The 115,343-nt window shown below is 69.4% G+C and carries 108 protein-coding genes and 5 pseudogenes (1 of these 113 only partly in view); 46 read left to right on the top strand and 67 right to left on the bottom strand.

Going from position 1 to position 115,343, the window contains the following annotated elements:
- The 9 genes from SGFS_RS10525 to SGFS_RS10485 all read left to right on the top strand — a co-directional run.
- On the top strand, positions 1–531 hold the 3' portion of the coding sequence (locus tag SGFS_RS10525) for an LLM class flavin-dependent oxidoreductase (RefSeq protein ID WP_286249540.1). It extends 570 nt beyond the left edge of the window; only the last 531 of its 1,101 coding nucleotides appear in the window; its start codon lies beyond the left edge, outside the window; it ends in the stop codon at positions 529–531.
- Positions 528–3,077 carry a glycoside hydrolase family 3 protein gene (locus SGFS_RS10520; protein ID WP_286249539.1) on the top strand — a complete coding sequence of 850 codons (2,550 nt, stop codon included), beginning with the start codon at positions 528–530 and terminating at the stop codon, positions 3,075–3,077. The genes SGFS_RS10525 and SGFS_RS10520 overlap by 4 nt, the downstream gene beginning before the upstream one ends.
- Positions 3,074–4,555, top strand: a complete 1,482-nt coding sequence (locus tag SGFS_RS10515) for an MFS transporter (RefSeq protein WP_286249538.1) — start codon at positions 3,074–3,076, stop codon at positions 4,553–4,555. The genes SGFS_RS10520 and SGFS_RS10515 overlap by 4 nt, the downstream gene beginning before the upstream one ends.
- Before the next feature lie 970 nt (positions 4,556–5,525).
- Positions 5,526–6,833, top strand: coding sequence for an ABC transporter substrate-binding protein (locus SGFS_RS10510; protein WP_286249537.1), 1,308 nt, complete (start codon positions 5,526–5,528; stop codon positions 6,831–6,833).
- 110 nt (positions 6,834–6,943) lie between these two features.
- Positions 6,944–7,891 carry a carbohydrate ABC transporter permease gene (locus SGFS_RS10505; protein WP_286249536.1) on the top strand — a complete coding sequence of 316 codons (948 nt, stop codon included), beginning with the start codon at positions 6,944–6,946 and terminating at the stop codon, positions 7,889–7,891.
- The gene (locus SGFS_RS10500) at positions 7,888–8,724 is read left to right on the top strand and encodes a carbohydrate ABC transporter permease (protein ID WP_286249535.1); all 837 of its coding nucleotides are present in this window, start codon (positions 7,888–7,890) and stop codon (positions 8,722–8,724) included. The genes SGFS_RS10505 and SGFS_RS10500 overlap by 4 nt, the downstream gene beginning before the upstream one ends.
- Positions 8,725–8,904: 180 nt before the next feature.
- On the top strand, positions 8,905–10,443 hold the full coding sequence (locus tag SGFS_RS10495) for a GMC oxidoreductase (protein WP_286249534.1): 1,539 nt from the start codon (positions 8,905–8,907) through the stop codon (positions 10,441–10,443).
- Positions 10,443–11,714 carry a Gfo/Idh/MocA family protein gene (locus SGFS_RS10490; RefSeq protein ID WP_286249533.1) on the top strand — a complete coding sequence of 424 codons (1,272 nt, stop codon included), beginning with the start codon at positions 10,443–10,445 and terminating at the stop codon, positions 11,712–11,714. The genes SGFS_RS10495 and SGFS_RS10490 overlap by 1 nt, the downstream gene beginning before the upstream one ends.
- A 138-nt stretch (positions 11,715–11,852) precedes the next feature.
- A complete protein-coding gene (locus SGFS_RS10485) occupies positions 11,853–12,860 on the top strand; it encodes a sugar phosphate isomerase/epimerase family protein (RefSeq protein ID WP_286249532.1) in 1,008 nt (335 codons plus the stop codon).
- Positions 12,861–13,059: 199 nt separating this feature from the next.
- Here SGFS_RS10485 and SGFS_RS10480 read toward each other — a convergent pair whose 3' ends face one another.
- The 3 genes from SGFS_RS10480 to SGFS_RS10470 form a co-directional block, all read right to left on the bottom strand.
- Positions 13,060–13,830, bottom strand: a complete 771-nt coding sequence (locus tag SGFS_RS10480; protein WP_286249531.1) for a TIM barrel protein — start codon at positions 13,828–13,830, stop codon at positions 13,060–13,062.
- Positions 13,831–13,903: 73 nt separating this feature from the next.
- The gene (locus SGFS_RS10475; RefSeq protein WP_286249530.1) at positions 13,904–14,878 is read right to left on the bottom strand and encodes a sugar phosphate isomerase/epimerase family protein; all 975 of its coding nucleotides are present in this window, start codon (positions 14,876–14,878) and stop codon (positions 13,904–13,906) included.
- Positions 14,875–15,813, bottom strand: a complete 939-nt coding sequence (locus SGFS_RS10470) for a sugar phosphate isomerase/epimerase family protein (RefSeq protein ID WP_286249529.1) — start codon at positions 15,811–15,813, stop codon at positions 14,875–14,877. The genes SGFS_RS10475 and SGFS_RS10470 overlap by 4 nt, the downstream gene beginning before the upstream one ends.
- A 320-nt stretch (positions 15,814–16,133) precedes the next feature.
- Between SGFS_RS10470 and SGFS_RS10465 the strand changes: the two genes are divergently transcribed.
- From SGFS_RS10465 to SGFS_RS10440, 6 genes are all read left to right on the top strand, one after another.
- Entirely contained in the window at positions 16,134–16,751 is a 618-nt protein-coding gene (locus SGFS_RS10465; RefSeq protein WP_286249528.1) for an NADPH-dependent FMN reductase, read from the top strand.
- Between the two features lie 227 nt (positions 16,752–16,978).
- A complete protein-coding gene (locus tag SGFS_RS10460; protein ID WP_286249527.1) occupies positions 16,979–17,650 on the top strand; it encodes a TetR/AcrR family transcriptional regulator in 672 nt (223 codons plus the stop codon).
- Between the two features lie 413 nt (positions 17,651–18,063).
- The gene (locus SGFS_RS10455) at positions 18,064–18,567 is read left to right on the top strand and encodes an MFS transporter (RefSeq protein ID WP_286259881.1); all 504 of its coding nucleotides are present in this window, start codon (positions 18,064–18,066) and stop codon (positions 18,565–18,567) included.
- Between the two features lie 70 nt (positions 18,568–18,637).
- Positions 18,638–19,651: a sugar phosphate isomerase/epimerase family protein gene (locus SGFS_RS10450; protein WP_286249526.1), complete on the top strand. Its 1,014-nt coding sequence runs from the start codon at positions 18,638–18,640 to the stop codon at positions 19,649–19,651.
- Positions 19,652–19,683: 32 nt separating this feature from the next.
- Positions 19,684–20,088: a C-glycoside deglycosidase beta subunit domain-containing protein gene (locus SGFS_RS10445; RefSeq protein ID WP_286249525.1), complete on the top strand. Its 405-nt coding sequence runs from the start codon at positions 19,684–19,686 to the stop codon at positions 20,086–20,088.
- Between the two features lie 534 nt (positions 20,089–20,622).
- Positions 20,623–22,206 carry a carboxylesterase/lipase family protein gene (locus SGFS_RS10440; RefSeq protein WP_286249524.1) on the top strand — a complete coding sequence of 528 codons (1,584 nt, stop codon included), beginning with the start codon at positions 20,623–20,625 and terminating at the stop codon, positions 22,204–22,206.
- Positions 22,207–23,433: 1,227 nt separating this feature from the next.
- Here the strand turns inward: SGFS_RS10440 and SGFS_RS10430 are convergent.
- From SGFS_RS10430 to SGFS_RS10410, 5 genes are all read right to left on the bottom strand, one after another.
- Positions 23,434–24,630 carry a cytochrome P450 gene (locus SGFS_RS10430; RefSeq protein ID WP_286249523.1) on the bottom strand — a complete coding sequence of 399 codons (1,197 nt, stop codon included), beginning with the start codon at positions 24,628–24,630 and terminating at the stop codon, positions 23,434–23,436.
- Positions 24,631–25,900: 1,270 nt separating this feature from the next.
- On the bottom strand, positions 25,901–26,755 hold the full coding sequence (locus tag SGFS_RS10425) for a 3-hydroxybutyryl-CoA dehydrogenase (RefSeq protein ID WP_286249522.1): 855 nt from the start codon (positions 26,753–26,755) through the stop codon (positions 25,901–25,903).
- A complete protein-coding gene (locus SGFS_RS10420) occupies positions 26,752–27,930 on the bottom strand; it encodes an XdhC family protein (protein WP_286249521.1) in 1,179 nt (392 codons plus the stop codon). The genes SGFS_RS10425 and SGFS_RS10420 overlap by 4 nt, the downstream gene beginning before the upstream one ends.
- Before the next feature lie 54 nt (positions 27,931–27,984).
- Positions 27,985–28,974 (bottom strand): PDR/VanB family oxidoreductase, encoded by a 990-nt coding sequence (locus SGFS_RS10415; protein WP_286249520.1) that lies wholly within the window; start codon positions 28,972–28,974, stop codon positions 27,985–27,987.
- Entirely contained in the window at positions 28,971–29,363 is a 393-nt protein-coding gene (locus SGFS_RS10410) for a cytochrome P450 (protein ID WP_286249519.1), read from the bottom strand. Before SGFS_RS10410 ends, SGFS_RS10415 begins: the two co-directional genes overlap by 4 nt.
- A gap of 610 nt (positions 29,364–29,973) precedes the next feature.
- Between SGFS_RS10410 and SGFS_RS10405 the strand changes: the two genes are divergently transcribed.
- Both SGFS_RS10405 and rraA read left to right on the top strand, forming a co-directional pair.
- Positions 29,974–30,339, top strand: a complete 366-nt coding sequence (locus tag SGFS_RS10405) for a VOC family protein (RefSeq protein WP_286249518.1) — start codon at positions 29,974–29,976, stop codon at positions 30,337–30,339.
- 333 nt (positions 30,340–30,672) lie between these two features.
- Entirely contained in the window at positions 30,673–31,158 is a 486-nt protein-coding gene (rraA, locus tag SGFS_RS10400; RefSeq protein ID WP_286249517.1) for a ribonuclease E activity regulator RraA, read from the top strand.
- Positions 31,159–31,222: 64 nt separating this feature from the next.
- On the opposite strand, the gene SGFS_RS10395 is transcribed toward rraA, so the two are convergent.
- Both SGFS_RS10395 and SGFS_RS10390 read right to left on the bottom strand, forming a co-directional pair.
- Positions 31,223–31,489 carry a response regulator transcription factor gene (locus SGFS_RS10395; RefSeq protein WP_286249516.1) on the bottom strand — a complete coding sequence of 89 codons (267 nt, stop codon included), beginning with the start codon at positions 31,487–31,489 and terminating at the stop codon, positions 31,223–31,225.
- A gap of 638 nt (positions 31,490–32,127) precedes the next feature.
- A complete protein-coding gene (locus SGFS_RS10390; protein ID WP_286249515.1) occupies positions 32,128–32,922 on the bottom strand; it encodes an IclR family transcriptional regulator in 795 nt (264 codons plus the stop codon).
- A gap of 222 nt (positions 32,923–33,144) precedes the next feature.
- Between SGFS_RS10390 and SGFS_RS10385 the strand changes: the two genes are divergently transcribed.
- The 11 genes from SGFS_RS10385 to SGFS_RS10335 all read left to right on the top strand — a co-directional run bounded on the left by SGFS_RS10385 (position 33,145) and on the right by SGFS_RS10335 (position 44,296).
- Positions 33,145–33,615, top strand: a complete 471-nt coding sequence (locus tag SGFS_RS10385) for a hypothetical protein (RefSeq protein WP_152769191.1) — start codon at positions 33,145–33,147, stop codon at positions 33,613–33,615.
- Complete coding sequence (locus SGFS_RS10380) at positions 33,612–34,859, top strand: M24 family metallopeptidase (RefSeq protein ID WP_286249514.1); 1,248 nt, start codon at positions 33,612–33,614, stop codon at positions 34,857–34,859. Before SGFS_RS10385 ends, SGFS_RS10380 begins: the two co-directional genes overlap by 4 nt.
- A gap of 59 nt (positions 34,860–34,918) precedes the next feature.
- Positions 34,919–35,701 carry an enoyl-CoA hydratase/isomerase family protein gene (locus SGFS_RS10375; protein WP_286249513.1) on the top strand — a complete coding sequence of 261 codons (783 nt, stop codon included), beginning with the start codon at positions 34,919–34,921 and terminating at the stop codon, positions 35,699–35,701.
- On the top strand, positions 35,698–36,870 hold the full coding sequence (locus tag SGFS_RS10370; RefSeq protein ID WP_286249512.1) for a CaiB/BaiF CoA transferase family protein: 1,173 nt from the start codon (positions 35,698–35,700) through the stop codon (positions 36,868–36,870). The genes SGFS_RS10375 and SGFS_RS10370 overlap by 4 nt, the downstream gene beginning before the upstream one ends.
- Positions 36,871–36,880: 10 nt before the next feature.
- A complete protein-coding gene (locus SGFS_RS10365) occupies positions 36,881–37,852 on the top strand; it encodes a cyclase family protein (protein ID WP_286249511.1) in 972 nt (323 codons plus the stop codon).
- A 300-nt stretch (positions 37,853–38,152) separates the two neighbouring features.
- A complete protein-coding gene (locus tag SGFS_RS10360; RefSeq protein WP_286249510.1) occupies positions 38,153–38,890 on the top strand; it encodes a CoxG family protein in 738 nt (245 codons plus the stop codon).
- Complete coding sequence (locus SGFS_RS10355; protein ID WP_286249509.1) at positions 38,887–39,738, top strand: FAD binding domain-containing protein; 852 nt, start codon at positions 38,887–38,889, stop codon at positions 39,736–39,738. The genes SGFS_RS10360 and SGFS_RS10355 overlap by 4 nt, the downstream gene beginning before the upstream one ends.
- Positions 39,731–42,115, top strand: a complete 2,385-nt coding sequence (locus SGFS_RS10350; RefSeq protein WP_286249508.1) for a xanthine dehydrogenase family protein molybdopterin-binding subunit — start codon at positions 39,731–39,733, stop codon at positions 42,113–42,115. Before SGFS_RS10355 ends, SGFS_RS10350 begins: the two co-directional genes overlap by 8 nt.
- A complete protein-coding gene (locus tag SGFS_RS10345) occupies positions 42,112–42,570 on the top strand; it encodes a (2Fe-2S)-binding protein (protein WP_286249507.1) in 459 nt (152 codons plus the stop codon). Before SGFS_RS10350 ends, SGFS_RS10345 begins: the two co-directional genes overlap by 4 nt.
- Complete coding sequence (locus SGFS_RS10340) at positions 42,567–43,343, top strand: alpha/beta fold hydrolase (RefSeq protein ID WP_286249506.1); 777 nt, start codon at positions 42,567–42,569, stop codon at positions 43,341–43,343. Before SGFS_RS10345 ends, SGFS_RS10340 begins: the two co-directional genes overlap by 4 nt.
- Positions 43,344–43,510: 167 nt before the next feature.
- Positions 43,511–44,296, top strand: a complete 786-nt coding sequence (locus SGFS_RS10335; RefSeq protein ID WP_286249505.1) for an IclR family transcriptional regulator — start codon at positions 43,511–43,513, stop codon at positions 44,294–44,296.
- A 29-nt stretch (positions 44,297–44,325) separates the two neighbouring features.
- Here the strand turns inward: SGFS_RS10335 and SGFS_RS10330 are convergent, their stop codons facing one another.
- The 5 genes and pseudogenes from SGFS_RS10330 to SGFS_RS10320 form a co-directional block, all read right to left on the bottom strand.
- The gene (locus SGFS_RS10330; protein WP_286249504.1) at positions 44,326–44,622 is read right to left on the bottom strand and encodes a hypothetical protein; all 297 of its coding nucleotides are present in this window, start codon (positions 44,620–44,622) and stop codon (positions 44,326–44,328) included.
- Between the two features lie 491 nt (positions 44,623–45,113).
- Positions 45,114–45,233, bottom strand: a pseudogene (locus SGFS_RS51800) (helix-turn-helix domain-containing protein); the annotation flags it as partial.
- 107 nt (positions 45,234–45,340) lie between these two features.
- Positions 45,341–45,970 carry a hypothetical protein gene (locus SGFS_RS51370; protein ID WP_350284085.1) on the bottom strand — a complete coding sequence of 210 codons (630 nt, stop codon included), beginning with the start codon at positions 45,968–45,970 and terminating at the stop codon, positions 45,341–45,343.
- A gap of 907 nt (positions 45,971–46,877) precedes the next feature.
- Positions 46,878–48,002 carry a DnaB-like helicase N-terminal domain-containing protein gene (locus SGFS_RS10325; RefSeq protein WP_286249503.1) on the bottom strand — a complete coding sequence of 375 codons (1,125 nt, stop codon included), beginning with the start codon at positions 48,000–48,002 and terminating at the stop codon, positions 46,878–46,880.
- Positions 48,002–49,240 (bottom strand): annotated as a pseudogene (locus tag SGFS_RS10320) (DNA cytosine methyltransferase); the annotation flags it as partial. The gene SGFS_RS10325 and the pseudogene SGFS_RS10320, both read right to left, overlap by 1 nt.
- A 604-nt stretch (positions 49,241–49,844) precedes the next feature.
- Here SGFS_RS10320 and SGFS_RS10315 point away from each other — a divergent pair.
- Both SGFS_RS10315 and SGFS_RS10310 read left to right on the top strand, forming a co-directional pair.
- Positions 49,845–50,183 (top strand): trypco2 family protein, encoded by a 339-nt coding sequence (locus SGFS_RS10315; RefSeq protein ID WP_286249502.1) that lies wholly within the window; start codon positions 49,845–49,847, stop codon positions 50,181–50,183.
- Positions 50,184–50,228: 45 nt separating this feature from the next.
- Positions 50,229–53,414: a tetratricopeptide repeat protein gene (locus SGFS_RS10310; RefSeq protein ID WP_286249501.1), complete on the top strand. Its 3,186-nt coding sequence runs from the start codon at positions 50,229–50,231 to the stop codon at positions 53,412–53,414.
- Between the two features lie 41 nt (positions 53,415–53,455).
- Here the strand turns inward: SGFS_RS10310 and SGFS_RS10305 are convergent, their stop codons facing one another.
- The 35 genes and pseudogenes from SGFS_RS10305 to SGFS_RS10135 all read right to left on the bottom strand — a co-directional run.
- Entirely contained in the window at positions 53,456–53,953 is a 498-nt protein-coding gene (locus SGFS_RS10305) for a hypothetical protein (protein ID WP_286249500.1), read from the bottom strand.
- A 16-nt stretch (positions 53,954–53,969) separates the two neighbouring features.
- The gene (locus tag SGFS_RS10300; RefSeq protein WP_286249499.1) at positions 53,970–56,111 is read right to left on the bottom strand and encodes a site-specific integrase; all 2,142 of its coding nucleotides are present in this window, start codon (positions 56,109–56,111) and stop codon (positions 53,970–53,972) included.
- On the bottom strand, positions 56,108–57,865 hold the full coding sequence (locus tag SGFS_RS10295) for a hypothetical protein (RefSeq protein WP_286249498.1): 1,758 nt from the start codon (positions 57,863–57,865) through the stop codon (positions 56,108–56,110). The genes SGFS_RS10300 and SGFS_RS10295 overlap by 4 nt, the downstream gene beginning before the upstream one ends.
- Positions 57,865–59,250 (bottom strand): site-specific integrase, encoded by a 1,386-nt coding sequence (locus SGFS_RS10290; RefSeq protein WP_286249497.1) that lies wholly within the window; start codon positions 59,248–59,250, stop codon positions 57,865–57,867. The genes SGFS_RS10295 and SGFS_RS10290 overlap by 1 nt, the downstream gene beginning before the upstream one ends.
- A 208-nt stretch (positions 59,251–59,458) precedes the next feature.
- On the bottom strand, positions 59,459–60,337 hold the full coding sequence (locus SGFS_RS10285; RefSeq protein ID WP_286249496.1) for an adenine nucleotide alpha hydrolase family protein: 879 nt from the start codon (positions 60,335–60,337) through the stop codon (positions 59,459–59,461).
- Positions 60,338–60,360: 23 nt separating this feature from the next.
- Complete coding sequence (locus SGFS_RS10280) at positions 60,361–60,591, bottom strand: hypothetical protein (protein ID WP_286249495.1); 231 nt, start codon at positions 60,589–60,591, stop codon at positions 60,361–60,363.
- 26 nt (positions 60,592–60,617) lie between these two features.
- Positions 60,618–61,319 carry an alpha/beta hydrolase gene (locus tag SGFS_RS10275; protein ID WP_286249494.1) on the bottom strand — a complete coding sequence of 234 codons (702 nt, stop codon included), beginning with the start codon at positions 61,317–61,319 and terminating at the stop codon, positions 60,618–60,620.
- A gap of 186 nt (positions 61,320–61,505) precedes the next feature.
- Positions 61,506–61,751: a hypothetical protein gene (locus tag SGFS_RS10270; RefSeq protein ID WP_286249493.1), complete on the bottom strand. Its 246-nt coding sequence runs from the start codon at positions 61,749–61,751 to the stop codon at positions 61,506–61,508.
- Positions 61,748–62,518 (bottom strand): hypothetical protein, encoded by a 771-nt coding sequence (locus SGFS_RS10265; protein ID WP_286249492.1) that lies wholly within the window; start codon positions 62,516–62,518, stop codon positions 61,748–61,750. Before SGFS_RS10265 ends, SGFS_RS10270 begins: the two co-directional genes overlap by 4 nt.
- Positions 62,519–62,620: 102 nt before the next feature.
- Positions 62,621–62,923: a hypothetical protein gene (locus SGFS_RS10260; protein WP_286249491.1), complete on the bottom strand. Its 303-nt coding sequence runs from the start codon at positions 62,921–62,923 to the stop codon at positions 62,621–62,623.
- 357 nt (positions 62,924–63,280) lie between these two features.
- The gene (locus tag SGFS_RS10255; RefSeq protein ID WP_286249490.1) at positions 63,281–65,080 is read right to left on the bottom strand and encodes a type IV secretory system conjugative DNA transfer family protein; all 1,800 of its coding nucleotides are present in this window, start codon (positions 65,078–65,080) and stop codon (positions 63,281–63,283) included.
- A 33-nt stretch (positions 65,081–65,113) separates the two neighbouring features.
- Complete coding sequence (locus SGFS_RS10250) at positions 65,114–65,881, bottom strand: SPDY domain-containing protein (protein ID WP_286249489.1); 768 nt, start codon at positions 65,879–65,881, stop codon at positions 65,114–65,116.
- Between the two features lie 5 nt (positions 65,882–65,886).
- Positions 65,887–66,480: a hypothetical protein gene (locus SGFS_RS10245; protein ID WP_286249488.1), complete on the bottom strand. Its 594-nt coding sequence runs from the start codon at positions 66,478–66,480 to the stop codon at positions 65,887–65,889.
- A 17-nt stretch (positions 66,481–66,497) separates the two neighbouring features.
- A complete protein-coding gene (locus SGFS_RS10240; protein ID WP_286249487.1) occupies positions 66,498–67,364 on the bottom strand; it encodes an SPDY domain-containing protein in 867 nt (288 codons plus the stop codon).
- Complete coding sequence (locus tag SGFS_RS10235) at positions 67,355–67,735, bottom strand: hypothetical protein (RefSeq protein WP_286249486.1); 381 nt, start codon at positions 67,733–67,735, stop codon at positions 67,355–67,357. Before SGFS_RS10235 ends, SGFS_RS10240 begins: the two co-directional genes overlap by 10 nt.
- A gap of 58 nt (positions 67,736–67,793) precedes the next feature.
- A complete protein-coding gene (locus SGFS_RS10230; RefSeq protein ID WP_286249485.1) occupies positions 67,794–68,609 on the bottom strand; it encodes an SPDY domain-containing protein in 816 nt (271 codons plus the stop codon).
- Positions 68,606–68,995, bottom strand: a complete 390-nt coding sequence (locus SGFS_RS10225) for a hypothetical protein (RefSeq protein ID WP_286249484.1) — start codon at positions 68,993–68,995, stop codon at positions 68,606–68,608. Before SGFS_RS10225 ends, SGFS_RS10230 begins: the two co-directional genes overlap by 4 nt.
- Before the next feature lie 272 nt (positions 68,996–69,267).
- A complete protein-coding gene (locus tag SGFS_RS10220) occupies positions 69,268–70,044 on the bottom strand; it encodes an SPDY domain-containing protein (protein ID WP_286249483.1) in 777 nt (258 codons plus the stop codon).
- Between the two features lie 43 nt (positions 70,045–70,087).
- The gene (locus SGFS_RS10215) at positions 70,088–70,489 is read right to left on the bottom strand and encodes a hypothetical protein (protein WP_286249482.1); all 402 of its coding nucleotides are present in this window, start codon (positions 70,487–70,489) and stop codon (positions 70,088–70,090) included.
- 33 nt (positions 70,490–70,522) lie between these two features.
- Positions 70,523–71,182, bottom strand: a complete 660-nt coding sequence (locus SGFS_RS10210) for a hypothetical protein (RefSeq protein ID WP_286249481.1) — start codon at positions 71,180–71,182, stop codon at positions 70,523–70,525.
- Entirely contained in the window at positions 71,179–71,928 is a 750-nt protein-coding gene (locus SGFS_RS10205) for a hypothetical protein (protein WP_286249480.1), read from the bottom strand. The genes SGFS_RS10210 and SGFS_RS10205 overlap by 4 nt, the downstream gene beginning before the upstream one ends.
- Positions 71,929–71,955: 27 nt before the next feature.
- Positions 71,956–72,444: a hypothetical protein gene (locus SGFS_RS10200; protein WP_286249479.1), complete on the bottom strand. Its 489-nt coding sequence runs from the start codon at positions 72,442–72,444 to the stop codon at positions 71,956–71,958.
- A 227-nt stretch (positions 72,445–72,671) separates the two neighbouring features.
- The gene (locus tag SGFS_RS10195; RefSeq protein WP_286249478.1) at positions 72,672–73,559 is read right to left on the bottom strand and encodes a hypothetical protein; all 888 of its coding nucleotides are present in this window, start codon (positions 73,557–73,559) and stop codon (positions 72,672–72,674) included.
- Entirely contained in the window at positions 73,556–74,338 is a 783-nt protein-coding gene (locus tag SGFS_RS10190) for a hypothetical protein (RefSeq protein WP_286249477.1), read from the bottom strand. Before SGFS_RS10190 ends, SGFS_RS10195 begins: the two co-directional genes overlap by 4 nt.
- On the bottom strand, positions 74,335–74,772 hold the full coding sequence (locus tag SGFS_RS10185) for a hypothetical protein (RefSeq protein ID WP_286249476.1): 438 nt from the start codon (positions 74,770–74,772) through the stop codon (positions 74,335–74,337). Before SGFS_RS10185 ends, SGFS_RS10190 begins: the two co-directional genes overlap by 4 nt.
- A 106-nt stretch (positions 74,773–74,878) precedes the next feature.
- Positions 74,879–75,329 (bottom strand): annotated as a pseudogene (locus SGFS_RS10180) (hypothetical protein).
- A 250-nt stretch (positions 75,330–75,579) separates the two neighbouring features.
- Entirely contained in the window at positions 75,580–77,379 is a 1,800-nt protein-coding gene (locus SGFS_RS10175) for a vWA domain-containing protein (protein ID WP_286249475.1), read from the bottom strand.
- Positions 77,376–78,518 carry an AAA family ATPase gene (locus SGFS_RS10170; protein WP_286259878.1) on the bottom strand — a complete coding sequence of 381 codons (1,143 nt, stop codon included), beginning with the start codon at positions 78,516–78,518 and terminating at the stop codon, positions 77,376–77,378. The genes SGFS_RS10175 and SGFS_RS10170 overlap by 4 nt, the downstream gene beginning before the upstream one ends.
- 194 nt (positions 78,519–78,712) lie before the next feature.
- Positions 78,713–78,934 carry a hypothetical protein gene (locus SGFS_RS10165; RefSeq protein ID WP_016572176.1) on the bottom strand — a complete coding sequence of 74 codons (222 nt, stop codon included), beginning with the start codon at positions 78,932–78,934 and terminating at the stop codon, positions 78,713–78,715.
- A 287-nt stretch (positions 78,935–79,221) separates the two neighbouring features.
- Positions 79,222–79,665, bottom strand: coding sequence for a hypothetical protein (locus tag SGFS_RS10160; RefSeq protein ID WP_286249474.1), 444 nt, complete (start codon positions 79,663–79,665; stop codon positions 79,222–79,224).
- A gap of 168 nt (positions 79,666–79,833) precedes the next feature.
- Positions 79,834–81,048, bottom strand: coding sequence for an MFS transporter (locus tag SGFS_RS10155; protein WP_286249473.1), 1,215 nt, complete (start codon positions 81,046–81,048; stop codon positions 79,834–79,836).
- Positions 81,049–81,076: 28 nt separating this feature from the next.
- Positions 81,077–81,433, bottom strand: a complete 357-nt coding sequence (locus SGFS_RS10150) for a hypothetical protein (RefSeq protein ID WP_286249472.1) — start codon at positions 81,431–81,433, stop codon at positions 81,077–81,079.
- Positions 81,430–83,046 (bottom strand): hypothetical protein, encoded by a 1,617-nt coding sequence (locus SGFS_RS10145; protein WP_286249471.1) that lies wholly within the window; start codon positions 83,044–83,046, stop codon positions 81,430–81,432. Before SGFS_RS10145 ends, SGFS_RS10150 begins: the two co-directional genes overlap by 4 nt.
- 21 nt (positions 83,047–83,067) lie before the next feature.
- The gene (locus SGFS_RS10140; protein WP_286249470.1) at positions 83,068–83,595 is read right to left on the bottom strand and encodes a hypothetical protein; all 528 of its coding nucleotides are present in this window, start codon (positions 83,593–83,595) and stop codon (positions 83,068–83,070) included.
- Positions 83,595–83,984, bottom strand: a pseudogene (locus tag SGFS_RS10135) (glycosyltransferase); the annotation flags it as partial. The pseudogene SGFS_RS10135 and the gene SGFS_RS10140, both read right to left, overlap by 1 nt.
- Before the next feature lie 132 nt (positions 83,985–84,116).
- Here SGFS_RS10135 and SGFS_RS10130 point away from each other — a divergent pair.
- The 6 genes from SGFS_RS10130 (at position 84,117) to SGFS_RS10105 (ending at position 93,190) form a co-directional block, all read left to right on the top strand.
- Positions 84,117–85,292 carry a tyrosine-type recombinase/integrase gene (locus SGFS_RS10130; RefSeq protein WP_286249469.1) on the top strand — a complete coding sequence of 392 codons (1,176 nt, stop codon included), beginning with the start codon at positions 84,117–84,119 and terminating at the stop codon, positions 85,290–85,292.
- Entirely contained in the window at positions 85,289–87,256 is a 1,968-nt protein-coding gene (locus SGFS_RS10125; RefSeq protein WP_286249468.1) for a site-specific integrase, read from the top strand. The genes SGFS_RS10130 and SGFS_RS10125 overlap by 4 nt, the downstream gene beginning before the upstream one ends.
- A gap of 90 nt (positions 87,257–87,346) precedes the next feature.
- Positions 87,347–88,819: a site-specific integrase gene (locus tag SGFS_RS10120; RefSeq protein WP_286249467.1), complete on the top strand. Its 1,473-nt coding sequence runs from the start codon at positions 87,347–87,349 to the stop codon at positions 88,817–88,819.
- Positions 88,819–90,534, top strand: a complete 1,716-nt coding sequence (locus SGFS_RS10115) for a hypothetical protein (RefSeq protein WP_286249466.1) — start codon at positions 88,819–88,821, stop codon at positions 90,532–90,534. Before SGFS_RS10120 ends, SGFS_RS10115 begins: the two co-directional genes overlap by 1 nt.
- Positions 90,531–92,732: a site-specific integrase gene (locus SGFS_RS10110; protein WP_286249465.1), complete on the top strand. Its 2,202-nt coding sequence runs from the start codon at positions 90,531–90,533 to the stop codon at positions 92,730–92,732. The genes SGFS_RS10115 and SGFS_RS10110 overlap by 4 nt, the downstream gene beginning before the upstream one ends.
- Positions 92,733–92,782: 50 nt before the next feature.
- The gene (locus SGFS_RS10105; protein WP_350283991.1) at positions 92,783–93,190 is read left to right on the top strand and encodes a hypothetical protein; all 408 of its coding nucleotides are present in this window, start codon (positions 92,783–92,785) and stop codon (positions 93,188–93,190) included.
- Between the two features lie 37 nt (positions 93,191–93,227).
- On the opposite strand, the gene SGFS_RS10100 is transcribed toward SGFS_RS10105, so the two are convergent.
- On the bottom strand, positions 93,228–93,746 hold the full coding sequence (locus tag SGFS_RS10100; RefSeq protein ID WP_286249463.1) for an NUDIX hydrolase: 519 nt from the start codon (positions 93,744–93,746) through the stop codon (positions 93,228–93,230).
- Between the two features lie 114 nt (positions 93,747–93,860).
- Here SGFS_RS10100 and SGFS_RS10095 point away from each other — a divergent pair, with 114 nt between their 5' ends.
- From SGFS_RS10095 to SGFS_RS10085, 3 genes are all read left to right on the top strand, one after another.
- Positions 93,861–94,580, top strand: a complete 720-nt coding sequence (locus SGFS_RS10095; RefSeq protein WP_286249462.1) for a site-specific integrase — start codon at positions 93,861–93,863, stop codon at positions 94,578–94,580.
- Positions 94,577–95,161 (top strand): DUF6262 family protein, encoded by a 585-nt coding sequence (locus SGFS_RS10090; protein ID WP_286249461.1) that lies wholly within the window; start codon positions 94,577–94,579, stop codon positions 95,159–95,161. The genes SGFS_RS10095 and SGFS_RS10090 overlap by 4 nt, the downstream gene beginning before the upstream one ends.
- Positions 95,162–95,287: 126 nt before the next feature.
- Entirely contained in the window at positions 95,288–96,103 is an 816-nt protein-coding gene (locus tag SGFS_RS10085; RefSeq protein ID WP_286249460.1) for a sulfite exporter TauE/SafE family protein, read from the top strand.
- Between the two features lie 35 nt (positions 96,104–96,138).
- Here SGFS_RS10085 and SGFS_RS10080 read toward each other — a convergent pair whose 3' ends face one another.
- The 16 genes and pseudogenes from SGFS_RS10080 to SGFS_RS10005 form a co-directional block, all read right to left on the bottom strand.
- Complete coding sequence (locus SGFS_RS10080; RefSeq protein WP_350283990.1) at positions 96,139–97,053, bottom strand: glycosyltransferase family 2 protein; 915 nt, start codon at positions 97,051–97,053, stop codon at positions 96,139–96,141.
- A 28-nt stretch (positions 97,054–97,081) separates the two neighbouring features.
- Positions 97,082–97,441, bottom strand: a pseudogene (locus SGFS_RS10075) (glycosyltransferase family 2 protein); the annotation flags it as partial.
- A gap of 54 nt (positions 97,442–97,495) precedes the next feature.
- The gene (locus SGFS_RS10070) at positions 97,496–98,122 is read right to left on the bottom strand and encodes a hypothetical protein (protein WP_286249459.1); all 627 of its coding nucleotides are present in this window, start codon (positions 98,120–98,122) and stop codon (positions 97,496–97,498) included.
- Positions 98,123–98,127: 5 nt separating this feature from the next.
- Entirely contained in the window at positions 98,128–98,673 is a 546-nt protein-coding gene (locus tag SGFS_RS10065) for a hypothetical protein (RefSeq protein ID WP_286249458.1), read from the bottom strand.
- Positions 98,670–99,407: a hypothetical protein gene (locus SGFS_RS10060; protein ID WP_286249457.1), complete on the bottom strand. Its 738-nt coding sequence runs from the start codon at positions 99,405–99,407 to the stop codon at positions 98,670–98,672. Before SGFS_RS10060 ends, SGFS_RS10065 begins: the two co-directional genes overlap by 4 nt.
- Positions 99,404–100,414, bottom strand: a complete 1,011-nt coding sequence (locus tag SGFS_RS10055) for a hypothetical protein (protein WP_286249456.1) — start codon at positions 100,412–100,414, stop codon at positions 99,404–99,406. The genes SGFS_RS10060 and SGFS_RS10055 overlap by 4 nt, the downstream gene beginning before the upstream one ends.
- A gap of 73 nt (positions 100,415–100,487) precedes the next feature.
- Positions 100,488–101,018, bottom strand: a complete 531-nt coding sequence (locus tag SGFS_RS10050; protein ID WP_286249455.1) for a hypothetical protein — start codon at positions 101,016–101,018, stop codon at positions 100,488–100,490.
- Positions 101,019–101,041: 23 nt separating this feature from the next.
- The gene (locus SGFS_RS10045; protein WP_286249454.1) at positions 101,042–101,815 is read right to left on the bottom strand and encodes a hypothetical protein; all 774 of its coding nucleotides are present in this window, start codon (positions 101,813–101,815) and stop codon (positions 101,042–101,044) included.
- Positions 101,816–101,857: 42 nt separating this feature from the next.
- Positions 101,858–102,007 carry a hypothetical protein gene (locus SGFS_RS10040; protein WP_286249453.1) on the bottom strand — a complete coding sequence of 50 codons (150 nt, stop codon included), beginning with the start codon at positions 102,005–102,007 and terminating at the stop codon, positions 101,858–101,860.
- Positions 102,008–102,455: 448 nt separating this feature from the next.
- Positions 102,456–103,970, bottom strand: coding sequence for an ATP-binding protein (locus tag SGFS_RS10035; protein ID WP_286249452.1), 1,515 nt, complete (start codon positions 103,968–103,970; stop codon positions 102,456–102,458).
- A 29-nt stretch (positions 103,971–103,999) separates the two neighbouring features.
- Positions 104,000–104,455, bottom strand: a complete 456-nt coding sequence (locus SGFS_RS10030; RefSeq protein ID WP_286249451.1) for a DUF6238 family protein — start codon at positions 104,453–104,455, stop codon at positions 104,000–104,002.
- A 256-nt stretch (positions 104,456–104,711) separates the two neighbouring features.
- On the bottom strand, positions 104,712–106,184 hold the full coding sequence (locus SGFS_RS10025; protein WP_286249450.1) for an SCO6880 family protein: 1,473 nt from the start codon (positions 106,182–106,184) through the stop codon (positions 104,712–104,714).
- An 87-nt stretch (positions 106,185–106,271) separates the two neighbouring features.
- Positions 106,272–107,636: an SCO6881 family protein gene (locus SGFS_RS10020; protein WP_286249449.1), complete on the bottom strand. Its 1,365-nt coding sequence runs from the start codon at positions 107,634–107,636 to the stop codon at positions 106,272–106,274.
- Positions 107,637–107,678: 42 nt separating this feature from the next.
- Positions 107,679–108,362, bottom strand: coding sequence for a hypothetical protein (locus SGFS_RS10015; RefSeq protein WP_286249448.1), 684 nt, complete (start codon positions 108,360–108,362; stop codon positions 107,679–107,681).
- Positions 108,362–108,670, bottom strand: coding sequence for a DUF6112 family protein (locus SGFS_RS10010; RefSeq protein WP_217570564.1), 309 nt, complete (start codon positions 108,668–108,670; stop codon positions 108,362–108,364). The genes SGFS_RS10015 and SGFS_RS10010 overlap by 1 nt, the downstream gene beginning before the upstream one ends.
- Before the next feature lie 224 nt (positions 108,671–108,894).
- A complete protein-coding gene (locus tag SGFS_RS10005) occupies positions 108,895–110,010 on the bottom strand; it encodes a C40 family peptidase (RefSeq protein WP_286249447.1) in 1,116 nt (371 codons plus the stop codon).
- A 537-nt stretch (positions 110,011–110,547) separates the two neighbouring features.
- Between SGFS_RS10005 and SGFS_RS10000 the strand changes: the two genes are divergently transcribed.
- The 7 genes from SGFS_RS10000 (at position 110,548) to SGFS_RS09970 (ending at position 115,183) form a co-directional block, all read left to right on the top strand.
- Positions 110,548–111,303 carry a DNA-methyltransferase gene (locus tag SGFS_RS10000; RefSeq protein WP_286249446.1) on the top strand — a complete coding sequence of 252 codons (756 nt, stop codon included), beginning with the start codon at positions 110,548–110,550 and terminating at the stop codon, positions 111,301–111,303.
- 204 nt (positions 111,304–111,507) lie between these two features.
- Positions 111,508–112,119, top strand: coding sequence for a DUF4913 domain-containing protein (locus SGFS_RS09995; protein ID WP_286259874.1), 612 nt, complete (start codon positions 111,508–111,510; stop codon positions 112,117–112,119).
- Positions 112,116–112,610 (top strand): type II toxin-antitoxin system RelE family toxin, encoded by a 495-nt coding sequence (locus SGFS_RS09990; RefSeq protein WP_286249445.1) that lies wholly within the window; start codon positions 112,116–112,118, stop codon positions 112,608–112,610. Before SGFS_RS09995 ends, SGFS_RS09990 begins: the two co-directional genes overlap by 4 nt.
- Positions 112,607–113,194, top strand: a complete 588-nt coding sequence (locus SGFS_RS09985) for a hypothetical protein (protein WP_286249444.1) — start codon at positions 112,607–112,609, stop codon at positions 113,192–113,194. Before SGFS_RS09990 ends, SGFS_RS09985 begins: the two co-directional genes overlap by 4 nt.
- Entirely contained in the window at positions 113,113–113,682 is a 570-nt protein-coding gene (locus SGFS_RS51365; RefSeq protein WP_350284084.1) for a GNAT family N-acetyltransferase, read from the top strand. Before SGFS_RS09985 ends, SGFS_RS51365 begins: the two co-directional genes overlap by 82 nt.
- A gap of 29 nt (positions 113,683–113,711) precedes the next feature.
- Positions 113,712–114,410: a hypothetical protein gene (locus SGFS_RS09975; RefSeq protein ID WP_286249443.1), complete on the top strand. Its 699-nt coding sequence runs from the start codon at positions 113,712–113,714 to the stop codon at positions 114,408–114,410.
- A 50-nt stretch (positions 114,411–114,460) separates the two neighbouring features.
- The gene (locus tag SGFS_RS09970; RefSeq protein WP_286249442.1) at positions 114,461–115,183 is read left to right on the top strand and encodes a hypothetical protein; all 723 of its coding nucleotides are present in this window, start codon (positions 114,461–114,463) and stop codon (positions 115,181–115,183) included.
- The last annotated feature ends 160 nt before the right edge of the window (positions 115,184–115,343 follow it).

Raw genomic sequence — 115,343 nt, 5'->3', positions numbered from 1 at the left:
AGCCTCGCACAGCCCGCCTTCATCCCCGCCTTCACTCCGCCTGTGCTCGACGACGGAGCCCCGCTCACACACCTCCGCACGTACTTCGCCGCCTACCGGGAGGCGCTGGAAGCAGCCGGGCATCCGCAGGAGCTGGTGGACCACGCGCTGAGCTGGACCACGCACACTTACCAGCACATCCACGTCGCACCGACCGACGAGCAGGCGGAGGAGGAGTTCCAGCAGATCATCGACCTGTACCAGACGGCGGTCGAACGCGAGCACACCGCCAACAAGGCCGCCGAGAGGCTCAGCGGGGTCGAACTCGGCCCGGTCCACGATGCCCGCAACCCCGGCTGGCAGCGCACCTGGTGCCTGTGGGGCAGCCCTGAGACGGTCGCGGAACATCTCCGCGAAGTCGCCGACGTGGGCATCGGCAACATTCTTGGTGCTTTCCTTGGTGGAACGCTGACGCCGGAGCGTACGGAATGGGGCAAGCGCTCGCTGGAGCTCTTCGCCACCGAGGTCATGCCGAGGTTCCGGTCCCGGTGAGCCGGAACAGCCACCCCCGGGAGGCGGACCCGGACGCGGTGACCGCCGCGCACATCGAGGAGCCGGACGGGCTTCAGACTGATTCCGCCCACAGCAATCCGAACGGAGCCGGCGAGGACCTGCCCGGTCTGCTGACCCGGCTCGACCCTCGGCAGCGTGCCGTGCTGACAGCCGGTGCCACCGGCTGGAGCACGCTGCCCGCCCCGGAGGCCGGGCTGCCCGCGCTGCTCATGGGAGACGGCCCGCTCGGCCTGGTCTCTCCGACCTTCGACGAACGTGAGACTTCGCTGCTGCTGCCGTGCGGTACCGCGCTCGGTGCGACCTGGGACCCCGAGATCGTCCACTCGGTGGCGCTGGCCCAGGGGTCCGAGGCGCTGCGACGGGGCTTCGCCGCGGTCTACGCACCGAACCTCAACCTCGCCCGCACCGGACAGTCGGGCCGCACCTTCGAGATGCTCTCGGAGGACCCGTTGCTCACGGGAGTGCTCGGCAGCGCGTTCGTGGCGGGGCTGCAGAGCCAGGGCGTCGCGTCCTGCCCCAAGCACCTGGTCTGCAACGACACCGAGACCGAACGGCAGCGTATGAGTGTCACGGTCGACGAGGTGACACTGCGCGAGGTGTACCTGCGGCCGTTCGAAATGGTGCTCGGGGCCGGCGCGTGGATGGTGATGGCCGCCTACAACCGCCTCAACGGCGTTCCGTGCACCGCCCATGCCGACCTGATCGCGATCCTCAAGGACGAGTGGGGCTGGGACGGACTGGTCGTCTCGGACTACTTCGCTCTCGGTGAGACCCTGGCACCGGCTCACGCCCGTCTAGACCTGGAAATGCCGGGCCCGGCGATCCACTTCGGCGAACGCCTCGCGGACGCGGTGGCCGCGGGTGAGGTGCCTCAGCGCCACGTGGACGACGCGGTCCTGCGTCTGCTCCGGCTCGCCCGCAGGGTCGGCGCCCTGACCGGCTCCGGCCCCCGTCCGTCGGAGCCCGCCGGGCATGTGAGCGCGGCCGACGCCTCCTCGGTGCTCGTTGCCGCTGCCGCCGCTTCGTTCACGCTGCTGCGCGACGACGCCGAGGCACTGCCCCTGCGCCCCCGGGAGCTGCGCCGCCTGGCCATGCTCGGTCCGAACGCGCAAAAACCCTGCTACCAGGGCGCGACCTTCGGGCGGGTCCGCCCGGCCGGCCGCGCCGTCACACCGTGGGAGGCGGTGCGGGAGAGATTCGGCCCGTTCTGCGACGTCGTGCACGAGCCGGGCGTTCCCCAGACGCGGCCCGAGCCGCTCGGCGGCTACCGGATCACCACGCCGGACGGCCATCCGGGAGTCCTGCTGGAGTACGGCCGGACGGCCGCCGGACCCGATCCCGTACACAGCGAGGTACGGACCGACAGCAGCTTCGTCTGGTTCGGCTCGATACCTGGGGTGGGCGCCACGGCGGAAGCCGGTTATCTGCGGCTCACCACCGTCTTTGTCCCCGAGAGCACGGGCCGGCACGTCTTCGCGGCCGGAGGGTCGGGGGAGACCGTGCTCACGATCGACGGCGAGGAGATCGCACGCCGTGCGGCGCCCGCCCCGGGCGACATCATGGGCCAGGTCGCCCGTGCCGAGATGACGGGGGGAGAGGCGTACCTCACCGCCGGTGTTCCCGTCACGGTCGTGGTGCGGATGGACTCCCCGGGGGCCCGGGTGCAGGCGCTGACCGTCGGATGCCTGCCGCCGCAGCCGCGGAACGCGCTGGAACGCGCGGTCTCGGCCGCGTCGTCGGCCGACGTGACCGTGCTGGTCGTCGGAGACACCCTGGAGACCTCTCGCGAGAGCCGCGATCTCGACGGGTCGGCGCTCCCAGCCGAGCAGGAGCAGCTGATCCGCAGGGTCGCCGAGGTCAATCCCCGCACTGTCGTGGTCCTCAACGCGGGCCGGCCGGTCGACATGCCCTGGGCCGACGACGTCGCCGCCGTGCTCTACGCCTGGCTGCCCGGACAGGAGTTCGGTAGCGCGCTGGCCTCCGTCCTGGCGGGCGACCTCGAACCGGGCGGGCGGCTGCCCGTGACCGTGCCCCGGCGGGACGAGGACCGCTCGACCTGGGGGGAGCGTCTGGACGCCGACCTGGCCCTGGACTACACGGCGGCCGAACCGACCGGCTACCGTCACCTGTGGCGTGCTGGACTCCCCGCCCGCTTCGCGTTCGGCTCCGGCATGGGCTACACGCGGTGGCGGTACGGCAGCGCCCGCCTGGCGGTGACCGGGAACGCGCCCGAGCGGCGGTTCGAGGTCAAGGTCCCGGTCACCAACACCGGGCCGCGGACCGGGCGTGACGTCGTGCAGGTCTATGTGCGTGGGCCGGGTGAGCCCGACATCCGCCTGGCCGGGTTCGCCGGTGTCAGGACAGGGCCGGGGGAGACCGCCGAGGTCATGGTGGCTCTGGAGGAGCGGGCCTTTGCCCGGTGGGACACCGCCTCCGCACAGTGGTCCGTCGCCCCCGGCCGGCACGAGATCCTTGTGGGCAGGTCGTCGACGGACCTCCCGGACCGGATGGCGGTCGATCTGTGACCGCCCGCTTGGAGCACACCGACGACCACGCCCCCGACGCGGTGGCCCGCGGACGCCCCGGGGTGATCCTGCTGATCGCGTGCGCGGCCCAGTTCATCTGCGTACTGGACGTCTCGATCGTCAATGTCGCACTGCCCTCGATGCGTGAGAGCCTCGGGCTCTCACCCGCTGGGCTGCAGTGGGTGGTCAACGGCTACGCCCTGACCTTCGCCGGATTCCTGCTGCTCGGCGGGCGTGCAGCCGACCTCCTGGGAACCAGGCGCGTGTTCCTCGCCGGGTTGACGCTGTTCACGGCTGCCAGCCTGGCGGGCGGCCTGGCCCAGGAGGGCTGGCAGCTGGTGGCGGCGCGTTTCGTCCAGGGCCTGGGCGGAGCGCTGCTCGTCCCCACGACGCTGACCGTGCTGACGACGACCTTTCCCCGACCGCGTGCCAGAGCCCGGGCACTGGCGGTGCTGACGGCCGCCGCAGGGGCGGGCGGCGCGCTTGGCGGTGTCTTCGGCGGCCTGCTCACGGGGCTCCTCGGATGGCGCTGGGTGCTGTTCGTCAACGTGCCTCTGGGAACGGTGCTGTCGCTCGCTGCCGCCGGAGCACTGCACGGATCGGCGCGCAGCGTGCTGCGAGGGCGGTTGGACCTGCCCGGCTCGCTCATGGTGACTCTCGGAACGTCCGCCTTGGTGGCGGCGATCGTGATGTCGGAGGGCCACGGCTGGACCTCGGTGTACCCACTCCTTCTCCTGGGAGCCGCGGCGATGCTGCTGACCGGCTTCCTGCTCTGGGAAAGGCGTGCGAAGCATCCTCTCGTCCCCCCGGCGGTGTTCCGCGTCCGTCCGCTGATGACGGCCAACACCCTGGCGCTCCTCACCAGCGGTGTGATGCCGGCGACCATGTTCTTCGTGTCCCTGCACCTGCAGTACGTGCTGGACATGACTCCCCTGCGGGCCGGTGTGGCCATGCTGCCCGGTGCCGTGGGAGTCGCGCTCGGCGCGGCGGCCGCGTCCCGGCTGATCGCCGTCCTGGGACCTCGCCTGCTGTTCCTGACCGGATCTCTGCTGACCGCCGTGGCGCTGGCCTGGCTGTCCGGGCTGCCCCCGGACGGCGGCTACACGGGGCACGTCGCGGCTCCGCTGTTCCTCTGCATGACAGGGCTCGGCATGGCGGGCCTGCCGCTGACACTCACGGCGGTCGCGGGGGCCGACCGGGCGGGGCTCGCCTCCGGGCTGCTCAACACGTCCAAGCAACTCGGCGGCGCGGTGGGCCTGGCCGCCCTGGTCACGCTGGCGACCACTCGTACGGCCGCCCTCACGGCCGAGGGGAGTACGTCCGCGGACGCGTCCACGACCCAGGGCTTCGGCCTCGCTCTGCTGGTCGCCGCCGGGGCGGTTCTCCTCGCCGGCGTCTGCGGCCTGGCCCTGCCCCGCGCCGCACGAGCGGATCCAGCCCCCTCTACAGCGGTCCCCCCGTCCCACGACACGGCCTGAGCATGTGCTGATCGTGTCCCACCGAGCGGCGACGGCCCGATCGACGGACCGGAGTTCGTTGCTCCGGGCGTTTGCCCCGCCCCCGTAAGGTCACTTCCGGCGTCCCACCGGGGCACTGCGCGTGCCGCGCCCGGCTGAGCGATCGTCGGCGAACCAGGTACGGGACGGCGAAGCTGTTCCGGTGACCTCTGGCCTCTGCCGTCTCGACAGGCTCGCGTGGGGTCCAGGGAACCCGACCGCGCAGGCCGACCACCGACGCGCGCACCCGCACGGCTGTCAGTGAGAGGGCCGGTTCCTGGGTTGCGAGGCGGCGTCGTCTTCGAGGCGCGCGGACACAGGTCGTGGGTGCAGCGGGCCGACCGCCCGCCCTGAGACACCGCGAGCCTTGACAAGGCCTCACAGGCACAGCATCGGGCACTCAAGATGTGACCCACGCCACACTCTCATTTTTATAATCAGAATCTTGAATTTGTTCGTCATGGCGCGCACACTCGCCCGTAACGTGATGCACACGCCAGGGCGGGTCACTTACGGCAGAGGAGCTGAAATGGCTGATCCCATTCCATATCAGATGCTCTCGGCCAGGCGTCGGTTCGCTGCCGCCGATGTGACACCGTTCAGTCGGCACACGCCAGCGGCGAAAACCGAACCCGGTGCGTTACCCGCCGAGTCCGGGGCTGAACGGCTTCCGTGTCCGTCCCACGCACCGCTGGACAGGCGCCCGGCCCGCTGACCTCCGCGCCGATCCCCCTCACCGTCCGGTGCGACCACGTCGTACCGCCGATGCCACGCCATCCGGACGCAGCCGTCCACAACGGTTCTTCCGCGACAACCGCACCTGCACACCACGGTGGCCCCCACGCCGAACCCCGCCGATGCCCCACCGCGCCCTGACAGCAGGGCACGCCTCTTCGTCCATCCGCACCGCCCTCCCGCCGGGGCCGGGCCGCCCATCCGAAAGGCAGCACCAATGAGACCAGCTTCCCGTCCGACCATCGCCGTCGCGCTCGCGGCGGCCGGAGCACTGATGCTGTCCGGCTGTGGGGGCGGAGGTGGCACCAAGGACCAGGCCGCCTCCGTGGCGGCCGCGGCCGCGCCCGCCGACAGCGGCACCGTCACGCTCATAGCCCAGGCCAGCGGGAACAAGCCCGAGCCCCTGGCGGAGGTCATCTCCTCCTTTGAGAAGAAGAACCCCGACATCAAGGTGAAGGCGGAGTACCTGCCAATCGGTACCACCTACGCCAACTCCCTGCGCACCCGGCTCCGCGGTGGCAACCAGCCCGACGTCTTCTACGCCGCGCCCGGCGGCGGAGGGCTGACCTCCCTGCTCAACCTGGCCGATGCCGGACTCACCGCCGACCTGACCCGGCAGTCCTGGACCAAGGGGCTGGTGGACGACAACGCTCGCGAGCTCTTCTACAAGGACGGCCGCCTGTGGGGTGTCCCCTTCGACCGGGTCGTCGTTGCCCAGGTGTACAACGGCGCGGCTCTCAAGGAGAGCGGCATCGAGATCCCCAGAACGATGGACGAACTCATGGCCGCCTGCGAGACGGCGAAGAAGCAGGGCAAGACCATGCTCACCCTGGCCGGTGCCAGCACGGAGAACGCCGGCCTGATGGCCTCCGCCCTCGCCGCCAACTACGTGCTCGCCGACGAGCCGCACTTCAATTCCGAGCGTACCCAGGGCAAGACCTCGTTCGCCGGTAGCAAGGGCTGGCAGAGGACCACCCAGGCGATCGTTGACATGAAGAAGGCCGGGTGCTTCCAGAAGGGCGCCGAGGCGGCGGACATCCCTCAGGCCGCCCCGGCCCTCGTGGAGGGCAAGGCCCTTTCCTTCATCATCCCCACCGGCGCGTTCGGCGCCCTGCGCGGCATCTCGCCGGACCTGAAGCTGGAGGCACACCCGCTGCCCGGCGTCACCGCCGAAGGGACCAACCTCTACTCCTCCCAGTCCGACGCACTGGCCATCTCGGCCAAGGGCGCCAAGAACGGCGCCGCCACCACGTTCCTGAAGTACGTCAGCACTGGCGGCGGCGACAAGGTCTACGCCCAGGTCACGGGTAACCTGCCGCTGAAGGGAACGCTGGACGACCCGGCGCTGGACGGGCTGTCCGGCCTCCTGGCCGACGAGAAGCACATCTTCCCGCTGATCCAGCTGCCATGGCCCAACCCCGAGGTCTACAGCGAACTGGGCAAGGGCGTGCAGGGACTGCTCACTGGCCAGCAGAGTCCCGAGGACGTCCTGAAGGCCATGGACGCCGCCTGGCAGAACTCATGAGACCGGTGCCGGCGGACGAACCCGTCCGCCGGCACCCGTTTCCTCCACCACCGGGCGCCCCTCCAGGGGCATGTCCGTTCGCCCTGGCCCCGATCCCGCAGGGAGATCCCGTGACCACAACCCTCGACGCGCCACCGGCCGCCAAGACCGAACGCCCACTGCGGCGCCGCCCGCGGCGCCGCCCGCGGCGCCGCGCGACGGCACCGCTGACCTGGCTGGTGCCAGGACTGCTTCTCCTGCTGACCGCGCGATACGTTCCCACGGTCCTCGGGGCCAACTACGCGTTCACCGACTGGAACGGGCTCAGCTCGGTCTACAACATCGTGGGCCTGGACAACTTCACGGCGATCATCAACAACCAGGACTCCCGTCAGGCGCTGGTCAACACGCTCGTGCTCGCGGTGACCGTCGTGGTCGCCGGTAACGTCCTCGGCCTGTCCCTCGCCCTCGCCCTCGACTCGGCGATCAAGACACGCAACCTCGTGCGTGCCGTGTTCTTCGCGCCCGCCGTCCTCAGCCCGCTGGCCACCGCCTACATCTGGCGCTACATCTTCCAGGTCGACGGACCGTTCAACCGCCTGCTGGGCGCCGTGGGGCTGGACTCCTGGGAGCGGAGCTGGCTGGCCGACCCCACATGGGCCCAGTGGGCGGTGGCCGTGGTGGTCGTCTGGCAGTTCAGTGGACTATCCATGATCATCTTTCTGACCGGTCTGCAGTCCATCCCCGCCGAGCTGGCAGAGGCGGCCGCGGTCGACGGCGCGGGCGCCTGGCGCCGCTTCCGCCTCATCACCCTGCCCCTGCTGGCCCCCGCCACCACCATCGCGCTCACCCTGACCACCATCATGGCCCTCGGCATCTTCGACCAGGTCGTCGCGCTCACGGGGGGCGGCCCGGTCGGCAAGACGGCCACGCTGTCGACGGTCATGTACGAGCAGACGTTCAGCCTGGGCCGGTTCGGCTACGGCACCGCGCTGGCCCTGATCCTCACGCTCGTGATAACCGTCGCTTCGGTCACTCAACTTCTCGTCCTGCGGTCCCGCGAGAGGCGGATTCGATGAGCACGGGCATTCAGCGCTACACCCGGCGCACCCTCGCCCGCGAGATCCTGCTCATCCTCGCCGGGCTGGTGTGGCTCTTCCCCTTCTACCTGCTGCTGATGACGTCGGTGAAACCGGACAGCCAGATCTTCAGCGCCCCGACCGACCTGCCCACCAGCCTCGACATCGGCAACTACGCCGAGGCGTGGAGCACCGCCCACCTCGGCCGCGCCCTGCTCAACAGCGTGATCATCACCGGTGGCAGCGTCGCCCTGCTGATCGTGGTGGGCTCCCTGTGCGCCTACACCATCGCCCGCCGGCCGGGGCGCTGGAGCGCGGTCTTCTACCTGTTGTTCGTGGTCGGCATCATCGTGCCCTTCCAACTCGGGCTGATCCCGCTGTACTCGATGATGCGCTCACTGGGCCTGGTCGGCAGCTACGTGGGGATCATCCTGCTCTACGGCGGCCTGTGGATCCCCATGGCGGTGTTCCTCTACACCGGGTTCATCCGGGCCATGCCCCGGGACTATGAGGAAGCGGCGCTGATCGACGGGGCGACACCCTTCCGCACCTTCTGGCGTGTCATCTTCCCGCAGCTGCGGTCGGTGACCGCGACGGTGGCCACACTGTGCGGAATCCTGGTCTGGAACGACTTCTTCACACCGCTGATCTTCCTGTCCGGCACGGACAAGGTGCCGCTCCCGTTGGCGATCTACGAGTTCGTCGGCTCGGTGGCGACCCGCTGGAACCTGGTCTTCGCCGGGATCCTGGTCGCACTGCTGCCCGTCCTCATCCTCTTCGTCGTCGCGCAACGACAACTGATGCGCGGCTTCTCCGGCGGGATCAAGAGCTGAGGGGTACCACCGCGGCATCGTCCCGTCGACGACTCCCCGGTCGCGGCTGTGACCACGAACGGCCGCTCCTGACGCCCTGACCTTCGACCCACCGACACCGGGCTGGCGCCCTCGGGACAGCCCTGCCCCGTCTCGACAGCGGTCCCGCGCCGCGCACAAGAACAGGACACCACCAGCGAGATGACGAGGACCTTTCCCCAGCACGTCGATGTGGCTGTCGTCGGCAGTGGCCCCTGCGGTGCGGCCTACGTCCGGATCCTCAGCGAGCAGCGTCCCGATCTGTCGATCGCGACCTTCGAGGCCGGACCGCTGCTCGCCGATCCGCCGGGTTCGCACGTCCGGAACATCACCGACACCGCCGAACGCGAGAGCTGCCAATACCGTTCCGAGGGACCCGCCCCCGCTCACGCCGCCTCCCCTGCCGGCGATCGGGAACCGGACGGGAGACTCGCCCGGCCGGGCACCTTCCTGCTGCCCTCCGGTTACCGGCAGCAGGACGAGGACGGCCTGCCCCTGGCGGCGATGTCGAGCAACGTCGGCGGTATGGGAGCCCACTGGACCGCCGCGTGCCCCCGCCCCGGCGGCAGCGAAAGAGTCCCCTTTCTCCCCGCTCTCGACGACCTGCTGGCCGAGGCGGAGCGGCTGCTCGGTGTGTCCGCCCACGCCTTCGACGACGCGCCCCTGGCCGACGAGGTACGAAAGCGTCTCGGCGCCGCCTTCGACTCCGGCCGGGCCCAGGACCGGCAGGTCGCGCCGATGCCTCTCGCCGTGCGCAAGCACCCGGACGGCCGGGTCACCTGGTCCGGCTCGGACATCGTGTACGGCGATGTCTCGCGTGCCAACCCGCGCCACACCCTTCACCCCGAGGCACTGGCCGTGAAGGTGCTGGTAGAAGACGGGCGTGTACAGGGCCTGCGGGTCCGGGACCTGCGTGACGGCACCGAGCACGAGATACGGGCCGCCCGTGTCGTCGTCGCCGCGGACAGCCTGCGCACTCCGCAGCTGCTCTGGGCGTCCCAGGTTCGCCCGGCCGCCCTGGGCAGGTATCTCAACGACCAGCCGCAGGTCATTTTCGCCGTACGGCTGCGCGACACGCCTTCCTCATCCGAACCGGCCGTCCCGGCGGACCGCGACGAACCCGGCGTCGTCCCCTACAGCGGAGTCAACTGGGTCCCTTTCACCGACAAGGAACCCTTCCACGGCCAGGTGATGCAGCTGGACACCTCCCCGTTGCCGCTCCCCGGCGCCGACCGGCCGGCGCCGGGGTCCATCGTCGGGCTGGGCTGGTTCTGTGCCAAGGAACTGCGGGAGTCCGACCGTGTGGAGTTCGACGAGCGGGACCGTGACGAGTACGGGATGCCCGCACCACGGATCCGCTATCGCCTCACCGACCGGGACCACGCCTCGCTGGAGGCGGCCCGCGACGCCGTCCGCCGCGCCGCCGAAGCCCTGGGCGAACCGCTCGACGACGAGCCGCGGACCCTGGAACCGGGCGCGTCGCTCCACTACCAGGGCACCGTGCGCATGGGAACGCATGACGACGGCACAACCGTCTGCGACCCGGACAGCCGGGTGTGGGGTGTCGACGGCCTGTACGTCGCCGGCAACGGCGTCATCCCCACGGCGACCGCCTGCAACCCGACGCTGACCTCCGTGGCCCTGGCCGTCGCCGGAGCCCGCCACATCGCCCGCACGACCGCCGCTGAGGAGACCCGCTGATGTCGAGCAGCAACAACGCCCGCGACAACGGTGACGAGAGGGCCGGCACCACTGGGAACCCGCGGCGCGCCGACGCGCCGCCCGCCCGTCCCACGCTCACGGTCGGCATCGTCGGACATGCCTTCATGGGTAACGCCCACTCCCACGCGTGGCGTACCGCGCCCCGCTTCTTCGACCTGCCGTTGCGGCCCGAGAGGGCGGTCCTGGTGGGCCGCGACGCGTACCGCGCATCCCAGGCCGCGCGACGGCTGGGGTGGGCGGCCGCGGAGACCGACTGGCGCCGGATGATCGAGCGAGACGACATCGACCTGGTCGATATCTGCACGCCGGGGGACACCCACGCCGAGATCGCCGTCGCGGCGCTGGACGCGGGTAAGCACGTGCTGTGCGAGAAGCCGTTGGCGAACTCGGTTGCCGAGGCGGAGGCGATGGCCGAGGCGGCGGCCCGCGCCGCGGCGCGGGGTATCCGCTCGATGGTCGGCTTCACCTACCGGCGTGTGCCGGCCGTGGTGCTGGCCCACCGCATGATCGCCGAGGGCCGCATCGGCCGGATCCATCACGTCCGCGCCCAGTACCTCCAGGACTGGCTGGCCGATCCCGACGTACCCATGTCCTGGCGTCTGGAGAAGGACAGGGCCGGGTCGGGAGCGCTCGGTGACATCGGGGCGCACATCGTCGACCTGACGCGTTACATCACGGGGGAGGAGCTGACCGGGGTGAGCGCCCTGCTGCAGACGTTCGTCCGGGAGCGCCCCCTGCCCGCCACGGCGTCGGGGCCCGCCACCGGCGGGTCGCTGACCGGTACCGGCGGCGACGGTACCGGCGAGGTCACCGTCGACGACGCCACCGTCTTCATCGGTCGGCTCGAAGGTGGCGCGCTCGCCACCTTCGAGGCGACGCGTTTCGCCCTCGGCCGCAAGAACGCGCTCCGCATCGAGATCAACGGCTCGCTGGGCAGCCTCGCCTTCGACTTCGAGGACATGAACGTCCTGCAGTTCTTCGACGGCTCCGAGCCCGCGGCCACCGCCGGGTTCCGCCGCATCCTGGTGACCGAGCCGGAGCACCCCTACGTCTCGGCGTGGTGGCCCGCCGGGCACGGTCTCGGCTACGAGCACGGCTTCACCCACCAGGTCGTCGACCTGATCGAGGCCATCGCGGCCGACGAGGATCCTGTGCCCTCGTTCGCCGACGGACTGCAGGTCCAGCGTGTCCTCGACGCCGTGGAACGCAGCGCCGCGGCCGACGGCAGCTGGACACGGATCCCACGCTGACGGGCCCGGCTCACGCTGTGCCCCCGTCCGGCAGGAGGCCTGGGAGCGCACCGCGACCGCCCTGCTTCAGGACCGATGTGCCCCCCACCCCACCCCCGCTCGGTGACCACCGGGCCCGACCGCGACAAGGACGCCACCATGCCCCGACCCATCACCCTGTTCACCGGCCAATGGGCGGACCTTCCCTTCGAGGAGGTCTGCGCCCTGGCCTCCGGCTGGGGATACGACGGTCTTGAGATCGCCTGCTGGGGCGACCACCTCGACGTGCTCCGCGCCGCGGAGGACGACTCGTACATCGAGGAGCGCAAGGCGCTGCTGGAGCGCCACGGGCTGTCCGTGTGGGCCATCTCGAACCACCTCAACGGCCAGGCGGTGTGCGACGATCCGATCGACGAGCGGCATCGAGGCATGGTCAACGCCCGTGTCTGGGGCGACGGCGAACCGGAAGGCGTCCGGCGGCGGGCCGCCGAGGAGATGAAACTGACGGCTCGTGCGGCGGCGAGGCTGGGTGTGCGCACCGTCGTCGGCTTCACCGGCTCCAAGATCTGGAAGACGGTGGCGATGTTCCCGCCGGTGCCCGAGTCCATGATCGAGGACGGTTACGCCGACTTCGCCGCCCGGTGGAACCCGATCCTCGACGTCTTCGACGAGGTCGGCGTGCGCTTCGCCCACGAGGTGCACCCGTCGGAGATCGCGTACGACTACTGGACTACCGTGCGCGCGCTGGAAGCCATCGGTCACCGGGGGGCCTTCGGGCTGAACTGGGACCCGAGCCATTTCGTCTGGCAGGACCTCGACCCGGTGGGCTTCCTGTGGGACTTCCGGGACCGCATTTACCACGTCGACTGCAAGGACGCTAAGCGCCAGGTCGGCAACGGGCGCAACGGACGCATGGGTTCGCACCTGCCCTGGGCAGATCACCGGCGCGGGTGGGACTTCGTCTCCACCGGCCACGGCGATGTCCCGTGGGAGGCGTCCTTCCGCATGCTCAACACCATCGGCTACGACGGGCCGTTGTCGGTCGAGTGGGAGGACGCGGGGATGGACCGGCTGGTGGGCGCACCGGAGGCGCTGGAGTTCGTGCGCAGGCTGGCCTTCGAGCCGCCGGCCTCCGCGTTCGACGCCGCGTTCTCCAGCGGATCCTGAAGACGGTCGCGCGGCTCTCCGCAGGCGGCCCGGTCCTGTCCGTTTCCCCGACAGGACCGGGCCGCCTGCGCATTCCCCTTCCGAAGGGCGCGGCACATCGGGTTGCGGTCTGCGGGGGACAGGACAACGGAGCCGGACGCCCTGTCGGGTGCCCGGCTCCGTTCGTGCGATGTGTGCCGCTCCGTCGGGGCGGCGTCTGTCAGAGAGCCGCGGCCACGTCCCTGATGTGGGCGAGGGAACGGAGGCTCTCCGTTGTGGGGACGTACTCCAACCCGATCGGCCCGCTGTAACCGAGCCCGCGCAGCGCCCGCAGCCGGTCCGTCCAGTCGATGCTCCCGGTGCCGGGCTCCGTACGGTCGGGTAGGTCCGCGACCTGCACGTGCGACACCAGGTCGATGGAGCCCGCGAGTTCCTCCTCCGCGACCTCTCCCGTCTGCAGGGAGTGGTACAGGTCGAAGAGGAGCGCCAGCCCCGGTGAACCGACCGTGCGGATGGCCTGGAGGCATTCCGCGGTGGTGTCGAAGAGGGTGCCGGGGTGGTCGACGCGGGTGTTGAGGTTCTCCAGGACGATCACCACGCCCTGCTCGGCGGCGATGTCCGCGCCCGCCTTCAGCGCTTCGACGACGATGCCGTGCTGCTTCTGCCGCTTGGCGTAGGGAAAACCGATGCCCGAGCCGGTGACGATCCGCTCGCAGCCCAGACGCCGGGCGGTCTCGGACGCCCTGCGCACCTGCTCCAGAAAGCCCTCGTGGGTCGAGGCGTCCGCCAGCGCGGCTCGTCCTTCGATCAGCATGGACCACAGGCGGGAACCGGTGTCGTTCAGTGCCTTCTCGATGCCGACCAGATCCTTGTCGCTGTGCGACCAGATCTCGACGATCCCGATGCCGGCGTCCGCCGCTGCGCGGATGCGGTCAGCGTGGTCGTCGCCGGCTTCTTTGAACAGCAGTTCCACATTGGCGGAGAGATCCATTGTCCATCGTCCTTCACCGTTGTACGGGGCGTGCGGGGGAGAGGGGTATGGCCGTCGGTGCGGACCGGGAGGGTCAGCAGCCGAGGACCCGCTCGGCGTACCAGCCGTTGAGCATGACGCTGCCCGCGGGGTTCGGGCTCTGCTCGCTTTCGAAGATCAGCCAGCCGGTGTAGCCGTGGTCACGGAGGCGGCCGACGAACGCCGGGAAGTCGACGAGACCGCCCCTGGTGCCGCATTCGTAGAACCAGCGGTCGATCTCGCGGGAGCCGCCGGCCTGGAGCATCGCCGCCTCCGCGTGGGGGCCGAACCGTTCTCCAGCCTCGTCGCGGTAGCGCGTGTCCTTGAGGTGCACGTGGTCGACACGGTCGGCGTGCCGGTCCAGGACGGCGACCGGATCGAGTCCCGCCAGGGTGAGCTCGGCGGTGTCGATGGTCAGGCCCACCAGTCCCGGATCGGTGGCGGCCAGGAGACGGTCCAACGTCTCGTCGTCAGCGGCGGCGCTCAGACAGTCGACGTGCAGCGACACCGTGACGCCGAACTCCGCGGAGCACGCCCCGATCCGGTTCCACGCGGCGCCCGCGACGGCGATGGTGTCCTCGGAGAGACGCCCTGTGCTCCAGGCGGAGGGCAGCGCGCGGACCACGAGACGGGAACCACCGCTCACGGCGAGGAAGTCGGCGAACGGTTTGACCGACTCGATGATCGCGGCATGGTCGGTCTGCTCCAGTACCGACCGTCCGTGCGTGAGCTCCTCGTCGATCGGCTCGCCGGGGTCGAAGTACCAACTGCTGACCGTCTCGATGCCGATGGCACGGGCGAGGTCGACGAAGGCCTCGGTGGAACCGTAGTTCGCCACGATCGAGGTCGGCCGGCCCAGCGGGTTCCACCGCCCCGTACCGGCGCGGAGCTCCACGGCGGTGAACCCGCACGCGGCGATGACCTTCAGTGCCCGTTCGTGCTGTTCACGCCGGGTGAAGTCGTCGAAGTTCGGCTTCCACTGGTTGATCGCGTAACCGCGGCGCAGAGCCGGGGCCGGGGTCTCCGTCATGAGTAGATCTCCGAGAGGACGTTCTGGGCGTACCACATGGCCAGCGCGGTGCTCTCCGCGTAGTCGCCGCCGATGTTGACCTTGTCGTGTTCGACGGTGATCCAGCCGCTGAATTCATGCCGCTTGAGCGCGCGCATCAGCCGCGGGAAGTCGACCAGACCGCCCTCGGTGCCCATCTCGTGGAACCACTGCGCGGTCTGCGGGGCCATCAGTTCCGCGTCGGGCCGGTTGTCGTAGGCGCCTGTCGTGTCGACCTGACGGGTGTCCTTGAAATGGAAGCCTGAGCACCGGTCATGCAGCTCCTCGAAGAGCGCCACAGGGTCGATGCCCGCGATGCAGTGCTGGGCGGTGTCGCAGAAGAAGCTGACGTAGCGCGGGTCCGTCCACTCGTAGAACTTGCGGATGTCGTCCTCGGTACGGATGGCGCAGAAGAACTCGTGGTGACAAGTGGTGCGCACGCCGTACTCCGTGAGGGTCATCTCGCCCACCCGGTTCCAGCACTCGGCCGCCGCCTTGATCTTGTCGTCGGTGACGGGTGCGGTGTCGATGTAGAGGCTGGCCGGCATGACGATGAGACTCTCGATCTTCAGGCCCTCCCACATCCCCAGCATCCGGCGTGTGCTGCCGACGATCTCGTCGTGGGTCTCGCGGACATGGGCGTCGGCCACGCGTGGGTCGTACATGATGCCGCGGAAGAGGTTGACGATCTTGTCGATGCCGTGTTCCCGCAGGTACTCCTGGTACTTCTCGATCGAGCCGAACATCTGGCTCAGGGCGAAGACCTGGAAGTCGAACATGTCCAGACCCTCGAACCCGACCGAGCGGATCTGTTTGACGAAGTCGTCCATGTGGCGCCGTGAGGCGTACTGCGTGACGGGACCGCGGGGCGTGTTCACCCGCCAGTGGTCCATGTAGCTCCAGCGTAGTGCGCTCATCGGGCTCCGGCCTTCGGATCATGCGGGGAGGGAGGTGACGCGGGATTTTTCCGAATCATAGTTCTGATTCTTACAATGGGGAACTCGTTCCGGCAATGCTCGCGTCGCCCCCGTCGGCTTCTCGCGTGACGGGTTCGGTCGCGTGGTCGCAGGTCGAGTGGCGGTGTGCGTTGACGAGTGGTAAGGGTCGAGGTAAAATCAGTATCACGATTCTGATTATTCTTATGGTCGACCCTCGGAACCGATCGAGGTGACCGGTACGGAGTCGATCGCCGGGGACGCGCCGCGCCGGCTGCTCACACCGCCCTTGAGGAGGAGCGATGAAGGATCACCCCGCCAGGTTGAGCGGACAACTGATCGTCGGCATCGGTGGCACCACCCGGCCGGGCTCCAGCAGCGAGTTGGCGGTACGCGAGGGATTGCGGGAGGCGGAGGCGTGCGGAGCCGAAGTGCTGCACTTCGGCGGCGCGTTTCTCGGCGGACTGCCCCTGTACGCCCCGGAGGATCCCAGGCGGACCGACGCTCAGCGGGAGTTCGTCGACGCCGTGCGCCGGGCGGACGGCCTGATCATCGGCTCTCCCGGGTATCACGGCGGAATCTCAGGACTGGTCAAGAACGCCCTCGACCTGCTCGAGGACCTGAGAGACGATCAGCGCGTGTACTTCCACGGACGTGCGGTGGGGCTTGTCGTGACCGCTGCCGGGTGGCAGGCCTGCGGGACTACACTGGCCGCCCTTCGCTCGGTGGTCCACGCGATGCGTGGTTGGCCCACGCCTCTCGGCGTGACGCTCAACACGGGTAACGGCGCGAGACTGTTCGCCCCCGACGGCACTTGTGTGGACGCCGCTGCCGCACAAACACTGGCCGTACTGGGGCGCCAGGTCGTCGACTTCGCCGCTGGCGTCAGCCCTTCGGGCGCCGCCCTGAGTCTCGTCTGACTCTCTTCGTTCGTGTTCACCGTCTGGGTGGCGGTCCTCGCGCCTGCCGTACCGACGGCCCGTCGGCGGTAGGTGGTCGGCCCCCTGGTCTCCGGAGACGAAGGCCGCGTTCCGCTGCGGGGCGCACCTCCGCACCCAGCGGCGGACCGCGGGGCCGGAGCGGGGAGGCCGTGTGTGACCCGGCGACGGCCGCCGCCTGTTTGTCCGCTCCCTCTAGGATGAATGGCGTGACCTCTTCAGCCCGACGCTCGACTCAGCCCGTGGCCCGCGCTCCCAAGCAGGAGCGCAGCCAGAAGTCCTTCGACCGAGTTCTCGACTCGTCGTTGGAGCTGCTGGCCGAGCGTGGGTACGCGGGCTTCGCCCTCACGGAGGTGAGCCGTCGTTCTGGTGTCTCCACCGGCTCGATCTACGTCCGTGTCGACGGCAAGGACGACCTCCTGCGAGCGGCGCAGGAACGCTTCCTGGAGAAGATGGCCGGCGAGCACGCCCGCCTCACCGACCCTGAACGCTACGAGGGCAAGAACCTGGTTCAGGTCGTTGGTGAGCTGGTCAGTGGACTCGCCACGATGCTGCTCCGAAACGCTCGTGTGCTGGGCGCCTTCCAGCAGCGGGCGGTGAGCGACCCGTTGGTGGCGCGGGCGGGCAAGGCTTCCTATATGGACCTCGTCGGTCGGTTCAGTCAGCTACTGCTGGGGCACCGTGACGAGATCGCTCATTCCGACCCCGAACACGCGGTCGTGTCGTGTTTCCAGGTGGCGTATGCCACGCTCGCACGCACACTAGCTCTCGATGTGTCCCAGGACGCGGCTGAAGACCATGAACTGGCAGCCATCACGGAGGACCTCGGCCTGATGTGCATCGCCTTTCTGACGTGGCCGGGCGGGGACGCGACGAACTGACCCGCCTCGCAACAGGGTGCACCCGGAAGCGTCGTGCTTGCGGGGGATACATGAGGCGACGAGCCGCTCCGCGTCGTGCGCCGGGCCGAGAGAGGCCGGTCACGGGCGACCATCATCGATTGGCATCCGGGTCTGCGCCGCCACCCTGGTCACGGCGGAGCTCGACGCACCTGAGCTCGTCCCCCTCCCGATCCCGCCGTCGGGCATGAGAATGCCGTCCGGGTGGGTATCCATGAGACGAATGGCGAGAATGCGAATTTTGAATTTACTTCGTCTTGTGCGCCACGCGCCTCATGGTGTGCTCTGTCCCTCACAGGTGCCGCGACGCGGCGCCGTGCACGCCGGGGAGCAGGCGCCTTGGGCAATCACCGGCACTGAGATCGAGTCGCGGTCGGCTTCGTCGCTTGGTCGCGATGTACCCGGCCGAGGGCACCTTCCCGGTGTTTCTGGTCTTCTACGTCATCGCCACGCTCGCGATCGCCGTGTCGATGGTGTCGATGGTCGCGGACACCGTTGAGTACCGGCAGTGGCAGTTCGGTACACGGTTCGAAGGACTGCTGTCGTCGGGTGTCACCTTCGCCACCAAGGTCGGCTCCGCCATCGGCTCGGCCGCGGTCGCATACGGACTCGCCGTGGCCGGGTACCGCCCCGGAGAGGAGAGCGGAGGCGTGGTCACTGCGATCCGCGTGATGTTCTACGGCATCCCGCAGCTCCTCGCCGCCCAGGCCGTGGGGATGGCGTTCTGGGACCTGGACGGGCGTCACGAGGCGATGCGTGCAGACATCGACCAGACATCGACCGGGCGGCGCGGTCGTCCGGGGCATGAGGCTGGAGGCCGCGGCCTCGTGCGGTCCCTGCTGAAGCGCGGGGCGCGCTGGTTCACCTGTGCGGCGGAATTTCACGCCACACAAACGTAACCAGAATATTGAATTTACTTCTTGCAGGTTGCAGACTGCCTGCGGGACCCACGAACGAGAGGTCAGCTCCATGACACCCCCGACACCGACCTCCGGCAGCCGGCACGCCATCAGCCGCGGGGTCAGCCTCTACTCCTTCCAGGAGGAGTACTTCCTGCGCACGATGTCCGTCGAGGACTGTGTCGCCGCCGTGGCGGACATGGGAGCCCGCGGCATCGAGGTCATCCCCGAGCAGTCCATTCCGGGATACCCCGTGCTCACGGACGCGTTCGTCACACGCTGGCACCACTGGATGCGCGCCTACGGAACAACCCCGGTCGCCACCAACGCCTTCCTCGACACCAAGCTGCACCCCGACCGTCGGCTCACCCTCGACGAGCAGACGTCTTCCGTCCGACGCGACATCGACATCGCCGTCCGGCTGGGGGCCCCGATCGTGAAGGCCACGATCAACTTCTCCCCCGAGGTCATGGAAGCCGCCGCGCCCTACGCCGAGGAGCACGGCGTCCAGTTGCTCCTCGAAGTCCACGCTCCGTTCCACTACCGGCACCCGTGGATCGTCGAGCACCTAGAGGTCATGGACCGGGTCGGGGCGCACGTCCTCGGCCTGATGCCCGACATGGGCATCCATGTACGCCGCTTTCCGCGCGTGGTGAGCGACCGCGCGCTGCGCGACGGGGCACGGCCGGAACTTGTCGACTTCATCGTGCGTACCTACGACGACCGGGGCGACACCCACGCGCTGATGGACATCGTCAACTACCGCGGCGGCGGACCGGTCGAGTTCGCCCTGGCCCGGCAGGCGACCCACTACATCTGGACCGACCCCAAGGAGATGCTCGCGCACATGCCCTTCATCGGGCACGTGCAGGCGAAGTTCTACGAGATGACCGACGACGGCGGCGAGTACAGCATCCCCTACGAGGAGATCGTCCCGGTCCTCGTGGAGGGCGGTTTCGCCGGCTGTCTCTCCAGTGAGTACGAGGGCAACCGCCACATCCAGGACGCCTATGACGTCGACAGCGTCGAGCAGGTGCGCAGGCAGCAGTCCATGCTCGACCGCCTGCTGGGCGAGACCGCCTGACCGCCGCCCACCGCACCGCAGGGAGAAACAGCGTGTTCGACAAGTACATCATCTGTGAGGACGGCTTCCGCGCCCGCCGTGACGGCCGCCCGGGCGGAGAACTCGACGTCAGGATGCCCTACTACCGGGGACTGTTCCTGTCCATGGTCGAAGCCGTCGATCTCGTCCTCGACGACCGGGCTGTGCCCAGGGAGCACACCACCCTCATCGTGCACGGGACGACCTACACCTTCGACGAGATGCCCCATGTCACCGACGACCGCTGGGAGATGGGCGAACGCGCGGTCCTGGCCTTCGAGACCGACGAACCCCTCACGCCCGGCGAGCACGACGTTGCCGTCTCGATCCGGCTGCGGATCTCCTACATGCCGGTGCCCGGCGGCGGCCACAGCCGCAAGCGGCTCCCGCTCGCGCCGGGAGCGGGGGAGGCGGCGTGACAAGAGGGACTCCTTTGCACGCCTGGACGGGCCGTCTTCGGCAGCGATCCATGCGGCGCCGCGTACACGCGCGTCCTGTCCGAACGGCTTCCGGATCCGGACTCGGTCACCTCCGGATCCGGACCAGGTTACCTTCGAGGCCGGACCCTGCGGGCGGGCCGACCCCGCCCGGCGTGATGTGACGAACATCGCCGATCCCGCAGAACGCGAGCGAGCCCCGGTGCGCTCGCAGAGATCGGCCCCGGTCCCGCCCGACGGTCATCTCGTCCGCCCCGGCAATTTCCTCCTCCAGGACGGTTACCGACGCAGAGGCGAGGACGGCCCGAACGCGGCAATCACCAGCAAGGAGCTCGACGACGACCCGCGCGACGACTACGGGATGCCCTCACGGAAGTCCCAAGTCGCAGCTCACTGATCCCGGCTCTGGCTCTGGATCTTCGGAAATTCCTCTCGTCCCGAGGTTGGGCCTGCCGCCCACCGCAGGAGGTGCATGTGTTGTCCTCATTTTTCCGCTCAAGAAGCAGACGACTCAGTGTGACCGGTCTGGTCGCCCTGGTCGCGTTCGTCACACCCTCCCTGGTGTCCGCGTCCCCTCAGCACAGTGCTGCCGCCCTGGTCAGAACCCATAACGGCTGGGTCCGTGGGGCCGTCGGCGCCGAGGTGGACAAGTTCCTCGGTATCCCGTACGCCGCACCGCCCACGGGGGAGCGCCGCTGGCGGGCGCCGGCCGCCTCGACCTCGTGGCGGGGCGTCCGTGACGCGACCACCGACTCCCCGGCCTGCGCCCAGCCTGCCGGCGGGCTGCTCCCCGGAGAGTCGAGTGCGGACGAGGACTGCTTGTACCTCAGCGTCTACCGGCCCGCCCACGTCGCCGGGAAGCGGTTGCCGGTGCTGTTCTGGATCCACGGCGGCGGGTACGGCTCGGGAGCCGCCCGGCTGTACGACGGCAGCAAACTCGCCGCGAAGAACGACGCGATCGTGGTGAGCATCAACTACCGGGTCGGTGTGTTCGGCTTCCTGGCCCTGGAGTCCCTCGGCCATGAGCAGGGGAACTCCGGGAACTACGGGTTCCTCGACCAACTGGCCGCGCTGCGCTGGGTCAACAAGAACATCGCGGCGTTCGGCGGTGACCCTCAGCGTGTCACGATCGACGGCCAGTCGGCCGGCGCCTTCTCCGTCTGCAACATGCTGGCCGCGCCGGCCGCCAAGGGACTGTTCAGTGCGGCCATCATGCAGAGCGGGGGCACCTGCCCTACCGCCTCGAAGGCATCGTACGAGGCCGGCATGAAGGTGATCGTCAAGGAGGCCGGCTGCCCCGACAGCGATGCCAAGGCTCAACTGGCCTGCATGCGGCACAAATCCGTCGCCGAACTGATCGACGCGATGGCGAAGGCACCGCTGACTGAATCCTGGAGCCCCGTGGTCGGCGGAAACGCTCTGCCGACCGAGCCGCTGGAAGCAGTCAAGTCGGGCCGATGGAACAAGGTGCCGGTCCTGATGGGCACCACCCGGGACGAGGCACGGGCGATGCTGCACTTCATCGGCCAGTCGTTCCCGCAGACCGAAGAGGCGTACCGGGAAGTGATCCGCTCCTTCTTCGGGGACCAGGCAGACAAGATCCTCGAGGAGTACCCGGCCGCCGACTACACCGACCCCGCCTACGCCACGGCCGCGGTCCTGACCGACAGCGGCACGCCCGGAGGCCTGGGCGGCTGCGGACAGTCGGACGCGGCGGACGTCTTCGCGGCACACACCACCACCTACTTCTACGAGTTGTACGACCCGAACGCGCCCCCGCTCACAGATCCCCCGGCGCCCAAGGGCTTCCAGATGGGCTCGGCGCACAGCGCGGACCTCGCCTACGTGTTCCAGGACGGCTTCGCCCAGCAGGCAGCGCCGTTCACCCAGGCGCAGAGGGCGTTGTCCGACAAGATCATGCGGTACTGGGCGAACTTCGCCAGGCAGGGCAGCCCCAACGGCCACGGCGAGGCCGACTGGCCGAAGTACCGGGGCGGCGGGAACGGCATCGTCCAGTTGAGCCCGGGCAACGTCTCGGTCATGCCCGACTACGAGGCCGAACACCACTGCTCCTTCTGGCGTTCTCTCGGACGGGCGTAGCCGGACAGGGGTCCGCGCGTCACCGCGCGGACCCCTCCCGCTTCCGCGGCCGGACCGTCTGCATGAGCGCCCAGTGTCGGCCGCAGGCATCCGGCGACACCGGTACGGGCTGGTAGGCAGGTCGACATGCCATTATCACATCACCTGACGGTGAGTCAGGGAATGCGTCAATGAGCCGGCATGAGCTCTGCTGGGGAGGGTGGAAAGGTAGAACGGTACGAGGACCCAGACCCTGGCCTTCGGGTACATGAGCAGATCGGCGCCGAGACTCCGGGTACCCGCACGCCACGTACAACAACATGCGGGAGTGCCCCAGCCGGTCCGCGATGTTGGAGCTGCCCCTGAACCCTCATCGGAAGGCTCGGCTCTTGGCTCGACAGCTCGCTCGCTGCATGAGCAACGCGAGGAGACCGGCCACACTTCACGGGATGCCGCGATCGAACTGCTGACGGCCCTCTGAGCGGAACGAAGGAAGACGCCCCCGCCCGTGGCTGAGGCTCGCCGTGAGCTTGGGCAGCGGACGATCGAGGAGTACGCCAAGAAGTGGTTGCCGCGTCAGCGGAAGATGACCGAACATTCAACGGCTCCGTGACTCCGAGCGTGGTGGAAATTTCCTCGATCACCTGGAGGCCGAGGGCGGCCCGGTTCGGCTGGTAGTCGAGCCGGTCGGCGGCGGCCCTGGACCCGCTCCCGAATGACTGGACCGACCGTCCCGGCGGGTGCCAGCGCTCGCGACACCGTGGAAGGGGAGACCCCCGTCGCCCTTGTTGCTTCTCGCATCATCACCAGCACGTGCCGAGGTTCACACCCCTGTCCACGAGCGTCAACGCACGGTCGTCCGGTCTCGCCCCGCTCGAGAGCATCTTCTGGCCCCTCGTGCGGCACCTCGGCAGTGGCCCATCAGCGGGACCGAGCCGAAGTCCCACCAGCACCGTTGTGTCCGTGCCGACGATCGCGATCTTGGATCTGCAACACCAACTTCCGCCGGTTGACATCCATAGGGGCATCAAGAGTGGCTGTGCCTCCCTAGGGCTGCCACGGTCGCGGCCTGCCTCGTCTGGTAGCCGTCATGAGGAGGATGGCACGGGACCGCCCGGACGAGCTCTGCTCGGTTCCGAGCGGCCACCGATGACCGACATCATGCAGCTTCGCGACGGACGTCCCTACGAGGTCGTGCTCCCCTGCCGGCTGTACAAGCGGCACGAGCGATCACTGTAGGCCCGCGGATCAGGCCGCCCGCAGCACGAGCGGCAGCTCGTCAACCGAGAGCACGGGAAAGCTCCGACGCTTCACTTCTCCGTTGACGGCGAAGTTCGACGTCCTCGCGAGGAGCTCCTCCAGCGTGATGCGCATGTTCATGCGAGCGAAGTGCTGTCCGAGGCAGGCATGGAGACCGAACCCGAAAGCGAGGTGGTTCTTGTCCTCCCGATCCAGGTCGAACCTGCCAGGGTCGGGAAAACGCCTCGGGTCGACGTTGGCGGAACCGTAGCTCGTCAGCACGAACTCGCCCGCCGCGATCTTCTCACCGGCGATCTCCATGTCGGCGACGCACTTGCGGCTCAACGTCTGCTGCGGCGTGTCGATCCGCAGGCTTTCCTCGATGGCGTCGGGGATTCGATGCGGCTCGGCGCGCAGCAGACTCTGCAGCTCCTGATCGCGGGCGAGCCGGAGGACCGTGTTCGACAGCGCGGCCGTGGTCGTACCGTGACCGGCCAGCATCATGGCGATGATCAGCTTGCTGATTTCCTCGTCGGTGAGTGCGCGACCCTGCACCTGACCCGTCACAAAACTGTTGACGATATCGTCCCGGGGGTTTTCCCGGTGATCCACGATGACCTTCTGCACGTACGGAAGGATCTTCGCCATCGCGGCCACGAAAAGCTGCTCGCTCTGCTCGTCGTTCACGGCGAACCCGACCTGCTCTCCGGTCGTCATGACGAACTCGTGGTGAAAAGGCCAGTCCGAGTCAGGAACTCCGAGGAAGCGACACAGCACGCGTGTGGGGAAGGGATAGGTGAACTGCGCCGAGAAGTCGCCCTCGGCCGCCGCCACCAATTCGTCGATCATGGTGACGGCGATTTCGCGGTTGCCTGCCTCCAGACGGCCGACTACCTCAGGCGGGAAGTTCGGGTTCAACAGCTTGCGGAACCCTGTGTGAAGTGGAGGGTCGGCGAAGAGCGGAAGGATGGCCGGCGTGCCGTCCGGTTCGGTCGTGACCGTGCTGCTCATCTTTCGGAAGTCACGCAGGACGGTCGTGAGCTCGGCGTAGCCCAGGGCACCCCACCAGTTCACGTCAGACCCTGCGATCGTGACCCTCGCCATGGGGCACTGACCCAGCACTTCGCCGTAAGCCTCAGCGGTCCCGGCCTCGGGGTCCGACTTCAGGTGCTCCAAGGCTTCCGTAGCGTTCAACTGGCCACTCATGCTGTCGCCTCCGTGACGTGGCGGACGTTGCTGCCCATTGCATTGTTCCTTTCGTGCCGCATTGCGCCGTGCACCTGGGCCGAGCGGACTGCCGGCCTCATGGACAACGGATGTCCTTTATTCAGGACATGTTGTCCTGGATGGGTGAAGTTACCCCCCGGCTTCACTCCGGTCAACAGTCCGATCGTGAATGTGGCCCCACGCCTGAAATCTCGACCCCTTCCAGGGCTTCCGAGGTGCGCAAGGCGGGTTAATTGCTGGTGATGGCCGTCAGTCCCTGGCGTCAGCCGGTGGTGGGTGCGGTGGGGGTGAAGCGGTGGGTGATGCAGGCGTGCGTCATCTCGCGGATGCTGCTTGACCTTCTTGCGAGAGGTAATGTCCTTTACTCGGGACATTTGATCTATGCTGGGGAATCGAGTGCCCGAAGGTCGACCCGCCGGGCGCCAGGGGGAACAGGACGAACGTGCTCGTGCGGGGTGTGCTGGTCACGGTGCGACCTGGGGTGCCCTACCTGGCAGGCGAACAAAGGGATTTCGGGGGGGCCTTGAAGCCAAGCGTGATCGTCCTGGCGGATGGGTGAACACAGGGTCCGATGTCCGCGCCACGGAAGTGCCTGACGAACTGCGCGAGCGAGCCGTCCGCGAGACGAGGACCTCAGGTCGCCCGGTCGCGCCTGCCGCCCGGGACCTGGGCATCCACGAGGCGGCTCTGCGGCACAGGGGTTCGCCGCGCCAGGGCTGACCAGGGCGGGCGGCCCGATCTGCTGACCACTGCAGGGATGGGTGAACTCGCCCAACTCTGCAAGGAGAGCACCGAGTTGCGGCAATCGATGAAATCCTCAATGCTGCGCCGTGTTCTTCGGCAAGGATCTCGGCGGACTACGCCCGCCGCATCGGACCGGAGTCCGCTCGACGCCGGCCGGACGAGCAACCGGCCAAGTGGATTCGCGCCATCATGTGGGCGGGACACCCACGGGGCTCGGTGGATCCACCGTCGGTTGTGGCGCGAGGGCGCGACCTGGACCGTGGAAAGGGGGAAGCCGAAGACCGCGTCGGCGTGGACGGACATGTGCGGCCGGAGGCGTCGAAGCGGGTCGGTCCCAGAGGCAAGGTGTCGGCGGTGGCATCAACGGAGATCTCCTGCTTCCGGCCGTTGACGGCCCATGTGACTTCCTCAGCCGCGCGGGCGTCGAGAGGCCGACGACCTTGTCGCGGTGTACGCCGGTGATGAAGGGGCCATGCCACATCCGACTTGCTACCCGACCTCAGGTTCAGGTGTAGGTGTGGAAGCCGCGGCCGGTCTTGCGGCCCAGGAGTCCAGCCTCCACCATGCGCGCGAGCAGCGGCGGCGCGGCGTACAGGGGTTCCTTGAACTCCTCATAGAGGGACTCCGCGACGGCCTTGGTGGTGTCCAGGCCGATCAGGTCGGCCAGTGCGAGCGGGCCCTGCGGATGGGCGGCGCCGCGGACCAGGCCCTGGTCGATGTCCTCGGCCGTCGCGAAGCCCGATTCGAGCATCCTGATCGCGGCGAGGATGAACGGGATCAGCAGGGCGTTGACGACGAACCCGGCACGGTCCTGGCAGTCGATGGCGTGCTTGCCCAGGTCGTCCCGTACGAAGGCCCGTGCTCGCTCGGTGACGGCCGTGTCGGTCATCAGCGACGGCACCAGCTCGACCAGCGAGAGCACCGGCACCGGATTGAAGAAATGAATGCCGAGCACATGGCTCGGCCGACGGGTCATCACGGCGAGCTTCATGATCGGAATGGAGGAGGTGTTGGACGCCAGGATCGCCTCCGGGTCCGTGACGATCGAGTCGAGGCGGCGGAACAGGTCGGTCTTGGCCGCCTCGTCCTCGACGATCGCCTCAACCACCAGCTGCCCGTCGGCGACCCGCTCGATTTCGGTCACCACGTCGATCCGCTGGAGGACGGTCTTCGCGGAATCGATCTTGCCGCGGCTCTCGGCACGTTTGAGGGAGGCCTCCAGCCGCTGCCGCGCGGCGTCGGCCGCGGCGTCGGTGGACTCCACGACCGTGACGTCCCGGCCGGCACGGGCGCACACCTCCGCGATACCCGAGCCCATCAGCCCGCCTCCGATCACACCGACCCGCCGGATGTCCTTCACACTCGCTCCTTCTCGCGCTGGACGGCGTGTGCGGCAGGTGCCGCTACGGGGTCACCGATGTGGATCCGTCCGCTGGTCATGGACAGTGACGCGCCGGTGCCACCCCAGCGACCGGCGATCATCTCCGCCACGATGCTGACGGCGGTCTCCTCCGGGGTCCGCGCCCCGATGTCGAGTCCGATCGGGCTGCGCAGCCGCGCCAGCTCCGTCTCGTCGAGGTGCGCCTCGCGCAGCCTTGCCATGCGTTCGTCATGGGTGCGCCGGGATCCCATCGCCCCGACATAGGCGATCTCCGGGGTGCGCAACGCCACTTCGAGCAACGGCACGTCGAACTTCGGGTCGTGCGTCAGCACCGCGACGACCGTACGGTGGTCGACGCGGCCCGCCTCGATCTCCGTACGGAGGTAGCGGTGCGGCCAGTCGACGACGACGCGGTCGGCGTCCGGGAACCTGCGGGCCGTCGCGAAGACGGGCCGGGCATCGCACACGGTCACGTCGTATCCGACGAAGGAGCCCAGCCGGGCCACGGCCGCGGCGAAGTCGATCGCCCCGAAGACGAGCATCCGCGGCCTCGGAGCGAACGTGGCGACGAAGATTTGCATCCCGCTACCCCGCCGTTGACCGTCGATGCCGTACGAGAGCACCCCGCTGGACCCTGCCGCGAGCATGCCCAGGGCGTCGTAGCGGACGGCGGTGTCGATGCGAGCAGACCCCAGGCCGTGGTGACCCGTGGTGCCGTCCGGCCGCACGATCATCCGCCGGCCGACCCGGTCGGAACACGGATGGGCGACGACCGTCGCCACGGCCACGGGACGTCCCGCCTCGACATCGGTGACGACGTCACCAAACTCCGGATACCCGGCCCGGGAGACGACCTCGACGAAGACGTCCAGAATGCCGCCGCAGGTCAGCCCGACGCTCAGGGCGTCGTCGTCCGAGACGCCGTACCGCGTCAGCGACGGCGCGCCCGAGGCCATCGCGGTGAGGGCGCGCTCGTACACATCGCCCTCCACACAACCGCCCGAGACCGATCCCACCACGGAACGGTCCGGGCCCACGAGCATGGCGGCACCCGCGGGGCGCGGGGCAGAGCGGAAGGTCGACACGACCGTCGCCAGTGCGACGTCGTCCCCCGCCTGCCACCACGCCCGCAGATCACCGAGCACCTCACGCATGGCGGTGCCCCTCTCGCCGCGTCCCGTGGATGTCCTCGACGCGAAGCCGTTCCATCACAGGTCCAGGACCAGCTTCGGCCCACGGCACCGGGAGACGCAGATCATCAACCGGTCGCCGGCGGCCCGCTCGCTCTCGGAGAGTACCGAGTCGCGGTGATCGATGTCGCCGGCGAGCACCATCGTCTCGCACGAGCCACAGGTGCCCTCGGCACAGGAGCTGATCACATCGGCACCGGCGTCCTCCAGGACGGACAGCAGCGTCTGGTCGGCCGGGACCTGCAGAACCGTGCCGCTGCGGGAGAGTTCGACCTCGAACGCCTGGTCGGCGTCGGACGTGAGCTCGGTGTCGGTGCGCGCGCTGAACCGCTCGATCCGGAGTGCTCCCGCGGGCCAGCGCGCGACCCGCTGCTCCACGGCGTCCAGCAGCGGCCCGGGGCCGCAGCAGTAGATCAGCGTGTCCGGCTGCGGGTCGGCGAGAAGACGTTCCAGGTCGATGAGGCCGGCCTCGGACTGCGGGACGACCTCCACCCCTGCGTGAAGTTCTATGAGTTCGTCGACGAAGCCCATGGACTCCCTGGTTCTGCCGCCGTAGACGACGGTGAGATCAGCGCCCATGCCGAGTGCGGCGCGCACCATCGGCAGGATCGGCGTGATGCCGATGCCGCCGCCGATGAACAGGTACCGGCGGGCGGGTTCGAGCGCGAAGTGGTTGCGCGGGCCGCGGGTGGGGACGAGGTCCCCCTCGGCCAGCCCTTCATGGACCCAGCGCGAGCCACCGCGCCCCTCCTTCTCCAGCAGTACCCCGACCCGCCAGGTGTGCCGGTCGTCGGGGTCACCGCAGAGGGAGTACTGACGAGCGGCACCGTCGGGCATGACCAGGTCGATGTGAGCGCCGGGCTCCCACTCGGGCAGCGGCCCGCCCGCCGGGTCGACGAGTTCCAGGGCCAGGACATCCTCGGCTGCCTGCCATTTCCGTGCGATGCGCACCACCCGCTCGGCGCGCTCGGTGACCTGGACGTCTGACATCATCGTGAGCGTGGTCATGCGACCTCCGAAGGTGCGGCCGCGTCCATCCTGAGCGGCATCTCGTTGACTGACAACACCGGATAGCTGCGCCGAACCACATCACCGCTGAGGCTGAACGACGAGGTCCGGGCGAGGAGTTCCTCGAGGGCGACCAGCAGGTCCAGGCGCGCAAGGTACTGCCCGAGGCAGGAGCGGAGTCCGAAGCCGAAGGCCAGGTGACTCCTGTCCGCGCGGTCGAGGTCGGACTTCCCCGGGTCGGGGCAGCGGGCCGGGTCGACGTCCTTCGACTCGTCGACCTCGACGCGTTCCGCGGGGCACTTTGCCGGCACCTCGCCGTAGACTGCGGCGGTTCCCGCGCTGGGGTCCGAGTCGAGGTGCCGCATCGCCTTCGTTGCGTTGTACCGCACAGTCATACTTCACCTTCCGCGGCGTCCGGCCCCAGAGGCACATGGATCCCTCCTGGTTCAAGATGGACGTCGGCCGTCCCGGCCCGTCTCGATTCGACAGGCTGACCGAAGCGAGAGTCGCGTCTCATCTGGAGGACGTGATGTCCTGTATTTGCGACATTAGCTATCGGTCACAGTGGCGTCAAGACCGCTATCCGGCTCGTCTCGTGCGAAATTCTCCGGATGTTCTCTCGGGGGGAGGAGGGGGTTCGGTCGCCACCTTGCCCCCTCTGTCTGGTGTCTGTAGGGCGACCGGGAACTCCCTGCGGGATGGGTGATCCTTCGGGGAGGACTGGTGCATGTGGCTGCATGTGGCGTCGGCTCCGCGTCCAGCCATGGGGACGGGTTCGGGGGACAGTCTGCCCTCCATGGCGGACATTTCGACAGAGTGGCGGGCTGGAATTGCCTAGACGTGTCCGACGGGAGAGATGTAGCGTCCCGCGGGCGATGCACTGGTAGTGCGTCGCCCTGCATCGGCGCTCCGATGGACATCGCCTGCCGGCCCGTCTCGCAAGGGGCGGACCGGCGAGACCCGGGGCGCGGAGCCGACTCCGGAAAGGGAACATCGAACATGGAGATCAAGGGCATCACCTGGCACGCCGTTGTCGTCGATGGAGAGGCGTTCGGCAGTACGCGTCGGTTCTTCGGTGACCTCCTCGGAAGCGGGCCCGCTTGGGAGGCTGATGGCTACAGCGCATTCCGGACGTCGGACGGCTCGAACCTGGAACTGCTGGCGCCGGCCCACGTCCCGGCGTACGGACTCAACGACGGCGTCGCCTTCGGCTTCATGGTCGACGACATCGACGAGGCGTCCGCGGCCGTCGAGAGCGCCGGCGGCACTCTGGTCGGCGAGGTGGTGCGTATCGACGCCGTGGCCTACCGGCACTTCCAGGATCCGGCCGGGCGTACCTATGCCCTCACCCAGTCCCTCGGCTGAGCCTCGGGCTGTCGGCCGGGATCGCGGTCGGCGGGGGTGGAGGGCGAGGGTTTCGAGCGTCGCGGGGCTCTCGGCCGGTGACATGCTCGGTCGGTGGCATGCGCAGCGTGCGTGTTCGCGTTTTGACTGGGTCTCCGGGGCCCGGTCGCCTCGCCACTCCGAGCAGGTGGCGGTCATGTGGCCCGTCCCCCTGGCTGCGAGCGCCGCGCCCTCCCGAGAAGGTTGACCGTTATACGAGATCCCTTGTCTTGCAGTGAGGACGGAAATAGCATTGCCCCGGCCTCCTGGGAAGCGGTGAGGCCGACGACCTCCATCGGAGGAGAGGCGGCAGTCATGACCGAGCAACCTGTTTCCACGGCCGATCTTTACGACGAGTACGGATACCGGCTGCTGGTGTGCGACCTCCAGTTCGCGCAGTACGGCGGCCGTCGCGCATTCCAGGGGCCGATCGTGACGGTGCTCTCCTACGAGGACAACGTGTTGCTCAAGCAGGTCGTCGCCGAACCCGGGGACGGCCGTGTCATCGTCGTCGACACTCAGGGCTCGCTCCGGGTGGCCATGCTCGGGGACAACATGGCGAGGAAGGCCGCCGACAACGGGTGGGCGGGCATCGTCGTCAACGGGGCCGTCAGGGACGCGGCGGCCCTGCGGGAGCTGCCGATCGGCGTGATGGCGCTCGGGACCAACCCGCGGCGCAGCCTCAAGCAGGGGGCGGGCGATCTGAACGCGCCGGTCGCCTTCGGAGGGCTGACCTTCCATCCGGGGGCGACGCTGGTGAGCGACGACGACGGGATCGTCGTGCTGCCCGGTCAGCCCTGAGGCCCGCCCGCATCCGGGGTGCGTCACAACGACTCCCGCAGGCCGTTGCCGGATCCGCGCCGGGTCAGACACTCGCCCGCTGACGGGTGACCCACGCCGCGATCCGAGCCCGGGGCGTGTAGCCCAGCTTGGACAGGACGTGCTCGACGTGCCCCTCGGCGGTGGGCAGCGAGATGACGAGGGATGTGGCGATCTCCCGGTTGGGCCGGCCCTCGACCGCGGGGTCGGAGACCTGGCGCTCACGGCGGGTGAGTCTGACCGGCTCGTTCGGGACCGTAGCCTTCTTCGGGCTTCGGCCGGTCCGCTCCGCCGGCAGACTCGCCGGGGTCATGCAGGTCTCCAGTCGCGCACCCGGCCTGGTGCGGGACACGTTCACCCGCGCCACGCCCGCGCCGCTGCTCTGCGTGCCGTGAGCATGGCGTACGGCTGGACACCGACACTGCGTTGCCGGGTCCCCGTCTGTCGCGGTCAGGTGCGGGCCGGGTGCGTGTCGCGGGCGGCTGTGTCTGATTCGCCAGGAGTTCAAAGAGAGATCCGTCCGGCCTGCGGCGGCCTTGGCGAGCGCGTGAGGCCGACCGCCCTGACGGCTGACAGGCCGTGCCGCCGGAAGGAGGTCGCGGACGTCCTCGCCGACGGGTCAGGAGCGGCGAGGACGTGGCGGCGTGATCGGTCTTGGTCGCCTCGCCCTCGATGAAAGGTCCAGGACGAGGCCCGCGTCCGACTTGACCTCCACGACGAGCACGGCGACCGCTCCCCACGAGGACACCTGCTACTCAAGCTGCTCGGAGACACCATGGCGAGGAAGCCTGCCGACAACGGCTGGGCCGGGACCCTCCTCGACGGCGCCTTCCGAGACGTCGCGGCCCTGGACGGCCGATCGGCGCGCGGGCGCTCCGAACCGACCCACGGCGCGGCCTCGTACTGGGGTCGGGCGATCTCAACGTGCCGGTCGTCCCTGAGTCCAGTCGATCAGGTGGTGGCGTGCGCCAAGGACTCCCGCCCGGGTGCCGAAGCACCGATCCGGGCGGTCGCCCGTGCGGCGGCGTCCCGGATGGACGGGCCCACGCGGTCGAGGTTGTCCCAGTCCAGCTCGCTGGAGAACGTCATCGTCATCAGCGCGAGCATCGGCTTGCCGCCAGGGCCGAAGACGGTCGAGGAGGCTCCGCTGTGCGCGACGTTGAACTGCCGGATGCTGCATCCGTATCCGCGCTCGCGAACCTGTGCGAAGACGCTGGACAGTTCGTCCAAGCCGGTGATCGTGAACTCGGTGAAACGTTCCACAAGTCGGCTGCGGGCGAGATCGACGAACTCGTCGAACGGGCGATAGGGCCAGAACGCCTGCATCAGCCCCGGCGCGGAGAAGGGGAACCGATCGCCGACGTCGACCGTCACCCGCACGCCGCGGCCCGGGTCGCCGACGGCGACCACGGTGTAGCTGCCGGATCCGTCCTCCTGTGCGGCGAAGACGACCAGGCCCAGCCGGCGGCAGAGCCGTTCGACCTCCTCCTTGATCACGTAGAGGATCGCCTCGTCGCCGAGCACGGCCAATGCGGAGAGTCCCGGCCCGAGCGTCCAGCCGGAGCGATTGCCGAGGTTGTTGACCCAGCCGGCCTGCTGGAGGGTCGCAAGGATGTTGTAGCAGGTCGAGCGGTTCAGGCCGAGCGCCTGCGCCAGGATCCCCGCCGACACCGCCTGGGGTGCCTCGGCCGCGATGTGCTCGACCAGTCGGATCGCCGCACTGACCGCGGGCACCTCGTTCGCCATGAACTGCTCCTCAGGCCTTTGTTGCTCCGATGGAGGGAGCGTGGGGGGCAGCAGTGTCCTCGACACAGGACATCAGTGGCAAGTGGAACGACCGTATGGGGTGCCAGTTTCTGGGATTTCATAGCTCTTGCGCATGTCTGCAGCGGCAATTAGTGTTCGTGACGAGACATCTTGTACTCTAGGGCGGACAGAAGTTCCTATGGTTCTACAGGAGGAACGCAAATGATCTTCCATGTGTCCATCCCGGCGGACGATCCTCAGCGCGTGGCTGAGGTGATCGCCGAGATCTGGGGCGGCGAGGCCTTCCGCTTCCCGCCGTGGCCGGGCGCCTGGGTCGCCATCGCCGGCGACGAGCACGGCACGACCTGCGAGGTCTACCCGCGCTCCCAGACGATGGCCCCCGGCAAGGGCGAGGACGACCCGGTGTGGCCGAAGCTGGACGAGTCTCCGTCGAAGTACGTGGCCTTCCACTTTGCCACTTCGACGGACAAAAGCCAGGACGAGATTATGGCGATCGCCGAGCGTGAGGGATGGCGTACGCTGCGCTGCCCGCGCGGGGAGTTCTTCGACGTGATCGAGGTGTGGGTCGAGAACCGGCTCCACGTCGAGGTTCTCACGCACCCGATGCAGGACGACTACCGCAAGAACGTCAACATGGAGATGTGGCGCTGGACCCAGGAGGACGCCGCGTGAGCGGCTCACCCGGATTGCCGCAGTTGCCGACCCTGTCCCTGGCCGAGCGGGACCGCCGGTGGGGTCTGCTGCGCGAGATGATGCGGCGCAACGACGTGGAGTGTCTCCTCGTCCCGCCCGCCCCGGTGCGCTACCCTGCCGACACCTACTTCACCAACGACCTCCCCGGTTCCGCGGTCGTCCTCCCGCTGGAAGGCGAACCCGTCGCCATCCAGCGCGGAGCGTCCGTCGCGGGCTCTTGGCTCCAGGCGCAGGAGTGGGGCGAGGGCACCTGGATCCCGGACATGCGGTTCGGACCGCGCGCTCCCGCGATGGTGCGGGTCCTTGAGGAGATGGGCCTCGCCCAGTCACGGATCGGGACGATCGGGATCCTCAGCGGCCCCAATCTGCTGCCGTACGGATGGACCCCGCAGCCGATGTGGGCCTACCTCCAGAAGGAACTGCCGAAGGCCACGTTCGTGGACGTCCTCGACGACTTCACCGGGATCTGGCTGGTGAAGAGCGAGGAGGAACTCGCGCTCTTCCGCTACGTCTCCCAGCTGGCCGAGCAGGCGTGCCAGGTGATGCTGGACGTCACCAGGCCAGGGGTGAGCGAAGTCGAGATCTACGCGGAGGTGCTGCACGAGTTCCACCGGCACGGCGCCGGGATGGCGCACGACCTCTTCGTCCACTCCGGCCCGGACAACCTGAGCTGGGACGCGCCGCGCTGGCTGTACCGCGCCCAGCCGGCGCGTGTCGTCCAGGAAGGGGACATGGTCCTCTCCGAGATGATGCCGACCGTCGGCGGGCTTGAGGCGCAGGTGCAGATGTGCGTGGCGGTTGGGGACGTCCATCCTGATTTTCGCCGCGCGGCCGAGGTCGCCAGGGAGTCGTACGACGCCGGTCTGGAGGCCCTGCGGCCCGGAGTGAAGTTCGGCGAGGTCGCCGACGCGATGGCGGAGCCGCTGCAGCGGGCCGGAGCGTGGCACATCACGCCGCTGATCCACAGCCTCACCCCGCTCACGATGGTCGGCCGGGTCACCCGGGGCACCGACAGCAGCATCACGGACCGGTTTAAGCAGGTGGACGAGCTGCCGGGCACCGATCTCGATGTCGTCCTCGAACCAGGGATGACTTTCCAGCTCGAACCCGACGCGGTCTTCGGGCGACGTCAGGTCAACATCGGCGGGAACGCGATCGTGACCGAGGACGGCCACGAGGAGCTGAACGACCTGCCCACCCGCCTCCGCTTCGCCCGGATCTGACAACGCCGGCCGTACCGGAGCAGCTGACCACCGCCCCACCGTACGAGGAGCACGACGCAGTGACCGAACTGGAGTACGACGTCGCCGACCATGTGGCGACCATCCGGCTCAACCGCCCCCACAAGCGCAACGCGTTCACCTTCGAGATGGTCAACGACTGGGCGGACCGGCTCGTCGACGCACAGACCGATCCGGAGGTACGCGTCATCGTCGTCACCGGCGAGGGCAGCGGCTTCTGCTCCGGAATCGACCTGTCGTGGGTGGAGGACCACGAGCAGGCGCCCCTGGAGTTCAAGCAGGCCCTGACCGATCACATCCACCGCGTGCCGCTCGCCCTGGAGGGCATCGACAAGCCGGTGATCGCCGCGGTCAACGGCGACGCCATGGGCGCGGGACTGGACATGGCGCTGATGTGCGACCTCCGACTGGTCTCCACGACAGCGCGGATGGCAATGTCCTACGTGAAGGTCGGTCTGGTGCCCGGTGACGGGGGATGCTGGCTGCTGCCCAGGCTGATCGGCATGCCGCGGGCGCTGGAGCTGCTCTGGACCGGGGACATGATCGGTGCCGAACGAGCCGCCGAACTCGGCATGGTCAACAGTGTGCACGAGCCCGACCAGTTGATGGACGCCACATACGCCCTCGCGGCACGGCTGGCGTCCGCGCCGCCGGTGGCGGTGCGGATGATCAAGCGAACGGCGTACCAGTCGCAGCGCCTGGACTTCCGCACCAGTCTGGACCTCATCTCCTCCCACATGGGTGTCGTGCGGTCGACCGAGGACTCCGTGGAGGCATACCGGGCGTTCACCGAGAAGCGGCCCGGAAAGTACGTGGGCCGATGACCGCGCTCAGCGGACTGCGTATCGCGGACTTCTCCAGAATCCTCGCCGGACCGCTCACCACCATGCTGCTCGCCGACCTCGGCGCGGAGGTCGTCAAGATAGAGCGGCCGGACGGCGGCGACGACACCCGGGCATGGGGGCCGCCGTACACGCCGGACGGTCGGGCGACGTACTTCCTCGCCGTCAACCGCAACAAGCACAGCGTCGTGCTGGACCTCGCGACGCAGGAGGGCCGCAAGCGTGCCCAGGACCTGGCCGTGGACAGTGGCATCGTCGTGGAGAACTTCCGGCCGGGCGTGATGGACCGGCTCGGCCTCGGTTACGAGGAACTCGCGGCCCGGCGGCCGGATCTCATCTACTGCTCGATCAGCGCCTTCGGCTCGGCCGGCGGCGCGTCCCTGCCCGGTTACGACCTCATCGTACAGGCCGTGGGCGGCCTGATGAGCATCACGGGATCGCCGGACGACGAGCCGCAGAAGGTCGGCGTGGCCGTGATCGACGTGATCACCGGCCTGTACGCCGCGGTCGGCGTGGTTTCCGCGGTGCGGCACCGCGAGCGGACCGGAGAAGGCCAGCGGATCGAGGTGGACCTCCTCAGCTGCGCCCTGGCGGCGCTGTCCAACCAGGCCTCCGCCCACACCGCCGGCGGTGTCGTGCCCAGGCGACTGGGCAATGTGCATCCGTCCATCGCGCCCTACGAGACCCTGCCGACCAGCGAGGGGGAACTCGCCGTCGCCGTGGGCAACGACCGGCAGTTCCGTTCCATGTGCACCGTCCTGGGCGCATCGGAGCTCGGATCCGATCCCCGGTTCGTGGTCAACGCGGCTCGGGTTGCCCACCGTGAGGCGCTGCGCACCGAACTGACGGCGCGCCTGGTCACCGACGGCGCACAGGTGTGGGCGCAGCGCTTGAACGACGCCGGAGTGCCTGCGGGGCCGGTCAACGACATCGCCGCCGCGTTCGAGTTCGCACGGACCCTCGGGCTGGAGCCGACCGTCGACATAGACGGCACGGTCGTCACCCGCAATCCGCTCCGGATGGGCCGGACCCCGGTGTCGTACCGACTGCCTCCGCCACCCCTGGCCGAGGACGGCCAGGGGCCCCGGTGGGCCGACCAGGACGCTGCCGGAACTGAGACAGCCGGAGCACCGGCACCACACGAAACCTGAGGAGACGAGCGTGGAACCGCAGACGACAGATCCCGTCGCCGCGCGATCCGTGATACCCGGGAAGGTGAGCCGCAGCCCGTTCGGGCCGTCCGACCAGATCGGCATGCTCAATCTGATGACCGAGGAGTCCCGGGCCGCCGCGTGGGCCGCTGCCGACCCGACGACGATGTACGACCTCTCGGTCGACTACCACGTCGGGATGCCGTCGTGGGCGGGTCTGGGAGACCCGACCTACCAGATCTGGATGTCGCACACACCGCAGGGCAGTGTGAACGAGAACGTCCTGGGCCTCGGTGCCGAGCAGAACCGGCACGTCACCTACTCGGCCGACTGCATCGCGATGTTCACGCACACCGGAACCCACCTCGACGCGCTCAACCACTTCGGGCTCGACGGCATGATCTGGAACGAGGTGCGTGCCGACCAGGACCTCGGGAGCCGGCACTGGCTCAAGGCCGGTGCGGAGCAGCTTCCCCCGGTGATCGCCCGCGGGGTCCTGCTCGACGTGGCCGCGGCGGCCGGTGTCGACGTCCTCCCGGACTCCCACCGCATCACCGCCGACGAACTGAGGTCGGTGATCGAGCGCCAGGGCACGGAGATCCGCCAGGGCGACGTCGTACTTGTGCGGACCGGACGCATGCGCCTGTGGCACGACAACACGCGGTATCTCCACAACGAGTCGGGACTCGACCGCGAAGCCGCCGCACTGATCGCTGAGGCGGGAGCGATGATCATCGGCGCCGACAATGTCGCGCTGGAAGTCATGCCGAGCGTCGACCCGGACAACTGGCACCCGGTGCACACCTACCTGCTCGGCGAGTGCGGTATCCCGATCATGGAGAACGCCTACCTGGAGGACATCTCCGAGGCCGGGCTGTGGGAGTTCGTGATGTTCGGTGCCGGGCTGCGTCTGCGTGGCGCGACGGCGGCGCCGATGAGGCCACTGGTGTTCCCGATCCGCCCCGGCGCCACCTTCCGGTAGGCCGCCTGCACCACACGCCCTCAGCAGGGCTTTGAGGGTGAGCGATTCGCCGCCCTGGCGGAGTTGCCGTCCTGCCCGCAGGACGCGCCTGCCGCCTGTCGCTCGTCGACCACCCTGCATTCGCCACTTGCCACTTGCTGCTCGCCACCCGCCACCCGCCTCGTCATCGAGCGCGGGTGGCGGGTGGTCGTCATGTGTTGGTGGCCTCGCAGGGGGCTCCTCTCCTGCATCTTGACGGCACGGAAACGTACTCGTAGTGTCCTGTATACAGAACAAGCTATCCTCTATGGCGGTCATGCGATGAAATTGGCATCCTCCTTCACGATTCCCGCAGCGGCAGACAAGGTCATGACCCTGTTCCTCGACCCGAACACCATGCGCTCCTGCATCCCGGGGTGTGAGGAACTCGTCCAGACCGACGAGACGCACTACAAAGGCAGCCTCGTCAACGAAGTCGCACACGTGCGGTTCAAGGCAGGCTTCGCGGCCGAGATCACCTCCATGGCAAGGCCGCAGAACACGTCCGAGCCCATCGTGGTCAAGGCCGTCCTGCGCGGTGAGGACCGCCGCCTCGGCAGCACCATCAAGGTCGACGCGACGCTCACCGTGACACCGCTGACCGGGAACGGCGGGGAGACCGGCGAGGCGTCCGAGGTGTGCTACGAGTTCGAGCTCGGCATCCGGGGCAAGCTGGGCCGGGTCGGCGAGGCCGTCGTCCGCAAGCGCACCGCGGAGGTGGAGAAGCACTTCGCCGAGGCCCTCACGGCGATCTGCACCGGCCGACCAATGCCGCAGAGCGGGAACGAGGGCAAGAAGGCGGCCACCCCCGCACTCCGCGCCGTCTCCGCCGCCCAGGCGACGGGAGCCGACAGCGCGACGGCGGGACTCCCACAGGCCCAGTCGGCCGACGCGGTCCAGTTCGTCGCGGCGCCCGCCGCCGAGCGGGCGCGCCAGGACTGGTTCGTGCTCGCCCTCTCCGTCGCCGCCGCGTTCGCCTACGGCATCCTGTTCGGCCGCCGCAAGGGCGACCGTCGGTGAGCGCCGGCCGCGTCCACCGCCCGGAGACCCTGGAAGAGGCGACCGCGCTGCTCGGCGAGCTGGACGACGTGATGGTCTACGGAGGCGGCACCGCCATCCAGATCCTGCGCAAACAGGGACTGCTCTTCACCGAGGACTACGTCGACATCGCCGGGATCCCCGGCCTGCGCGACCTGACCGTCACCGACGACGACATCACCATCGGCACACTGGTCCCGCTGCGCCGGGTGGAGACCGACCCGCGGACCCGCCGGCTCGTCCCGGTCGCCGCGGCGGCCTACGGGCAGGCCGCGAACCCCCGGGTCCGCAACACCGCGAGCGCGGGCGGCAACATCGCCCACGGCGACTACCGGCTCGACCCGCCCACCGCGCTCGTCGTCCTCGACGCCACAGTCCACCTCGCCTCCGCCGCAGGCAGTCGCGAGGTGGCGGTCCGGGAGTTCTTCACCGACTTCCAGGAGACCGACGTCCGGCACGGCGAGATGATCACGGCCATCACCGTGCCCCGCCAGCCCGACGGGTCCCGCAGCAGTTTCGTCAAGATGCGCAGCCTCAGTGAGAACGACTGGCCCTGTGCCTCCGCCGCCGTCCTCGCGGTGCCCGAGGACGGTTTCGTCGAGATCCGGATGGGGCTCGGCGCCGTCGCCCCCACCACGGTCTACCTCGCCTTCGACGTCACCCCGGACATGGACGAACAGCAGGCCGTCGAGGCCGCCCTCGACATCGCCGACTCCGTCATGGATCCGATCGCCGACATCCGCGGCAGCGCCTCGTACAAGGCGCGGCTGGGCCGGGTCGCCGTCGAGCAGGCCGTCCGCAGCAGTCTGAAGGAGCTCTCCCGTGACTGAGGTTCTCCCCGACGCACAGCCCGCCGACACCCGACAGGCCGAGACCGAGCCGCGCTACGGCGTCGGCGAGCGCCGCAAGCGCTTCGACGCCCTCGGGCGGGTGCGCGGCACGATCCGCTACACCGGCGACGAGGCCAACCCACCCGGCACGGCGTTCGTCGGCGTCCACCGCAGCACCGCCCCGCACGCGCGGATCGTGGCCGTGCACACTGAGGACGCTCTGGCCGTCGAAGGCGTCCTCGCCGTGGTGACCGGCCGCGACCTGTACGAGGTGCTCGGCGACCGCATCTACACGGGCCCCGCCTTCGCCGACCAGCCGTGCCTGGCCGTCGACAAGACACGCTTCGTCGGCGAGGCGATTGCCGCGGTGCTCGCCACCGATCCCGACACCGCCCGCGCCGCGGCGGACGAGATCGCCGTCGAGTACGAGGAGCTGCCGCCCGTCTACGACATCGACGACGCCCTGCGTGGCGAGGCCTTCGTCCACGAGGAGCTGCGCCCGAGTTCGGTCTTCGCCGACCTCGCCCATCTGCGCGGGGTGCGCGGCACGAACGTCAACTACGAGTACCGGCAGATCCTCGGTGACGCGGCCGCCGAGCACGAGCGGGCCGCCACGACCGTCACCGCGACGACATGGGCGCCGCCCACCCACCATGTGCCGATCGAGCTGCCGTCCACTTCGGCCTGGGTCGACAGCGGCCGGCTGGAGATGCTCTCCACCACCCAGACCCCGTCGTACGTCCGGCAGACCGTCTCGGACCTGCTCGACATCCCGCTGTCCCAGGTGCGGATCATGACCCGGCCGCTGGGAGGCAGCTTCGGCTGCAAGATGTACGACCGCCTGGAGCCGCTCGCCGCGGCGCTCGCCTGGACCACGGGCCGCCGGGTCCGCATCGACGCGACCCGGGAAGACGCGTTCCTCCTGACCACCCGGCACGGCGCCCGGGTCACCGGCTCGATGTCGGCGGACGCCGACGGCAACATCGTGGCCGTGACCTCGGACGTCCGCTACGACACCGGCGCCTTCGCCGACGTCGGCCCGCGGATCGCCGCCAAATCGGGTCTGGTCGCCCCGGGGCCGTACCGGATCGCGGCCGTGGATGTGCGCTCCCGCTGCATCTACACCAACAAGGTCTCGGCCGGGCCGTTCCGCGGCTTCGGCGTACCCCAGGTCACCTGGTCGCATGAGACCCTCATCGACGAACTCGCCCGCGAACTTGGTGAGGACCCCTACCGTTTCCGTCGGCGTCACCTCCTGCGCGAGGGCGACATCGCCACAGTCGGCACGAAGATGCACAGCGCCGACTTCCTCACCTGCATCGACGAGGTCACCAGGGCCGTCGGCTGGGACGACCCCACGCCCGAGGGCGACGGCCGGTGGGTGCACGGCAAGGGGGTCGCCGTGGGCATGAAGGCGGTCCTGACACCGACCATCGCCAACGCCACCCTCAACCTCAACCAGGATGGCTCCGCGACCCTGCTGATCAGCACGGTCGACATGGGCCAGGGCAGCGACACGATCATGTCGCAGATCGTCGGCGAGGTCCTGTCCCTCGACAGCCGCCGGATCCACGTCGTCCGAGCCGACACCGACGCGACCCCCTACGACACGATCACCGCGGGCAGCCGTTCCACCTACCACACCGGCAACGCCGTACGGCTGGTCGCCGAGGCGATGCGGAACAAGCTGCTGGGCTTCGCCGCCGAGCGGTGGGGTGTGCCCGCGGAGGAGCTGGTGCTAGACGCACAGGGCGTGGTCCACGAGGCGAAGGAACTGCGCGGCAGCCTGTCCGACCTGGTGCGCGCGAAGTTCGGCGCCCGTGGGGCCACGGTCACCACGGCGGAGAACTTCACCAGCTGGTGGGTGCCCTACGACCACGACACCGGCTTGTCCGAGAAGGTGACCGAGCACTGGTTCGCCGGTGCCGCCGCCGTCCGTCTCGCGGTCGACATCTGGACCGGGCGCATCCGTACCCAGCATCTCGCCATCGCCGGTGACGTCGGCCGGGCCATCAACCCGACACTGGTCGAGCAGCAGCTGACCGGCGCGGCGATCATGGGCATCGGCCACACGCTCTTCGACGAGATGGTGTTCGACCAGGGACAGATCACCAATGCGACGATGCTGGACTACCAGCTGCCGTCCATCAAGGACCTCCCCGAGAAGCTCACACCGGTCATCGTCGAGAGCGCCCACCGTGACGGCCCGTTCGGCGCCAAGGGCGTCGGCGAGACCACCATCCTGCCGATCGCTCCGGCCTACGCGGGCGCGGTCCGGGACGCCTGCGGTGTACGGATCACCACTCTGCCGCTCACCCCCGAGCGGGTACTGAACCACCTCGCCGACGCGGCGGACCCCGGGAAGGCCGGACGATGAACGAGATCACCCTGGACGTCAACGGCACCCCGTACAAGGTCGCCGTCGAAGACACCACCCTGCTGCTGGACGCGCTGCGCCGGCGGGTCGGCGTCACCAGCGCCCGCGAGGGGTGCGGGGTCGGCGCCTGCGGTGCCTGCACCGTCCTCGCCGAGGGCCGCAGCGTGTCCTCGTGCCTCGCGGTGGCCGTACGCTACGACGGCACGCCGCTGACCACCGCCGACGGACTCCCGGAGGACGACCCGGTGGTCTCCTCCTTCGTCGACAGCGACGCCATGCAGTGCGGCTACTGCATCCCCGGCTTCGTCCTCATGACCAAGGAACTGCTGTCCGAGAACCGCTCGCCCAGCGACGAGGAGATCAGCGATCACCTGGAGGGCAACATCTGCCGGTGCGCCACCTACCCAGAGATCATCAAGGCCGTCCGCCTCGCGGCGAAGAGGAGTGCCACGTGACCCTGGAACGCCCGTGGGGCTCGCTGAACTACCTCGACGAGGGATCAGGCCCCCTCGTCGTCCTGCTCCACCCCCTCGCTGAGGCCGGTGAACTGTGGCGCCGGTGGATCGACGAACTCACGCCGCACTTCCGCGTGGTCGCGCCGGACGCCCGCGGCCACGGGGACTCGTCCTGGGGCGGACAGCAGTTCTCCGTCGCCGACCTCGCCGACGACGTCGCAGCCCTCATCGAACACCTCGACGCCGGACCGGCCCGGGTGGCCGCCCTCTCCATGGGCGGCTGCACGGCGGTCGCCCTCGCGGTACGGCACCCGCGGGCTGTGCACAGCCTCGTTCTGGCCGACACGACCGCCGACTACGGGCCGGACAAGGCGGTGGCCTGGGGGGAGCGCGCGGAGAAGGCCGTCACGGTGCCACGGGAGAAGCAGCTCCTCTTCCAGGTCGACCGCTGGTTCTCGCCCGGCTTCCTCGAAAGAGACCCGGCCGAGGTCGAACGGGTCTCCCGGATCTTCACCGAGACCGACTCCCGGGCGCACGCCGCCGCCTGCCGGGCCCTGGGCGCCTACGACGACTCTGCGCGGCTCGGCGAGATCACCGCACCCGCCCTGGTACTCGTGGGTGAGGACGACTACGCCACGCCACCGGCCATGGCAGAGGCCCTGCATGCCGGCATCCCCGCCTCACACTTCCATGTGCTCCCCGAGGTCCGGCATCTCAGCCTCGTCGAGAGCCCGCACGCCCGGGCGCTGGCCCGGGAGCACCTTGATCGCTGAGGAGGGGTCTCGGTGAAGAGAGGCGTAAGTTACTCTCACGTGTCTCGCCCGAGGACGCTACAGTCCTCTCTGTAGGACTTACGCAAGCGGGCTCGACCATGCGGCAGCGAACGTGGCGACGCTCGTGACTACCAGGGAAGATGTCCGTGTCTAACGAGGTTCCTGCTGTGAGCGCAGCGGTCCGCATTCTTGAGCGTCTTGCCGCGGAACTGCCACGAGCCGTTTCGCCGACCGTCCTTGTCAACGAGCTCGAACTCAATCGCTCGACTTGTTACAACATCCTGGCGACACTGCAGCAGGCCGGCTGGGCGAACAAGCTGGAAGCCCGTGGCGGCTGGACGCTCGGACCTGGACTGCTGGCTCTGACCGGGGTCAGCGACGACTCCGTCACAGCAGTGGTGCAGGAGGAGATCGACAGGCTCAGCCACCGCCTCGGTTACGTCGTCTTCGCCGCCAAACAGGACGGATCGGGGGGATACACGGTCATCGCGACGGCGGATCCCCGGCGAGGCGTGCGGGTTGTGGTCGACGTCGGCGACCGCTTCCCCTTCTCCGCCCCCGCACTCATGCAGGCGATGTACGCACATCGGCCCTTCGGCGACTTCCTGGCGACCGCCCGGAGCAAAGTCATCGAGAAGTTCACCGAACACACGGCGGTGGATGTCGACGTACTGGAGAGGATCTTCTCCGAAGTGCGCAGGCGTGGCTTTAGTACGAGCGTCCGTCAGTTCAACCTCGCCCAGAGCGGTGCCGCGGCCCCGGTCTTCGACCGGGACGGCAAGCCTCATCTCGTGGTGGCCACGCTGGCCTTCTCCAGTGAACTGGACGAGAGCAACATCGCCTCGGTCGGACAGTTGATCAGCACCACCGCGGGTCGCATCACCGACCGCACCGGTGGAACGCATGTGCCTGACGCCGGACGCGACGAAGCAACGGTGGCGTCCGCCCCGTAAACGAGACACCCGGCGCCTCCCGCGACCGTTCACCCCGGACGCGTCCGGCCATCCAATCTCGCGCTGAGCGCAAGGATTGGCGCATAGTGCAGAACGTGTGGGTGATCTGCCAAGTCGTTCGTGCCATCGTCGCCGAGGTTCTCCACCCCATGGGGCGGATAGGACGCGTTGTTCCAGGCGAACGACGCACCCAGGTCGCCCCAGTACGGATTGAGCACACTCAGTGTTCCGTGCGACGCGCACAGCACCGGACCCACCAGGGTGCGCAGCAACGAATCGGGCTGCGCGATCCCACGGCTCTGCCGCGCGGACGCGCGCGTTCTCACGCCATGAATAAAACCACCGGCACAATAACCTCCCACCCCTGAGCGGAGGCCGCACTCATGGCGAGCCTGCGGCCGTTCACGCTCAGAGAGATGGTAAAGGCTGCGCGCTGTCGCTGATATCCAGTCAACAAACCGTCCTGCGCGGGCCATTGGTACCGAACGCCATGCTTCAGCCGAAAGTGCACGTCCTCGACAGCTGCCCGAAAGCGCAGCATGCCTGTGGCCGAACCGGCAGGCGCGAGTCAAGCGTCTCGGGGCACAGCGTCCACGGCGCGCCAGACCGCGAATGGCAGCTGCTGACTGGCACGTCGCGGCTGATTCCGGTGGAGGCATCGCACGGGGGTTCGCGTCGGAGGTGACCCCTGCTTCTGACCTCGGGATCACCGTTGATATGTGCCCGGCGTGCTTCCTAGCCAAGATCAGCTACACCACGTCACGGGACGCCATCGAGGCTGCCGACTCGCTTCGGTCGTAATTCGTCTTGGGCACCCCAGGGATTCAGCAGAATCATGGTCTGTGGCCAGCGGGGCCGCGAGGTGTCCGTCGCCACGGTGTTCGCGCAGGATCGTGGCCGCCCGCCAGAGCTGGAGGTGGGTGAGCTTGAGCCAGGGAAACTCGGGGAAGCGCGTTTGCGGTTCCTCGCTTCGCGAGCTGGCCCACCAGAGGATGAAGGTGAATCGAGTTGGACCAGTCTCCGATGTCGATACAAGCCGTGCAGTCATGATCGCCGGTTGGGTCGGCCCCACGTCAGCTGTTCCCACAGAATCCAGGTCGGCAGCGCCTTACGAGGCGTCTGCGTGGCAATCTCAACGTGTGGGCTGACCCAGCAGTCAGCGTCGACGGCTCGTCGGGAGGCGAAGGGCCGGGGCCGGGGGTGTGGTGTTGATCTGGCCTTTGCGCCGGGTTGCTTGATGGGGGTGGGTCTGGCGGGTGCCGCTTCCGTGCGCGAGTTCTTCAGCGAGGTGGGCGAGGATACCGGCGGGGGTGTAGGCGGAGGCGTGGATGGCCCAGGTGGGGTGGTTGATGGTGGGGCCGGCCAGATGGTCCAGCTGTCGAGGTGGGTGTGGGGTGTTTGAGCGGCGAAGGCGTCGAACTGCACGCCGACGTCTTCCTGGTTGCTCTGCCAGCGCAGCCAGCGTCCGTCCATGGTGTGGGTCCAGCCCGCGTCGGTGAGGGGGCGGGTTGCCTCGGTGGCGGTCTTGTCGATGGCGGGGGTGCCAAGGGCTGTCTCCCAGGCGTCTCCGGAGGCGAGAACCGTGAGCAGGGTGTTCAGGACGGGGGCAGGTGCGGCGGCGGTGATTGCCATGTGCCACATGCGGTCGCTGACCGGTGTTTCGTAGGCGGCGATGGTCCACTTCGGGCCACGGGATGTGGCGTCGTGGTCGAAGAGGATCCGCAGGGTGAGCGCCTCGTGGGTGGCGACGGTGGTGTGGTCTTCCCGGGTGCGGTACTTCTCCCAGTCGTTGTTCTCCGTGAGGAAGTCGTTGAGCAGGGCTTCGTGGCCGCCAGGGTCGGCTTCGTAGGAGGGGACCCTCTCGACGTGCGGGGCGGCGGGGGTTTGCGCCGTGTCGGGTGAACGGAGGGCTGGTGCGTGCCTGGGCGGTCTGCTGTTCGATGTCGGTCATGGGTGCGGGTCCGGGGCGTACGGCGTCGCTGTGAAGGCGTTGGAAGGAGGTGAGGGCCTGGGCGGGGGATTCGAATCTGTCGGCGATGGAGCGCAGGTGGTTCTCGCCGTGCAGGGCGACGGTCCCTCCGTCGAAGTAGGTGCCGATGGCGACGGTGGTCCAGCCGTCGTGGGCATGGGCGTGGATGATGAGCCGGCCGTGGCGGATGTCGTCGTAGATGGTCTGGGCTGCGTTGGAGACCTCCCGTACCTCAGCGCGGGTCAGCCAGTGCATGGGGTAGTTCGCCCAGGTCCATTCCTCGTCGATGGCTTCACGTAGCCGGGGTGTGGTCTCGGTGGTGATGCCTTCGGCGTGCAGGGCGTGGGTGGTTTGGTGGGCCCAGTAGGGCTCTTCGTGGTCGATCCGGGCCAGGACCATGGTGTGGTCGTCGAGGTTCTCGAAGCCGCGGGCGGCCAGGAGGGCCTGGGCGGCGCGGTGGTGGGTGCCGGTGAGGGTGGCGGTCACGGCGCTGGTGTGGGCGGGGTGGGTGTCGAAGCGGACGTGGGCGTCGATCGGGTGGTCGGACATGGAGGTGGGGCTCGATTCGGGTTCGGTCCCGGCTGGTGGGTTGGCCGGGTCCGGTAGTTGAGGTCATCGGTGGGCGCGTGCGGAGGTGAAGGCCGGCCGGTTGGGCGGACCGGCTCGGGGGGCCGGGGTGGGGCGTGCCGAGGGCCGGGTGGCGGGCGATGGGGCTGGAGTGGTGGCGCGGTTCCAGCGGGTGTGCAGGGAGTTGAGCTCGGCCAGGGCGCGGCGGCTGCCGGTGATGAGCTGGTGGGGGGTGTTCGCGGGGTCGTCGGTGTAGGCGGTGATCCGGTCGGCAACTGCGCGGGCGCGGGCGAGGAGGGCGCGTCGGAGGATTCTCTCGCCCCAGTACTCGGGGGAGCCGGCGGGTGTGGAGACCAGGGTCATCAGGTCTTTGGGGGTGAGGGAGTCGGTGAGCAGTCTGCGGTGCTGGGCCTCGCCGAGGACGGTGACCGGGTCGACCATGTCGCCGCGGTGGACCAGCGCCGTGATGGACTGCCAGAGCGCGGCGTGCAGCGGCAGCAGGAAGTCCGCATCGGTCAGCCACCGCATCTGCTGGACCTCTGCCGGATAGGCGGTGGCTGTCGCCAGGAGGAGGCGCTCTTCGTCGAGGTCCTCCTCGCCGGCCTGCCGTGGGACATCCGGGGGGAGTGCCGTGCGGGGGAAGGAGCCGGGGTGCGGGGCGAACTGTTCGGCGAGGGAATCCAGGACGCGGCCGATGTCGTCGGCCAGGCCGAGCGTCGCGGCTACCGGGTTGGGCAGGCCCGGGTCGGTTGCGGTGGACGCGAGGCGCTCGGCGTGCCCGCGCAGAATCCGGCGGGCGTTGTCGGCGCGGATCATCCTGGCGTATGCCGCAGCGTGCTTGGGCTGCGGGCAGAACTGGATGAGGGCGTGGAGGTAGGAGGCGCTCAGGCCGCGAGCGTGAGGACGGGCGTGGTCCAGCACCGCGTTGAGCCAGGCGGTGTCCTTGGCGTGGGCGGCGGGGTCGGGCGGCGGGAGCGTGCGGATCGCGGTGAACAACGCGGCGTGGGTGTGGCTGTCGAAGTGGTGGGCGATCAGCGGCTCGGTGTCGGCCAGACGCGCAGGCTCGAGGAGGAGGGCGCCGAGCAGGGCCTGCTCGGCGTAGTGCACGGGCTTCGGCGCCGGGACGCGGTCGAGGCCGTCGTCGTCATGGGGATCGGGGGTGTGGGGCATCAGGCGGCGAGGGTGAAGTCAGCAGGGTTGAAGGGCATGTTGAGGTGCGGGGCGAGCAGGTGTGCGGCCAGGCGAGGGGGGACGGCGTTGCCGATCTGCGAGAACATCTGGCCCTTGTTGCCTTGCCACGGATAGCCGGCGGGGAAGCTCTGCAGCACGCCCGCTTCCCGGGCGGTGATCTTGATCGGCTCCGGTGCCGACCCCGCTGCCTCGACGGTGGGTTCGGCGACCCAGGTGCACTCGTTGGCTCGGTGGCCGAAGAAGAGCGTGCCGGCGGGTTCGTCGGACCGGCGGATGGTGGCGTTGGTCTGGTTGTTGCTACGAAGCGACCACGACCAGCGGTGCGCCTCGGCAGTGAACGTGGGGGCTGGAGCGTCTGCGGGGCGGTTGTCGCGGGCGCCGTGCCGGGCGGTCCAGCCGGAGCCCTCTCGCCGGGAGGCCAGGACGATCTCGGAGTCGGGGCGGGGTGCCCAGGTGCCGCGGGCGCGTGCGTCGGTGAGGGTCTTGCGGGAGCCGGAGGGGAAGGGCTCTGGGCCTCCGCCTGGTCCGCCGCCCGCGCACACAGTGGGCACGGGCCGGTCGGTGGCGCCCCAGCCCAGAGCCTCCGCCATGGACACCCAGCGGGCGCGGCCGGGCCCGAACAGGCTTTCCGGCTCGGCCAGTTGTGCATGCGTGGGAGGTGGGGGCTCGGCGGTCCGTACCCGCGAGGCGAGCAAGATCGCCCTCCGCCTGGTCTGCGGGACACCGTAGTCAGCGGCGTTGAGAATGCCGACCCACACCGAGAAGCCCCAAGTGCGCAGGATGGCCGCGTACTGCTTCCACAACGGCAGAACGTCGGGGACCTCTTCCATGGCCACCCATTCGGGCTCGCCCACGGTGTTCAGGGCGTGCAGGTAGCGCATGGGCTCGGCCGCCAGGAGAGAGCGTTCGTCCGCGCACGCGCCGAGCAGCTGCTCACGGGTGTCGCGTCCGGCCGCGAGGTCGGCGACGGCCTGGTGGACGAGCGGCTGGTCGACCAGACCGAGGCGCTTGCCCGCCATGCTCCATGCCTGACACGGAGGGGAGGCGATCAGCCCGAGGATGCGGCCGGAGAAGATCCACGTCGGATAGCGGGCGACATCGGTCCGGATCGTCAACTGCCCTGCCATGGCCCTGGTCTTGCAGGCCCACTCGTCCCACTCCAGGCCGATGTCCCGCGCGCCGAGGACGGTGAGCGCGTGGCTCCAGCCGCCGGGACCTTTATCCCGGCACTTTCCGTGTCCCCCGCAGGTCGTGTCGCTTAACTCCCCGCTAGCCGAGGGAGAGATGTCGGATACACCAGCCGGGCCATGAGTCTCATTTTACTTCGGCGTCAACCAGCTCACGTGACGCATATCACAACCGATCGCGCGTCCTCGATGGGCGTAAACCTCCTGCCGTGACACGCCTCCGATCGCCCTGCGCCTCTCGTCGCCAGCCCGTCCGGACCCGATCTAACTTCCGCTTGCTGTAGCCACCCTGCCGCCTCACCAACACGGAGAACAACCATGCGCCGCCCCGACCGGCCCTCCGTCGCGCGTCAAAACTCCGACGGGCTTGCTCCTCCTTGAGGAGCTCTACGAGAGCTTCCGCACCCAGGAAGGTGTCGCCTGGGACTGTTCTTCGCGCGCAACACGTCTCATGAGACATCCGGCGTGAAGCGAGGGTGTGTGACCTGGGGCTAGGTTCAGCCTCGTGCGGCGACGGCACTGGCCGGAGCGTATTTGTCGCGTGGCAGAAGTGGAATGAGTTCCTGACAGTTCGCCCTGGGACAGGCAGTCAGATACGTTCCCGCTGTAGGGAAGAGAGAAGAAGGGGGCTGTGATGAGCGACGCAGACCGTGCGGAGCAGGATGGGATGGACCTGGCGGACGCAATCACGCTGCTACGGGACCAGGTCGCCGTAGCGCAGAAGCGGATCGCTACTCCTGCCGGTACTGGGGACGACCCCACGAAGCAGGTGCTATTCACTCTTGGAGAGATCACGGTGGAGCTCGGTATGGAGCTGGCGCACACCCGCGAGAAGAACGGTGGGCTGAGGTGGAGCGTTGTCAGCTTGGGGGGAAAGAAGAGCACCGCAGACCGGGCGACCCACACGGTCACGGTGAAGTTGCAGCCGCATCAGCCGGGCGGCGGCGACATCGATGTTAGCGACGAGGAGTAGATCCGACCTAGTTCGGCATCTATGGGGATCTGAAGGGCGAGGGCTGTGGTGGAGTTAGACCGCAGGGTTCAAATCCGGGTCCGCAAGCCCGGCAAGGATAAGCGAGGCTTCGGCACTGGCTATCTGCTGGCGCCGCGCCTGGTGCTGACAGCCGCACATGTCCTTGACGGCATGTCCGCGGTGGGGCGAGACGCGGTGACTGTGTCTCGCCCGGATGTGGGAGACGAAGAGTTTCCCGCGGCCGTTTGCTGGCAGCGAAACGATGACATGGTGGATGCCGCGCTGATCGAAGTCAACGACGGCCACGGCTGGCATACGCCTGAGTCGCTTACTGATCTACTCGCCCGGCCACCCCAGCGGTTCGGCCGCCTGATCGGCACGCGCCCGCACCCGGTCACCCTGGTCGGGTTTCCCCGCATGCAGAAAGCCCCTGGCGACGGGCGCCGCCTGGATGAACAGCTCATCGGGCACATTCTTCCTGGCACTGGTTCCCTCGCCGGCCGCTACGAAATCTCCAGCACCGTGCCCACCTTGCCCGCCGCCGTGAGCGACAGCCGTTGGTCCGGAGTATCGGGAGCCGCAGTCCTTAGCGACGACCCCTTCGGGGAGGAGCTGTTGTGCGGGGTCATCCGTCGCGACCGACAGAGCGACGACGGAACCCGTCTGTCTGCCACTCCCACTGCCCACCTCTTGGCCGACGAGGACTTCTACACACTGATCACCCGGCACACTGGCTGGGAACCGGTTCTGGAACCGGCCGAGGCAGTCAGTCTGTTCGCCCCGGCCGCCTCAGAACGCGATCTAAACTCAACGGCCGCTCTGCTGCGCGCAGATGCTGAAGTCGTGGCCTTCCACGGCCGTGAGAGTGAACTCGCCGACCTGCGCACTTGGTGCGAGACAGGGTCGGTCTCCCTGTCGGTACGAGCTTTGACCGGTCCCGGTGGCCAGGGCAAGACCCGCCTGGCCCGCCGCCTAGCCGACATCCTCAGTCAACAGGGGTGGGCCACCGGGCATCTGCGCTCCGAGCTCGTGGACCACGACACCCCGTCCGACTTCTCCACGCTAGCCACGGCCCTGCCCCTGCTGGTCGTCGTCGACTATGCCGAAACCCGCCCCCGGTTGATCCGCCGCCTCGCGGACCAGCTGCGCCGCTCCCGTCACCGCGTGCGGCTGCTGCTAATCGCCCGCTCCGACGGCGAGTGGCGCACAGACGCGCTCAACGCTGCCCCGGCTGTCCGCACTCTGCTCACCGCAGCCATCATGACGCCACTCGCCCCCCTCATCCCTCGCACTCAGCCTGCCAATGAACGTCTGAGCGCCTTCACCCGCGCCGCCCGAGATCTTGCCCGTTTGTTGCCCCGCGTGCGCACCGTTCCCGCGTATGACTGGGAAGCTCTTGCCTCCGCTCTACAGCCACCTGACGACCTGGGCGATCCTCGCTACGACAACGCCCTTACCCTGCAGATGACGGCACTGGTCACCCTGCTGCAGCGTGGCCCCAATCCCGCCGACTCCGCACCAGAGGCCCCCGCGGAAGAGATCCTCCTACTGCACGAGGAACGTTTCTGGGAGGAGAGCGCCGAAGCCCCCGCTCACAAGCTGGACCTGACTACCCCCGCCCTGGCCGCAGCCGTTGCCGCCGCTGCCATGTGCGGGGCCACCAGCGAGGAGGAGGCTGCCGCAGTCATCAACACGGTTCCGGGCCTGCCCGCCGACAGGACGCTCCGCACCGCGTACTGGCTTTCCAAGCTGTACCCGGCCGATGCCGGCCGCTACTGGGGTTCCTTGCAGCCCGACCGCATCGCGGAACACCACGCTTCGCGCACCCTGGCCCGGGGCGGCATTCGCCTGCCCACTCTCCTCGAAGCGGCCACATCGAGGCAACAGGTCCAACTCATCACAGTGCTGGCTCGTGCCGCCATCGCGCACCACAACGCCAGCCGCATCATCGACAGCAGCCAGCTCCTCCAAACCGTCGACGCTGCCCTGGACAAAGCCACGCTCACCTATCAAACCGTTGAGGCCGCAACAGCCGCATTGCCTGACTCGTCCCGCGTCACCGCCCTGCTCGCACTGAGGTTCACCGCCGGCCTCGTCGAAGCTGACCGACAGCTCGCGCGGGACGACCCGGCGCAGTACGAGCCCAACCTAGCTGCCGCGCTGTCCAACCTTGCCATCCGGTTGTCGGATGCGGGGCGTAGGGCTGAGGCTCTCGCCGCCGTCGAGGAGGCGGTGGATATCCAGCGTCGCTTGGTTTCGGATAACCCGTCCGAGTACGAGCCCGACCTTGCCCTGTCACTCTCCACTCTTGGTCTTAGGTTGTCGGATGTGGGGCGTGGGGCCGAAGCTCTCGCCGTATTGGAGGAAGCGGTAAATATCCAGCGTGGGTTGGTTGAGGATAACCCGACCAAATACGAACCTTACCTGGCCTCCGCGCTGTCCAACCTCGGCATCCCGCTAGCGAGATTGGGGCGGCGTGCCAAAGCTGCCGCCGCTGAGCAGGAGGCGGTGGATATCCGACGTCGGTTGGCGGCGGATAACCCGGATGCGTACGAGCCCGACCTCGCCCGCTCGCTGTCCAACCTCAGCAACCGTCTCTGTGAGTTGGGACGTGGGGCCGAAGCTCTCGCCGCCGTGCAGGAGGCGGTGGATATCCAGCGTCGGTTGGCGGCGGATAACCCGGATGCGTACGAGCCCGACCTCGCCCGGTCGCTGTCCAACCTCAGCCTTCGGCTGGGCGAGGCGCAGTTGGAGGACGAAGGGTTCGCCGCTGCAGAACAGGCGGTGAAGATCTACCGCCGGCTGGCAGCGGCTAACCCGGGCTCGTACGCAGCCACCCTCGCCGTTTCGCTGTCCAATCTTGGCATCCGGTTCTCTACAGCGGATCGTGGGGCCGAAGCTCTCGCCGTCTTGGAGGAAGCGGTAAAGATCCAGCGTGGGTTGGTTGAGGATAACCCGGCTGCGTACGAGTCTCACCTCGCCGCCTCCCTGACCAATCTCAGTGCTGAGCTATCGGGTGCCGAAGGGCTTACCATCGCAGAACAGGCCGTGGAGATCTACCGCCGGTTGGCGGTGAATAATCCGGCGACATATGAGCCTTACCTTGCCACCGCACTGACCGCCCTTTTCCAGCGATTGTCGGAGATGGGGCGGAGAGGCGAAGCTCTCATCGCCGCAGAGCATGTTATGGAAATTCGAAGTCGGCTGGCGACGGATAACCCCAATGCGTAAGAGGATGATCTTGCCCGTCACTGACCCTCCTGACAGCGGTGTCAACTGCACGATCCGTACGGGGCCGTTCCGGGCCGGGCAGCGGGCAGGTGGCGGACGTTGCCGAGGGCTGTGGCCTGTTCCCGTAGACGTACGATCTCGTCGTGCTGTGCGGCCAAGCGTGAGACGGCGAGTTCCTTGAACGTTGTGAGCTCGGCAACGGTCTCGTCCCGCTGAGCCAGGCGTTCCTTGAGCTCGGCGACCTTGGCCTTGAGTCGCTCGATCTGTGCGATCCGCGGGTCGAGGATCTCTCCGGCCTCCTGCAGAGTACGAAGTCGCCGCTCGAACTCTTCGGCGAGGTGCTGGTAGGGGCCGGGGCGGGTGGTGCCGTCACGGTTCTTCTTCGGGTAGAACGCGGTGCGGGTCACGCCGGCTTCGGCGGCCAGTGTCTTCAAGTCGCAGCTGCCACCGGGCGGGAGGTCACCCTTCAGGAGCCGGTCCATCGCGGCCCGGACGGCCTCCTCGTTGCGGGCGCGGGTCTCTGCGCTGATTCGAGCCATGAGGTGGGGAATCTCCTTACGCGGTGGCGGCGTCGATCGAGGCCAGGACCTTCACGTCCCGATCCAAGTCGGCTTGCAGTCGGGCCTTTTCGGTCTTGTGGTTGCGGCCGATCGACCCGATGAAGACCTTTTTGGTCCGCACGCTCTCGGCCCACACCGGGCGGTGGCAGGGATGGTGGGTAGCCTGCGGGCAGCGGGCGGAATCGCACATGCCCGCCAGCGGCTTCGTCGCGTTCGGGGTGCCGGCCAGCTTCAGGCACAACGCCTTGGAGGGGTCGATGAACCAGCAGTAGTTCGCCACCCCCAGGTGTAGGACGCTGGCGATCTCGGCGAGGAGGGCTCTGACCTCCTGGTCGCTGCCGACGACCGTGGGGTCCTCGGCGGCAGCGCGGGCCAGCTTCCCGTCGACGCTGGCGAAGAAGCTGATCAGATCGCGGGCGCCGGGACCTGACGGCATCTCGCCCTGCTGGTAGCGTCGGTACTCGGCCAGCACGAGGTCCTTGTTACGCTCCGCCTCCTCGGCGTTGACCTCCGCGAGGAACTTGGCCTGTGCCCCGCCCGGACGGGCCGCATATCCTTCCGTTGTCACCACAGACAAGTGCTTGAGCTGCACCTTTGCGGCCAGCAGGCCACCGGGACGGTAGGCGATCTCCAAGGCGAGTGTGCGCCTGAGCATCCTCGTCGTGAGTTGTCCCTCCGGGATCGGAGCCAGCCCCAGTGCCTGTCCCGCGGCGCCGTTGACCCACTGGCGGAACAGCGTGAAGCGGTCGCTATCGAGTGGCGAGGTGAGCAGGGGGTCACCGATCTGGGCGTCCGGGCCCAGGAGTTGCTCGGCAACCTCCGCCGCCTGATACGCCTCCCGGATCACGACCCATTCATCGGGAACGCCGCCCAGAGGTTTTCCCTTGATGACCCGGCTCGCCAGCTTGTACCTCTTCAGCCCCGGGCCGGCCTCGATAGGGGGAACACGGCAACCCACATTCATCTCTCGCAGTTCGCTCTGGCGCATACCGGAAAGCGCCACGATGACCACGTGCGAGGCGGTCTTCACCACGCCGGTGAGCGCCCGCAGACCGCGCTCGGACAGCGGCCCCGACCAGGGCACCTCCCCTTGGCCGTCGGCTCGCTCCACCACGCTGGCCCCGCGGCAGAACGGCTCCTCGATCCCAACGGCCTCCACCGCGCCTTCCAGGACGTCGCGCACCGCCAGCAACGTGGAAGGGCTGATCTCCCTCCGGCCGGCTTCTGCGGCGAGGGCGTAGAGGTTGACCTGGCCCAACGGGTCGTCCTTGCTGATCCACTTCCGGGCCTTGGCCCAGTTGACGTTCCGGTCGAAGGGACGCTGTTCTTCGACATGGCGGCGAATAACCGCCTCAAGTTCGCTCAAATTCATACGTGCTGCGGGCAGCGCTGCCCGATGGGCGACATAGCGCCGCTTGGCGTCAAGTTCGCGGAGCAGGGGCGGGGCCAGGGTCTGGACGAGGTAGAGGGCTGCACCCAGGAGCGGCTGGAACGTCGGATCCGCGACCGGCGGCGTCTTGTTCGCGTTGCCGCTGGGCTTGCTGGTGGCCTGTCCCGGGAACGGCCGCAGCCCGGGGCGATAGCGGTCGGTGGTGAACAATTCGCTGTAGCGGGCCAGCCCGATGATCGTCAGCTCGACGGCCCTGCGGACGCTGGGGCGGTCGTGTGTCTTCTTGCCGTCGGGGCGGTGGGTGGCGCGGTACTGGGCGAAGGACTTGCAGTGGTGTTCGGTGACCTCGCCGAGCTCGGTGATCCCCTGAGCGGTCAGCCAGTTCAGCCACCGGACCAGTTCCAGCAGTTCGCCGTAGAGGCTGTTGACGACGCGGACCGTCCGGTTGGCGTACGGCAGCGTCCGTACGGCTTCATGTCCGGGGGCCATCTGGGCGGCGATGTACTCCTTGGCCACCGTCTTCCACCGCTCATTGGTGATCCCCGAGAAGTCCAGACGCCGGGCGCACTTCGCCACGTAGGCGGGGATCCCGATGACCTGGGTGAAGACCCAGACGTCGTCCTCGAAGACCGAACGGGCCGCCCCGATGGGGAGGACGAAGCCGGCCAGGCCGCAAATGTCAGCCCCGGCGAAGGGTGACGGTGCGGTTTGGGACGGCGGGACCTCGGTCAGAGGTGTGGTGCTCACAGGGTGCTCTCCTCGGGCAGGAGCGGTATCTCGGCGTCGGTGTCGGTGACCTGGGCGGCGGCCGCAGCGAGCTGCGTGGGGTCGTACTTGATCAGGACTTCCTCGATGCGCTGGGCGTAGTGACCGAAGACGGTCATGAACTGTGCGGCGGGCATCTGCTGCCACTGCCGAGCGAAGAACGCCTTCATGCGCAGGAGGTTCGCCGCGTGCCGCGGCGTGAACAGGGCGAGTGGACACAGCAGGCACACCCAGGGGCGGGCCGGGCACGGCTTTCCCTTCGGACCGTGCACTCCCGCGGTGGGATCGGCGCAGGACGCCACGAACACATCGCGCTGGCCACCCACGAGCTCGGCGATCGCCCGATCGTCCAATTCCAGTTCACTGACCAGCTGCGGGAACTGACGGGCCAGGTCGGCGACCTGCTCATCCGACAGCATCATGGGCGGTTGCCCCCTGCGGAGCAGATCGCCCTGGGCCTGCTCGACGATGTCTTCCAGCGCGCTCTGCTGGGCCTCGGTCATCGACGACAGGTAGTGGTCGCCTTCTACTCCCGGGGTGTGGTTGGGGTCGATCGTCGAGCGCCGGGTGCCGATCCAGGAAGAGCGGTCCCGATGGGACTCGAACGTCGTGCGGATCCGGTGACGGTGCACCATGACCGGCGCCCCGTTGGCGTCGACCACCCCCGATTCCCGGGACCAGTCGACGGTGGTGGACTTGTAGGGGCGCCCGTACCTCCACGGCCCGAGGCCCTCGTCGCCCGCGCGACGTGAGGTGTAGGCGAGCCACAGCCACAGCCCGTTGCGCAGCCGCGGTGGGCAGTGCGATCTCGCCAGTTCGGCATACTCAAGCCAGCGCTCCAGCAGCCGCACAGCCTTGCTCGGCAGCGTGATGCTCTCCTCGGACGTACGGCCCTTGATATAGCGGACCAGCACCGCGCCGTCGCCGGCCCAGTCAAGGCCGTCGACGCCCAGATCGGCGATGCCGTCCGGCACGATGCCGCTGTACACGCCGAACAGCACCTGGTAGGCGATGACGATGCGAGGGCTGGGGAAGAGCGCTTCGCGTGCTTCCCCGAAGTAGCGCTGACGGTCACGGCCGATCCGATGGCGCATCTTCTCGTGCGAGATACCGGTGCGTTCGCCCAACTCCCGTGTCGTCACCGGGCCGTGGTGCACCATCAGCCAGAAGATGTTCTCTCTCGTCCAGCCGTGCACGTACGGGTCCTGGCCGGCCTCTGCCGTTGCTCTGGCCGCCCGGTACGCAGCCCATGACTCCTTGACGATCGTTCGGGCTGCACGGGTCAGCCCTGCCCAGGCGACTTCGTCGTACGGCGGCAGTGGCTCACTGTTCGGGTGCCGGTTGTACAGACGCCCTCGGACAAGTTCCCGGACGTCCGGCGCCAGCACGGAGGTCTCGGCGTCCAGGGCGGCGAGCATGCGGCGGCTCTCCGACTCCCGTCGATTTCCCGCCTCCCACCACAGCGCTGCGAGTCCAGTGCGGGTCAGCTCGGCTACCCCGCCCCGATGACCACGCTTTTCCAGTTCGCCGACGAACCAGTCGATGGTCCCCTTGTACTTCTCCGCAGTCCGGTGCGAGTCACCCGGACCGTGCGGGTGCATGAGGTAGACCAGGCCCGTCAGCAACTCGCGGACCAGCACGGGGTTCACCGATTCGTCGACGTTCAAGGTCGACGTGGTGCCGCGGGTGAATGTGCAGAACAGCCGCAGAGGGTTCTCCAGGATCTCCGCGGGCATCAGATATCGTCCTCATCGAAGTCGTCGAACTCGGCATCGGCCTCGCGTTCGGCCTCGGCGAGCAGACCGTGGTTGTGGCCCGCGCGCTCGTATGCCTCGCGGTAGATCCGGGTGGTATCCAGGCGCCGGAGGTACACCTCCGTGGTGAGGGTGCTGGTATGACCGAGGAGGTCACGCAGGATCATCACCGGGTCGTTCTGGCGCAGGTAGAGAGCCAGGGCCGCGTCCGCGTCAGTGTCCCTGACGAGCTTCGCGACCTGGGCGTAGTAGCCGCCGATCAGCATCTCGAGCGTCCTGATCGCGAACGTATGACGGCATCGGTGCGGAGCCGTATGCGGGAACCGTGCATCGAATCGATCCCTGATCCGCTCCGAGGTCCGCTTGAAGACCGTCGGCCAATCGCGAAACGGACTCCCATCACTCTGCACGGCCAGCAGCATCGATCCGCCGTCCGGCCGGACCAGACACCGGCGTTCCCGAGGCGTCAACTCGGCCCACAGCACGCGCTCGCCATCGACCCGGCCACCGACCGCGTCTGCCTCGGTCACCACCAGAGGCGAACCCCACTTGGCTGGCGGTATCCATGACGAGCGAGCCACCGCCACGGCACGCTGCAGCCGCAAGTACTGGTGCAACCGGGCGAGTGGGTCGTATGTCGTCCACGTGGTGCGGAACTTCCGGCCCTTCGTGACCCCGGGCGGAACCGGCACCCAGATCGGTAGCTCTGTCCGGCGGGGCGGCAATGGCGGAACCTCGCACTCCAACATGTACGTGAATTCCTGCCGCCGCAGCCCGCTGGACAAGACATAGCCGCCCACCGCCACGTTGCGTGCCGTCGTCCGGCCCCGGTAGAGGGCGTCCTCGGCGCCGTCCGGGCGCAGACCGCCCAGCCCCTTCAGGAACAGGTCCTCGAAGTCCTTCTCGAAGTACTTGATCGTCACGTGCGGCTTCGGCGTCCGCCGCTTGGAGAGGTTCACCGACTGCAGGCGCACCTGATCGCCGTACGCCGTGACGGCCTGCTTGTAGGTGAACGGCACCGCGGTCGTGAGCTCTTCGCCCTCGGCCCACCCATAGAACAGGGACAGGATGCTCATGTGCTGGTTCCAGGTGGATGCGGCGAACCGTTCCTTCAGCGGGCCGCACGCGCGGTGTACCGCGTAGGCGCTCAGACCGCGCCGCAACTCGCGGCGGCCGTCGAAGAGTTGGAAGCCCCGGCTGGCCAGGAAGAGCGTCCAGTCCCGCACCACCCGAACGTAGGTCTCCCAGGAGTTCGGGGCCGGGCAGCCGTTCGCCGGGAGTTCCTGGGCCCACCGGTTGATCACGGTCGTGACGCGGGGGCCAGCCGAGTCCTCGAAGAGGAGGTCGTCGTCAAGCAAGATCGGCATCCGGTCCGGGATGACCGGTTGGCTCGATAGCCCCCAGGACTCCCAGGTGGCAGACGAGAAGAACGTCATCAGCATGGCGGGGACCGTACCTATGCGACTCAAGCGACTGCAAAGCGCAAACGGGCTGGTCGTGGGGACGCGAGGCAGCAATGAGACGCTGCAGTTCTGCTCACAGAAGGCCCGGCGAACAGATCGAGGATGACCCTCCTCACGAGGCCAGTCCGAAGTCGTCCTGTACCGGCTCGTACTCGGAGGCTCCGCGGCAGGCCCAGGGAGAGCAGCCGTCGAGTACGCCGTTCTCCAGCTCCTCCACCGTGGCGGCACCATCGTCGAGTTCCTGCTGGCGCGCAGCCCACTCCGCGGCGGTGACGTGGTCGATGGGGGCTTGGTCGAGCGGGACACGGGAGCGGTGCAGGAACGCCTGGCCCAGCAGCCGGTTCCCGGAGGCGTTCGCGCGGGCGTTGCCCTGGCGGATGTCTGCGTCGAACGCGACCACGTCCGCCCATTCCTCCGGACTGCTGTCCCGGATATTCCTCCACTGCGCGTTTCCATGGAATGGACAACCGAGGCAGCTCGATTTCGGCGTGTCTGCCAGGCCAATAGAGGTCAAATAGCGGATGCAGTCTGCGCGTGACCAGCCGAGGTCTATGAGTGGATGCCGGTTGCGCATGTACTTGACGTCGGCGTCCTTGGCCCGGTGAAATTCATCCGTCGAGATGCCGACCCACTGTTCGACGAATATATCCTTGGGGATGCGCTGGGGGTAGGGGTAGCCGAGGAGTTCCCGGACCTTCTTCTTGATCGGTTTGATCTTGTATTCACCGGTGCACTGGCGCCTGGTCATGCCCTGTTTCCCGTCCTGGTTGAGGATGTGCAGCGGCATGGATGCGAAGCGGTGTTCGGGATCTAGGGCGTCGTCTCGGATGTTTCCTGCGGTGACGCGCAGGATGGGTATGCCTGCAGGGGTGGCGATTTCCTGTTCGAGGCGGTCGAGGTGGGAATAGACGGCTTTGGGTTCCCAGCCGGTGTCGGCGAAAATGGCGTAGTCGACCTTGGGGAGGATTCCTTCGGCGGACAGGGCGAGCATGGTGCTGGATTGAATTCCGGCGCCTAGTGAAATCGCGTGGAAGGCGGGGAGCTTGGAAATAGATGGTCCTGGGGGTGATGGGGCCGGCCCGGTTCGGCGGCGATGCGGGCGATGCGGGCGCTGATGAGGGCGGCGTGGCGGATGGGCAGGGCGTGTGTGGTGCGGGGGAGGACGTCCAGTGCGGCGGCCGGGAGGTGGGCGGCCAGCTGCTTGGTGTGGGCGGCGGGGATGTGCCGGTCGTCGGCTCCCGCCATGAGCAGCAGCCGGTCGCCGAGCTGGCTCAGGACGGTGAGGTCGCGCGGCTTGTAGTCGCGCAGGGACTGCCACAGGGCGGCGAGATCACCGGTCGCGGTGTGGCGGACGCCGTGGCGGCACGGCGGTGGCCCGTGGGCAGACCGGTTGGGGCGTGGGGCGAGGCTGTGGGGGTGCGTGGGGGCAGCCGCCGGCGCAGGAGATCCACCGTGCGAGGTGCGTGGGCGCAGGTCAGGGCAGCGAGGCTGCGTCCGGCGGCCAGCAGCCAGGCGCACGGGCCGCGGCCGGGCAGCACCGTCGCACCGCGTGCGGTGGGAGACAGCAGCACCATGCCCCGTACGCGGGTCAGGTGTTGGGGGTGCAGGGCGGTGAGTTCCTGCAGGACCAGGGCGCCCAGGGAGTGGCCGGCGAGCACGAGCGGTCCGGTGGGGACGAGACGGGTCACGATCTGGTGCAGGTCGTCGGCGAGCTGTTCGACCGTCAGCGGTGCCCGGCCTCGGGAGGTGTGGCCGTGCGCACGCTGGTCGTAGCGCAGGACGCCCAGGCCCAGACCGGTCAGGTGCCGGGTGTGCAGCCGCCACAAGTCGGCGGTGACGGACGCGCCGTGCACGAGGACGACCGTCGCGCCGTCGCGACGCGGGCGCACAGGCGTATCGCGGTAGACGGCCAGGGGTGTGCCGTCCGCGGCGGAGACGGACAACACCTCCGTGACAGAAGGCGGATGGGACATGGGCGTGGACTCCGGAAGGTGGGATCGCTGGAGGGGCAGCCGTGCGCTGAGGGCGGCGGAGACAGCTGTTGGACACCGCACTGCGCTTGTCGCTGTGAGCGGGGTGTAGGCAGGTACCGGGGCCCCGAGACTCCGAGGGGGCCGGGCGTTCAGCCCCGTACCGCTGGCCTTTGGGCGCCGAGACGATTAGCGGTGGCGTGCCCAGGGCGGCGTAGCGGTGGGCGTGGCGGCGATGGCTGGAGCTTGGTCCTGCGTCGATACCGATGAGGGCAAAGATCCGTCGGCACGCAGCTGGTCGCTGAAGGCGTCGTGCGTGTAGTTCCAGCCGAACAGGTGGATCAACGGACCGAGCGTGTCGCCGATCCGGTCCAGTCCGCCGCCGGCCAGGTGGCGCGGGGAGGCCAGGACGCGGTCCGTCGGGGTGAAGCTCACCGTCTGCGGCCCGCTCCCTGCTTCGTGGCAGGAGGCATCACGGCCGCTGCTCGGGCGGCAACCGTGGTGGGCTTGTGCTGGGCGAGGGCACGCCGGCCGTCGGCGGTGACGTCGAGGCGCTGGCCCTGGTGCAGGGGTGTCGTGGTGTCCACCTCGACGAGTCCTTGCTTGATCAGGGCGTTGAGGGTGGCGACGTTCACGGTTGCCCGGTCCTTGTCGATGGCCTTGAGCACGCCGTGTCGGCTGATTACGTAACGGGTGCCGCCTCCTGCGGACAGCCGGGCGAGGACGGCGTACTGGCTGGCCGTGATCTCCGGCACGGGTGTCTCCTGCTGCTGTTCGGCGTGCTGTTTCAGGTCCCGGGTGATGCCGCTGGCGAGGTAGTAGCAGCCGGTGTAGGCCAGGTCGAGCTGGTGGGCGGCGTCCGCGAGGTGCTCCGCCATGGCGGGGACGGCTTCCGCGTGCCGTGCCGTGCGCACGGCGGCTTCATCGGCCGGCGGGCCGGGGAACGCGGCGCCCTCCAGAGGGTTGGCCTCCAGCGCGCTGGCCAAGTTGGATGCGGCGATGCTGGCGGCGAAGACGACGGAGGTGAGCGCTTCCAGGGACGGGCGGCTGCCGGGTACGGCGGCGTACTGGCTGGCGTCGAGGGCGGCCAGGCGTTCCATGGCCTGTTGGACCAGCTCGTTCGTGGCCAGGATCTTCGACGTGAGCTGCTGCCGGGCGTCGGTGCCGGGTGTGAGGGTGAGTGAGCGGACTTCGCTGTGCAAGTCCTCGAAGGCGCTGCCGAGTTGCCGCAGTTGGGCGATCTCGGTTTGCAGGTCGATCTGGGGAATGGTGCTGCTCCGGGTGAGGGCCGAGGGGCTTGGTGGTCAGCGGCTGCGTCGGTGGGCCGGGTCCGGGGAAGGTGTCGCGGGCGTGGCTGGACGGCGGGAGGGCGCGGGCGGGATGTCCTGGAGGGTCGGGATCCCGAGGTCGACGCGCACGCTGGCGCCGAGCGTGTAGAGGTGGGACTCGGCACAGACCACCGCACCCACGGCGTCGGATTCACCGAACTCGGCGGGAAGTGTGTACTCCCGCGTTGCCTTCGTCGAGGTGAAGCCGTGCTGGATGAGGACACCCCTGGCCCGGTCGGTGACCGCGGTGGCGGTGACAGTGCCGTTGCGGAAGCGCATGGTGGCCTCGGGCTCGGCGTCGGTGGTGCGGGGGTAGCGCGTGGTCCAGGCGAGGTCGACGAGGTCCGTGGTGTGGGACAGGAGCCCGTAGAAGGCGACGCCGGCGCGCTCATGCGCGTCCTCGGCGGTCCCGGGCGGCAGGAGGTAGAGGGTGCGGCCCTGGTGCTGGCGGGCTGTGAAGCCTGCTGCGGTAAGGATGCGCGCGGCGTTGCGGATGGGGCGGTTGAGGACGGCGAACGTCCATCCGTCATCGGTCGAGCCGATGAAGACGTCGTGGTGGTCGGTGATGGCTATCGGTCATCCCGGTGGCTGGGTAAGTGGGGCAGCCCGGTGGGGTGCTCGGGCGTTGGTGGGTGGTCAGGCGGCGGGGCCGTAGTCGCTTTGCTGCGGGGCGTGCTTGGCGATGGCGCGGGCGGTGATGGCCTTCGATGCGCGGGCGGAGGCGGCAGTCAGTGCGTCGGCGTCGGGCTCCGCGTACCAGGGGCGCAGGTCGAGCATGGCGGCGCGCATGCCGGTGGCGAAGCACAGGGCGGTGCCCTTGGGCAGGGCGCGGATCGCGTCCGCGGCAAGGATCCGTTCCTGCCGCATCGACACGGAGGTCGACTTGCCCGAGTCGGAGATGGAGGTCGAGGTGGTCTCCACGTCGTGGTCGCCGATGAGGCGGGAGAGTTTGTCGGCGAAGTCGGGATCGTCGATGCCGGAGCCGATCACCTTGACGGTGCTCGCGGACCACATGGCGTCCATGCCCGCGTCGCCCCAGACTTTCTGGCCCTGGCGGTAGGACTGCAGGATCGTGATGGGGATGATGCCGCGCGAGCCCAAGTGGCTGTACAGGTCGGGCAGATCGGAGATCTTGCAGACGTTGGCGGCCTCGTCGAGGATCGCGAGCATCGGCGGGTCGAGCCGTCCGCCGGCGCGCTCGGCCTGCGCGGTCGCCGCGCGCATGACGGAGTCCGCGCACGCCGCGATCAGGGCACTGGCGCCGCCCCCACCGTCCTTCGACAGCAGGTACAGAGTGTCCGTGGACGAGACGAACTCCGACGGCCGGAACTCGGACACGTCCTTCTGCGGGGTGACCCACGCCGCGATATCGCTGTTGAGGAGGGCCGCGGCGTACTGTCGGGCAGTTTCGTAGATGCCGTCCCGGGTTTCGGGCGGTCCTTCGACGGTGCCCTTGAGCTGGGCGGCCACCGCGGTGAACTGGTGGTCGCGCAGGATGTCGAGAGGGGTGCGGTCGGCGGGGAAGGCCAGCCACTGCATGACGTCGGTGATGGGCCGTTCGTCGAGAGCCGCGGCGAGGAACAGCTGCGACAGGATGTTGCTGCCGGCCTTGGACCAGAAGTCGCCCTGCTGGCTGGCGTCCACGGACGCGGCGAGGAAGTGGCCGGCCAGACGGCCTGCGCCGTCGAGGGTCCTGGCGTCGGCGAGCGGGTTCCACCACATCTCCCGTTCGGCGTGGGCGATCTGCTGCGGGTCCATCGACCACGTCCGGCCGGTCCTCTGCCGTGCGTCGAGGGTGGCGGTGTAAGCGTCGCCGGCGGCCTTGTTGGAGGTCAGCAGGACGGGGCCGGGTGCGGCGAGGATTGAGGGGATCGCGAGCGAGGTGGTCTTGCCGGAGCGGGGCGCCATGATGGCGACGGCGACGTCCTCGTACCCCATGCGGACCTCGTGGCGGCTGCCCTGGAGGTTGCCGAGGAGGATGCCGGTGTCGGCGGCATCGATGTGCTTGGCGTCCTTCAGGCTGGGGCGCAGGGAGCGGGCCTTGGCGGTGATCGCCCGGGCCATCAGCGGCTCGATGTCCTTCGCCTTGGCCATGCCGGCGATCTTCTTCTTCCGGCCACTGCCGGAGTTCTTGTGCCGTGACCAGACTACTGCGGCGGTGAGGACGAGGGCGATCATCACGGTGACGGGGATGATGCGGGCACCGATGAGCAGGGTCGTTTCTCCGGCGGTGGGCCAGAGCTGGTCGGGGTGCAGGAGGGCGTTGATGGGCTGGTACGGCGCCCAGGGACCGGAGTGGGTGGCCCAGGCGGCGAGGTTGCCGCACAGCCAGGCGAGGTTGGACAGGGGGACGGCGATCGCGAGGGCGCCGAGGAGCACCTTGAAGGCGATGTCGTAGCCGTCGCTGCTGGAGGAGGCGGGGGAGGCGTGGGGCAAGGGCAGGATTCCGGAGTGAGGGGTGTGGCCGGGTCAGCGCGTACGGCGCGGTGGCGGCTGCGGCCGACGCGGCGGCAGCGAGGGCGCGCCACGCCGGCGGCGGGCGGCGAGGTCTTGGACGCGCTGCTCCAGCGGATCCAGCCCGTCCGGCGGGCCCGTCGGCGCGGGGGCCGTCCGCAGGTGGGGACGAGTCTGGAAGGGGAGGGCGAGCGGGTCGCGGCGCAGCGGTGCGGGGTCGGTGAGGGCGCTGGTGAAGGCGGCGACCAGGTGGAGCGGGGTGTCGGCGCCGAGGTGGGCGCGCCAGATCACCGTGTCGGGGTCGCCGGGCAGGGAGGTGGTGACGAACCAGCTGCCTTGCCCCTGGTCGGCGCGCTCGACCCGGACGGGGCTGTCGGGGGACGAGGCCGAGACGTCGGAGTGTTCCAGCCAGCGGGCCGCGTACAGGATCTCGAAGGGATCACTCGCCGCCGCTTCGGGGGCGGGCTCGGTGAGGGCGTCGGTGAACGCGGCGAGGATCTCCACCGGGATGCGCGCCCCGAACCGGGCGTACCAGGCGGGTTGTTCGTCGGTGGGGGCGTGGAGGATCGTCCACCACGGCTCGTCCGGGTCCGGGTACAGGCTCAGCTCGGCCTGCTGGTCGGGCCGGACCAGATGGACGATCGGGGAGAGCGGGGTGTGGTTGTAGCGCCATCCCCCGGCCTGGTGGAGGGCCACGGTGACCCAGCGCGGGTCCCCGCCCCCGGCCAGGCAGGGTGGGGTGACGAGGAGTTCGTCGGCCGCATCGTGAGGCAGGAAACGCATGCGGCTCACCTCCGTGCCACGGGCGTCGCGGCAGCGGGAGCCGTTGGAGCGGGTCGAGGTGCGACGGCCTCCAGACGAGGCGGGGTGCGTTGGGTCGTCGTGTGAATGGCGAGGATCACGGGGGCGTGCAGGGCCAGCTCGTTGAGCGCGTGCCATGCCTCTGCGTTGCGGGCGTCGATGAGGTCGTCGTATGCCTCTGTCCCCGGCCGGGCGGAGGGCGGCAGGTCGTCGAGGCGGGCGCGATAGTCCTCCTCGAAGGCGTCGAGCTGGTCGAGGGCGTCTTCGGCGCCCGCCAGGTGCCACGGCCAGTGGGACTGGACGGCCCGGGCGGGGAGCTGCTGGAGCTGGACTTCGGCGGTGGAGACCAGCTCGCGGGCGAAGGGGCGGATCTGTGCGGCGGCGACCCACGTGTCGGCGTCGCGGCGGGCGGCGCGCCGCCCGTAGGACTCGTCGTCGTACGGCCAGCTGTCGGGGTCGGTGTGCTCCTCGGAGTAGGCGTCCCACGCGGCGAGGATCTGTTCGCCGGTGTGGAGGAACGCGGCGAGCTGGTCGAGGCGCTGCTGGTGGATGACGCTCGGAGGGGAGGGTGGGGAGGCCACAGGGGGTCTTTCATCAGTCATCGGGTGCGAGCCGCCGAGGAGTTGGAGGCGCCGACGTAAGCCGAGGAGGGGGCGGTGTCCAGCCGCTGACGGCGTCGCGCGGCGCGGACCTGGGCCTGGACGTGCTTGAGGCGCTGCTGGTGAGCGTCGGCGACATCCGTGCCGGTCCGGCTGGTTCGCTCGTGCTGGACGTCGTGGTGCCAGTTGTGCCGGCCCCAGCCGCGCAGCAGCGGTTCGGCGCTGGTCAAGGCGGCGATGAAGCCGGCGATGGCCTGCGCGGGGGCGTGTCCGTCGAGCCAGCCGCTCCAGACAGGGCGACCGTCGAAAGCGGACTCGGCGGCTTCGGCGGGGTACTCCCGGGTGCGGATCCGCCAGGAGAACGAGGAGGAGATCTCGTCGTCGTAGGGGCGGCTGTATTCAACGACCACCCGCCGGTCGAGCGAGCGGGCCTCGAAGCCGGTTCCGTTCTCGCTCTGGGTGACGCTCCAGCCCGCTGTGCGGAAGAGGTCCCACGGATCGGGCCGGTCCGCAGGGGCAGGGGTGAGGAGCGTGTCGGTGAGTCCGGCCAGGATCTCGGCCGGGACCTGCTGGGTGAACGAGGCATACCAACTACGGGAGTTGGGCGGCTCGACCGTGAGGCGCCACCAGCTGCCGGACGGGTTGAACTGGGGTGCGGCTTGCAGCCGGGCCTGCAGGTCGGGGCTGGTGACCTCAGTCTCGGGGGAAGCCGGGTCGGAGGTGATGGTCCAGCCGGCGGCGAGCAGGGCGTGGGTGACGTGGCGGGCGTCACCGGGACCCGCGAGGTGCCGGGGACTGGTGGAATGCAGGATCGTCGACTCGTGGTCGCGTCGGAAGCCGGCCAACTGTCGCTCGGTCACCGGCATGGACCGCTCCCCCCGCCATCGCCGTGCACGGTACGGATCGGGGCCTGTTCCAGCAGGCTCAGTGTCTTGCTGAGCGGGTTGCGCAGCTGATCGACGGCCGTGGCGGCGTCGAGATACTCGCGCACCAGGTCGGTCACGGTCGCGTCCCACGGGACGTCGGCGTGCTGGGCCAGGAGCCGGGAGACCTCACGCAGGACCTGGGCGACGGTGTCGATGAGGGCGGGGGCGGCGTGGACGAGCGGGGCGAGCAGAGCGGCGGCTTCGGTGTTCTCCGGGCCGGTGCGCAGATGGTCGGTGAGCCGGGCCAGGCTGTGGACAGCCCTGTGGATATCTTCGGTGGTGAGGGCGTCGTCAAAGGTCAGGTCGGTCATAACTTCCTCGTGCGTGGGGGTGGGAAACGGGCGCCTGGCGAGGGCTGCCCGAGGCGGGTCAGCGGCGTCGGCCACCGGCGGTGGCGTACGGGCCCGCGGTGCGGGACGGCTTGCGGGCGCCGGTGGTGGCGAAGCGGGCCCAGGTAGCGGCGCGGGCGGCGGTGATACGGGCCTGCTGCCAGGCGGAGAGCTGGGAGGGCAGCACCGAGACGGACGTGGTGCGGACCCGGCTCGTGGGCGGGACATGTCCGCGCGGTCGCATCACCGGTTGCGGGTCGGCCAGCGCCGTGGCGAATGCCTCGATGAGATGCAGCGGGGTGGTGGGGGTGAACACCGCGTCCCAGGTCTGCCCGTGTTCCGTGCGGGCCCCGGCCCACCACAGGTCCTGGCCGCGCTCGCCGGGACGGTACTGCAGCCAGGTGTCGCGGCCGGGATGGACGGCGGTGAACGACTGGTCCTCGCCGCGCTCACTGGTCCAGCCCTGTTGCTCCAGCGGAGCCCAGGCGTTGGGTGCGTGTGCGGAGCGGGGGCGGGTGAGGGCGTCGGTGACGCCGGCCACGATCTCCACCGGGGTCTGCCGGCCGAAGGTGGCATGCCACGCCGGCTGAGCACCGGCGGCCTTGCCGGAGATGGTCCAGCCGCCAGGCTGGGTGTGCGGGTCGTAGCCGATACGGATCGTGCGGTCGGGGCTGTCGAAGACGAACGGGCCGCCTTGGTGGGAGGAGTCCTTCCAGCCGGAGGCGCGCAGGAACTCGGTGACGTGGCCGAGGTTGCCGCCGCCGGCGAGATGACGGGGTTCGATGAGGTAGTGCTGCTCGGCCTGTTCGCCTCCGGCGCGTGGTGTGCGCCAGCCGGTCCACTGTTTCCTGCTCACCGGCGTCTCCTCACGACCATGGCGGTCGGCACCGGTTTCGGCGCTGTCGTGGGAGCTGGTGCCACGGCGCTGGCGAGGGCGTCGAGGGCTTCAGTGTGTTCGTCGAGGTCGAGGCCGATGTCGTGGAGTTCGTTGGCGGCGCGGCCGACAGCGAGCCAGACCTCGGGCGGGAGGATGTCTTGCTCGGAGGTGCGTTTGGCGAACTGGGAGCCGGTGGCCATCAGTTGGGTGAAGTGGCCGAGGATGCCGACGTCGCGGTCGAGGACGGTGGCGAGGATGTGGGCGGCCTCGCGCGGTGGGGCGAGCGCGAGCTGCCTGGTGAGCTGGCCGAGCTGTTCGGCGATCGCGCGGGCGTGGGGGACGGAGTGGAGGGGCGGGTCGGTCACGGGCCTCCTGGAGGCAGACGGGTGGGGGTCAGGTGTGGTGGCCGAGGCGCCGGGATTCATCCAGCGCGGCCTCGGGCCGCCCTCCGGCAAGCTGATGGGCCTGGGCGGGGGCGCGCACGATGCAGGCGCGCAGGTAGCGGCGGAAGAGGAAGACGGCCAGACGAGGCCGGCGCTCGGCGGTGATCGGCGGTGGCGTGGGGCGAGGGGAGGTGCGGGGTACGGAAATCTCCTGAACGGGGTGGTGCGGTGCACGTCGACGAGAGGGGTGAGGCTCACCGCGTGCGGGTGGCCGGCGTGCGTCCGATGGGGTTCGGCGGCGGTGTGGCGGTGCCTGGGCCGGTGACGCGGCGGCTGCGGACGTCGGCGATCCGGGCCTTGAGCAGCGCCTGCTCGTCTTCATACGTGTGTGGTGTCGGGGTGAGACGGGTGTAGGGCCCGCAGCCGTACAGAGGTGTTCCGATGGCCATCCGCGGCAGCGGATCGTCGCTGGCGAGGCTGCGGGTGAACGCGGTGACGATGTCGGGCGGGGTGCGGGTGCTGAAGGTGGCTGTCCACCACCGGTACCCGTTGACGGTGCAGGCGGCGCGCCAGGGTCTTGGTGCGCTGGGGTGAGCGGGTTCCTCGGTGAAGTGGACCAGGCCGTCCGGTGACACGGCCGAGGCCCCGGGACTGGTGGCCTGCTCGGTCCAGCCCGCTGCACGCAACGGGTCGAGGACCGCCCGGTCGCCGGTGGGCGGTGGCTGGAGCAGGGCGTTGACCATGGCGGTGATGTACTCGACGGGTATGTGCGCGCCGAGGAGCACTGCCCAGTCCTGCCCGTCAGGGGTGGTGGCGTGCAGGGTCCAGGTCCAGTCCGCGCGTCGGTTGAGGATGACGTGGAGGCGTCCGTCGGGGCTGGCCAGGGCGGTGTGCTGGCCGATTGTGGACACGTTGCGCCAGCCGTGGCCGTGCAGCAGCAGTTCGGTCAGGTGTTCCCAGTCGCCGCCGCCGGCGAGGTAGCCGGGCGCGGCCAGGACATACGGGACGGCCTGCGGCGGACGTTGGGGCACCGGGGCGTGGACTCCTGTGGGACGGGCCGAGGGCGGGGGTGATTCAGCCACGCGTACGGCGGGGCCGGGCGGTCGTCGCGGGCGAAGCGGTGGCCGGTGCCGCTCGCTGGGTGCGGAGTTCGTCTGCGGCGCTGAGGTAGGCGGCTTGGTCGAAGAGGTAGTCGGGGATGTGGACCACGTATCCGGCCGCGAGCAGTGGGGGGACGGCGCGGGTGGCCAGTCGCCTCTTCTCGTCCTCGCTGATGTGGCTCGGGGCCTCGTGCCAGGCGTAGGTCGGGCCCGCGGTGCCTGCGGGCGAGACGGTATTGCGTTCGAAGCCGAGCCGGTCGAGCAGGGCAAGGAGTTGTTCGGGGGCGCCGGTGGGGGTGTCGGCGTGGACGGTGTCGGTCAGGGGCTTGCGGTAGATCTCGACGTCGGTGCCTTCGTCGGCGGCACGGTTACCCATCGGGTGGATGCTCCTATGGCGGAAGAGGGGCGGTCAGCGGCTCCGGCCGGGCGCCGCGGGGACGGGCTTGGCCGTGGTGCCGGGGGATGGAGCAGATGCCGGGATTCGGGCGGCCTGGTTGCGGATGTCTTGGAGCCGCTGGGCGTGGCGGGACAGGCCGTTGACCGTGTCGATCAGCTGCTCGGCGGGGGCCGCTGGGCGTCCGGCGTCGTGGAGGCGGTCGTCCCAACGCGTCCAGAGAGACACCAGGATGTCGCGCAGGCGGGGCAGCACACCGTCGTCGGGAGCGACGATCTCGGTGAGGATGGAGGCCAGTTCGTGGCCGCCGCTGGCGTTGCGGGCGCGTTCGGCGAGGTGGTCCAGGTAGCGGTGGGCGGCCTCCCGGTCCTCGTCCCGCCTGCTCAGGGTGTTGAGGGCGGGGTCGAGGTGGACGCTGTAGCCAGCCTGTAGCAAAGCCAGGGCCGCGGCGGTGGCGCCGGTGCGCTGCTCGTCGACAGCCATGGTGTGGGGCTGGCGGTGATAGGGGCCGCGAGGGCCGGGGGCGTCGATGAATCCTCCGGCCGTCTGGAGAATGCCGGCCGCGGGTTCGTCGCCGCCGATGGCGACGACGAGCTGCGTGCGCGGATCGCGGGTGATGGTGATGTAGCTGAGGACGAAGAACTCCGGCGCGCCACCAGGGGCCCGGCCTGTCACCGGGTTCGGTGCGGGGCTGGAGTCGGCGGGGCGGGCCGCTGGGCAGGTGTGATGTCCAGCGCGGCCCGGCCTGTCGGGCGGGACAGGAGGACGCCGACACCCAGCTCGGACAGACGGTGGCCGGCTGCGCGGACGGACGCGGCCACCCGGGCTGAGTCGCCGTCGGACAGTACAAACACGTTCCGGCTTGTGTCGAAGGTGAAGCCGTATTCGGTCAGGGCCCGGGCGATGTCGTCGCGATCGGGCTTGGCGACGACGAGGTCCTCGCCGGACCAGGTCATCACGACGCGCTGCTCGTCGGCCAGGTCCGCAGCAAGGCGGGAGGCGTTGTCCCGTACCTGGGCGAGGGCCTGGTCGTAGCGGGGCAGCAGGCGCAGCCGGACGTGCTTGGCGGCGTGGAAGGGGTCCGCGTCGACGGCGATGCCGTCGGGCTCGCGAACGTCGCGGAACGCCTCGATGGGCAGGTCCTTGGGCGCCATGGCGGCGATGAGGAAGCCGTCGTCGTGGCCCTTGCGGTCCATGACGAACAGCCGCGTGCCGTCCACGTGCCGGGTCAGGACCGCGCAGTGGTCGAGGCTGTACTCGGCCATGGCATCGGCGACCTGGTCCATGTCCCAGACATCGACGGCCAGTTCGTCGTGGTCGTTATCTCCGCGGTCGGGGTGGTACTGGCTGCTCCACTGGCCGGGCAGTTCGCCGGCGAGGACGGCGGCGAAGGAGGCGAGAGAGTCATCGGGGGCGTGCAAAGGTCTCCTCGGGAAGGGACAGGAGGGTCATCTCCGGCGGCTGGTGGGGACCGGCGCGGTGGGGAGGGGACTGAGGCTGGTGGGGATGCGGGGTGGCGGGCAGGCGCAGACGGCGGAGGCTTCCGTCTCGCCGGGGCCGGTCTCGGCCGTGCACGGCCGCCGGCCGGGGTGGGGCGTGTGCCGGCCGACGAGGTCGGTGCGGGTGTGCGCGAGGTCGGACCGGACGATCCGCAACCGTTCCTCGGCGAGGTAGCGCAGACGCCGGGCGGTGTACTGGTCGGAAGGTTGGCCGAGTCCTTCGAAGAAGTCGGCTGCCGCGACGAGTACGTCGCCGAGGGCGGTCAGGATGCCGTCGTGGGTGGCGGTCAACTCGGTGAGGATGTCGGCGGCCTCGTCGGTCGTGGTCGCCTCGCGGAGACGATCGGCGAGGTGTGCGACCTGGGCGCCGAGGGGCCGGTAGTACGGTTCCCGGTGGTCGGTGTCGAACGCCTCGTCGCAGTCGACGTGGTAGTTCACCGCACGCAGCCGGGCTACCGCGCGGGTGGCGATCCGCTGCTTCTCGGCCTCGTCGAGGCGGGCAGGCGGTGGTAGCGCTCGTGGAGCCGGGCGACGAGGACGAACCCGGTGCGCTCCAGGATGCTGTGGGCTTCGGGATCTCCTCCGCGGGCAAGGACTTCGCCGGAATGAACATTGCGCCGGAGAGTCAACAGACGGTCGGCCAGGGCCAAAGGGGCAGGAACTTTCTAGGGAGTTGAACGAGTACGAGCAGATGCGGTCGGAGGCCGCGGGACAGGCAGCGCGGGTGGCTGAGCTGTCCGGTCAGGCGTGGCAGCCAGGTCTGCGACAACGGCGTCGAGGTCCTGCTGGATGCCGTACAGGCGGCGGGCGATCCATCCCAGCTGGTGTTCCATGGCGGGACCGTAGGCGTGGGGAAGGGCGCCGAGACGGTGCGCCGCGTACTCGACGAGGCCGCGCCCGGTGACCAGCGGCCCGGTGGCCTCATCGGCGAGCTGGTGCAGCAGCTCGGCAAGCTGCCCCGTCGTCTCGGCAGCCGAGTGCACGGCGGCCGGGAGAGCGGCGGCGTGCGGCGAGGACCGGGCAGGCAAGGGCCCAAGGAGGCTGAGGGCCGTCTCCAGCCGCCGGCACTCCGCCGCCAGCCGGAGGAGCAGGCCGGGCTGGGAAGTCCACGTGCCGTTGGGAAGGATGAGGTTGGCGATCAGATCGAGGCGCCGGGGCTGAGCCTGCACTGCGATCCAGCGGCAGCTCCGCGTGTCGCCGGGCGTGGCGATGCCGACGGCGCGAGCGAGCCGGTGCGCGATCTCGGACCACTCCGGGCCGGTGAGCTGGCGGTCGCCGAGGGCGAGACGCACGTCGGCGTGCCAGATGGCGAATCGGTCCTTCCGGGGACTCGTGGCGCGGGGGTACTCCCACGACGGCGTGTCCAGGTGGTCCGCCCAATCCTGCGATGTCCAGAGCTGCTGCTCGTCGTCAGGGGCGACAGGGGCCAGGCCCGGCCAGTGGGCGACCACCGTGTGCCCGGTCAGTCCCTCCTGATCGGACACGGGACGTCCGAGGGCCTCGGTCAGCGCTTCCGTGGCGTACGGGCTGCGGGTGTGTACGCGAGGGATCATTCCGGGCCTGCTTCCGCGTGGCGGCCGACGAGGCGCTGGACGTCGCGGGCCGAGGCGATCAGGGAGCGTTCGCGGACGAGGTCGGCGTGGACGGATACGTCGCCAGGCGGCAGCAGGTCCAGTGCACGGTCGATCGACTCCAGAGCGGCCTGATACTCGCCGAGCCCGCGCAGGGCGCCGGCCTCACGGAACAGGGCGATCGGGTCGGTGCGCGAGGCGAACGGCGGCCGGCCGAGGATCTGCAGCGTGCGCTCCTCACGCCCGGGCAGATCGTGGCCGAGCCACAGTCCGTGCAGCAGCACATGCAACGTCTTGACGTGGTCGCCGGCGTCGTCGAGAACCTGCTGCATGAGGGGGAGGCCCTCGGACCGGGACTGCCCCAGCAGGGCGAAGGCGTACAGGGCACGGCTGTAGCAGTCCAGGCCCTCTCGTTCCTGCGCCGAGAGCTGCTCGACGAGCAGGGCGAGGGTGGGGCAGCGGAAGTCGTAGCGCAGGGAGCTCAGGTACAGATGCCGATACGCCGTAGTCGTGATCGGGTCCGGCCCGGGCGCGAGGGTGTCATCGGGGTGCAGGAGGCCCAGCACGCTGTGGCCGGAGGCCCGTGCGGTCCACGCGGCGTCGGCGCACAGCTGCGCGGATTCCTGCCAGGTCGCGTCGAGTTCGCTCAGATTGGCGGCCAGCTGCGCGGGCCAGTGGGGCGCCGGGATGGCCGAGGCGGCTTCGGCACCGGCACGCAGCAGGGTCAGGGCCCTTCCGGGGCGGCGGTTGGGGAGAGTCACCGGCCACCTCGGGCGTCGGCGAGGTGGACGAGCTGGTTGAGGTGGGTGAGCGAGTACCAGCCGCAGTCGAAGGACCCGCTCCCGACGGGCACCTTGCGCAGGACGTAGTCCTCCAGGGCGCGTCGGAAGATCAGGCAGTCGGGGCAGTGGCGGGAGAGGTGGATCATGTAGCGGGGGTGGGCGGTGATGAAGGTGCGCTCGCCGCCCCTGGGGTTGCGCAGCCGCCAGCCGTCCTCGTCCGTCGGCAGGTGCCACGAAGGAGCGACGATCGTCATGACGTCGCCCGACAGCCTGCCGTCGGCGACGCCGGTGGGGATCACAACGGTGTCGCCAGGGGCGAAGTGGGCGTGGGTGATGTCCCGTTGGGCGGTCAGCGGCTCCAGGGACGGTCTCCAAGCGGCTGGTATGTGCGAGGGGCCGGGAGCGTCGGGCACAGCAGGGGTCCTTCCACGAGCGGCACGGGGTGGCGGTGGAAGGTCAATGCTCCGGAGGATCCCCGGTTTCGATAACCGGGGATCGTCGGGTATAACCGCTGGTCGGCTACCGGTATGGGTTCTCGGTGCCGCGGTCGTTCTCGGTTGCGGCGTCGAGGAGTTCGGGCAAATCGGTGCCCTCGGCATCGCGCTGGTCGATCCACCATCCGGCCCTGGTGACGGTACGGACCTTCTCCTCCAGGACGGTCCAGTCGGTCTCGTCCCAGGTGCCCTCGGTGACCAGGGCGGCGTATGCGCGGGTGACCAGCTGGTGGCGGGAGCGCTCGCCCCAGCCTTGGGCACGTTCGGTGCCCTCCAGCGGCGGCATCTCGAACTGCTCGGCCCACACGGTAGCGGCCTGCTGTTTCTTCGATTCGCTTGGCGGCCAGCCACTCCTCCTTGCCGGCGCTGTCGCCGTCGCGGGCGGCCTTCCAGCATTCGGTGCAGTCGCGTTCGGTGAGCCAGCGGGCGAATCCGGCGCGTCGGTCGGCGGGACGGTCAGACAGGGCATGCGTGATTTCGTGTCCACAGGCGTGGACGACGGTCCAGGTCTTCTGGACCCCCGGGGAATTCCGTTTGGTGGGCGTTACGTTCGAGGTCGGGCTGCTGGTCTGGGGCTTCAAATCGAGTGCCTTTCGTTGGCGGTTGGGGTGGTGGCCTGCGTCGTTGCGGAGGGTCGTGCATCAGATGCACGATTCATGCGGCGGGCGGAGGTGGCCTGGAGTGCTTGGCGGTGGTCTCGGGGACGCTTCCGCCTTCTGCGTCGTCTCAGCGTGTCCTGCGGATGGCGTCTGTGGCCGCCTTGGCGATGGCGACGGGAGCGCTGGAGGGCCGGGGCAGGTGCAGCAAGGTGGTCCCCGGCAGGTGCTGGGACTTGGCGGTGAGGGTGAGTTGGAGTACGGCGCAGCCGGCGGTCGTGAGCTGCTTGACGCGGGTGACGGCTTGAGCGGTTTCGTCGCTGCCGTACCGGGCGTCGGTGACGATCACGAGGAGGCGGCCGGCGCCGGGGCGGCTGAGCTCGAGGCTGTGGTCGAGTGCGTCGATGGCGTCGCCGAGGTTGTGGTGGCCGCCGTTGGCGTCGAACGTCGTCACGCGCTCAGGTGCTCGGTGGGTGGGTCGGGTCAATGCGGTCAGGTGCCTGTCATAGGCGATGGTGGCGGTAAGGGAGTCGGGGTCGGTCAGGGCTGCTGCGCGTGCCATGATCCAGGCAGCGGACGCGACGGGCGCGCAGGCGGCACGCATGGAGCCGGAGACGTCGACGGCGATACCCACACGCAGCGGTGGGGTGGGGGAGTTCCGGCGGCGGGTGTGGGTGAACGGTTCCGCGGTGGGGACCGACCCGGCCGCGCGCTGAGCGTCGCGGGCGAGGGCCGCGCGCATGTTGAGGCGGCCGGGCGGGGTGGGGCTGGTGGTCCGCTCCTCGGTCCGCTCGCGGTAGGCGGCGGCACGCAGGGCGCGGCTCAGGCGCGCGGCGGCACTCTGCTCGGCGGCGGTGGGCCTGCGGCTGCCGGTGACCGGGTTGCCGGAGGGCGCCGGTGTGCCGTCGGGGGTGACGGTGGTGCCACGGGCGTTGAAGACCGACTTGGCGGTGGCGGCGGCTTTGCGTCGCCGGCCGGCCCGCTGCGCGCGGTCCTGAGCCTGCGCCTTGGACTGCGCGGCCATGGCGTTGGTCGCTGCGGCCTGTGCCGCGAGGTCGGCGGCGTCGGTGGCTGCCGTGCTGTCCATGACGACCCCCACGGCGCCGGACAGCAGATCGGTGAGGTTCTCCGGTACGGGCAGGGCGGGGGCCGCGGTGTCCAGAGCGTCGCACCATTTTTGAGCGTGCGCGAGCATGGTCGTGGCGTCGTGGTCGGCGCACTGGTGGGCTGTGGTCCAGATGCGGGTGAGTGTGGCTAGCAGGTTTGCGCCCAGCACCTTTTCGCACAGATCGGCGACGGCCCGGGTCTCGCCGGCGTCCAGGATGCCGACGTCACGGCGGCCGAGGATCAGGGCCGCCACGGCGGCGGCGTGCTCGATGCCCTGGAGAGTGGGGTGGGCGATGTCGGGCATGACCAGCGTTCGGGCACTGGTGCGCAGGTACGTGCGGTCCGAGGGCCGCGTGATCAGGTGTGCGCCTTCGACACGGCTCTCTTCCAGCAGGAGCGCGGCCTCGACGACACGGGGGTCCGCTCCGGCAGGCTGTGTCCAGACGGAGTGGGCCGCGTGCGCGGCCTCGTGGACGAACACTCCCCAGGCGGCGGGATAGCGCTCCTCGTCGCCCACAATCCGCGGATGGATCTCGTGGGGCTTCAGCGGGGCGAACAGGCCGGCGTCGAACTCGACCTCGCCCAGAGTGGGGAAGAACGCGGCCGGTGCGCCGCTGCGCGTGCCGGGGCGGCAGGTGACGACGAGGTCCTGGCGGCCGGAGAGGGCGACCAGGCGATCGCCGAGTTCGGCTCCCACGCGCAGCCACGCGTCCGGCGAGGAACGGGGTTGCGCGGGCGGGGCGCCGTCGTCGTCCCAGCGCGCGAGGTCGGCGTCGTCGTCCGGCGTGGTGGCAGGGGACTGGACGTGGTGGTGGGCGCTCATCGCGAGCGGCCCCGGTGCGCGGAGCCGGTGCTGCCCGGGGGCTGCCGGACGGCCGAGGCGGAGAGCTGCTTGCCGAGGGTGAGGGGCGCGATCTTCTTGACGCCGACAGCCTTGATGACGGCGGCGGCGACGGCGTCGCGATCCTCCACAGGAGCGATGCCGACGAGGTTCGCGAGCGCGGCTTTGGTGCCGAGGACGGCCTCGGTCTTCTGGTAGCTGAGCAGTTCCCGCAGTTGGGGGGCCCAGCCCAGCTCGCCGAGTTCGACCTGGTGGGCGAGGTGTCGGGCGACCCGGACAACCCGTGCATCGATCCTCAAGGCCAGGGCGAGGTCATAGTCCGTGCCGATCTGGATCTGCACGCTGAACCGGCTCGCGAGCGCCTCCGTCAACACCGCGCCGTGGACGCCGGGATTGTGGCCCGCCACCACGTAGAAGCCCGGCTCGGCCTTGATGGTCTCGCCCTTGTGGGCCTTGACCTGGATCTGCCTGCGCCCGTCCATCGCGGGATACAGCGCCGCCAGGACCTTCGGCGAGATCAGGGTGGCATCATCGATCAGCAGGGCGCGGCCCTCGGTCATCGCGGTGACCAGCGGACCGTACTGGAAGACGTAGGCTCCCGCGTCGTCCTGTGTGTACTCGCCGATCAAGTCGCCGACCGTGGTGTCGCCGTCACCGGCGACGGTGAGCAGGTCCGGGAACGCCGCCTCGACCAGACTCGTCTTGCCGGTGCCCGGAGGGCCGTAGAGCAGCACCGGCACGTCGGCGTCGCGCAAGCGATTCAACGCCTCGACGTCGGGCAGATCGGCCAGCTCCCGCGGGTGGTAGAGCTGGCCCCCCGCGCGGCGGATCGGGCCGGTCTGCCTGGGCGTGGCTGCGGCGGGAGTGGTCGTGCGGGCCGTGGTCGTCTGGGCGCGGGGAGAGTGGGTGCCCGGTGGGCTGATCACAGCGGTCTGCGCGGCTGCGGCGGTTTTCGCGTTCGCGCGGAACTCCGGTTGTCCGGTTCCGCCTTGGTCGGCCTCGCCGCGTCGCACCAGGGTGAGGGCGGCGTTGCGGACGGCGCCGTGGGAGTGGCCCAACTGCCTGGCCATGTCCCCGATGGTGAGCGTGTCCGCCGGCCGGTCGGCCAGCAGTCGGGCCACCTTGGCCCGTAGTTCGCCGCCCTTGGTGCGCGCTGGACTGGTAGGCGTTCCGGGTGTGGTCAAAACGAGGCCCCTTCAACAGGTGCGGGTGCGGGTTGGGTTGGCGATGCGCTGGAGAGGCTGGCCGCTCGCGGAGGGGATCACGGACTGTGCCGGCATCGGCGACCGGGACAACCGGGGCGTACCGTCGGCGCTCACCGGCCGACCGAGGGCTCGGTCCAGGTGCAGGGGATGGCCGGCGACGAGCAGCTCGCTGGCTGCCGAGCGGGCCCGTGCGTCCGCTCCGTACCGGGTTCCGTCGCTCGGCAGGCGCAGCCTGGCGTCTCTTCGAAGCCGGCCTGGAGCAGGATCCGCCGGGCGGCGGCGTTGTAGCCGGTGGTGGTGATCTCGCCGGTGATGGTGTGCCGGATCGTCATGAACGGCTCTGCTGGTGCTTCGGGCAAGGCGGATCTCCTATCGGTGGTGGCGGGAAAGTGGTGGGGTGTTGGGCGAAGGCGAGGCGGGCCCAGAACTTCCAGCACATCAACGGTGCGTGGCTGGACCACGAACGATGGGCCATGACTGCCGACATGCTCCAGGGCGGGCCTCACCGCCCCGCAGCTACCTGACTCGCCTTTCCGCACGTTCTGATAGCCGGGTGTACCAACAATGGCCATGGGCGGGGATTCTCCTTTGTGTGGGGGCGGCGCGGGCGCCGGCGGGGTCAGGGGGTGCGGGAGGCTGGTGCGTGCTGCTGGGCGAACTGCTCGGCGGCGCGTTCGATGAGGTCCGCCTGGCGCCGCGGGGTCCTGCGGGCAGCGGTGGCCAGGGCGCCGTCGATACGGGTGTCGAGGGTGCTGACGGCGTCCAGACCTGCGGCGCGGGCTACGGCCAGGCGCAGTTCGGCGTCGACCCAGGGCCAGTGCTCGGTCTTGGGCACCGGGGTGGTCTCGTCGCCGCCCAGGGACGAAGCCAGGCCGCGCAGGTAGTGGCCGCCGTCGCTGAGGATCTCGGGCAGCGGGATGTCGTCCTCGGCCATGAAGACGCCGTGTTGCAAGACCGTGAGGACGGCGCAGCGCAGCAGGGCCGGCTCGTCGCGGTCGGGTGAGGTGCAGACCGCACAGTCCTCGATGTGGTGGTCCCAGACGGACGAAGACGGGTGGGGCAAGGCGGAAGGACCTTTCAGAGGTGAGGGATGGGAAGCGGGGCGGCGGCGACATCCACGGGGAGGTGGGTGTGTCGGACTCGGGCCAGCGGCAGTCGCCCCATTCGGGGCCCGCGCGTCGTGCCGCTGTCGCTGGGTGGACAACAGACGGGTGGGACGACGGCGGTGGGTTCAGTGGCCACCACGGGCGGTGATGCGGTGGCGGGCGGCGGCGAGGACCGTCAGGGCGAGGGCTGCTCCGGCCGCGGGCAGGGCCGCGGCTGTGAGGCGGTGGGTGGCGAGGGCCCCGGCCAGAGCGGTGCCGGCGGCCTGGCCGACGCCGACCGAGGCGATCAGCCATGCGTACGCTTCGGTTCTCCGCTGAGTTGGCACGAGGGCGTCCGCGGTCGTGAAGCCGCAGGCGATCACCACAGTGAGGAACATGCCCGGCACGGTGACCACGACGGTCGCCATGTGAGGGCCGGGAAGGGCGAGCAGTGGCAGCCACCCGGCGCAGAATCCGGCCGCGGCCGACAGCAGCTGGACGATGGGCGAGCCCGGCCAGGCTCGGCGGGCGTAGACGAGGCCGCCGAGGAAGCTGCCGGTGGCGAAGGCGGCGGGGATCAGTCCGGACAGCAGATCCATGTCGTGCAGTTCGGCCATGGCCACCGCCCAGACGTTCATGACGCCGAGGGCGATTCCGAAGCCGGCATGGGCCAGGAAGATTAGCGACAGGGGCGTGCCGTGCAGCCTGGCCGCGGCGGAGCCAGCGGTGTGCTGCGGGCGCCAGGTGCGGGACGGGGGCGCGGTGAGCACCACGGTCGTGCCCAGGAGGCCGAGTACGACGGTCGCGAGGATCGCGGCGCGGGGACCGTAGGCGGTGGCGAGCGCGGCGACCAGGAGCGGGCCGGCGATGTAGAGCAGGCCCTGGGAGCCGGTGTCGAGCGCGAGGGCGACCCGGCGCCGATGGGCGTCGGGCAGGACGGTGGGCCACAGGGCCCGCAGTCCTGCCTCCAGGGGAGGGGAGGACAGGCCCGCGAGCACGACCGCGGCTAGCGCGAGGGTCGGATCGTCTCCGACCAGCAGGAGCAGCAGACAGCCGGAGTTGATGACTGCGCCGGGTGCGGACACCGGCATCTGGCCATGACGGTCCATCAGGCGGCCTTTGACCGGCTGGGAGAGTGCGCCAGCCAGCCCGTACAGGGCGCTCAGCAGTCCGGCGGAGGCAAGGGAGGCACCTTGGGAGGTGATCAGGAGCACGATGGCCACGGGCGCCATGCCGTTGGGCATGCGTCCGATGAGAGTGCCGCCAAGCAGCCGGGCGACATGCCGACTGCCCAGCACAGCGCGATAGGAAGTCGAGGCGGCGGCCGGGGCCTGGCCCGCCGCATGATCAGTCGTGGTCAATTGAGGAGACGTGTTTCCATTCACGGGATCAGCGGCGAGGGCGCCGGGCGCTACCGGGCGGTGCGGGCTGAGCGGTCATCGCGGCCTTCGTACGGCGGGTCGTCGGCGGCGTGGATCCGTCGGGCGGGCCGGGTCGCAGGTCCGGGTCGAGGTCGACGTGGTAGCGGGCGGCGGTGAGCATGTCGGCCGCCCAGCTGGCGTGTTCGTTCTCCCAGGCGCGGCCGAGGTCGAAGGGCAGCCGGACCCACTGCCCGCGCAGCGTCGGAAAGGTCATGAATCCGGCGCGGGCCAGGATGCGTGCGGCGAACTCGTCGTACGGTCCTTCGACTTCGACCTCGCCGCCTTCGCCGCGGGTGATGCGGATCGGCTCGCTGGTCAGGTTCACCGGCTCCGTCCTTGACCGGCAGTTGGGGCTTTACCGGCGGCGGCAGGCGGCGCCGACGGTGTGGCGTTGGCCAGGGCTGTGATCCGGGAGGGGCGTACGGCGGCGGCCCGTGCGATGCGGGAGCGCCGTTCGGCCAGGTCGTTGCTGGCCGTCGGCCGGGGTGGAGCTGATGCGTGGGCGGGATCGAGTGCGCTGTCGTCCCGCACGCGGTAGCCGAGGTTGCGCAGGTCGTGGACGGCTTGGAGGGTGCGGCGCAGCCCGTCGCGGTTGGGCTCGGTGAGCCGGTACAGGCCCGGCGAGAAGGGGACGGGCTCGAACTGCTCGCGGACGAGGAACCATTCGGCCAGGTGGGGCGTGAAGCTCGGAGCGGCGGTGGCGACGAAGCCGTGTTCGGGATGGTGGCGGAAGCGGAAGTGGTCGGACAGAGAGGGATCCTTTCTGCTGGTCAGCGGCGAGGGGCCGGTGGATGTGAGGGGCGTGGTACGGCGGGCTGGGCGCAGGGAACGCTCCCCGCCGACGGGCGGCCGGGCGGGGCCGCTGGGCTCGGCCGAGCGCGCGATGCGCACGAACGCGCCGCGCCCGGCGAGCCAGGTCTCGATGGCGGGCACCGCCTGCAGGCCGAGCCGGGTGCGTACTTCGGCCGGCGGCACCAGGCGCCAGGGCTGGGCCGAGCCGGGGTGGTGTCGGAGCCGCCAGGCGTCGAGTGCTGCCTGGCTGGCGGCAAGCGTCTCGCTCAGCTGGGCCACGATGTCGGCGTCGGCGGAACGTCCGGTGACCGTGACACCGCACTGTTTCAGCAGGCCGGGGGCGTGAGTGAGGACAGGCTGGAAGGTGCGCCAGGCGCGCTCGGCGAAGGTCCTGTTCGCCTCCCTCAGTCCGTGGCCGTCGAGGAGGGTGCCGTCGCTGGAGCGGCCGGATACCCAGATCGCCGTCACCTCGTCGTACTCGGCGCGCAGTTCGTCAAGTGCCGTGATCACGGCGTCCAGACGCCGTGCGTGCAGGGCCCGGTGGTAGGCAGGCAGGAACGCATCCGTGATGGCCTCGACCGCCAGGTCCGGCTGGGAGGGGAGCACGATGTTGGTCGGTGCGTAGGGGTTGTCGTAGCTGTCGTCGAACTCCTGGGGGGAGGCGAGCGCCAGATAGCCGAGTTGGGGATCCTCGCCCCGTTCCGCGAGCAGCAGTTCGACGCTGGTGTCACTGGTGAGGGTCGCCGCGTATGGCACCCGCTGGTCCTCCACGGTCCGAACGAGTTCACCGCCGTCCCACAACCAGGGCAGCAGATCGCCCTGCCAGACGGGATGGGCGTAGATCTCGACCTGCGCGGTCCACGTCCCGGGCAGCCGCGCGGCGATTCGGTCGGCGATGTCGCCGAGGAACGGACGGGGGCTGACACCCACGGTGGCGTGGTGGCGCTGGGCGAGGGGCAGCAGCTTCGCGGCGGCAGCGCGGACGTCGGGGCCGGGCGTGCTGTAGCTTCCGTCGTCCCGTTTGGTGAATCCGGCCTGTTCCAAGGCAGTGTTGGCCCACCGGTACTGCTCGCCGTGGGCGATGGCGACCAGACCGGCGGCACGGCTGTAGGCAAGCCGGATCTCGGCAGGAGGGTTCGGGGGCATCTCGGGGGTCCTTCGACAGGCTCAGTGGCGGTTCGGCTGCCGTGGCTGCGGGCCAGCAGCAGGCTGGGTCTGTAGCCCGGTCGTTCGAGGCGTGGATGACCCAGCCGGTGTGGATGCCGTGCGCAGGGCAGCGGCGGTGTGGCGCAGGCGGGCGCGGGCCGCGACGTACTTCTCGGCCGTCATGATCCGCAGGACCTCGGGGTCGTTGCGCAGAGGCGAGTGGGCGAGGTCCTCCACGGCCTCGCGCTGGAAGCCGGTCGTGGCATAGGTCAGGGCCTCGGCGAGTGTGTCCAGAGCTCGCGCGATACCGGCGGCGGCCCTGGCGAGCCGGACCAGGGCGACGCGTTCGGGCGGATAGACCGTCTCCGGCGCGGTGAACCGTTCCTGTGCGCGTTCGATGGCGTGCTGCAGGTGGTGGCCCAGTGTGCCGATGTCATCGGTAAGCGTGACCAGGTCGACAGCGTCCGGGCTGGTGGGGAACTGCGCGGCCAGTTCGTCCAGACGCTGGGCCAGGTAATCGAGCGTGGCCGGGGTCACGGAGGAAGACATCAGACCACCCCGGCTGCATCGCTCGTTTCCCGGCCAGAGAGGGTGGCTCGCAGGCTGCGTCCGTAGTTCCACGCATGCCGCCGAGCCCCCGGCTCCAGGACGTCATAGCCGTCCTGGCGGGTCATCTGACCTGGGTGTTTGCGGTAGCGGTAGACCGGGACGGGCAGCAGGATGCCCGGCGCGAGGCAGGTGACGCCGATCGCCGCCATGTAGTCCTCGCCCTGGACGAGCCCGCCCATCGGGGCTGCGCGTACGAGATCGGTACGCGCCAGGATCGTGGTCGGCCCGATCGGGATGGTGTCCTCGGGCCTCGTCCAGTAGGTCCACACGTCTCCGGCCGCGTGCCGGCCGGGCGGTGTCGGGCACCGCCACAGCGAGGTCGTGCCGTCCGTTTTCCGGCTGGGGTGAGGGCTGTTCGGGATGTTCGTCGAGCCAGTGACCGCGTACGTCACGTGCTCGTTTGCCGACCGCTGCCGTGATGTTCGCCATGTCGGTGGACGGGTCGGCTCGGAGGAACTGTGGTGCGGACGCTGTCGGTTGGGCAGCTCAGGGTGCAGTCGGTGCGGTACGGCGATGGTCGTGTGGCGTACACGATCTTCGACTCGGTGCGAGGAGTGCATGGCGGGGCGGAGCGGTACTTGGGTGGATATGCTTGTTCGGGGTCGGATCGGACGTACGCCTATCTGCTCGTCGATCACCTTCGGTGGCTGGAGCACGAGGGGCTGACGCCGGAGGACGTCGGGTTCGGTGACCTTGAGCGGTACATGGGCGCGATCGGAGCGAAGGTCGCCGGGCCGTACGGCCGGCCGTGGCGGGTGGGGAAGCGGCCGTACGGCAACGACGCTCTGCGCGGTGCCGCGGCGTGCCTGAAGGGCTTCTATCTGAAGCAGGCCGAGTTGGGCGTCAACACCGAGCTGGTGGCGTCGTTGAAGCTGCACCGGATGCCGACCCAACGGGATCGGGACCGGTCGCTGCTCGGTCATCTGCAGCGGAGCATGCAGGCGAATCCGCTGGCGCCGAAGTCGGTGCGGCGTCGGCACAAGAAGATGCTGCCGGACGGCGCTCGGGCGGTGTTGCTGGATGAGGTCAACTCCTTGCGGGATCGGCTGGTGGTGGAGTGGCTGAGCGACGGCGGGTTCCGTGCGGGTGAGATGTGCGGCCTTCACTTGTGCGACCTGCACCTTCGGGAGGAGGCCGCGTGCGGGGAGTGCCGTGGTCCGCACGCCCACGTCTGCCATCGGGACGGGCTGGTCAATGGGGCCCGGGCCAAGACGAAGTGGGAGTGGGAACTTCGTGACGGAGTGATCCACGGCGGGCTGATCAAGAGGGTCAGCCCGGCCATGGTCCACGCGTACTTCGACTACCTGACTCTGGAGTACCCGCGCGGCGCCTCGCACGGCATGCTGCTCGTTCAGCAGCACGGTCCCGGGCGTGGTCTGCCGTGGGCCCCGGAGGGGGCCCGCAAGATGCTCAGGCGGGCCGGCCGCCGGGCGGGACTGGGACTGATCAAGCCGCACATGTTCCGGCACACCTGGGCCAGCGCGGTCCTGGAGGCCGCCGACGGGAACTTGGCCATCGTCCGCGATGCCGGCGGGTGGGCCTCGACCGAGGTCGTCGATGAGATCTACGCGCACGTCGATGTGAACGACCCGGTGTTCCATGACGCCCTCCTTGCGACGTGGGGTGAGCTGCGGTGAGCGAAGCGACACGCGCCCCTATTCAGCTGCTGGTCAACGCGTCGGCTCGTGAGCGACGTGATCGGCTGGAGATCCTGACGGCCCTTCTGGCGGCGCCGGGCGTCGAGCCGGTCTATCGCGAGTCCGTGTTGCACTGGCCCGGCGATCACCCGGTCTACGGCTGGTTCTGCCGGGTCAACGGCTGCCGGGCCGCCCGCACCAACACCGTCGACCTGTGCCATCTGCACCGGGCGGATTGGCGCACCGCGAAGCAACAACCCGGCGCCACGCGGCGGGAGTTCCTGCGCACGGCCCAGCCCAAGGTCCTCGACCTTCGGCTCATGGAGCCGCCGGACTGCCGGTTCTGCCCTGAGCGCCCGTCCCGCCATCTCGGGCTGCGGCTGTGCCTGACCCACTTCAGCCGGTGGAACAAGGTCCTGTTCAGGAAGCGGGATCTCACCTACGACGAGTTCGTCGCGCTGCAGACCGAGGCCCTGCCCGGTTACGGCGACTGCCTGGTGGCGGGCTGCGTCGGCCGGGCGGACAGTCCCCTGCGGCTGTGCTACGTCCATGATGAGCGCTATCGCAATGACGGGCGGCCCGGTGGAGCCCAGCGGCCAGCGGGGTGGGGCGGTGACCGGGTCGTTGGGCGCGAGCCCGTCGAGATCACCTGCACCGCCCCTGATGCCTTCCGGCACTGGTGCCGCACCGCCCGCCCCGCCTCGCGCGCCGGCACCGTCAATCTTCTGGGCCTTGCGCCGCTGGTCCAGGCCGAGATCCGCTTCGGGCTGCTGGCCCATGCCCAGAAGGCTCAGCGCTCGGCCTGGCCGCTGTGGCACATCCAGGCGGTGGCGAACCTGGCCCGCCTGCGCGGCGTGAACTCCGTGCTCGACTTGCTGTCCGATCCGGCGGCGCTCGCCGAGCGCGAACGCAGGATCCTCAGGGAGACCGCGGACGAGTTGCGGATCGTCTACGTCACTGAGCAGGAGGCCAAGGAGGCCGGCTTCCTGGAGACCGAGCACTACGGCATCCGCTACAAGCGCCGCTCCAGCCACTTCGACTTCACCGACGTGCCGCAGCGGTGGCTGCGTGATCTGCTCTGGGACCGTGTGGCTCGCCGCCTGCGCTCTCCGCAGGCACCGCGAAGCCCGCAGCACATCGAGTGCGGGCGCAAGGCGTGCGTCGAGCTCGGTGTGTTCTTGACCGCTGTCGCGCCCGGAGGCGGCCACGATCCGACGGTGCTCACCGCGGATCACATGCGGCGCTTCGTCGCCGATCACAACAAGCGGGCGCGTGAGGGCCTGCCGTCGTTGGCGATCAGACGTGACGGACGGCCGATGAAGGTCACCGGCTACACCCACCGCCAGGTCTTCAACCAGGCCCGCTCGATTCTGCGCGACGCGCTGGAGACCGGAGAGGCTGAACGCATCGGTCTGTCCCGTGAGTTCATCATCGCCCTGCCGACCGCTCGTCGTTCCGAGCGCACCCGCAGTCCCTTCCCCGACCCGGTGGCCCGGGCGCTGGCCGACGAGACGAACCTGCAGCTGCTGTCCGACCGCTTCGACCCGAACGACATGGGCTACCGCGATATCTGGGAGACGCTGGTGTTCACCGGCCGCCGGGCCTCGGAGGTCACCGAGCTGCGGCTGGAGTGCACCTCGATCCACCGCAGGGTCCCCTTCCTCTGGCACGACCAGACGAAGGTGGGCAACCTCGACGAGGCCATCCGCATCCCACAACGCCTCTACGAACGACTGGAGCAGCGCAAACAGATCACCATCGAACGCTTCGAGGACCTCTACGGCCGCAGTCCCGGGCCGAGAGAGCGAACGGGACTGGCTCTCTTCCCGTCGCCCCAGAAGAACCCGGACGGCACGGTCGCGATCACCTACAGCATCTTCGGTGACGCCTTCCGCGACTGGCTGGAGGCGCTGGATATCGGCGCCTGGGTACCGCACCAGGCCCGCCACATTGTCTCTGCTTAGTTTCCGTGTGGCGATTGGCTCCAACTGGGGTGATGGCCTGGGGGTTTGGGCTTTGCACTGAGCCGTGTGGTGTTTCTACTGTCGGCTCTCATGATCCTGAACTTCTTTTCGTCCCGGGGCTGGCAGTCCTGGGATGTCGAGCATCGGCCGTTGATCTCCGAGGGGATGCCCGTGCTCGTCGACGACGATCTGTGCTTCGAGGACGGCCCGGCTGCGCCGCGTCCGACAGTGGTGGTGAACCGGTGGCTGCGTGAGCTCCCGACCAGCGGGGCGCCCGCGCCGAGCTCGTGGGAGAACTACGCACGCGTGGTCAAGGAATGGATGGAGTTTCTGGCCGAGCACGGGGTGGAGCTGTTCGACTCGCGAGTACGGCTGAAGGCCGCGTTGAGCCGGTACGCCGAACACCGCGCCGCCGGTCCGTTGAAGGCCCGGTTCGTGGCGACGACGTGGGGCCAGCACATGAGCATCCTGGCGCTGTTCTACCGGTGGGCGATACATGAGGAGTACGCGCCAGACGAGCCGTTTACCTACCGCGCCGCGCGGGCTCTGTTCGCCGGGACCGGACGGGAGGTGAAGGTGAATCTGGCGGTCCGCCGCACCCCGAAGCCACACGTGACGATCAAGTACCTGGAGCCGGACTTCACCGAGCTGTTCCGCAAGGGGCTGCGGGGGCTGGCCCCGGACGGTTCGCAGGACACCGGATTCCACGGACGGGAACTGACCCGCAACGCAGCGGTCGGGGATCACGCGCTAGCCACCGGGATGCGGCTGCAGGAGTTCACCTACCTGCTGCCCTGGGAGATCCCCGCTCTGCCGCCGGAGCCGACCGCGGTCCCCATCCCGTTTCCGGTGCCGGCCGGAATCACCAAGGGCAAGAAGTTCCGCACCACGTGGACCTCTTACGAGGCCCTGGCCGGACTGCACGACTATCTCGACCTGGACCGCGCCGCCACGACGGACGGCTCACGCTGGCAGCCGCCACGGCGATGGGGCGATCCGCTGATGGTCACCCAGCCCGACGCCCGGGGAGGGCTGATCAACGGGATCCGGCGCCCGTGGGATTCGCTGACTCCGTCCGAGCGACGGCGCCTGGTCGCCCCGGAGGGCGGTTCGTGCCTGCTGGCGGTGAAGAACGGCGGCGGCCCGTTCACCGCCTGGTCCACCGTCTTCGAGCGCACATCCGACCGGATCCGGGCCCGCTTCGAGCCCCGTTTCCCGCACGTCTGGCCCCACCGATGTCGCCACACCTTCTCGATGAGGACCTTGGAATACCTGGTCACCGGGCACTACCGGCAGGCCGCGAAACTCGTCCGGGACACCGACGCCGACGCCGCTCTGGTCTTCTACTTGAGCAAGGCGGACCCGCTGCTGGTGCTTCGTGATCTTCTTGGACATACCACCGTCCTAACCACGGAAAAGTACCTTCGCCGCCTGGATACGACGCGCATCTACCGCGAGGCATACGAGGGGGCCGGAGCCGCTGCCGGGCTGACCGAGGATGCGGCGGCCGAGCGGGAAGCTGTGGCCGAGTTCGCCGACGAGATCGAGGACGGTGACCTCTGATGCCGACCATGCTCGTCGACGAACCCCTCGGCCTCACCTGCGTGTTCAGTGACGGCCGCCGGGCCGATTACAGCCTGGACGGGCTGCCGAACCCGGTCTTGGCCCGGGACCTGGCCACCGGCCTCGTGGACCTGATCCATCCGCACGGCACCGCGGACTCGGACGGCACGGTCAACTTCTATATCCAGGCTCTGCGGAACATGGTCCGCACTCTGGCCGCGCAGGGCTTCGCTGGTGGAGCCGCTCAGCTACGGCGGGGCCAGCTGGCCGAGTTCTGGATGGCCAGTCCGACCAGGCTGGAGGCCCTGACCCGCAGCCTGGTGGAGGGCTTTACCCAAAGCGGCGGCACCCTCGGAGAGGGAGTACTGGAACTCGCCTCCGGGCGTCACTTCAACATCCAGCCCAACCGCCAGGCGCTGCCGCCCTACGCAGAGGAGGAATGGCAGCGGCTGACCGAGGTCTGCCGCACCCTGGTCGACGATTCGTACGCCGCCCACCGACGAGCCCTCGCCGATGCCGCCGACGGACAGCACCCCCTCGAAGGTGGCTGGAAGCCGGGCAATCTGCGCTGGCTGCTGACCCGGGTCGGGCCCGTCAGCATCAGCGATTTCGGCCAGCACCTGGACGTCTCGGCGGCAGTGGTCCACAACCGCGGCGGCTTCCACGACGCGACCCGGGCCGTCTTCCCGCACCTGGACGCGCTGATCGCCTACCGGCTGCTGTTCGGCATCTACTCCGGCATCGTCCCCGACGGCATCGACGACCTGGTCACCGAGGACATCGACTGGGCCGGTGACTCGACGGTCCTGCTCTCCTACATCAAGCGCCGCACCACGGCGGAGAGCCTGAACCTGCCCCGCCGGGCGGTTCGCGTGCTGGAACAGTGGCTCGCGCAGTCGGCACTGCTGCGGACCTTCCTGCCGCCGGAAGAACGCCGCAAACTGTGGGTGGGAGTGAGCCGGGCCGGCGGTTCACGCCGCGTCCGCAGGATCGACCGGGTCGCAGTTCAGCGATGGGCCCTTCGCCATGGAGTCGTCGGGAACGACGGCCAGCCCCTCAAGATCCACCGGTCGCGGATCCGCACCACCCACGAAGCAATGCGGGACAAGAGCACCTGGACAGGCAGCTCGCGGGCGACCATCGACCCGAACCACACACCGGCCGTCGAAGGTGATCACTACCTGACGGCCGCGACACCGGCCCAGCAGCAGGCCATCGAGACGGTCGTCGAGGACGCCCAGCACGACATGCTCCGGCGGGCCCACCCGCCGACGGTGATTACCGAGGAGGACGCGGCCGCGTTGGCCGGGGGCTATCCGCAGCTGGTGGCGGCCATGGACCTGGACGATGTGGCGATCGCCGAGCTGGTCGGCGGCCAGCGAGACGTGTTCACGGCTGCCTGCGGTGACCAGCTGTCCGGGCTGCACGGTCCCAAGGGAAAGCCCTGTCCGGCCCGGCCCTGGGTCTGTCTGCTCTGCCCGCTGGCGGTGTTCGCCCCTCGGCATGCGGTCAACCTGCTGCGGCTGAAGGCGTTCTTCTCCCGACAGTGGCAGCAGATGCCCGCCGCCCAGTTCATGGCCGTCTTCGGCCCTTACGCCGCACGCATCCAGCAGGTCCTGGACCGCTTCGACCCCACCGTCCTGGCCGCGGGCGCCGCCCATATCGCCGACCAGGACGATGAACTGCCCCTGCGGCCCGAGGAGATGACCGCTTGACCACTGCCCTTGCCACTGCTGCCGCCTTCGACGGCCGGTCCGCGATCTTCGCCGGCGCTGATGTCTGCCGCGAGGCCGGATTCCTTCTTCCCGAGGGCACACAGCGACCGCTGTTCGAGGACGACACCTGGGACTTCACCGACGTCGTCGGGCTGCCCGTCCAACTCGCCCTCTGCACCCGCCGTTTCAACTTCACCGCGATCACCGACACTCGGTGGCGCCTGGTTGCCAAGGAACTGGTGCTGGCTCTGTTCGCTCCGCGTCATCCAGCCGTCGCCCCACTGCCCAGGGCTCATCGCACGGCCCTGCACCTGCGCAGCTGCGCGGGCCGGCTGGACGAGCTCACCAGGCTCTTTGCCTGGCTGGACAAGCAGGCCATCGGGAGTCTGCAGCAGATCAGTACGCAGATCTGCGAGGCATACATGGCCCATCGCCGCTACGTGCTCGACGAGAACGGCACGGTTGTCGGCGAACAGAGCCCCGCAACGCGACGCGCCGCCGCACAGGTCGTCGTCGACCTGGTCAACTACGGCGACTTGTTCACAGCTGACCGTGTCCCTGGGGCCCTGCGGCCCTGGGGCGGGGCCACAGCCTCAGCTGTCGCCGAGATGCCCAGCGGCCGCACCGAGAACAAGACCCCGCCGGTCGAGGACAGCGTGCTGCAGCCCCTGCTCGCGGCCGCGCTCTACGTCGTGTCCGCGCTCGGCCCGCACGCCGTCAAATTGGACCGGGAAGTACGGGAGAACGACAGCAGCATTTCCTGCAAGACAGCCGGGTTGCGACACGGCGGTCCGGACTTCGCTGATGAGATCGTGAAGCTGCTGGCCGAGTACACGCGAACGTGCACACCCCTGCCGATGCTGGCCGAGAACTATGCCGATGACCGACGGGCCGATGGCTGGTCCGCGGACGATCCCCTGTTGCCGGTGGCCACCGGAGTCCTGGCCCGGCAGGCCGGGTTCAGCCAGTTCTGGTCGAGATGGTTCCCGGCTCTGCGCGGGCCGTTGGAATCCGCGGTCGCCTCGGTGGGAGTGGAGAAGATGTTCGCCCGTCAGGCTTCCGAGGTCACCACGGCGGACGGCGCGTCCTCGTTGTCCTGGACCCTGCCGCTGCACCGGTTCCAGGCCGTCGCGCTGGTCGGGATCGTCCGCACGGCCGTGATCATCGTTCTGGCCGCGGTCTCCGGGATGAGAGCGAGTGAGCTGATGGAACTGCGGGTCGGCTGCCGCCGCCCGCCCGAGGAGTCCGTCCCTGGTCTGACCCGCTACCGCGTCGCCAGCAAGGTCGTCAAAGGCCAACCGCTGGGCGGCACCGACGATGAGTGGGTCGTCATCGAACCGGTCTATCACGCGATCTCATTCGCCGAGCAACTGCACGACGACCCGCACGACGGGTCCTTGCTCTTCGGCCGCTTCGCCTTCGGCGTCCGCTACAAGTGGTTCAAGAACTGGGTCAACTCCGAAGCCGGACAACGACTTGGGCTTGCCCCGATCCCCAACGGACCGGTCAACCTCCGGATGCTGAGGAGGACCTTGGCCCTGGAATTGGCCTACCGTCCCGGCGGCGTGCTCGCCTCCAAGATCCACCTAAAGCATGTCGTTGTCGCCACGACGGAAGGGTATGCCTCGCGCCCCGGCGGAGCACAGGCCGAGCTGCTGGCCGAGGTGAACAAGCACGAGAGCGACCGCAACCTGAATCTGGTTCTGGCCGAGTTCCGCAACTACCAGCAAGGAATTCTGCCAGCTGGCCCGGGAGCTCGGAGCCTCACCGAGTTCTTCGCCAGCATCGACGAGAAGCTCGACCCGGCAGCAGCGTTGGCGCCGAAGACGCAGCGCAGTGACCGCGACGTGCTCAACCTGCTGACCAAACGAGCCAAGGTCCTCCACCTCGGACCCGCGAACTACTGCTGGTTCACCGACCCGTCCCGGGCGCTCTGCCTGAAGCTCGCCGGCACCCCCACCGCCGACCGACCGCTGGTCGGAATGTGCGACTCCGCCCGCTGCCCGCAGGCCACACACCACCCCTGCCACCGTCCCGTCTGGGCCGAACACGCCGACCGCACCGAGACGTTCATCGGCCAGCTCGGCACCACACGCAAGACCGAACGCACCCGACTCCAGGCCGACTACGACCGGGCTCTCCGCGTCGTCACCGAGATCGACGCCGCCCGCACCACCATGAACGAGGACTCCGCATGAGAATCTCTGCAGCTCAGCGAACCGAGAACGAGAACCGCATCAGGGCCACCATGGACCGGCTCCTTCGAGGTGAGATCCCGCCCGGCGGAAAGTGCGACATCAAAACCCTCGCCAACGAGGCCGCCGTCGACCGCACCGCGTTCTACGGCACTCGCCCGTACTCTCACCTCCGCGTCGAGTTCGAACGGCGCCTGCAGGCCCTCCAAGATGTCGGCGAAATCCCCGACCCCCGCGAAGCCCAGATCGCCCGCCTCAAGGCAGAGAACGCCAAGCTCAAAGCCCGGATTGCCCAGTCTGAGGAGACGATCGACGAGCTCACCGACTTCCGCTCCCAGTCCCTGGCTCGCCTCGCCGCGCAACACGAAGAGATCGTCCGGCTCCGCGAAGCCTCCGGCGGAACCACCCAAGTCAGGCGGCTTCCAGCACCACGAACCACGGTGATCGGGTCCTGCAGCTGAAATGCCCGCCCTGGACCGAGACCACCCGCATCGCCGATCACCCAGCTGCCACTTCGCCCGCACCGCTGCCGGACTCCAGATATCGGCGCAGAGCTTCCCGCCCTCCCGGAACGAAGCACCATTGATCAATCACGTCGCGCAGTTCGTCCAACGTCAGCCAGTCCAGCCAGCCGATCTCATCCGGGTCTGGGACCAGGGACTCCGACGACAAGAGGGCCTCATGCACCCCGAACCATATGGGGCTAATCCCTTCCCTGCAGAGGAACTTGAACAGGAAGCGCACCGGCACGCGAACGCCGAGCTCTTCAGTCAGCTCGCGGACCGCCGCCTCCTCATACGACTCGCCCACGTCCACGGCGCCGCCGACCATCACGTCGTAGTGGCCCGGGAACCGGGACATCGTCTCGGCCCGTCGCAGCACCAAGATCCGCCCCTCGCGGTCACGGCAGATCGTTGTTGCAATGCGATGCGGCCAGTTCTCGCGCACCGCTTCGTCTCGCTCGACTATCCCCAACACGCGGTCATGCTCATCGACATGCTCAACCAGTTCGCTCACGGAGGCACGATCTCAGCACCCACTGACAACACGGCACCACGAGCACCAGCCGCAAGTGATCCGCATCACAGGAAACCCCGTGGAAAGCAACACGACCGACGATCTGCGTCGCGAATGCGGCCTCGACACCTGGCCTGCTCAATCGCGACACAAGGTCATCCGCACACGGCCTCTGCGGACACAAGGCATGCGCTCGCCACGAACCTGCTGAAGAACGGCGCTGGCCTCCACCACATCAAGCAGTACCTCGGCCAGATCTCCGTACGGATGGCCGAGCACTACGCCAAGGTCGCCTCCTCGGCGGTCGACGACGCACTCGAGCGGGTCTGGGTCAGTGGTCCCGGCTCCGCCGAGCCGGGCATGCTGCTCGTCTCCCCGTCCGAGCACATGACCCGGGCCGAGGCCCAGGCCATGGCGATCGACCTCGCGCGCCGCAGCACCCCGGCCGAGGGCGGATTCTGCACCTACCAGCCCGTGGTGCGAGGGGACGCCTGCCCGTGGGACCTGGACTGCCACAACTGCGACAAGTTCGTGATGTCCGGCGCCGACCTCCTGTACTGGCGCCGCAAGGCCGAGCAGTGGGCCTCGCTGGCCGAACGCGCCCCGGACGACCGCACCGCCGACTACCTCCACACCGTCTTCGAGCCCACCACCCGCGCCATCGGCGGCCTGGAGAAGGCGCTGGCCGGCCTCGGCATGCTGGACGACGCGCTCGCCCTGGACCTGCGCCGGCCCCAGGACTACTTCGACCGCATGTGGACGCTCGCCTTCAAGGCCAGCGACCTCGCCGCGATCGACCCCGACGGCACCGACTCGTACGAGGAAACCGCATGACCGCCTCATCGCACCGCACCGCCCAGGCTCTGCAGGCGCGCAGCCAGAAGACCGAAGCCAGCCTCGTCCGCATCAAGAGCGTCGTCGACCAGCTCGCCAAGAGCGGCAGTCTGGTCACCGTGGCCGCGGTCGCCCGGCAGGCGGACGTCTCGCGCACCTTCCTCTACGAACACACCGAGGCCCGCACGATTGTCGCTGAGGCCACCCTCCGGGCCCGCGGACTGCGCGCGCAGACCGATCAAGCCCAGCGCGACGCGGTCGAGGCGTCCTGGCGAGAACGCGCACTCAACACCGAGGAGGCCCTCAAGAACACCAACGCGGAGGTCATCAACCAGCGGGAACGCATCGCCGAACTCCTTGGCCAGATCACCGCACTGCAGGGCGAATGGACCGACGCCGACGTCGTACGCATCACCACCACCAACGTCGCCCTGCAACGCGAGGTCAGGGCCCTGACGGCCGAGCGGGAGCGCCTCACCAAGCGCCTCGCCGCCGCCCGGGACAACGCGCGATTCGCCGACAAGCGCATCGCCGCGCTCGAAGCCCAGATCACCGAGCAGCTCACCGCCCCACCCCCCTGACGACGATCCGCCTACCTGATCGGACTGGGAGGTCTGGACGAATCCCCACAGGCCACCCGGTACCTTTCCCCGAACGTGGCCCTGCGCCGTAGCGGGCACGGGCGGCGACCAGCGAGGATTCTCGGCATGACCACCGAGCAGATCCTCGCACCGCTGCGCTCGACGCACTCCCTGCCCGTCGTGTTCGGCGCCGGGGCGGCCATCGGCGTGCTGGGTGGGATGATCGGATTGGGCGGCGCGGAGTTCCGCCTGCCGCTGCTGATCAGCCTCTTCGGCTTCGCCGCGCTCTCCGCGGTCATTCTGAACAAGGCGATGAGCCTGGTCGTGGTCCTGACCGCGCTGCCCGCCCGCCTGACCGCTGTGTCCGCCTCCGAAATGGCCGGGCACTGGCCAGTCGCGGTCAACCTGCTCGCCGGAAGCCTGCTCGGTGCCTGGGCCGGGGCATCCTGGGCAGTGCGCATGCGCTCCACCACCCTGTACAAGGTGCTGGCCGCGCTGATGGTGCTCATGGCCGCCGCCCTGCTGATCACCCACATCTCCACCCTGGGAACGCTCGACCTGTCCCTGTGGGCGCAGGTGCCGCTCGGAGTGGTGGCGGGCTTCGGCATCGGCGTGGTCGCCGCGATCATGGGCGTGGCCGGCGGCGAGCTGCTGATCCCGACGATCGTGCTGCTGTTCGGGCAGGACATCAAGACCGCCGGAAGCCTCTCCCTGCTGGTCTCCCTGCCGACCATGCTGGTCGCCTTCGCCCGCTACAGCCGCGACGGCAGCTTCGCAGTGCTGGGCGCCAACCGACGCTTCGCCCTGGTCATGGTCGCGGGCTCGATCGCCGGAGCCGTCCTGGGCGGGCTGCTGCTCGGCGTGTTCCCCGACATGGTGCTCATCCCCGCGCTGGCTGTGATTCTGCTCATCTCCGCCATCAAGCTCGCCCGTCACGACTGACGCCGCGGCTGACCGCACGACCGCGCCCGCCACCGTCACGCGACCGCCGCGCATGTGCACGTCCCCTTGCGCAGCGACTCCAGGTGCTTGCCGTGGTTCCAGGCGAACCGGCGGGCCTGCAGCTCCATGGCCGGATACTCGGGCTGGGCCGTCATCTGCTCCGCGTGCTTGCGGTAGTGGTAGACCACGGTCGGCAGCAGAGCACCGCGGGCAGCACCGGTGACGCCGACGAGATAGGCGTAGTCCTCCCCCTGGGGCAGGGCGGCATAGCCACCGCTCGCGCGGACGATCTCGGTGCGCGCCAGGAGCGTCGTTGGTCCGATGGGAATGGTCGAGTCAGGAGTCGCCCAGTGGCGCCAGACATCACCAGGCGCATGGAAACCGGGCGGAGTTGAGCAGCGCCAGGTTGTGATCGAGCGGTTGGGATGAAGGTCTGCAGACCAGCCTGCACACCAGCCCAGATCGTGCTTCTGCGCGTGGCGGAGACGCACGGACAACGACTGCGCGGGGAGTACGTCGTCATCGTCCGACGTGGTGAGCCAGTCGGCGGTCACCTCGTTTACGGCGAAGTTGCGCGCAGCGCCGGCTCCCACCGGCCGCGGAAGCGCGACGACCTTCACCCGGGCGTCCGTGCGCAGGACTTCGGGCACGCCGTCCTCGGATACGCCGTCGAGGGCCAGAACCCATTCCCAGCTCACGTCCTGATCGCGCAGGCTCGCATAGAGCTCCAGCAGGTACGCGATTCGGTCCGGGCGCAGCCGAGTAGGCGTGACGACGGCGACTTCGGCATCAGGTGCGGAATGCACGGGGGATCTACCTTTCGGCGCCGCGACGATTCGCGCGGCGTTATACAACTGGCCTTCCTCAGCACCCGATTGAGTGGACCGGGCCTCGATCGCGAGCGCCGTGGCGTACATGTCCGCTACGTTCAATCCCAGGTCACCGGCCACAGAGCGCCTCCGTCGGCCGGAAAACGGACGGGTGCAAGTCCTCGCTGTATCCCGCGCACCAGCCCAAGCCGGTCATCTCCAGGGTGCGCAACCGTACGGTCATGGCATCGTCGGTGAACTCGTCATCGTCGTCCGCCCAGTTGACGAACTCGGTGCGCACGCAGCCCAGGGCGAGGTTACGGGCGCAGGCCGCGCCGACCTGCCGGGGCAGCGCGAGGATGCACACGCGCGAGTCACCGGCGAGGGGCGTCGGCAGGCGTGTGCGGTCGGCGCCGTCGAGCGCGATCACAGCCTCCCAGGGCACGCTCTGCCGGGTAAGGCTCTCGTACATGGCCGTCAGGTGGTCGAGCCGGTCGGGGCGTAGCTGGGTGGCGATGACGACTGTGATCTTGGCGGTGGGGGAGTACAGGAGGTTCTCCGCGGCAGAGAGGACGAGAAGGGGTCAGCGGCGGGGCGCGGTACGAGGTGCGGCGGTCGGCGCCGGAGCTGCGGCTGGTGTGCTGGGGCCGGTCGCCCGAGGTGGCAGGGTGGCCGGGATCGGGTGGCCCGGGCGCCAGCGGTAGGTGCCGTTGCTGAACCGGGCTCGGGGGTCGGTGGCCCAGGCCACGACGGGGCCGCGGTCTTCCGCGTGGAGGGAGATGACCTCGATGCCATGCGGGTGCAGGACGTACCCCCAGTCCAGGCCCCCGTGGGACTTCTCGGTGACGGTCCACGGCTCAGGCTCGGCTGCGCCGACGGTGATGACATGGACGTTGTCGTGCTTCCTGCTGGGGTGTTCGTCGCTGCCGACGAGTTCGGCGCGCAGGGGTTCGGGGGCGCCGTCGAGGAGGTCGGTGCCCAGCTGGGACCAGCCCTCGGGTGCCTCGTCGATCAGGTGCCGGCACAGGGCGTCGAGGTCACCGTCGAAACGGTACTGGTGGGCGCCGAGCAGCAGCGGGAGGTGGTGGCTGGGGTAGCCGTCCCAGTGGACGTAGACGCCGTCATATCCGGTGTCGGTGGGGCGGGCGATGAAGGAACGGGTGGCCAGGGAGTTCTCCAAGAACGTGCGGATGATGGGTGGTTGACGCATGCGCTTCAGGGGCGGCGGCGTGCGGGATGGGCGCCACCGGCGTCGGCTGCCCGGCGGTGCTGCTCGCTGACAGTCGGCATCAGGGAAGACGCCGAACCGGGTTGAGCCTCAGCGAGCGCGTTGGTGACGGCTTCGAGAGCACGCTGGAGGCTGCGCAGCGCGGCGCCATGGCCGAGAGTGATGCTCAGCTGGCTCCCGACCGGGGTGGCGGTGCCGGGGCGAGGAGTGAGCCGGTGGGTGTCGGCGAGACCGATCACCGTTGTGCTCAGGTGGGTGGCCGCGCGGTTGCTGTGCGCGAGGGCGGTGGCCAGCTGGGTCAGGTACTCACGTCCCGCGTCGGTCTCTGCGAGGGAGCTGTCGGTGGACTGCCGCAGATCGGCGACGAGGCCGGAGGACAGGTTGTACACGGCGACCAGCTGGTCCAGCACGGGTACGAGGGCAGCCTGTGCGCTGCCGGTCTGCGGCGGGAGCAGGCCGGCGGCGGTCTCGTTGATGCGGCGCTGCCAGGTGGTCAGGCGGGCGTGGACGAAGGCGTCGTGGCTCTGGCTCATCGGCGGTTTCCCTTGAGCGGGTTGCCCCGTGGAAGGGGCGGGTGGGAGCGCGGGCCCTCGATGGAGTGCACGGTGATGTGGAAGTCGCGGTGCCGCAGGCGCTGGAGGCTCTTGATCAGCTGACGCCGGGTCTGCTCGGGGGTGAGGGTGTCCGGCAGGTGGCATTCGCCGGTGGCGGGGTCGAGCAGAAAGCCGCCGTGCGCGAGCAGTTCGATGAAGACGGTGATGTAGCCGGTGCGGATCCGTGGACGCCGCTGGGCGTCGAGGGTGACGTGGACCTGGAGGTGGCCGGGGCTGCTGCGCCGGATCGGGGTGGGGGACGCGAAGCGGTAGTCGGCCAGCAGGCGGCGGTGCATCCTGGCTGCGGCCCGCATGGGATCGGCGGGGACGGCGATGCCGCGCGGAGCTTTGAGACCCTGAACGTGCTGGTGGCTGGTGTTGGCGGGCAGCATCGGCAGGACGAGGTACTGGTCCGGCCGGTGGGGGCGGGGCATGACGTACAGCTGCAGGCCCCAGTGGTGCGTCAGGACGCTGCGCTGGACGTCGTCTGTTTGGAACGCGGCGTAGGGCAAGGGGCCGCTGTCCCAGATCCGGTTGCTGGCTGGGTCGTCGGCGATGGGTACCGCGGTGGGGGAGGGCTGCCAGCCGGGCAGACGGTCGGCGAGCGCGTGGGTGAACTCGGTTATGTGCAAGGGCGGTTCTTCGTGCGGTGGGGTGTCGAGGGCCGTGGTCACGAGGAGGTGGTCATGCCGTGGGCATCGGTGCGGCGGCAGGTGTAGCCGATCAGCGTCGACTTGCCCGGCGTGGTGGGGACGGTGGCGACATCGGAGCAGGTGAACGTGTACGTGAAGGACGGGCTGTTGGCCGTGCCGAGCCATGCGCGGTCCTTCTTCTCCGGCACGATCTCGAGCCCGGAGTAGGCGACGGCGTCGCGCTGGGTGTGCGTGTGCGCGAAGACGACGAGGGCGTGGCCGTCGGCGGTCTTGAGGGCGTAGCTGTCGGTGAACTCCGGGGTGGCGGCGGAGAACGCGGTGGTGCCGCGGCTGCCGAACTTGTGGACGGTTGAGTCGTGGGCCTTGATCTGCCGGGCGGACGCCTTCGAGGAGGTGAACACCTTCTTGCCGGTGGTGTCGCCGCCAGTGGTGAAGTTGTCCGTGACAGCCGCGCGCAGGACGTCGAGCGGGGCGGCGACGTTCCTCGTTGAGGTGGCGTCGAGGGCGGTGGCGTAGCCGTCGGCGTCGAGAGCGATCTTCGGAGCCTGCTTCTTATCGTCGAGGTCGACGGCCGCGACCATCTCCCACCGCTTCGTCCTGGTCTGCTCGGCCATGATCAGGACGCGGGCGTACTTGTCTTTCTTGCCGTTGTAGGTGACGGCGGCGAACCACTTCTTCTGGCCGGCGGTGAAGCGCGGGATGTAGAGGTTCGTGGAGGCGAGGTTGTACGACCACGGCTTGTACTTCTCGCGGTCGGCCTGGGGCAGGCCCTCGTTCTCCTTGTAGTCCGCGACCGACATCGCGTACAGCGGGCCGTCCTCGATGGTGCCGAGGAGCATGCGGTTGTTGTCGTCGTTGGCCGCGTTGTTGATCTTGGAGTAGCGGGCGATCTGGGCGAGGGCCTCCTGCTTCGTCAGCGCCGGGACGGCGGTCGGCGTGGGGGAGGCGGCGCGGGTGGCCTTGGCTGCGGCGTCAGGACTGCTGGTGTGGGAGGTGGTGCAGGCGGACGCGGTCAGCGTGACCGCCACGAGCGTGGTGAGCAGGAGGGCAGCGTGGCGGGCGGAGTTGTGCGGGGAAATGATGGTGCTCCGGGGGAGGGGATCAGCGGGAACGGGATGGGGTAGTGGTGGCCGAGGGCACGGTGGTAGCGGCCGGTGCCGTGCGAGTGTCGGCTGCGGCACGCAGGTGCTTCGCGGCGCGGGCGAGGTGGATGCGACTGTCGCCGAGGCGGTCCACGAGCCCTTGGTGCGAGGCGGTGACCGCCTGATCGCGGGCGGGGCCGGGGGCCTGGCGGGTGAGGTCGGCGAGCTGGCCGAGGTGGTGGACGGCGGCGCCGAGGGCGGCGAGCGCGAGCCCGGTGGGTTCGGCGGCGCTCGCGAGCGCGAGGGTCGTGCGGCGCACCGTGGCCGTGGTCCGGGCCGGGTAGCGGGCGGCGGCCCGGTGACGGAAGGCGCTCTCCCCGGCCAGGAATCCCAGCAGGCGGGCCAGATGGCGGACTTCATCGTCCAGGATCTCGCTCAGCGCGGGATCCGGGCGGATCTGGTCGGGGAGCGGAAGCTGATCGGCCACGGTGTTGAGCCGGTCGGCCACGTCGTGCAGCAGCATCCGCTGGTCGGGATCGGACAGCGGCAACTCCTTGATACAGGAACCGGGTTCTACCGCCGGGTGGCGGACGTCGGGGCTGCGGACACCGTCGTCAGCGCCCTTCTCGCGGCAGCTGCCGGAGGGGAAGAGAGGGGAGCGGCCCGGCGGAAGTTGACCCCGATGCCCTGGAGCGTGAGCCGCAGAGCGACGAGCTGGACCAGCAAGGCGCGCTCTTTGGAACTGTAGGAGGCCGGCAGCACGAAGGCGGACTCGTGCGGGCTGTACTGGAAGCGACAGCCGAACAGCGTCATGCGCGCCTCCTCGGGCACCGAGTCGTACGGGGCGCCCACCACGCCGTCCGGGTACCAGACCAGCGTGAGTGTCTGGGCGACCTCGGGGGCGGGCTGGCGGTGTGGCGGCTCGGGCTGGACGAGGGCGTTGTGACGGACAGCGTCCAGGGCCACCTGGTAGCGGGGCAGCAAGCGTCGGATGACTGCGGCGGCGGCTCGGACCGGATCGTTGGGGACAGCGATGCCGTCCGGCTCACGCACCGGGGAGATCTGGTGGGTTTTGAAGCCCTCGGGTTCCAGCGGGGCCACCACGAACTGGTGGCGGTACAGGGGCCGGTCGGTGACGTAGAGCTGCTGTCCGTGGAGGACGGCGTCATGGCCGAGGACGTACTGGCTGACGATGTAGTCGACGTGGCCGGCGTCCCAGAGCCCTTCGATGGTGGGGAACTGGTTCTCGTAGGCGGTGTGGCGGTGATACCCGCTCGTCCACGTGCCAGGCAGGCGTTCGGCGAGGGCGGCGGCGAAGGCGGACAGATCGGTGCGAGACGGGGGCATGGATTCCTGAGGTGCGGCGGCGGGTGGTTGATCCGTCGGCGCTCAGCGCCGTGGGCCTCCGGAGCCGGGCTGCGGTTGGGGCGGGGCCGGGGGCGTGCCGGGCGTCGTGCGGGTCTGCTTCAGGAGCGCGTCGAGGTCCGGCGGCGGGTCGTAGTGCGCGCGGAGGATCTTGAGATCCGCTGCGGTTGCCATGGCCAGCGCTGAAGCGATGCTGCTGGCGGAGCCGCGCAGCAGCCAGGGCGGTGACTCGGGTTCGGCTCCGCGGTTTTGGCCCTTCCACTGGGCAGTGGCGGCCAGGTGCTCGATGACCTCGTTGAGGAACGGCGCGACTGCGTCCAGCAGGGCGTTGAGGATGGTGCTGAACTCGGCCGGAGTCTCGGCCGCGTCCAGAGCCTCGCGGTAGGGACTCAGGTCCGGGGCGGGGAAGGGCTCGGGCGGCAGAGTGTGCCGGGTGCGGAAGGCTTCGGCATCGCGCTCCGCCCAGCGGTAGAGGTCGTCCCTTGTGGCGGAGCGAGTGTGGTAGGCGCTGATCTGGTCGGCGGTGCGGCCGACGTTGTCGTACAGCTCGAAGTCGGGGTGCTGCAGGGGTACTCCAGGTCAGGTGGGTCGGAGTCGTTTCTGTCGGTCGTCGCGGGGGCTTCTAGTGCATGCGGGCGTCGGTGTCGAACAGGGCCAGCTCGTGAGGGTGGAGTTGATGTTGAACGATGAAAGATCGTCCGGCGACGCGCCACAGCCCGCGTCCGCGGTTGAGGTGGGCAATGGCGCTGGTCTCGACCGAGGTGAGCCCCAGCAGGGCTGCTGCGGCGTGGAGTTGGTCGGTTTCCTGGCGGTAGATGATGCGGGTGGAGCAGTCAGCCAGGAGGCCCTCGGCGAGGGCGCGGCCTTGTGATCCGGCGTCGCCGGCGGTGAGCAGGTCGGACAGCCGGTGGATGACCATGAGGTTGGCGATGCCCAGGCCGCGGGAGAGTTTCCACTGGGACTGCATGCGCTGGAGGAGTCCGGGGTGCCGCATCAGGCGCCAGGCTTCGTCGTAGACGATCCAGCGCCGACCTCCGTGCGGGTCGGTGAGGGCGGATTCCATCCAGGCGGATGCGCAGGTCATGGCGAGGACGAGGGCGGTGTCGTCGCCGGAGCCGCCGAGCCTTGACAGGTCGATGGTCAGCATCGGCGAGGTGGGATCGAATCGCACGGTGGAGGGTGCGTCGAACATGCCGGCCAGGTCGCCGTGGACCAATCTCCGCATAGCGTGGGCGAGGTCACGGGCGGCCTCGCCGAGCCGTCCGGACATGAGCCCAGCGGCGGCATCGAGCTGGTCGGGATGGTTGAGGGTGGCCGCGATGTCGCCCAACAGCGGAGTGCGGTGGACGGTGGCGGCCTGGGCGACGACCGCGTCGAGGGCGACATCGAGCGCGGTGTGCTCCATCGGCAGCAGGTCGCGGCCGAGAACGGTGCGCGCGAGGGAGCCGAGCAGGAGCAGACGGCGCTTGCGGATCTCCCCCGCCCAGTCGGCCTCCGGCACATTGTCCGGCCGTGGGGCGGCGTCCAGCGGGTTGAGTTTGCCGGGCAGGCCGGGGCCGAGGGCGATGGAGGTGCCGCCGAGTGCGGAGGCGACCGGGGTCCATTCGCCCTTGGGGTCGCAGGGCACGTAGACGCGGTAGCCGTGGGCGATGGAGCGCAGGGCGAAGGACTTGGCCAGCGCGCTCTTGCCCTGGCCGATTACACCGGCGAGCAGGATGTTGGGGTTGGTGAACCCTTCGAGGCGCCCGTACAGGGAGAAGGGGTCGAAGGTGAAGCTGGCTTCGGCGTGGACGTCGCGGCCGATGTAGATGCCCTCGGCGCCGAGACCGCCTTCGGCGAGGAAGGGGTACGCCCCGCTGGCGGTGGCGGTGGTCATGCGGTGCTGCGGCAACTTCAGCCGGCTGCCGCGGGCGGAGCCGGGGCCTGGACGGCCGCGGGGCGGGTACAGCGGAGGCGGCATCTCGGGCTCGACCGGCTCGCTGCCGTCCGGGTGGGCGGTGGCTTCGGCGCGGGCCTTGGCGGCGGCTTCGGCGAGCTGACGGCGAGCGGTCTTGCGGCTGGCCCGGTCGGTGCCGTGGGGGGTGAACAGGGGGGATGCCGAGGCGCGGCGGGCGCGTCGGGCGGGCCGGTGGGTCATGGCGGGACGGGCTCGATTCGGCGCGGGTTCTAGATGGTGCAGCTGGTGGTGTGGCCGTGCAATGGCGTGGCCAGGTCGGTGGGGGTGGTCTTGCGGCGGATCGCGTGGGAGGCGGCCAGGTGCCGCTGGCAGATCGTGAGCACCAGCGGGCCGTCGGGGAGCCGCTCGGGTCGGCACTCCTCGGTTGCTGAGCCTTCGGCGCCGGCGGGCACGGTGTGGAAGGCGTCGTGGACGGCAGCGGTGGCCTGCCACAACCGCAGGTGCGCGGCGGCCAGATGACGCCCGGCGGCCGGATGCGGGGGCCGGGTGGTGTCGGTGAGCTGGTCGAGCAGCTGGTGGGCTGCGGTGAGGTGGGCGTGCAGCGTGTCCAGGTGGAGGCGGTCGGCCGGCGCGCCGGAGGTGGCGTGGCTACGGGTGTGGTGGCGCAGGCCGGCGGTGGCGGCGCGGAGGTAGGGATGCGCGTCGGTGGTGGGGGGTGCGTTCAAGGGAGTCCTTGGTGCCGCAGAACGGCGAGGTCAGCGAGGGCGGGAACGTGGTCCGGAGAGCGAAGTGGTGGTCGGCAGTGGCATATACCGGTGAGCGCGGAGCGGCTGGTGGAGGCCCCGGCCGAGAGTGTCTGGGCGGGGCGAAAATCGACGTACTCACCGGGAGCGCTCAGCCCGGGGCGGCTCTGCCGGGGCAGGAAGACGATGTCCGGGCCATGCCGTCTGGCGCGGCGGGAGCGTCATCCCGGCACCACTGTCACAGCGCCGTGCGGGCGAGCGGCAGGGCGGAGAGGGCGAACGCGTCGGGCTGCTGGAAGAAGAGCCGTCGCAGGTCGACCTGGGCGGTGACCGCGGCGGTCTCGATCTGCGCGCACGCGGCGTCGAGAGCGGCATCCGTTTCGGCGCTGACGGTGAGCAGCCCGGTCAGGGCGACGTCGGCATGGCCGGCGATCAGCTGCCGCTCACGGACCTTGACGTCCGCGTACTCGACCGAGTCGGCCTCGGAATCCACCTGTCCGCGACGGGCACGCTCGTTGGCGTCGGCGATGATCGCCGCCTTCTTACGCTGGACGTCGCGCAGCGCGGACTCAAGCCCCTGCGGCACGTATATAAGGGACAGGCTGCGGTGGACCCCGGCGGTGAACATCAGCCCGTGCAGGAAGCCGGGAGTGGTCTCCGTGCGGGGCCAGTTCTCGATCCAGTACGTGGCGTGGCGGGCGGTGTCGGTGCCGAGGCGGTCGTACTCCTCGACCTGGACAACCGGCCCGGCAGCAGCAGGGTCGGCCTCGGCCCGCCCGTTCGGCGACCACTGCTGGAGGGCGGACAGGGCGTGAGGGTCGTAGGCGGTGCGGATGACCGCGGCGATCTCCCGCGCAGTCAGCCAGCCCGTCACCATCAGCCCCGCGCTGCGCGCCGCGAGCGCGATGGCCGAAGTTGTCTGCTCCAGCACCGTGAAGGCGCCGGGGAGCCCGCCGCCGGCCTGGCTTATGAGGCGCTTGGCGGCCTTGAGGTCCAGGCTGATGGCCAGGTACGCCTCGTGCGGGGCGGCGGCTGGGCCGGCGGAGGCGACCAGCTCGGAGTACACCTGCCCGGCGACGGGGGTGTCGGGGCGGCCGTGCTGGGCCCAGTGACGGGCGAGGGTGTCGCCGGAGTCGGGGACGGTACGTTCCAGCACCTGCACGGTGGCGACGTGTCCGGTGCGGGCGATGCCGGCCAGAGCCCGGCCCCAGCCCGCCACGTTCGCGTTCTGGGTGGCGGGATCGAGCAGGGCGTACGCGCGGCTGCTGACCCGGGCAATCGCGGTGAGCCGTTGGTGGTGCGGGTCGTGGACGGCGGCAGCCTGGTTGGCGGAGTCGCCGGGGGTGACGACCTTCAGCGAGGCGGCGGTGCCGGGCAGGTGCAGCACGCCGTCCTGGCGGGGCCGGGAGACCGGCCGGGCCAGCCACAGCGTCTGGCCGGTGCGGCGGCGGTAGGCGTAGCGGGAGACGATCGGAGCCCAGTCGATCAGGGACCTGCCGTCGCGGCGGACGGCGACCAGGGCAGCGACGACTGCCCATAGGGGGGTCAGGGCGATGGCGCCGAGCAGCCCCGTGGTCACCACCGTGATCAGCAGCAGTGCCAACGCAGTGGAGACGAGGGCGAGTTGGGGGAGGGAGAGACCGAGGAGGATCCCGCGCCGTGAGCGGTGCGGGAATTTGACCGTGATCGGGGAGACGGAGAGTTCAGACAAGGAGCCGGTTCCGGGGAGCGCGGGGCGGGGCCGGGACGACACACCTGAAGGGGAGTGCGGGTGTGCCGTCCCGGCGAGGGGGCAGGGTCAGAGGCCGGTGGGTGGAGGCGGTGGAGTGCCGGTTCCGGCCGAAGGCGTGGAATGCGAAGCCGGCGGGGCGCCCTGCGGCGGCGGGGTGGAAGCGTCGGCCGGAGACGCGGACGCGGACATGAAACCGCTGCCGGTGGGAGATCCTCCGCCGGAGGCCGGGCCGGGGCTGCCGCCGAGGTGGCCGCTGGTGTCGTCGCGCGGATTGGTCGGCGGTGGCTGCACGGCCTTCTCCAGACCGCTCTTGATCCCCTCGCCCCCGGATGACGGAGCGTCCGAACCGCCGCCTTCCTTGCCGGTGTCCGGCGTGGGGTTGGTGGCGATGTCGCCGGGGAAACCGCCCGGCACGGCGTCCGGGCCCTGGGGAGCGGCGCCCGCTCCGGCCGCGGCACCGCCGGTTCCTGCGGTGGCGACCGCGGCGGCGGCTTTGCGGCCGGCGCGTTCGGCGTGCTGGCGGGCCATCTGCGCGCCGGCTCCGCCGGAGCGGTGCAGCGTCTCGGCGTCGGAGCCTTCGGAGGCGGCCCAGTGGACGAACTTGAACGTGGCGTAGGGGCAGAGCAGGACGAGCGCCATGATGACGATGCCGGCCATGACGTCGGCGAGGGCGGCGACGCCGTCCTTGGCCTCCGTTTTGCCCATCGCCGCGATACCGAGCACGAAGATCACGGTCATCAGGAGCTTGGAGACGACGAGGGTGGCGGTGGCCTCGATCCAGCCCTTGCGCCAGCGCCGGGCGACCTCCCAGCCGCCGCCCGCTCCCGCGAAGACGGCGAGGGTGACCATGACGAGGATGCCGACCTTGCGGACCATCATCACGCACCAGTAGAGGAACGCGCCCAGGGCAGCGCCGACGCCGGCGAAGACGGCGACCAGCCAGCCCATCGCCGACAGGCCAGGGATCGCGGCGACCTTGACGATGCGGCGTACGGCGGAATCGATGGACAGGTTCGCCGCTTTGAGTAGGCCGTCGGAGAGGGCGTCGACCACTTCGATGGCGACAGTGGTGAAGGCGATTGCGGTGAAGGCGAACAGGACGCCGGCGGCGGTGCCGGTGAATGCCTGCGTGAGGGCCTGGCCGTCGCGGCGGATCGCGGCGCGGACAAGCTGGGCGCAGAAGGTGGCGACAAGGACGATCAGGCCGATCGGCAGGATCATCTCGTAGTTGTCGCGGAACCATCCGGCGTTCAGGTCGACCTTGGTGGTGGTGTTGACCGCCTCGGCGGCCAAGTCGGCTCCGGCGGCGGCGAGTTCGCCCGCTGATTTGGCCATCCAGTTGCCGATGGCCGCGCCCGGGTCGGAGGCGAAGGAGACCGCGTCGCCGACCGCGCACAGTTTGTCCGCGAGGGGGAGGTCGCAGAAGCCCAAGGGGAGTCACCCCTCCTTTCTTTAGTGGGCTCGGGGCGCGTGTCAGGGCACGACGCGGGGGGCGATGGAGACCAGGGAGCAGTCGGCGTTGGGACGGCACTGCACGGCGAGGGTGATCGAGCGGTCCTCGGCGCCGGCGCCGCCCTTCTTCCAGGCGATCTGCTGCTTGCCGGTGACGGTGACGGCGTAGATGTACGCCTCGGTAATCGCCGACGGGTCGTCCGCCAGGGCCTGCTTGAACGCCGACGGGTAGTGGGCCTCGTCCACGGCGGCAGTGGCGGACTGGTCCTGGTCGGCCATCCGCGACCACAGCACCGGATCCGGTACCTGGGCAGTGAGGGAGGACCAGTCGGCGTACTTCGTCTCCGCCGTCAGCCACGCCTTCATCCCGGCGAGCTGCTGATCACGGCTGGTGGTCCGGGTGTCGTACGACCACAGCATCGCTGCGGCGGCCTGGGCGAAGTTGACCGGGTCGGCCACCGGCGGCGGCTTCGCCACCGAACCGGTCCCAGCCGACGCCGTCGGGTCGGCGGACGCGGAGGCGGTGCTGCTCGGGCTGGGCGGAGTGGCGGTCTGGCTGTCGCTGGTTCCGGTGCGGCCGGTGAACACAGCGACGGTGGCGGCGAGGGCGAGGAGGATGGCGAGGCCGATCGCGCTGACCGTGATGCGCTGCCGGGTCGACCAGCCGATGCCGTAGCCGGACAGGGAGGGGAGTCGTTTCGGCATCAGTGGACTTGCGACCCGAGAGCGGAGAAGAACGCGACCACGCCGTTCGCGGCGCCGAGGCCGAGGGCGGCGCCGGCCGAAACGACCGCGCCTTTCTTGCCGTTGGCCTCGGCCTGGTGTCCGCCGGTGTGGTGGCCCCAGGCCCACACGCCGAGGGAGACGGCGAGCGCGCCGACCACGGCGACGATCGCGAACAGGTTGATGGAGTTGACGACGTTCTTCAGCACGGCGAGGCCGGGCAGGCCGCCACCCGAGGGTGTGATGCCGGGGTCGTAGGCCAGGTACTGCACGGTGTCGAGCAGGTGCAAAGGGAGGCTCCTTGCGCGCGCCGAAGCCCGACGCGCGGGAATCAATGAAGAGAAGAGGAGGGAGAGGACCGGCAGGTCGTCCTGCCGATGGGCCGTATGCCGGGGGGTAAGGAAGCAGCCCCGGGGGATTGGGAGCGGCGATCCGGCTCACATGCCGTGCGTGGCCGTTCCCGCGCTGAACAGGTGATGCAGGCGGCATGTGGGGTCTGCGCCCCGACCAGGGGTCAGATGACACGGCGGGCGGCGAGGATGTCCCAGTCCGCCAAGGGCGTGATTCGAACTGGCTTGCCAGTCCGGGGTGCCTCGATCGCGAGGCCCGAGCCGATGTACATGCCGACGTGTTCGGGGCGGGCGGCGCTGCCGCGGGAGAAGATCAGGTCACCGGGCTTGAGCGACTTGGGGGAGACGGCGTGGCCCTCGTTGATCTGGGTGTACGTGGTGCGGGTGAGCTGGATACCGGCATGGGCGTACGCCTGCTGGGTCAGCGAGCTGCAGTCGCAGCGGCCCATCGGGTCCGGGCCGTGCGGCGCGGTGCAGGTGCCGCCCCACTGGTACATCGTGCCGAGCTGCGCCATCGCCCAGGCGATCGCCTTGCGGGCCTTCGGGTCGGCGTCCTTGGGGATCGAGTAGCCCTTCGGTACGGACCCTTCGGGGATGGTGCCGTATCCGGAGCCGTCCTCGGTCGCCGTGCAGGACGCGGTGCTGGAGGTGGTGTCCGTCTCCGTGGCGTCCTGGTCGGCGTCGGGGAAGGTCGCGGCGATCGCCTTCTGCAGGGCGGTGGCCAGCTCCTCCCACTTCGCGTAGGCGTCGGGGTAGGCGGAGCGCTGGACCTTCTGCGCGGCCTGGGCGACAGTCAGTTGCTGCCATCCGTCCACCGCGAGCAGGTGCTCGTAGAACTGGGTGGAGGCGTAGACAGGGTCGTGGATCTCCTCGGCGGTACCCCAGCCCTGGCTCGGGCGCTGCTGGAACAGCCCGAGCGAGTCGCGGTCGCCGGAGCTGAGGTTGCGCAGCCGTGATTCCTGCATCGCGGTGGCGAGCGCGATGATCTGGCCCTTCTTCGGCACGTGGAGGCTGATCCCGGTGGCCACGATGGTCCGAGCACTGGGGATCTGTTCCTCGGGCAGGCTCAGGCCCTCGACGCGGACGTCCTTGGCGGACGCGCCGTTGAGGATCTTGGTGACCTGCTCGACGACGGCGTCGGTGTCGACGTCGCCCACGCAGCTGAGGGACGAATAGGTGCTCTGGGCGGCCTCGCTGGAGGAGGCCATCAGCATGGCCGTGCCGGCGAGGAGGAGAGGGGAGAGGGCGACGACGCCGATGCCGGCGGCTACGCCCTTCAACCGGGGACGCCTCCCGAGCGGCAGTCACGGTCCGGGGGCCGGTGTTCGGGCAGGGGAGGGTAGGGAGCTGTCACAAGGGGGTCCTTCGAAGGCACGGTCCAGGCCGCGCGGCAGTAGAGGCGGAAAGGGCGCTGCGGCACGGGAGTTGGGTGAGTCGCGGATGTACCTCGTGAGCCCTGGTTTCAGCTCACGAGGCGCGGGGGTGTCAGGTCACGTGTGCCGTGGCACGGGGAAATCTCCATGAAGGCAGGTGCAGGGATTGCGCCATCGGCGGTGTTCGCCGGGCAGTTCCAAAATAGTAAGGGCGGATCCCCGGTTGCCGAAATCACGGGCGATCAAGCCCTGACTTCCTGGGCTGGAAGGCGGCGATGCGTCTCAACCGGGGATCGTGCCTTACAGTTTTGGCTCCTCCCCTCGCCACCCGAATTTCGTAGGTCAGCGGTGCCGTCATGCCCGCATTCGGCCTGCCCGGGGTTACATGCGTGAGCCGGAGGTCTTCCCCCCTCATCTCACCCGACCCGAAATTGGGGTATCTCTTTGCCTTTTTCCCTGCACCAGGGCGACGCGCTCAGCGTCCTCGCCGAACTGCCGGAAGGCTGTGTCGACTCCGTCATCACCGACCCGCCGTACAACTCCGGTGGCCGGACGGCGAAGGAGCGCACCTCCCGCAGCGCGAAGCAGAAGTACACCTCCGCCGACGCCGGCCATAACCTGCCGGACTTCACCGGCGAGAACATGGACCAGCGCTCGTACGGGTTCTGGCTGACGCAGATCATGACCGAAGCACACCGGCTCGCCAAGACGGGTGGCACCGCGCTGCTGTTCACCGACTGGCGTCAGCTCCCCACCACGACGGACGCGATCCAGGCGGCCGGATGGCTGTGGCGTGGTGTGCTGGCCTGGCACAAGCCGCAGGCCAGACCCCAGAAGGGCCGCTTCACGCAGAACTGCGAGTTCATCGTCTGGGCCTCCAAGGGTGCCATCGACGCCTCCCGCAACCCGGTCTACCTGCCCGGCCTCTACAGCGCGTCGCAGCCGTCGGGCAAGAACCGGCAGCACATCACGCAGAAGCCGGTCGAGGTGATGCGCGAGCTCGTGAAGATCTGCCCTGAGCAGGGCACGGTGCTCGACTTCTGCGCCGGCTCCGGCTCGACCGGCGTCGCCGCCCTTCTGGAAGGCCGTGACTTCATCGGCGTCGAGAAGACCGAGCACTACGCGACGATCGCCGCCGACCGGCTGACCAAGACCCTGCAACAGACCCTGAATCAGGACGACTTCGTCCTGTCCTCCTGACCCGCAGGGGCTGTCCGACCTGGGCGGAATCTGAATTACCGGATTCCTTCCCGGTCATGAGCGCAAGCGTTATAGCACCGGATCCCCGGTTAGCGAAACCGGGGATCTTCCGGATGGTTGGAGCCGCCATCCCAGCCCATGGGAAGCGGCTTCAAGGAGGACCCTTTCGTGCCTGAATCCATAAACCCCAACGACGACGGGGAAATGGAACCGGTCCGGTTGCCGGACACGGATCTGGAAAGTATCGAGGCCAGCGTGCGCAAGCTGCTCAAGCAGTCGGCCCAGCAGGCCCAGCAGCTCGACAGCCTGTCCACGGAGCCCGGACCACGCGCGTTCGACGGCTTCGGCCTCCCGGGATTCGCCGGCCTGCCGGTACCGCCCGCCCCACCGGAGCCGCGCCCGATCCTGGAACTGGACGGCGAGGAGTACGAGGACGAACTCGACAGCCTCAGCGACTGGGTGGACGACTTCCTCATGCCCATTTACGGCGCGGAGGTCACCACAGCCACGCCCTGGTGCCAGCAGTGGCAGGAACACGACTGTGTCGTCGCCTGGCTGCATGCCCTGTGGCTGGCCTACCAGCAGCACAAGGACCCCGAAGCCGGACCCAGCGGCTTGTTCGTGTGGCACCGTGACTTCCTCACCCATGCCATGACCACCGTTCGCGCCCCCGGCGGGCCGCTGTCCGCGTGTATGACCGACCCGGACCGGCCCGCCCACCGCCTGCTGCCCGGGCCCAAACCCTCCACTCGGGCGGCGAGTTCCCCCGCCGACGAGCCACCCACGGTCGGCGAGCCGGGCCAGGCTGCCGCATGAGCGATCCCGAACCCCGACCGGCCTTCGGCCTGTCCTTCGACCCGAGAGCTCTGACCGACCTGCTCCAGGCCCCGGGCGACATCCGCGACTTGGCCCTCGACCAGCTCCAGAAGGTCGTCAACGCCCAGTTGTTCGGCGGCAAGCTGACCGAGGAGCTGACCGGGTGCCGCAAGCTCTACGTCGATCACCGCAACGCCTGGCGCATCGTCTACGCCCAGCGCCCGGCCCCACCCGGCGCGACGCACCGCACCGAGATCCACGTCGTCGCCGTACGCCCGCGCGCCCGGCATGACGTGTACGAAACGGCCCGCGCCCGCCTCGGTATCGCCCGGCGCCCGACCGGCGCGCGCACCCACGCCGCCCGCGCCCGTTCCCCGCAGCTGGACACGCAACGGCCGCCGGTCCCCAAGCCCGGCCCGCCGCCCTATGCGGTGCCCTGCCTTCCCTCAGCCGCACCCACGCACACTCCCCTGAAAGGCCCTGTCCGTTGACCCGCCTGTCCTTCATCCTCGACCGTGTCGCCGAGGCGCTGGCTGTCGAGCCCCCGTCCGCCAATCAGCATCACCTGGCCATCTTGGAGATCGCACGGGACTGCTACGACCTCGACGAGGCACTCGACGCCCTCGTCGGCGACCACGCAGATGGTGTCCTCGCCATCGAACGACCCGACACCTTCGCCCACCGGCTCGCCGAACGCCTGCGGCTCGAAGTGGAGTTGACCCGGCTGTTGTCCCAGCCCTGCTGCTGCGCGCCGGTCTCCGAGGCCACTGAAGCCCAGGAGGACTTCGCGCTGCACTGTGGGAGCGAGCCCGAAACGATCCTGCATGCCTGCCGTGACGCCTTCGCCGCCGCCGGCGATCCGCCCGCCCTGACGGCAGCGGACCTCATCGGCTTGCTCAGCGACCTCGCCGGAGGCTCCGACGGGCGCGGCCCGTACGCCGGACTGACCGAGGCCCGCCTGGCCAAGCTCCTGGCCCTGAACAACGTGTACGCCTGCGCCATGGACGAAGACAGGGAAGTCAAGGGGTACCGGCGCGGTGCCGTGCTGATCGCCCTGCAGGGCTTCGCCCCCTGATCCACCAGCCATCTCTCGCCACGATCCACCCAGCGACCGAGGCGGACCGGCCGCTGGCCGATTCCCTCCACCAGGACTGCTCCGAGGCGAACCTGCTCCTGCGCTGGGGGCGGACCCGAATCACCCATCGCGACTTCACCCGGCTGCTGGACCACTGCGATGTCTGGATCGGCCTCGACGCCGAGGGGCGTCCGCTCGCGATGGTCTCGGCCGGGTTCGTCAGCCACGAAGCGGGCGTCGTCGATCTCGGACTGCAGGTCGCCGACGCCCACCAGCGCCGCGGCATCGGCACCCTGCTGGCCCGGCACGCCGCCGACCACGCCCGCCGCAGTGGCGCCCACACCCTGACTGCGTACCTCCACGCCGCTAACACGCCGATGCTGCGCCTCCTCGCCCGGCTCGGCCCCGCCGTACACACCCGCGACGGCTCTCACCTCGATGTCCGCATTCCCCTCGGCGACACCCTCGCCGACCATGCGCCGTCGTGATCGCCCCCACCGAGAAACCAGTCCTATTCATGCCTGCCACCCCTGCCCCTGCGCCGGCGAAGAAGGCGCTCACGGCGCTCGATCACCGCATCGAGCTGGCCGTCGGCCACAGCATCGACCAACTGTGGCAGCACCGCGACCGCGACCTCCTCGACGAGCCACGCAGCCGCCTGGTCGACGCCCACCGCACCTTGGTCCAGGCCGAACACGGCGTGACCTTCTACCGAGTCCAGCTCCAGCGGCTGGCCTCCGGGGAGTTCGCGGTCGACCAGGCCCTGTTCTCGCGCATCAACCGCACCGTCGCCACGCTGGAAGAGGCCGCCGCCACCCGCGACGAGCGCGAGCAACAGGTCGTGGTGGCGCTCGAACCCATCGAGGCTGCCGTTCGTTCGAGTGGAACAGGTCCGCCGGCGGAGCTGCCAGCGCCGGATCACGCGGCCCTGCTGGCCATCGCCCAGGGCGCCAAGCTGCGCGAACACCTGCTCACCCAGCGCCTGTCGGTCGTGACCGCATCCGGTACCCGCCTCGCCTACAGCCAGTTTCAGCGACTTGAGGCGGCCGGTCTCGTCGTGCGCGACGACGCCCATCCGCTGCACGCCGGGCAGCCCGTCACCCTCACCGACACCGGCCGTGCGCTCCTCGCCGCACCGCACCGGCCGGCCACGCCGACTGCACCGCCCGCGCAGCGTCCCGGAACCTGGCCAGCCTCTTCCGCCCCCCGCCGCTGACCCGGGCGCCAGGACCGCCACTTCAACCGCTGATCGATCCGAAAGCATCTATGGCCCAAGACACCCCGGACTTCCGTCTCGATGGCTACAAGGCTGTCAACGACTCCGTCGACGAACAGTTCTGGCAGCACATCGGCATCGACGAGGACCAGCTCACCGTCCTGGCCAAGCACCACACCAGCGACGGCCGGCACAGCTACTTCGTGCTCCACAACGGGGCCGTCACCTGGGGCATCCCAGGTGACGCCCAACTCGTCGCCCTCCACCTCCGGCGCGACACCGCCACAAGGACCTTCCGCTTCGACCACGCCACGCTGCCCTTGCCGGCGATGGCCCAGTCTTGGCTGATGGCCCGCGGCTGCTCCGAGGACAAGATCCTGCTCCCCGAGGGACTGGGCGGCACACCCGCCGACGACGCCACTCGTGCCCTGGAGGAGCGGTTGCGCGGCGACGGCGATCACTTCGCCCTCCTGACCAGCTACACCAATGACGACGCGCCCCTGCAGACCACGGTTCTGCTGCGGGCGCTGGACGAACGAGTCCCCCTGCCCTTCCGGGTGCTGCTGGAAGAAGTCGACACCGACACCTGGACACGAACCCTGCGCGAGGGCGGCTTCGCCACCTTCGAAGCCGCCACGACGTGGTGGGAAGCGCACTGGAGCGGCCAAGACGTCCCGCTGCCCACGACCGCGCCTCCTGCCCGCCAGGGCACCCGGCCTGTGGCTGCGGCACGCGTCGTGTCATCTGAACCACCGCGCCGGCCCGGCCGGTGAGGGCTGCGGCAACGCCCGTTGATTTCCGGGCGATTCACGCCGCTACCGTCCGGCGGCGGCGAAACATAGCACTCCATCCCCGGTTAGCGAAACCGGGGATTCTCCGGACTCTTGAATCCAGCCCGCACAGGCAACTGTCCGGCCTGAATTCTCTGTTCCT

It is taken from the genome of Streptomyces graminofaciens (assembly GCF_030294945.1).
Lineage (GTDB): Bacteria > Actinomycetota > Actinomycetes > Streptomycetales > Streptomycetaceae > Streptomyces > Streptomyces graminofaciens.
The sequence above is the reverse complement of the archived record's forward strand: the minus strand, read 5'-3'. Positions and strand labels throughout refer to the sequence as shown.

Excerpts from the sequence above, each read along its gene's own strand:
- SGFS_RS10390 (WP_286249515.1), bottom strand. The coding sequence starts at position 32,922 with ATGGCGAACGAGGTGCCCGCGGTCAGTGCGGCGATCCGACTGGTCGAG.
- SGFS_RS10465 (WP_286249528.1), top strand. The coding sequence starts at position 16,134 with ATGAAGGATCACCCCGCCAGGTTGAGCGGACAACTGATCGTCGGCATC.
- SGFS_RS10420 (WP_286249521.1), bottom strand. The coding sequence starts at position 27,930 with ATGCGTGAGGTGCTCGGTGATCTGCGGGCGTGGTGGCAGGCGGGGGAC.
- SGFS_RS10290 (WP_286249497.1), bottom strand. The coding sequence starts at position 59,250 with ATGCCGATCTTGCTTGACGACGACCTCCTCTTCGAGGACTCGGCTGGC.
- SGFS_RS10045 (WP_286249454.1), bottom strand. The coding sequence starts at position 101,815 with ATGCCCCCGTCTCGCACCGATCTGTCCGCCTTCGCCGCCGCCCTCGCC.
- SGFS_RS10275 (WP_286249494.1), bottom strand. The coding sequence starts at position 61,319 with ATGTCCCATCCGCCTTCTGTCACGGAGGTGTTGTCCGTCTCCGCCGCG.
- SGFS_RS10360 (WP_286249510.1), top strand. The coding sequence starts at position 38,153 with ATGAAATTGGCATCCTCCTTCACGATTCCCGCAGCGGCAGACAAGGTC.
- SGFS_RS10085 (WP_286249460.1), top strand. The coding sequence starts at position 95,288 with ATGACCACCGAGCAGATCCTCGCACCGCTGCGCTCGACGCACTCCCTG.
- SGFS_RS10175 (WP_286249475.1), bottom strand. The coding sequence starts at position 77,379 with ATGAGCGCCCACCACCACGTCCAGTCCCCTGCCACCACGCCGGACGAC.
- SGFS_RS10140 (WP_286249470.1), bottom strand. The coding sequence starts at position 83,595 with ATGTCTTCCTCCGTGACCCCGGCCACGCTCGATTACCTGGCCCAGCGT.
- SGFS_RS10070 (WP_286249459.1), bottom strand. The coding sequence starts at position 98,122 with ATGCGTCAACCACCCATCATCCGCACGTTCTTGGAGAACTCCCTGGCC.
- SGFS_RS10415 (WP_286249520.1), bottom strand. The coding sequence starts at position 28,974 with ATGACCACGCTCACGATGATGTCAGACGTCCAGGTCACCGAGCGCGCC.
- SGFS_RS10015 (WP_286249448.1), bottom strand. The coding sequence starts at position 108,362 with ATGCCGAAACGACTCCCCTCCCTGTCCGGCTACGGCATCGGCTGGTCG.
- SGFS_RS10040 (WP_286249453.1), bottom strand. The coding sequence starts at position 102,007 with ATGGCAACCGCAGCGGATCTCAAGATCCTCCGCGCGCACTACGACCCG.
- SGFS_RS10315 (WP_286249502.1), top strand. The coding sequence starts at position 49,845 with ATGAGCGACGCAGACCGTGCGGAGCAGGATGGGATGGACCTGGCGGAC.
- SGFS_RS10095 (WP_286249462.1), top strand. The coding sequence starts at position 93,861 with ATGCGGCCTCGACACCTGGCCTGCTCAATCGCGACACAAGGTCATCCG.
- SGFS_RS10485 (WP_286249532.1), top strand. The coding sequence starts at position 11,853 with ATGCCCCGACCCATCACCCTGTTCACCGGCCAATGGGCGGACCTTCCC.
- SGFS_RS10430 (WP_286249523.1), bottom strand. The coding sequence starts at position 24,630 with ATGAGTGGCCAGTTGAACGCTACGGAAGCCTTGGAGCACCTGAAGTCG.
- SGFS_RS10405 (WP_286249518.1), top strand. The coding sequence starts at position 29,974 with ATGGAGATCAAGGGCATCACCTGGCACGCCGTTGTCGTCGATGGAGAG.
- SGFS_RS10115 (WP_286249466.1), top strand. The coding sequence starts at position 88,819 with ATGCCGACCATGCTCGTCGACGAACCCCTCGGCCTCACCTGCGTGTTC.
- SGFS_RS09995 (WP_286259874.1), top strand. The coding sequence starts at position 111,508 with ATGGAACCGGTCCGGTTGCCGGACACGGATCTGGAAAGTATCGAGGCC.
- SGFS_RS10455 (WP_286259881.1), top strand. The coding sequence starts at position 18,064 with ATGTACCCGGCCGAGGGCACCTTCCCGGTGTTTCTGGTCTTCTACGTC.
- SGFS_RS09990 (WP_286249445.1), top strand. The coding sequence starts at position 112,116 with ATGAGCGATCCCGAACCCCGACCGGCCTTCGGCCTGTCCTTCGACCCG.
- SGFS_RS10065 (WP_286249458.1), bottom strand. The coding sequence starts at position 98,673 with ATGAGCCAGAGCCACGACGCCTTCGTCCACGCCCGCCTGACCACCTGG.
- SGFS_RS10370 (WP_286249512.1), top strand. The coding sequence starts at position 35,698 with ATGACCGCGCTCAGCGGACTGCGTATCGCGGACTTCTCCAGAATCCTC.
- SGFS_RS10035 (WP_286249452.1), bottom strand. The coding sequence starts at position 103,970 with ATGACCCACCGGCCCGCCCGACGCGCCCGCCGCGCCTCGGCATCCCCC.
- SGFS_RS10305 (WP_286249500.1), bottom strand. The coding sequence starts at position 53,953 with ATGGCTCGAATCAGCGCAGAGACCCGCGCCCGCAACGAGGAGGCCGTC.
- SGFS_RS10385 (WP_152769191.1), top strand. The coding sequence starts at position 33,145 with ATGATCTTCCATGTGTCCATCCCGGCGGACGATCCTCAGCGCGTGGCT.
- SGFS_RS10295 (WP_286249498.1), bottom strand. The coding sequence starts at position 57,865 with ATGCCCGCGGAGATCCTGGAGAACCCTCTGCGGCTGTTCTGCACATTC.
- SGFS_RS10480 (WP_286249531.1), bottom strand. The coding sequence starts at position 13,830 with ATGGATCTCTCCGCCAATGTGGAACTGCTGTTCAAAGAAGCCGGCGAC.
- SGFS_RS10490 (WP_286249533.1), top strand. The coding sequence starts at position 10,443 with ATGTCGAGCAGCAACAACGCCCGCGACAACGGTGACGAGAGGGCCGGC.
- SGFS_RS10105 (WP_350283991.1), top strand. The coding sequence starts at position 92,783 with ATGGACCGGCTCCTTCGAGGTGAGATCCCGCCCGGCGGAAAGTGCGAC.
- SGFS_RS10345 (WP_286249507.1), top strand. The coding sequence starts at position 42,112 with ATGAACGAGATCACCCTGGACGTCAACGGCACCCCGTACAAGGTCGCC.
- SGFS_RS10500 (WP_286249535.1), top strand. The coding sequence starts at position 7,888 with ATGAGCACGGGCATTCAGCGCTACACCCGGCGCACCCTCGCCCGCGAG.
- SGFS_RS10450 (WP_286249526.1), top strand. The coding sequence starts at position 18,638 with ATGACACCCCCGACACCGACCTCCGGCAGCCGGCACGCCATCAGCCGC.
- SGFS_RS10240 (WP_286249487.1), bottom strand. The coding sequence starts at position 67,364 with ATGCCGGTGACCGAGCGACAGTTGGCCGGCTTCCGACGCGACCACGAG.
- SGFS_RS10145 (WP_286249471.1), bottom strand. The coding sequence starts at position 83,046 with ATGCCCCCGAACCCTCCTGCCGAGATCCGGCTTGCCTACAGCCGTGCC.
- SGFS_RS10260 (WP_286249491.1), bottom strand. The coding sequence starts at position 62,923 with ATGCGCTTCCGCAACGGCACTGTCACCGCCACCGCGGTCACCGACCGG.
- SGFS_RS10510 (WP_286249537.1), top strand. The coding sequence starts at position 5,526 with ATGAGACCAGCTTCCCGTCCGACCATCGCCGTCGCGCTCGCGGCGGCC.
- SGFS_RS10475 (WP_286249530.1), bottom strand. The coding sequence starts at position 14,878 with ATGACGGAGACCCCGGCCCCGGCTCTGCGCCGCGGTTACGCGATCAAC.
- SGFS_RS10470 (WP_286249529.1), bottom strand. The coding sequence starts at position 15,813 with ATGAGCGCACTACGCTGGAGCTACATGGACCACTGGCGGGTGAACACG.
- SGFS_RS10215 (WP_286249482.1), bottom strand. The coding sequence starts at position 70,489 with ATGGGTAACCGTGCCGCCGACGAAGGCACCGACGTCGAGATCTACCGC.
- SGFS_RS09970 (WP_286249442.1), top strand. The coding sequence starts at position 114,461 with ATGGCCCAAGACACCCCGGACTTCCGTCTCGATGGCTACAAGGCTGTC.
- SGFS_RS10280 (WP_286249495.1), bottom strand. The coding sequence starts at position 60,591 with ATGGCGGGAGCCGACGACCGGCACATCCCCGCCGCCCACACCAAGCAG.
- SGFS_RS10165 (WP_016572176.1), bottom strand. The coding sequence starts at position 78,934 with ATGACGATCCGGCACACCATCACCGGCGAGATCACCACCACCGGCTAC.
- SGFS_RS10325 (WP_286249503.1), bottom strand. The coding sequence starts at position 48,002 with ATGCCCCACACCCCCGATCCCCATGACGACGACGGCCTCGACCGCGTC.
- SGFS_RS10285 (WP_286249496.1), bottom strand. The coding sequence starts at position 60,337 with ATGCTCGCCCTGTCCGCCGAAGGAATCCTCCCCAAGGTCGACTACGCC.
- rraA (WP_286249517.1), top strand. The coding sequence starts at position 30,673 with ATGACCGAGCAACCTGTTTCCACGGCCGATCTTTACGACGAGTACGGA.
- SGFS_RS10120 (WP_286249467.1), top strand. The coding sequence starts at position 87,347 with ATGATCCTGAACTTCTTTTCGTCCCGGGGCTGGCAGTCCTGGGATGTC.
- SGFS_RS10495 (WP_286249534.1), top strand. The coding sequence starts at position 8,905 with ATGACGAGGACCTTTCCCCAGCACGTCGATGTGGCTGTCGTCGGCAGT.
- SGFS_RS10195 (WP_286249478.1), bottom strand. The coding sequence starts at position 73,559 with ATGATCCCTCGCGTACACACCCGCAGCCCGTACGCCACGGAAGCGCTG.
- SGFS_RS09975 (WP_286249443.1), top strand. The coding sequence starts at position 113,712 with ATGCCTGCCACCCCTGCCCCTGCGCCGGCGAAGAAGGCGCTCACGGCG.
- SGFS_RS10250 (WP_286249489.1), bottom strand. The coding sequence starts at position 65,881 with ATGCGTTTCCTGCCTCACGATGCGGCCGACGAACTCCTCGTCACCCCA.
- SGFS_RS10235 (WP_286249486.1), bottom strand. The coding sequence starts at position 67,735 with ATGACCGACCTGACCTTTGACGACGCCCTCACCACCGAAGATATCCAC.
- SGFS_RS10395 (WP_286249516.1), bottom strand. The coding sequence starts at position 31,489 with ATGACCCCGGCGAGTCTGCCGGCGGAGCGGACCGGCCGAAGCCCGAAG.
- SGFS_RS10090 (WP_286249461.1), top strand. The coding sequence starts at position 94,577 with ATGACCGCCTCATCGCACCGCACCGCCCAGGCTCTGCAGGCGCGCAGC.